This is a genomic window from Mesocryomonas fontinalis, from assembly GCF_055730125.2.
Genome location: NZ_JBUZWG020000009.1, coordinates 108782 through 220873 on the forward strand (window position 1 = coordinate 108782; position 112092 = coordinate 220873).

117 protein-coding genes and 1 tRNA gene (1 of these 118 running past the window's edge) are annotated in these 112092 nt (G+C 64.5%); 60 read left to right on the forward strand and 58 right to left on the reverse strand.

Annotation, left to right across the window (positions count from 1 at the left end; all coding sequences use genetic code 11):
* Both ACZL02_RS20205 and ACZL02_RS20210 read right to left on the reverse strand, forming a co-directional pair.
* Position 1, reverse strand: a 1-nt sliver of a protein-coding gene (locus ACZL02_RS20205; RefSeq protein WP_472935514.1) for a lmo0937 family membrane protein. Its footprint begins 149 nt before the window's first position; just 1 of its 150 coding nucleotides falls inside the window; its start codon straddles the left edge of the window (only 1 of its three bases is visible, at position 1); the stop codon falls past the left edge of the window.
* 158 nt (positions 2–159) lie between these two features.
* Positions 160–1380 (reverse strand): argininosuccinate synthase, encoded by a 1221-nt coding sequence (locus ACZL02_RS20210; RefSeq protein WP_472940686.1) that lies wholly within the window; start codon positions 1378–1380, stop codon positions 160–162.
* Positions 1381–1537: 157 nt separating this feature from the next.
* On the opposite strand from ACZL02_RS20210, the gene ACZL02_RS20215 reads away from it, so the two are divergent.
* Positions 1538–1969: an EamA family transporter gene (locus ACZL02_RS20215; protein WP_472940687.1), complete on the forward strand. Its 432-nt coding sequence runs from the start codon at positions 1538–1540 to the stop codon at positions 1967–1969.
* Here the strand turns inward: ACZL02_RS20215 and ACZL02_RS20220 are convergent.
* A complete protein-coding gene (locus ACZL02_RS20220) occupies positions 1932–2855 on the reverse strand; it encodes a phosphatase PAP2 family protein (protein WP_472940688.1) in 924 nt (307 codons plus the stop codon). The two genes, ACZL02_RS20215 and ACZL02_RS20220, sit on opposite strands and share 38 nt — an antisense overlap.
* Positions 2856–3042: 187 nt before the next feature.
* Between ACZL02_RS20220 and ACZL02_RS20225 the strand changes: the two genes are divergently transcribed.
* Entirely contained in the window at positions 3043–3684 is a 642-nt protein-coding gene (locus ACZL02_RS20225; RefSeq protein WP_472940689.1) for a LysE family translocator, read from the forward strand.
* A 15-nt stretch (positions 3685–3699) separates the two neighbouring features.
* Here the strand turns inward: ACZL02_RS20225 and ACZL02_RS20230 are convergent, their stop codons facing one another.
* The 7 genes from ACZL02_RS20230 to thpR all read right to left on the reverse strand — a co-directional run bounded on the left by ACZL02_RS20230 (position 3700) and on the right by thpR (position 8621).
* The gene (locus ACZL02_RS20230; RefSeq protein WP_472940690.1) at positions 3700–4356 is read right to left on the reverse strand and encodes a glutathione S-transferase family protein; all 657 of its coding nucleotides are present in this window, start codon (positions 4354–4356) and stop codon (positions 3700–3702) included.
* A 100-nt stretch (positions 4357–4456) separates the two neighbouring features.
* Positions 4457–4702 carry a BrnA antitoxin family protein gene (locus ACZL02_RS20235; RefSeq protein WP_472935519.1) on the reverse strand — a complete coding sequence of 82 codons (246 nt, stop codon included), beginning with the start codon at positions 4700–4702 and terminating at the stop codon, positions 4457–4459.
* A gap of 55 nt (positions 4703–4757) precedes the next feature.
* Complete coding sequence (locus tag ACZL02_RS20240; RefSeq protein ID WP_472940691.1) at positions 4758–5231, reverse strand: hypothetical protein; 474 nt, start codon at positions 5229–5231, stop codon at positions 4758–4760.
* 25 nt (positions 5232–5256) lie between these two features.
* Complete coding sequence (gene rlmN, locus ACZL02_RS20245; RefSeq protein WP_472940805.1) at positions 5257–6423, reverse strand: dual-specificity RNA methyltransferase RlmN; 1167 nt, start codon at positions 6421–6423, stop codon at positions 5257–5259.
* A 258-nt stretch (positions 6424–6681) separates the two neighbouring features.
* Positions 6682–7188, reverse strand: coding sequence for an invasion associated locus B family protein (locus ACZL02_RS20250; RefSeq protein WP_472935521.1), 507 nt, complete (start codon positions 7186–7188; stop codon positions 6682–6684).
* A gap of 327 nt (positions 7189–7515) precedes the next feature.
* Positions 7516–7899 (reverse strand): YkvA family protein, encoded by a 384-nt coding sequence (locus tag ACZL02_RS20255; RefSeq protein ID WP_472940692.1) that lies wholly within the window; start codon positions 7897–7899, stop codon positions 7516–7518.
* Between the two features lie 128 nt (positions 7900–8027).
* Positions 8028–8621, reverse strand: coding sequence for an RNA 2',3'-cyclic phosphodiesterase (gene thpR, locus ACZL02_RS20260; protein WP_472940693.1), 594 nt, complete (start codon positions 8619–8621; stop codon positions 8028–8030).
* A 190-nt stretch (positions 8622–8811) separates the two neighbouring features.
* On the opposite strand from thpR, the gene ACZL02_RS20265 reads away from it, so the two are divergent.
* Complete coding sequence (locus ACZL02_RS20265) at positions 8812–9477, forward strand: GNAT family N-acetyltransferase (protein WP_472940694.1); 666 nt, start codon at positions 8812–8814, stop codon at positions 9475–9477.
* Positions 9478–9510: 33 nt separating this feature from the next.
* Here the strand turns inward: ACZL02_RS20265 and ACZL02_RS20270 are convergent, their stop codons facing one another.
* Positions 9511–10188, reverse strand: coding sequence for an arylesterase (locus tag ACZL02_RS20270; RefSeq protein WP_472940695.1), 678 nt, complete (start codon positions 10186–10188; stop codon positions 9511–9513).
* 81 nt (positions 10189–10269) lie between these two features.
* Here ACZL02_RS20270 and ACZL02_RS20275 point away from each other — a divergent pair, with 81 nt between their 5' ends.
* The 5 genes from ACZL02_RS20275 (at position 10270) to ACZL02_RS20295 (ending at position 17390) form a co-directional block, all read left to right on the forward strand.
* The gene (locus ACZL02_RS20275; RefSeq protein ID WP_472940696.1) at positions 10270–11013 is read left to right on the forward strand and encodes an ABC transporter ATP-binding protein; all 744 of its coding nucleotides are present in this window, start codon (positions 10270–10272) and stop codon (positions 11011–11013) included.
* Positions 11010–13601 (forward strand): ABC transporter permease, encoded by a 2592-nt coding sequence (locus tag ACZL02_RS20280; RefSeq protein WP_472940697.1) that lies wholly within the window; start codon positions 11010–11012, stop codon positions 13599–13601. The genes ACZL02_RS20275 and ACZL02_RS20280 overlap by 4 nt, the downstream gene beginning before the upstream one ends.
* A gap of 177 nt (positions 13602–13778) precedes the next feature.
* Entirely contained in the window at positions 13779–15701 is a 1923-nt protein-coding gene (locus tag ACZL02_RS20285) for a methyl-accepting chemotaxis protein (protein ID WP_472940698.1), read from the forward strand.
* Between the two features lie 244 nt (positions 15702–15945).
* Positions 15946–16710: a Bax inhibitor-1/YccA family protein gene (locus ACZL02_RS20290; RefSeq protein ID WP_472940699.1), complete on the forward strand. Its 765-nt coding sequence runs from the start codon at positions 15946–15948 to the stop codon at positions 16708–16710.
* Between the two features lie 107 nt (positions 16711–16817).
* Complete coding sequence (locus ACZL02_RS20295; RefSeq protein WP_472940700.1) at positions 16818–17390, forward strand: GNAT family N-acetyltransferase; 573 nt, start codon at positions 16818–16820, stop codon at positions 17388–17390.
* 76 nt (positions 17391–17466) lie between these two features.
* Here ACZL02_RS20295 and ACZL02_RS20300 read toward each other — a convergent pair whose 3' ends face one another.
* The 3 genes from ACZL02_RS20300 to acnA form a co-directional block, all read right to left on the reverse strand.
* Positions 17467–17790 (reverse strand): DUF2794 domain-containing protein, encoded by a 324-nt coding sequence (locus tag ACZL02_RS20300; protein ID WP_472935606.1) that lies wholly within the window; start codon positions 17788–17790, stop codon positions 17467–17469.
* Positions 17791–18105: 315 nt separating this feature from the next.
* Positions 18106–18870 (reverse strand): DUF1223 domain-containing protein, encoded by a 765-nt coding sequence (locus ACZL02_RS20305; RefSeq protein WP_472940701.1) that lies wholly within the window; start codon positions 18868–18870, stop codon positions 18106–18108.
* A 344-nt stretch (positions 18871–19214) separates the two neighbouring features.
* Positions 19215–21965 (reverse strand): aconitate hydratase AcnA, encoded by a 2751-nt coding sequence (acnA, locus tag ACZL02_RS20310; protein WP_472940702.1) that lies wholly within the window; start codon positions 21963–21965, stop codon positions 19215–19217.
* Positions 21966–22391: 426 nt separating this feature from the next.
* Here acnA and ccmA point away from each other — a divergent pair, with 426 nt between their 5' ends.
* The 8 genes from ccmA (at position 22392) to ACZL02_RS20350 (ending at position 26592) form a co-directional block, all read left to right on the forward strand.
* Positions 22392–23069, forward strand: coding sequence for a heme ABC exporter ATP-binding protein CcmA (gene ccmA, locus ACZL02_RS20315; RefSeq protein WP_472940703.1), 678 nt, complete (start codon positions 22392–22394; stop codon positions 23067–23069).
* A complete protein-coding gene (ccmB, locus tag ACZL02_RS20320) occupies positions 23066–23725 on the forward strand; it encodes a heme exporter protein CcmB (protein ID WP_472940704.1) in 660 nt (219 codons plus the stop codon). Before ccmA ends, ccmB begins: the two co-directional genes overlap by 4 nt.
* A gap of 70 nt (positions 23726–23795) precedes the next feature.
* Complete coding sequence (locus ACZL02_RS20325; RefSeq protein WP_472935535.1) at positions 23796–24551, forward strand: heme ABC transporter permease; 756 nt, start codon at positions 23796–23798, stop codon at positions 24549–24551.
* A 14-nt stretch (positions 24552–24565) separates the two neighbouring features.
* Positions 24566–24796, forward strand: a complete 231-nt coding sequence (gene ccmD, locus ACZL02_RS20330) for a heme exporter protein CcmD (RefSeq protein ID WP_472940705.1) — start codon at positions 24566–24568, stop codon at positions 24794–24796.
* Positions 24793–25407 (forward strand): DsbE family thiol:disulfide interchange protein, encoded by a 615-nt coding sequence (locus ACZL02_RS20335; protein WP_472940706.1) that lies wholly within the window; start codon positions 24793–24795, stop codon positions 25405–25407. Before ccmD ends, ACZL02_RS20335 begins: the two co-directional genes overlap by 4 nt.
* Before the next feature lie 66 nt (positions 25408–25473).
* Positions 25474–25734 carry a type II toxin-antitoxin system ParD family antitoxin gene (locus ACZL02_RS20340; protein WP_472940707.1) on the forward strand — a complete coding sequence of 87 codons (261 nt, stop codon included), beginning with the start codon at positions 25474–25476 and terminating at the stop codon, positions 25732–25734.
* Positions 25731–26024, forward strand: coding sequence for a type II toxin-antitoxin system RelE/ParE family toxin (locus ACZL02_RS20345; RefSeq protein WP_472940708.1), 294 nt, complete (start codon positions 25731–25733; stop codon positions 26022–26024). Before ACZL02_RS20340 ends, ACZL02_RS20345 begins: the two co-directional genes overlap by 4 nt.
* A gap of 4 nt (positions 26025–26028) precedes the next feature.
* On the forward strand, positions 26029–26592 hold the full coding sequence (locus ACZL02_RS20350; RefSeq protein WP_472940709.1) for an NUDIX hydrolase: 564 nt from the start codon (positions 26029–26031) through the stop codon (positions 26590–26592).
* A gap of 49 nt (positions 26593–26641) precedes the next feature.
* Here the strand turns inward: ACZL02_RS20350 and ACZL02_RS20355 are convergent, their stop codons facing one another.
* Both ACZL02_RS20355 and ACZL02_RS20360 read right to left on the reverse strand, forming a co-directional pair.
* Complete coding sequence (locus tag ACZL02_RS20355) at positions 26642–27454, reverse strand: tellurite resistance TerB family protein (protein ID WP_472940710.1); 813 nt, start codon at positions 27452–27454, stop codon at positions 26642–26644.
* Between the two features lie 141 nt (positions 27455–27595).
* Positions 27596–28261: a septation protein A gene (locus tag ACZL02_RS20360; RefSeq protein WP_472935542.1), complete on the reverse strand. Its 666-nt coding sequence runs from the start codon at positions 28259–28261 to the stop codon at positions 27596–27598.
* A 225-nt stretch (positions 28262–28486) separates the two neighbouring features.
* On the opposite strand from ACZL02_RS20360, the gene ACZL02_RS20365 reads away from it, so the two are divergent.
* A complete protein-coding gene (locus ACZL02_RS20365) occupies positions 28487–28780 on the forward strand; it encodes a type II toxin-antitoxin system RelE/ParE family toxin (RefSeq protein ID WP_472940711.1) in 294 nt (97 codons plus the stop codon).
* Positions 28781–28784: 4 nt separating this feature from the next.
* Positions 28785–29123, forward strand: coding sequence for an addiction module antidote protein (locus ACZL02_RS20370; protein ID WP_472940712.1), 339 nt, complete (start codon positions 28785–28787; stop codon positions 29121–29123).
* Positions 29124–29132: 9 nt separating this feature from the next.
* On the opposite strand, the gene ftsY is transcribed toward ACZL02_RS20370, so the two are convergent.
* From ftsY to ACZL02_RS20405, 7 genes are all read right to left on the reverse strand, one after another.
* Positions 29133–30926, reverse strand: coding sequence for a signal recognition particle-docking protein FtsY (ftsY, locus tag ACZL02_RS20375; protein WP_472940713.1), 1794 nt, complete (start codon positions 30924–30926; stop codon positions 29133–29135).
* 102 nt (positions 30927–31028) lie between these two features.
* On the reverse strand, positions 31029–32285 hold the full coding sequence (gene mtaB / locus ACZL02_RS20380) for a tRNA (N(6)-L-threonylcarbamoyladenosine(37)-C(2))-methylthiotransferase MtaB (protein WP_472940714.1): 1257 nt from the start codon (positions 32283–32285) through the stop codon (positions 31029–31031).
* Between the two features lie 16 nt (positions 32286–32301).
* Entirely contained in the window at positions 32302–33204 is a 903-nt protein-coding gene (gene dapF / locus ACZL02_RS20385; RefSeq protein WP_472940715.1) for a diaminopimelate epimerase, read from the reverse strand.
* Positions 33205–33284: 80 nt separating this feature from the next.
* Positions 33285–33530, reverse strand: coding sequence for a BrnA antitoxin family protein (locus tag ACZL02_RS20390; protein ID WP_472940806.1), 246 nt, complete (start codon positions 33528–33530; stop codon positions 33285–33287).
* Positions 33531–33555: 25 nt separating this feature from the next.
* Positions 33556–33816: a BrnT family toxin gene (locus ACZL02_RS20395; protein ID WP_472940716.1), complete on the reverse strand. Its 261-nt coding sequence runs from the start codon at positions 33814–33816 to the stop codon at positions 33556–33558.
* A gap of 54 nt (positions 33817–33870) precedes the next feature.
* Positions 33871–34938 carry an MBL fold metallo-hydrolase gene (locus ACZL02_RS20400; RefSeq protein WP_472940717.1) on the reverse strand — a complete coding sequence of 356 codons (1068 nt, stop codon included), beginning with the start codon at positions 34936–34938 and terminating at the stop codon, positions 33871–33873.
* A gap of 89 nt (positions 34939–35027) precedes the next feature.
* Complete coding sequence (locus tag ACZL02_RS20405) at positions 35028–35228, reverse strand: hypothetical protein (protein WP_472940718.1); 201 nt, start codon at positions 35226–35228, stop codon at positions 35028–35030.
* A gap of 101 nt (positions 35229–35329) precedes the next feature.
* Between ACZL02_RS20405 and ACZL02_RS20410 the strand changes: the two genes are divergently transcribed.
* Positions 35330–36199 carry a LysR family transcriptional regulator gene (locus ACZL02_RS20410; RefSeq protein WP_472940719.1) on the forward strand — a complete coding sequence of 290 codons (870 nt, stop codon included), beginning with the start codon at positions 35330–35332 and terminating at the stop codon, positions 36197–36199.
* 48 nt (positions 36200–36247) lie between these two features.
* Here the strand turns inward: ACZL02_RS20410 and ACZL02_RS20415 are convergent, their stop codons facing one another.
* Entirely contained in the window at positions 36248–36565 is a 318-nt protein-coding gene (locus tag ACZL02_RS20415; protein ID WP_472940720.1) for a helix-turn-helix domain-containing protein, read from the reverse strand.
* Positions 36549–36914 carry a type II toxin-antitoxin system RelE/ParE family toxin gene (locus ACZL02_RS20420; RefSeq protein ID WP_472940721.1) on the reverse strand — a complete coding sequence of 122 codons (366 nt, stop codon included), beginning with the start codon at positions 36912–36914 and terminating at the stop codon, positions 36549–36551. Before ACZL02_RS20420 ends, ACZL02_RS20415 begins: the two co-directional genes overlap by 17 nt.
* A gap of 306 nt (positions 36915–37220) precedes the next feature.
* Between ACZL02_RS20420 and ffh the strand changes: the two genes are divergently transcribed.
* Complete coding sequence (gene ffh, locus ACZL02_RS20425) at positions 37221–38780, forward strand: signal recognition particle protein (RefSeq protein ID WP_472940722.1); 1560 nt, start codon at positions 37221–37223, stop codon at positions 38778–38780.
* 60 nt (positions 38781–38840) lie between these two features.
* The gene (gene rpsP / locus ACZL02_RS20430) at positions 38841–39308 is read left to right on the forward strand and encodes a 30S ribosomal protein S16 (RefSeq protein WP_472940723.1); all 468 of its coding nucleotides are present in this window, start codon (positions 38841–38843) and stop codon (positions 39306–39308) included.
* An 81-nt stretch (positions 39309–39389) separates the two neighbouring features.
* Here rpsP and ACZL02_RS20435 read toward each other — a convergent pair whose 3' ends face one another.
* Both ACZL02_RS20435 and ACZL02_RS20440 read right to left on the reverse strand, forming a co-directional pair.
* The gene (locus tag ACZL02_RS20435; protein ID WP_472940724.1) at positions 39390–39698 is read right to left on the reverse strand and encodes a BrnA antitoxin family protein; all 309 of its coding nucleotides are present in this window, start codon (positions 39696–39698) and stop codon (positions 39390–39392) included.
* Positions 39673–39951, reverse strand: coding sequence for a BrnT family toxin (locus ACZL02_RS20440; protein WP_472940725.1), 279 nt, complete (start codon positions 39949–39951; stop codon positions 39673–39675). Before ACZL02_RS20440 ends, ACZL02_RS20435 begins: the two co-directional genes overlap by 26 nt.
* Positions 39952–40095: 144 nt before the next feature.
* Between ACZL02_RS20440 and rimM the strand changes: the two genes are divergently transcribed.
* Together rimM and trmD are read left to right on the forward strand one after the other, a co-directional pair.
* Positions 40096–40671, forward strand: coding sequence for a ribosome maturation factor RimM (rimM, locus tag ACZL02_RS20445; RefSeq protein WP_472940726.1), 576 nt, complete (start codon positions 40096–40098; stop codon positions 40669–40671).
* Positions 40668–41351 carry a tRNA (guanosine(37)-N1)-methyltransferase TrmD gene (gene trmD / locus ACZL02_RS20450; protein WP_472940727.1) on the forward strand — a complete coding sequence of 228 codons (684 nt, stop codon included), beginning with the start codon at positions 40668–40670 and terminating at the stop codon, positions 41349–41351. Before rimM ends, trmD begins: the two co-directional genes overlap by 4 nt.
* Here trmD and ACZL02_RS20455 read toward each other — a convergent pair.
* Complete coding sequence (locus ACZL02_RS20455; RefSeq protein WP_472940728.1) at positions 41341–42108, reverse strand: sulfite exporter TauE/SafE family protein; 768 nt, start codon at positions 42106–42108, stop codon at positions 41341–41343. The genes trmD and ACZL02_RS20455 overlap by 11 nt on opposite strands.
* Before the next feature lie 222 nt (positions 42109–42330).
* On the opposite strand from ACZL02_RS20455, the gene rplS reads away from it, so the two are divergent.
* Both rplS and ACZL02_RS20465 read left to right on the forward strand, forming a co-directional pair.
* Positions 42331–42867: a 50S ribosomal protein L19 gene (gene rplS, locus ACZL02_RS20460; protein ID WP_472940729.1), complete on the forward strand. Its 537-nt coding sequence runs from the start codon at positions 42331–42333 to the stop codon at positions 42865–42867.
* 79 nt (positions 42868–42946) lie between these two features.
* Positions 42947–43768, forward strand: coding sequence for a class I SAM-dependent methyltransferase (locus tag ACZL02_RS20465; RefSeq protein ID WP_472940730.1), 822 nt, complete (start codon positions 42947–42949; stop codon positions 43766–43768).
* A 343-nt stretch (positions 43769–44111) separates the two neighbouring features.
* Here the strand turns inward: ACZL02_RS20465 and ACZL02_RS20470 are convergent, their stop codons facing one another.
* Entirely contained in the window at positions 44112–45038 is a 927-nt protein-coding gene (locus ACZL02_RS20470; protein ID WP_472940731.1) for a manganese catalase family protein, read from the reverse strand.
* Between the two features lie 229 nt (positions 45039–45267).
* On the opposite strand from ACZL02_RS20470, the gene ACZL02_RS20475 reads away from it, so the two are divergent.
* Entirely contained in the window at positions 45268–46524 is a 1257-nt protein-coding gene (locus ACZL02_RS20475; protein WP_472940732.1) for a serine hydrolase domain-containing protein, read from the forward strand.
* Positions 46525–46586: 62 nt separating this feature from the next.
* Here the strand turns inward: ACZL02_RS20475 and ACZL02_RS20480 are convergent, their stop codons facing one another.
* The gene (locus ACZL02_RS20480) at positions 46587–46979 is read right to left on the reverse strand and encodes a GFA family protein (protein ID WP_472940733.1); all 393 of its coding nucleotides are present in this window, start codon (positions 46977–46979) and stop codon (positions 46587–46589) included.
* A 186-nt stretch (positions 46980–47165) separates the two neighbouring features.
* Here ACZL02_RS20480 and ACZL02_RS20485 point away from each other — a divergent pair, with 186 nt between their 5' ends.
* The 7 genes from ACZL02_RS20485 (at position 47166) to ACZL02_RS20515 (ending at position 52679) form a co-directional block, all read left to right on the forward strand.
* The gene (locus ACZL02_RS20485; protein WP_496258569.1) at positions 47166–47324 is read left to right on the forward strand and encodes a hypothetical protein; all 159 of its coding nucleotides are present in this window, start codon (positions 47166–47168) and stop codon (positions 47322–47324) included.
* 77 nt (positions 47325–47401) lie between these two features.
* Positions 47402–48811 (forward strand): 3-isopropylmalate dehydratase large subunit, encoded by a 1410-nt coding sequence (gene leuC, locus ACZL02_RS20490; protein WP_472940735.1) that lies wholly within the window; start codon positions 47402–47404, stop codon positions 48809–48811.
* A 131-nt stretch (positions 48812–48942) separates the two neighbouring features.
* Entirely contained in the window at positions 48943–49410 is a 468-nt protein-coding gene (locus tag ACZL02_RS20495) for a GNAT family N-acetyltransferase (RefSeq protein WP_472935562.1), read from the forward strand.
* A gap of 213 nt (positions 49411–49623) precedes the next feature.
* Positions 49624–50013, forward strand: a complete 390-nt coding sequence (gene sdhC / locus ACZL02_RS20500; protein ID WP_472940736.1) for a succinate dehydrogenase, cytochrome b556 subunit — start codon at positions 49624–49626, stop codon at positions 50011–50013.
* An 11-nt stretch (positions 50014–50024) separates the two neighbouring features.
* On the forward strand, positions 50025–50402 hold the full coding sequence (gene sdhD / locus ACZL02_RS20505) for a succinate dehydrogenase, hydrophobic membrane anchor protein (RefSeq protein ID WP_472935564.1): 378 nt from the start codon (positions 50025–50027) through the stop codon (positions 50400–50402).
* A gap of 3 nt (positions 50403–50405) precedes the next feature.
* The gene (gene sdhA / locus ACZL02_RS20510; protein ID WP_472940737.1) at positions 50406–52283 is read left to right on the forward strand and encodes a succinate dehydrogenase flavoprotein subunit; all 1878 of its coding nucleotides are present in this window, start codon (positions 50406–50408) and stop codon (positions 52281–52283) included.
* 84 nt (positions 52284–52367) lie between these two features.
* Positions 52368–52679 carry a virulence factor gene (locus tag ACZL02_RS20515; protein ID WP_472940738.1) on the forward strand — a complete coding sequence of 104 codons (312 nt, stop codon included), beginning with the start codon at positions 52368–52370 and terminating at the stop codon, positions 52677–52679.
* 81 nt (positions 52680–52760) lie between these two features.
* Here the strand turns inward: ACZL02_RS20515 and ACZL02_RS20520 are convergent, their stop codons facing one another.
* Complete coding sequence (locus ACZL02_RS20520; RefSeq protein WP_472940739.1) at positions 52761–53615, reverse strand: cycloisomerase; 855 nt, start codon at positions 53613–53615, stop codon at positions 52761–52763.
* A 206-nt stretch (positions 53616–53821) separates the two neighbouring features.
* Here ACZL02_RS20520 and ACZL02_RS20525 point away from each other — a divergent pair, with 206 nt between their 5' ends.
* The 4 genes from ACZL02_RS20525 (at position 53822) to ACZL02_RS20540 (ending at position 57237) form a co-directional block, all read left to right on the forward strand.
* Entirely contained in the window at positions 53822–54382 is a 561-nt protein-coding gene (locus ACZL02_RS20525) for a hypothetical protein (RefSeq protein WP_472940740.1), read from the forward strand.
* Between the two features lie 167 nt (positions 54383–54549).
* Positions 54550–55329 carry a succinate dehydrogenase iron-sulfur subunit gene (locus ACZL02_RS20530; protein WP_472940807.1) on the forward strand — a complete coding sequence of 260 codons (780 nt, stop codon included), beginning with the start codon at positions 54550–54552 and terminating at the stop codon, positions 55327–55329.
* A gap of 186 nt (positions 55330–55515) precedes the next feature.
* Complete coding sequence (dps, locus tag ACZL02_RS20535; protein WP_472940741.1) at positions 55516–56037, forward strand: DNA starvation/stationary phase protection protein Dps; 522 nt, start codon at positions 55516–55518, stop codon at positions 56035–56037.
* A 90-nt stretch (positions 56038–56127) separates the two neighbouring features.
* Positions 56128–57237, forward strand: a complete 1110-nt coding sequence (locus ACZL02_RS20540; RefSeq protein ID WP_472940742.1) for an FAD-dependent oxidoreductase — start codon at positions 56128–56130, stop codon at positions 57235–57237.
* Positions 57238–57338: 101 nt separating this feature from the next.
* On the opposite strand, the gene fsa is transcribed toward ACZL02_RS20540, so the two are convergent.
* Positions 57339–57989: a fructose-6-phosphate aldolase gene (gene fsa, locus ACZL02_RS20545; protein ID WP_472940743.1), complete on the reverse strand. Its 651-nt coding sequence runs from the start codon at positions 57987–57989 to the stop codon at positions 57339–57341.
* Between the two features lie 193 nt (positions 57990–58182).
* On the opposite strand from fsa, the gene ACZL02_RS20550 reads away from it, so the two are divergent.
* The 8 genes from ACZL02_RS20550 to ACZL02_RS20585 all read left to right on the forward strand — a co-directional run bounded on the left by ACZL02_RS20550 (position 58183) and on the right by ACZL02_RS20585 (position 66271).
* The gene (locus tag ACZL02_RS20550) at positions 58183–60393 is read left to right on the forward strand and encodes a primosomal protein N' (RefSeq protein WP_472940744.1); all 2211 of its coding nucleotides are present in this window, start codon (positions 58183–58185) and stop codon (positions 60391–60393) included.
* A 127-nt stretch (positions 60394–60520) separates the two neighbouring features.
* On the forward strand, positions 60521–60922 hold the full coding sequence (locus tag ACZL02_RS20555) for an AGROH133_08824 family phage infection protein (RefSeq protein ID WP_472940745.1): 402 nt from the start codon (positions 60521–60523) through the stop codon (positions 60920–60922).
* Between the two features lie 244 nt (positions 60923–61166).
* Positions 61167–61727, forward strand: coding sequence for a F0F1 ATP synthase subunit delta (locus ACZL02_RS20560; RefSeq protein ID WP_472940808.1), 561 nt, complete (start codon positions 61167–61169; stop codon positions 61725–61727).
* The gene (gene atpA, locus ACZL02_RS20565) at positions 61727–63256 is read left to right on the forward strand and encodes a F0F1 ATP synthase subunit alpha (RefSeq protein WP_472940746.1); all 1530 of its coding nucleotides are present in this window, start codon (positions 61727–61729) and stop codon (positions 63254–63256) included. The genes ACZL02_RS20560 and atpA overlap by 1 nt, the downstream gene beginning before the upstream one ends.
* A gap of 44 nt (positions 63257–63300) precedes the next feature.
* Positions 63301–64179 (forward strand): F0F1 ATP synthase subunit gamma, encoded by an 879-nt coding sequence (locus tag ACZL02_RS20570; protein WP_472940747.1) that lies wholly within the window; start codon positions 63301–63303, stop codon positions 64177–64179.
* Between the two features lie 28 nt (positions 64180–64207).
* Positions 64208–65665 (forward strand): F0F1 ATP synthase subunit beta, encoded by a 1458-nt coding sequence (gene atpD / locus ACZL02_RS20575; protein ID WP_472940748.1) that lies wholly within the window; start codon positions 64208–64210, stop codon positions 65663–65665.
* Positions 65665–65874, forward strand: a complete 210-nt coding sequence (locus ACZL02_RS20580; RefSeq protein WP_472940749.1) for a glutathione S-transferase — start codon at positions 65665–65667, stop codon at positions 65872–65874. The genes atpD and ACZL02_RS20580 overlap by 1 nt, the downstream gene beginning before the upstream one ends.
* The gene (locus ACZL02_RS20585; protein ID WP_472940750.1) at positions 65867–66271 is read left to right on the forward strand and encodes a F0F1 ATP synthase subunit epsilon; all 405 of its coding nucleotides are present in this window, start codon (positions 65867–65869) and stop codon (positions 66269–66271) included. The genes ACZL02_RS20580 and ACZL02_RS20585 overlap by 8 nt, the downstream gene beginning before the upstream one ends.
* Positions 66272–66340: 69 nt before the next feature.
* Here the strand turns inward: ACZL02_RS20585 and ACZL02_RS20590 are convergent, their stop codons facing one another.
* From ACZL02_RS20590 to rplU, 14 genes are all read right to left on the reverse strand, one after another.
* Entirely contained in the window at positions 66341–66856 is a 516-nt protein-coding gene (locus ACZL02_RS20590; RefSeq protein ID WP_472940751.1) for an RNA pyrophosphohydrolase, read from the reverse strand.
* Between the two features lie 72 nt (positions 66857–66928).
* Entirely contained in the window at positions 66929–68110 is a 1182-nt protein-coding gene (locus ACZL02_RS20595; RefSeq protein WP_472940752.1) for a divergent polysaccharide deacetylase family protein, read from the reverse strand.
* 144 nt (positions 68111–68254) lie between these two features.
* The gene (locus tag ACZL02_RS20600; protein WP_472940753.1) at positions 68255–69598 is read right to left on the reverse strand and encodes a S41 family peptidase; all 1344 of its coding nucleotides are present in this window, start codon (positions 69596–69598) and stop codon (positions 68255–68257) included.
* Positions 69588–71168, reverse strand: a complete 1581-nt coding sequence (locus ACZL02_RS20605) for a murein hydrolase activator EnvC family protein (RefSeq protein ID WP_472940754.1) — start codon at positions 71166–71168, stop codon at positions 69588–69590. The genes ACZL02_RS20600 and ACZL02_RS20605 overlap by 11 nt, the downstream gene beginning before the upstream one ends.
* Before the next feature lie 262 nt (positions 71169–71430).
* Positions 71431–71913 (reverse strand): 23S rRNA (pseudouridine(1915)-N(3))-methyltransferase RlmH, encoded by a 483-nt coding sequence (gene rlmH, locus ACZL02_RS20610; protein WP_472940755.1) that lies wholly within the window; start codon positions 71911–71913, stop codon positions 71431–71433.
* Between the two features lie 106 nt (positions 71914–72019).
* The gene (gene rsfS, locus ACZL02_RS20615) at positions 72020–72475 is read right to left on the reverse strand and encodes a ribosome silencing factor (RefSeq protein WP_472940756.1); all 456 of its coding nucleotides are present in this window, start codon (positions 72473–72475) and stop codon (positions 72020–72022) included.
* 43 nt (positions 72476–72518) lie between these two features.
* Positions 72519–73139, reverse strand: coding sequence for a nicotinate-nucleotide adenylyltransferase (locus tag ACZL02_RS20620; protein WP_472940809.1), 621 nt, complete (start codon positions 73137–73139; stop codon positions 72519–72521).
* 20 nt (positions 73140–73159) lie between these two features.
* Positions 73160–74440, reverse strand: coding sequence for a glutamate-5-semialdehyde dehydrogenase (locus ACZL02_RS20625; protein ID WP_472940757.1), 1281 nt, complete (start codon positions 74438–74440; stop codon positions 73160–73162).
* A 10-nt stretch (positions 74441–74450) separates the two neighbouring features.
* On the reverse strand, positions 74451–75599 hold the full coding sequence (proB, locus tag ACZL02_RS20630) for a glutamate 5-kinase (RefSeq protein WP_472940758.1): 1149 nt from the start codon (positions 75597–75599) through the stop codon (positions 74451–74453).
* The gene (obgE, locus tag ACZL02_RS20635) at positions 75596–76654 is read right to left on the reverse strand and encodes a GTPase ObgE (RefSeq protein ID WP_472940759.1); all 1059 of its coding nucleotides are present in this window, start codon (positions 76652–76654) and stop codon (positions 75596–75598) included. The genes proB and obgE overlap by 4 nt, the downstream gene beginning before the upstream one ends.
* Positions 76655–76820: 166 nt before the next feature.
* The gene (locus ACZL02_RS20640) at positions 76821–77414 is read right to left on the reverse strand and encodes a DUF3833 family protein (RefSeq protein WP_472940760.1); all 594 of its coding nucleotides are present in this window, start codon (positions 77412–77414) and stop codon (positions 76821–76823) included.
* Positions 77411–78028, reverse strand: coding sequence for a GNAT family N-acetyltransferase (locus tag ACZL02_RS20645; protein WP_472940761.1), 618 nt, complete (start codon positions 78026–78028; stop codon positions 77411–77413). Before ACZL02_RS20645 ends, ACZL02_RS20640 begins: the two co-directional genes overlap by 4 nt.
* Before the next feature lie 87 nt (positions 78029–78115).
* Positions 78116–78385 carry a 50S ribosomal protein L27 gene (gene rpmA / locus ACZL02_RS20650; RefSeq protein ID WP_472935590.1) on the reverse strand — a complete coding sequence of 90 codons (270 nt, stop codon included), beginning with the start codon at positions 78383–78385 and terminating at the stop codon, positions 78116–78118.
* A 198-nt stretch (positions 78386–78583) separates the two neighbouring features.
* Positions 78584–79063: a 50S ribosomal protein L21 gene (rplU, locus tag ACZL02_RS20655; RefSeq protein ID WP_472940762.1), complete on the reverse strand. Its 480-nt coding sequence runs from the start codon at positions 79061–79063 to the stop codon at positions 78584–78586.
* A 353-nt stretch (positions 79064–79416) separates the two neighbouring features.
* Between rplU and ACZL02_RS20660 the strand changes: the two genes are divergently transcribed.
* The 8 genes from ACZL02_RS20660 to ACZL02_RS20695 all read left to right on the forward strand — a co-directional run bounded on the left by ACZL02_RS20660 (position 79417) and on the right by ACZL02_RS20695 (position 90692).
* A tRNA-Ser gene (locus tag ACZL02_RS20660) sits at positions 79417–79506 on the forward strand.
* Between the two features lie 308 nt (positions 79507–79814).
* On the forward strand, positions 79815–81914 hold the full coding sequence (locus ACZL02_RS20665) for a DUF262 domain-containing protein (protein ID WP_472940763.1): 2100 nt from the start codon (positions 79815–79817) through the stop codon (positions 81912–81914).
* A gap of 296 nt (positions 81915–82210) precedes the next feature.
* Complete coding sequence (locus tag ACZL02_RS20670) at positions 82211–84205, forward strand: class I SAM-dependent DNA methyltransferase (RefSeq protein WP_472940764.1); 1995 nt, start codon at positions 82211–82213, stop codon at positions 84203–84205.
* The gene (locus ACZL02_RS20675) at positions 84202–85449 is read left to right on the forward strand and encodes a restriction endonuclease subunit S (RefSeq protein WP_472940765.1); all 1248 of its coding nucleotides are present in this window, start codon (positions 84202–84204) and stop codon (positions 85447–85449) included. Before ACZL02_RS20670 ends, ACZL02_RS20675 begins: the two co-directional genes overlap by 4 nt.
* Positions 85446–88643, forward strand: a complete 3198-nt coding sequence (locus ACZL02_RS20680; RefSeq protein ID WP_472940766.1) for a type I restriction endonuclease subunit R — start codon at positions 85446–85448, stop codon at positions 88641–88643. Before ACZL02_RS20675 ends, ACZL02_RS20680 begins: the two co-directional genes overlap by 4 nt.
* Positions 88644–88821: 178 nt before the next feature.
* Positions 88822–89364 (forward strand): recombinase family protein, encoded by a 543-nt coding sequence (locus ACZL02_RS20685; protein ID WP_472940767.1) that lies wholly within the window; start codon positions 88822–88824, stop codon positions 89362–89364.
* 480 nt (positions 89365–89844) lie between these two features.
* Complete coding sequence (locus ACZL02_RS20690) at positions 89845–90198, forward strand: hypothetical protein (RefSeq protein ID WP_472940768.1); 354 nt, start codon at positions 89845–89847, stop codon at positions 90196–90198.
* 263 nt (positions 90199–90461) lie between these two features.
* Positions 90462–90692, forward strand: coding sequence for a DUF6894 family protein (locus tag ACZL02_RS20695; RefSeq protein WP_472940769.1), 231 nt, complete (start codon positions 90462–90464; stop codon positions 90690–90692).
* Positions 90693–90699: 7 nt separating this feature from the next.
* Here the strand turns inward: ACZL02_RS20695 and ACZL02_RS20700 are convergent, their stop codons facing one another.
* Positions 90700–91428: a Crp/Fnr family transcriptional regulator gene (locus ACZL02_RS20700; RefSeq protein ID WP_472940770.1), complete on the reverse strand. Its 729-nt coding sequence runs from the start codon at positions 91426–91428 to the stop codon at positions 90700–90702.
* 346 nt (positions 91429–91774) lie between these two features.
* Here ACZL02_RS20700 and ACZL02_RS20705 point away from each other — a divergent pair, with 346 nt between their 5' ends.
* From ACZL02_RS20705 to ACZL02_RS20725, 5 genes are all read left to right on the forward strand, one after another.
* Complete coding sequence (locus ACZL02_RS20705; RefSeq protein ID WP_472940771.1) at positions 91775–92137, forward strand: response regulator; 363 nt, start codon at positions 91775–91777, stop codon at positions 92135–92137.
* A gap of 40 nt (positions 92138–92177) precedes the next feature.
* Positions 92178–92660: a MarR family winged helix-turn-helix transcriptional regulator gene (locus ACZL02_RS20710; protein ID WP_472940772.1), complete on the forward strand. Its 483-nt coding sequence runs from the start codon at positions 92178–92180 to the stop codon at positions 92658–92660.
* A 64-nt stretch (positions 92661–92724) separates the two neighbouring features.
* The gene (locus ACZL02_RS20715; protein ID WP_472940773.1) at positions 92725–93513 is read left to right on the forward strand and encodes a Crp/Fnr family transcriptional regulator; all 789 of its coding nucleotides are present in this window, start codon (positions 92725–92727) and stop codon (positions 93511–93513) included.
* Between the two features lie 60 nt (positions 93514–93573).
* Positions 93574–93960, forward strand: a complete 387-nt coding sequence (locus tag ACZL02_RS20720) for a response regulator (protein ID WP_472940774.1) — start codon at positions 93574–93576, stop codon at positions 93958–93960.
* Positions 93961–94002: 42 nt separating this feature from the next.
* Positions 94003–94443 (forward strand): response regulator, encoded by a 441-nt coding sequence (locus ACZL02_RS20725; RefSeq protein ID WP_472940775.1) that lies wholly within the window; start codon positions 94003–94005, stop codon positions 94441–94443.
* A gap of 601 nt (positions 94444–95044) precedes the next feature.
* On the opposite strand, the gene ACZL02_RS20730 is transcribed toward ACZL02_RS20725, so the two are convergent.
* The 3 genes from ACZL02_RS20730 to ACZL02_RS20740 form a co-directional block, all read right to left on the reverse strand.
* Entirely contained in the window at positions 95045–96187 is a 1143-nt protein-coding gene (locus ACZL02_RS20730) for an alpha/beta hydrolase fold domain-containing protein (RefSeq protein ID WP_496258570.1), read from the reverse strand.
* 38 nt (positions 96188–96225) lie between these two features.
* Complete coding sequence (locus ACZL02_RS20735) at positions 96226–96780, reverse strand: DUF4142 domain-containing protein (protein WP_472940777.1); 555 nt, start codon at positions 96778–96780, stop codon at positions 96226–96228.
* A 728-nt stretch (positions 96781–97508) separates the two neighbouring features.
* Entirely contained in the window at positions 97509–98288 is a 780-nt protein-coding gene (locus ACZL02_RS20740; RefSeq protein ID WP_472940778.1) for a hypothetical protein, read from the reverse strand.
* A gap of 145 nt (positions 98289–98433) precedes the next feature.
* On the opposite strand from ACZL02_RS20740, the gene ACZL02_RS20745 reads away from it, so the two are divergent.
* Complete coding sequence (locus ACZL02_RS20745; RefSeq protein WP_472940779.1) at positions 98434–98724, forward strand: helix-turn-helix domain-containing protein; 291 nt, start codon at positions 98434–98436, stop codon at positions 98722–98724.
* A gap of 60 nt (positions 98725–98784) precedes the next feature.
* Here ACZL02_RS20745 and ACZL02_RS20750 read toward each other — a convergent pair whose 3' ends face one another.
* The 7 genes from ACZL02_RS20750 to ACZL02_RS20780 all read right to left on the reverse strand — a co-directional run bounded on the left by ACZL02_RS20750 (position 98785) and on the right by ACZL02_RS20780 (position 104946).
* Positions 98785–99099, reverse strand: a complete 315-nt coding sequence (locus ACZL02_RS20750; RefSeq protein ID WP_472940780.1) for a DUF3768 domain-containing protein — start codon at positions 99097–99099, stop codon at positions 98785–98787.
* Positions 99100–99134: 35 nt separating this feature from the next.
* Positions 99135–99719, reverse strand: coding sequence for a tudor domain-containing protein (locus ACZL02_RS20755; RefSeq protein WP_472940781.1), 585 nt, complete (start codon positions 99717–99719; stop codon positions 99135–99137).
* A gap of 375 nt (positions 99720–100094) precedes the next feature.
* Positions 100095–100595 (reverse strand): Ros/MucR family transcriptional regulator, encoded by a 501-nt coding sequence (locus ACZL02_RS20760; RefSeq protein WP_472940782.1) that lies wholly within the window; start codon positions 100593–100595, stop codon positions 100095–100097.
* A 175-nt stretch (positions 100596–100770) separates the two neighbouring features.
* Positions 100771–101388: a hypothetical protein gene (locus tag ACZL02_RS20765; RefSeq protein ID WP_472940784.1), complete on the reverse strand. Its 618-nt coding sequence runs from the start codon at positions 101386–101388 to the stop codon at positions 100771–100773.
* 275 nt (positions 101389–101663) lie between these two features.
* Positions 101664–102407: a hypothetical protein gene (locus ACZL02_RS20770; protein WP_472940785.1), complete on the reverse strand. Its 744-nt coding sequence runs from the start codon at positions 102405–102407 to the stop codon at positions 101664–101666.
* Positions 102408–102754: 347 nt separating this feature from the next.
* Complete coding sequence (locus ACZL02_RS20775; RefSeq protein ID WP_472940786.1) at positions 102755–103759, reverse strand: hypothetical protein; 1005 nt, start codon at positions 103757–103759, stop codon at positions 102755–102757.
* Entirely contained in the window at positions 103759–104946 is a 1188-nt protein-coding gene (locus tag ACZL02_RS20780; RefSeq protein ID WP_472940787.1) for a tyrosine-type recombinase/integrase, read from the reverse strand. Before ACZL02_RS20780 ends, ACZL02_RS20775 begins: the two co-directional genes overlap by 1 nt.
* 620 nt (positions 104947–105566) lie before the next feature.
* Between ACZL02_RS20780 and ACZL02_RS20785 the strand changes: the two genes are divergently transcribed.
* Positions 105567–107768: a putative bifunctional diguanylate cyclase/phosphodiesterase gene (locus tag ACZL02_RS20785; protein WP_472940788.1), complete on the forward strand. Its 2202-nt coding sequence runs from the start codon at positions 105567–105569 to the stop codon at positions 107766–107768.
* 1598 nt (positions 107769–109366) lie between these two features.
* On the opposite strand, the gene ACZL02_RS20790 is transcribed toward ACZL02_RS20785, so the two are convergent.
* Complete coding sequence (locus ACZL02_RS20790) at positions 109367–111853, reverse strand: EAL domain-containing protein (protein ID WP_472940789.1); 2487 nt, start codon at positions 111851–111853, stop codon at positions 109367–109369.
* Positions 111854–112092: the final 239 nt, after the last annotated feature.

Genomic DNA, 112092 nt, shown 5'->3' on the forward strand with positions numbered 1-112092 from the left:
TCGAGCCGTCTCCTGATCGGGCAGTCCCACGGGCCGCCTCGCCCCATAATGGCCACAGACGAAAGGCGTTCCGTCTGTCACGCGGCAAATGTTGGCGCACCGTGCCGGCACCGCCTCCGAAGAAGCGGCAACCGGTGATCTGCCCGTTGCGGCCACGCGCTAGAGCCGGTCGCGCTTGCCGAGCGTGCGCAGCCGCAGGGCGTTGAGCTTGATGAAGCCCGCCGCGTCCTTCTGGTCGTAGGCGCCGTGGTCGTCCTCGAAGGTGACCAGCGCATCGGAGTAGAGCGATTTCGGGCTGGAGCGGCCGGTGACGATGACGTTGCCCTTGTAGAGCTTCAGCGTGACCGTGCCCTCGACATGCTCCTGGCTCTTGTCGATCAGGGCCTGCAGCATCTCGCGCTCGGGCGAGAACCAGAAGCCGTTGTAGATCAGCTCGGCATAGCGCGGCATCAGCTCGTCCTTGAGGTGCGCGGCGCCGCGGTCGAGCGTCAGGCTCTCCACCGCGCGGTGCGCGGCGAGGAGGATGGTGCCGCCGGGGGTCTCGTAGATGCCGCGCGACTTCATGCCGACGAAGCGGTTCTCGACGAGATCGAGCCGGCCGATGCCGTTGTCGCGGCCGAGATCGTTCAGCGCGGCCAGCAGCTCGTGCGGGCGCAGCGCCTTGCCGTCGAGCGAGACGGCATCGCCCTTGAGGAAGCCGACCTCGATCGTCGTCGCGCGGTCCGGGGCCTCTTCAGGGCTGATGGTGCGCTGGTAGACGTAGTCCGGCGCCTCCTCGGCGGGATCCTCCAGCACCTTTCCTTCAGAGGACGAGTGCAGAAGGTTCGCGTCGACCGAGAACGGTGCCTCGCCGACCTTGTCCTTCGACACCGGGATCTGGTGCTGTTCGGCGAAGTTGATGAGGTCGGTGCGCGACTTGAAGCTCCACTCGCGCCAGGGCGCGATGATCTTGATGTCCGGGTTCAGCGCATAGGCGGAGAGCTCGAAGCGGACTTGGTCGTTGCCCTTGCCGGTGGCACCGTGCGCGATCGCGTCGGCGCCGGTCTCGCGGGCGATCTCGACGAGGCGTTTGGAGATCAGCGGACGGGCGATCGAGGTGCCGAGGAGGTAGACGCCCTCGTAGACGGCGTTGGCGCGGAACATCGGGAAGACGAAGTCGCGGCAGAACTCCTCGCGGACGTCCTCGATGTAGATTTCCTTGATGCCGAGCATCTCGGCCTTGCGGCGCGCCGGCTCCAGTTCCTCGCCCTGGCCGAGGTCGGCGGTGAAGGTCACCACCTCCGCGCCATACTCGGTCTGCAGCCATTTCAGGATGATCGAGGTGTCGAGGCCGCCGGAATAGGCGAGGACGACCTTCTTGACGTCGCGCTGGTTTGCCATGCTCTTGTCCCACGAGAAACGAATTCGGTGTGGGCTCTATAGCAAGAGATGGCGGGGAAGAAAGCCGCGGCAGCGACATCGGTGGCGCTGCCGGGTCCTTGCGCCCGGATGTCCTTCGGCACGTGCAGCCCGCCGTACCCCTCTGAGGAAGGTGTCGATGCCGATGATGAGCTGGCAGGCCTGGGCCGTGCTTTCGGCGATTTTCGCGGCGTTGACGGCGGTCTTCGCCAAGATCGGCATCGAGAATGTCGGCTCGGATTTCGCGACCTTCGTGCGGACCATCGTGATCATCCTGGCGCTCGGCGCGATCCTGACGGCGACCGGCGGGTGGCAGAGCCTCTCGACGATCTCGCCGCGCAGTGGGCTTTTCCTGGTGCTGTCCGGCTTGGCCACCGGTGCCTCCTGGGTCTGCTATTTCCGGGCGCTGAAGCTCGGCCAGGCCGCACAGGTGGCGCCGATCGACAAGATGAGCGTCGTTCTGGTGGCGCTGTTCGGCACGCTGTTTCTCGGCGAGCGGCTCTCCGCGACGAACTGGGGCGGCGTCGCGCTGATCACGGCCGGAGCGGTGCTCGTCGCCTATCGGGGATGAGGCTCGAGGCGAGAGCCCATATTGGGGCGAGGCGGGCTAGGCGAGTGCCGGCGAAGCGCCAGGCGGGAATGCCGATGCCGGTGACAGCGCGGTCGATCCTGTCGGCCGCCGTGAAGATCGGCGCCCGGATCAGCAGCATGACGATGCCGACGAGCAGCCAGGACAAGACGACGTCGGACAGGAAATGTCCGCCGAACGCGATCCGGTTCAGCGAGAACAGGACGGCAAGGACCGCAAGCGGAACTGCGACGGCGATCCGCGCGGGCTTCGGCACGATCAGCCCGACGGCCAGCATCGCCGCTGCCGATGCCGCCTCGCCCGAGGTAAAGGAGCAATTGCCGCTGCAGGCGCCGACGAGCTGCCAGGGCCCGGTGAAATCCAGCGTGCCGCCGAACTCCAGGAGCTCGCGCGGGCGGACGCGGCCAAACAGGTTCTTCAACACGCCGTTGACGAGAAGGCCGGGGCCGGCGGCATAGACGGCGATCAGGAACAGCGCCTTGTGCGGGCGCATCACCCAGCGCGAGGACAGGCCAAGGGCGGCGACGTAGAGGCTGGCGAGCGTCGCGGCGAGCAGCGCGCCGGTAATCGCGCTCTGCGACCAGCGCAGCAGCTTCAGGCCGGCATCGTGCTGCAGCGGAAATCCGTGGCCAGCGACGGCGAACCAGCGGGCGACGCCGAGATCGAGGGCGGGAACGGCCATGGAGAGGAAGCTGAAGGCGACGAGAAGCCGGGCGAGGAGGCCGATCGGTGCCGTGTCGGCGCTTCGGGCGAAACGTTCGGCAGCGCCGCGCAGGAAGGACGGCGTGGCGCGCGCGCCGTCCCGCAGCGCCCCTGCAACGGCCGACGCGGCCGTCCGCACCGCGGTATCGCCTGTTGTCTTCGTCATGCGTCTTTCCCCCGACCGACGCGGAACCATGGCCGCGGCGGACGACAGGGGAATGACTTGCAGGTTACCGCCGGATGACGCCGCCGAAGATCGAGGGGCGCACGTCGACCCTCGCGGTTTTCGGGTGGCTGGGCGCCGGCGGCCGGGTTAGACCTGGCTCACCGCTCTACTGCAGGGATCGCGACGCATGGACTTCATTCCGGCCCTCGGGCCGCTCCTCGCCTTCACGCTGGCCGCTTTCGTCCTGACGATCACGCCTGGGCCGGACATGACGCTGTTCATCGGCCGCACGTTGTCGCAAGGGCGGGCAGCCGGCATCGCCACCATGCTCGGCGCCTCCAGCGGCGTTCTGGTGCACACGACGCTCGCCGCCTTCGGCCTGTCGGCGCTGGTCGCGGCCTCGCCGGAAGCCTTCGGCCTGCTGAAGTTCGCCGGCGCCGGCTACCTCATCTTCCTCGCGGTGCAGGCGATCCGGAGCGGCTCATCGCTGCAGCTGGAGGCGGTGGCCGGCAAGCCGCGTTCGCTCGTCGCCAACTGGCTGACCGGGGTCGGCATCAACCTGTTGAACCCCAAGATCATCCTGTTCTTCGTGACGTTCCTGCCGAGCTTCGTTTCGGCGGGGGATCCGCATGCGACCGGCAAGCTGTTCTTCTTCGGCGTCTACTTCATCGTGCTGGCGGTGCCGATGAGCATTGCCATGATTCTCGCCGCGGACCGCTTCGCCCTCTCGCTGAAGAAGCGCCCGAAGGTGATGCGCGGCATCGACTGGCTGTTCGCCTCGGTATTCTCGGCCTTCGCCGTCAAGATCCTGCTGACGCCCGGTCGCTGAGAGCCTTCGAAACCGCTACGCGTAGGCGTAGGGGCCGCCGGCCTCCAGCGCCCTGATGTAGGCGGGGCGGGCGTGGATGCGCTCGAGAAAGGCGCGGCAGTTCGGCCGGGCGTCGAAGCCGATGCGGTCCTTGCCGGTCTCCAGCGGAAAACTCATCATGATGTCGGCGGCCGAAAACTCCGGCCCGGCGAACCAGCCGGTCGCGGCCAGCGACTGCTCCCAATAGTCGGCATGCGCCTGCAGCTGCGGCTCGAGGAACACGCCGTCGAGCTTGGCGAAGACCGGCTTCATCAGCGGTCGCAGCAGTTTCGGCAGGCCGGCCGGGATACGGCCGAAGACCAGCTTCATTACCAGCGGCGGCATTGCCGAGCCCTCGGCATAGTGCAGGAAATGCCGGTACTGCCAGCGCATCTCGCCGACGGCCGGCGGGCCGAAGCCGCCGCGCGTCTCGGTGAGGTAGTCGACGATGGCGCCGGTCTCGGCGAGCGTCAGCCCGTCCTCGGTGATGACCGGAGACTTGCCGAGCGGATGCACGGCGCGGAGCTCGGCCGGCGCCCGCATGGTCTTCGGATCGCGCTGGTAGCGCTTGATCTCGTAGGGCGTACCGAGCTCTTCGAGCAGCCAGAGGATGCGCTGCGAGCGGCTGTTGTTCAGGTGATGAAGGATGATCATCCGGCCTAAGTGACGCGCCTGGCGCCGATGGCAAGATCATCCGGACAAGCTACGCGGACATGACGAGGTCATGCTTACCGTATGCTCCGCCGACAGCTGGCTACTTGCCGGCGGCCTGGCGCAGCGCGACGTTGATGCGGTCCTGCCAGCCCGGGCCTTCGGCCTGGAAGTGCTCGAGCACGTCCGTGTCGATGCGCAGCGAGACGAGTTCGCGCGCGCCGGGCGCGGCGGGCAGGCCGAGCGTGCGCTCGTCGATCCGCTCGGGCTTCTTGGTCACCTGCTTGAAGGCGGCTTCCGCGGCGCTGCGCGGGTCGCTCGGACGCCTGGTTCTTTCCGGCGGTCTCATGGAATGTCCTCTTGGGTTGGGAAGATCGATCTTAGCACGGCGGCCCACGCTGCCGTCAGGGCGTCGGGGCGGTATCCACCACTTGCGGTGCCGCCGGCGGCAAGACGGCAAGCCGCCGCGGCGTGCGCCAGCGGCCTGCGCCGCGCCCGGCGACGATCCAGTAGACCATGGCGAAAGCGAGACCCGCGACGATCATCGCGGTCTGGACGCTCGCATGCGGCATCGCTTCGCCATAGGCCGAGCGCATGATGGCGAAGCCGCCGATGATGCCGGCGGCCATGTGCAGGATCAGCGAGCGCCAGCCGAGGCTCTCGGTGACCACCATGAACAGGCCCCAGGGGATCAGCACCGCGGCGCCGACCTGGGCGGACTGCGCGAGGAAGCCGAAAACCGCCTGCACCCAGAACAGCGGATCACCGTCCGCCCCGGTCAGGTCGACGAAAGGCCACAGCAGCGCGAAGCCGGCGGTGAGGCACGCGAAGATGAAGGCGACCGGAATGACGAACAGGAAACGCAGTACCGCGGTCACGTCCGGCGGTCCCCCAAGGCTGACGTCACTGGCCGGCTGCCAGCCGTTCGGTCTTGCGCATGCGCTCGCTCTCCGACTTCAGCTGGCCGCAGGCGGCAAAGATGTCGCGGCCGCGCGGCGTGCGGATCGGCGAGGCGTAGCCGGCCTGGTTCACGACGTCGGCAAAGCGCTCGATCTGGTCCCAGTCCGAGCACTCGTAGTCGGTTCCCGGCCAGGGATTGAACGGGATCAGGTTGATCTTGGCGGGGATGCCGGAGAGCAGCCGCACCAGCTCGCGGGCGTCGCCGAGGCTGTCGTTGACGCCCTTCAGCATGACGTACTCGAACGTGATGCGGCGGGCATTGGAGACGCCGGGATAGGTCCGGCAGGCCTCCAGCAGCTCGGCCAGCGGGTACTTCTTGTTGATCGGCACCAGCACGTCGCGCAGTTCGTCGCGCACGGCATGCAGCGAGATGGCGAGGCCAACGCCCATTTCCTCGCCGGTGCGCGCGATCATCGGCACGACGCCGGAGGTCGACAGCGTGATCCGGCGCTTCGAGAGAGCCAGACCCTCGCCGTCGGAGACGACGGCCAGCGCCTGGCGGACATGGTCGAAATTATACAGCGGCTCGCCCATGCCCATCATCACCACGTTGGAGACCAGGCGGCCCTCGGAGGGCAGGATGCCGCCTTCCGGCGTGTCGGCATCGGGAAAGTCGCCGAGCCGGTCGCGGGCGACCATGATCTGGCCGACGATCTCGTCCGGCGTCAGGTTGCGCACCAGGCGCTGGGTGCCGGTGTGGCAGAAGGTGCAGGTGAGGGTGCAGCCGACCTGGGAGGAGACGCAGAGCGTGCCGCGGCCTTCCTCGGGGATGTAGACGGTCTCGATCTCGACAGGCCGGCCGGCGCCCTTGGCGGCAAAGCGGAACAGCCATTTGCGCGTGCCATCGACCGAGATCTGCTCGTCGACGATCTCCGGCCGCGCGATGTCTGCGGTCTCCGAAAGCTTCTGGCGAAGGTCACGGGAAATATTGGCCATCTGGCCGAAGTCGGAGACGCCGCGCACGTAGAGCCAGTGCCAGAGCTGCGCGGTGCGCATGCGCACCTGCTTGTCCGGCACGCCGGCGCTGCGGAGCGCCTCGCCCAACTGCTCGCGGCTCATGCCGATGAGATGCGGCTTCGCCTCGGTGGTCACCGCCTGCGGCCGCACCATGGCGACGGGCACGAGCGCTTCGCCGTGCACAGGCGGCGTCGGTGCGAGATCGAGCAGTACGGCCATGGGGGCGCCTTCGTTCCCAGGACCACAGGCGGTCGCGGGCGTCATGATGTCAGGATCCCCTTCAAATGACGCCTTTGCGGCTTTTTCGCAAGGGCGCGGCGGCCTCACGCGGTTTTGCGCGGGGAAAGCTGCCCTGAAACGGCGAAAGCCGGACCCGAGGGCCCGGCTTTCGCGAGATCATTCGTTTCCTGCCTACTTGCAGGTGCCGATCGACTGGAGCGCGGCGGTGACGCCCGACAGCGAGTAGGTGTAGTGCGTGGCGGTCCCGCGCTGCGACTTCGCATCGACCTTCATGTTCGTGCCCTTGCGGAGCGAGGCGACGAGCTGCGGCTCTTCGGCGGCGTTCTCCATCCAGGCGGATTCGCCGCGGGTGAACAGCGTGTACTTCCGGCCGTCGATGTCGACGACGACCTTCGAGCCGTCCTGCATCTTGTAGCCCATCACCACCTGCGGCTCGTAGGAGACGCCCTGGCCCGGCTTCTGGGAAATCAGGAAGAAGATGTCGCCGTGGTCGACGCTCGCCGGTTCCATCGCCGTCGGCGTGGACAGGATGTAGCAGACCTTGCCGCCCGAGGCGGTATAGGAGTAGCTCCCCCAGGCGTTGAACTGCTTGATCCGGGTCGGTGTCTGCGCCGTAGCGGCAGCGCTCGACAAGACCAGGATGGCTGCCGCCGTGGTCAGGACATTCTTCAAAGACATGGCTCCCCGCTCGTCTGGTGATTGGCCATAGGCTGTGCTGCCCGGCCAGTTTCTGGACGCGACTTACGTTCAGTTTGCCTTAAAAGGTCTTGATGTCGGGTAAACGAACCGAGACTGGCGGCAAACGTGGATGAGGTTCTGATCGGCCGGGGCGCCCGCTTCGCAAACCTCCGGCTTTCCGATCCCGTCGCGCGCCATCACGAGTGAGCCAAGAATGTTGGCGACAATTTGGCGATGTCCGCTTAGCGCGCGCTGGTTGTCCTCCGCTCGTCTTCTGCATGCGGGACAGCACGGGCGTCCACCCCTTCCGGGCACACGAAGGCTTGATCAGCCTTCCTTCATCTCGCCGAGGGTTTCGGCGGCCCGGAGATAGTGTTCCGGCTTGATGTTGTGGCGGACCGCGCCGAAAGCCGCCCAGAGAACGGCGATGTCGTCGGTGAAGCCGAGGCCGAGGAGGAAGTCGGGAATAATGTCGATCGGGAGGACGAAATAGGCGAGGGCAGCGAGAAGGATGCCCTTGCTCGACGACGGCGTCTCGGGATCGATGGCGCAGTAATAGGAGGCGACGACGTCGTCCATGAACGGCACGTGCCGCGCGGCGCGTCGGAGCGTTTTGAAGAACGACCGGCGCACCTTCGTTTCCTGCTCGGCCTGTTTCTCGACCGTCGCCGGCAACAGGATTTCATCGATCTGGGTTTTCGCGATGGTCATGCGTCTCTCGTCTCTCCGCTTCCTCTCACCTTCAGATGGCGCGGAGAGATGACGGCTCAAGAGTTAGGGTGTTGCCGATGCACGGGTTTTGGCGAGGCGGCATGTCCTTCGCTCCGGCGAGACCTTCGTCAACGGCATTCGGCGAGCCCGCGCATCCGGCTGTCCTCATCCTGCCGGTGGGCGGCGGGTGCAACCAGCGGGAAGCTCTCCTCGCGCACATAGGGCCCGCCGCCGACCGAGTCGCGCGAGGACAGGAGCACGAAGCGGCTGACCGGAAAAAGCGGAGTGCCGAAAGGGCCGCGGCAGGCGAGATAATGCGCGACGTCGTCGATCTTCGGCTGGCGCAGCCGGGCCAGCGTCACATGCGGCACGAAGCGGCGCGGGTCGGCCGGCATGCCGAGGCGGCGGCAGACGCGGTCGATGTCGGCCTGCAGCGCCTCCAGCGGCGGCGAGACCTTGACGCCGGCGTAGAGCGAATGCGGCTTCTTGGAGCCGAAGGCGCCGACGCCATCGAGCGCCAGCTGGAACGGCGCGCGCTCGATGCGATCGAGCGCGGCCACCATCTCGTCGGCGAACCGGGCGTCGACGTCGCCGATGAAGCGCAAGGTGATGTGGTAGTTCTCGACGTCGATCCAGCGGGCCGACGGCATGCCACCGCGCAGGAGCGACAGGGCCAAGGCCGCATCGCGCGGGATCTCGATGGCGGTGAACAGACGCGGCATGAGAACTTCTCCGCAAATCAGTTGGCCTTCGCGGCGAGCCTTTCACCTTGAACCGGGCGATTCAAGCGCTCCCGCGCCACAAGGGCTCCCGCGATGGCTTGCCGTGGGTGCAATGCACAATTACTTTCGCCCCAGATTGGCCCGTTTGCCTTGATGCCGGCAGGCCGCCTTGCGGGAGGAGCGACAGACCATGGATGTCCAGATGCCCGCCGCTCCGCCATCCTCCGCCGACGACCTTGCCCCGGCCGTGCCGCCAATGCAGCGTGCCGCGGCGCCGAGCTTTGCCATCCGCCGGATGCACCCGCCCGAACACGCGGTGATCGCCGACCACCTGAAGCGTCTCGACCCGGAAACACGCCGGCTGCGCTTCGGCAATCCGGTGAACGACGCGTTCCTCGAGCGCTACGCCGCGCTGGCGCTCAGCGAGGACGCCGTGGTGTCCGGCTGCTTCATTCGCGGGACGATGCGGGGCGTCGCCGAACTGCGCTTCCTCGACGACGGGCGCCGGGAGGCCGAGGGCGCGTTCAGCCTCGAGCCGGATTTCCAGGGCTTTGGCCTTGGCGCCGCTCTGTTCGGCCGCACCATCGCGCTCGCCCGCAACCGCGGCGTCCGCCGTCTCTATCTGACCTGTCTCAGCGAAAACCGGCGCATGCAGCGCATCGCCCGCCGCCACGGCGCCGAACTGTCCTTCGTCGAGGGCGACGTCATGGCCGACATCCGCCGGCCGTATGCCGATGCCGGGAGCCTCGCCGAAGAAGGACGGGGCGATGAATTCGTCGTCGCACGGCTGGAATGGCGGCAGCGTTTTGGCGCCCTCGGCGTGTCCGTCCGGCGGCTCGCGCGCGGCGGCGTCTGAGCACCGGTGGGCCTCGGGCTTCCTCGGTCGGGGTTAGTTTGCCGGCTTCGCCAGCGCATCGAGCTCCTTGATGACCGCGGGCAGGATCCTCTCGACGATGACCGCGACGCCCTTCGGATTGGGATGCATGCCGTCGGCTTGCGTCAGCGCCGCCTCGCCCGCCGACCCGTCGAGGAAGAAGGGATAGAGGGAGACGCCGTAGGCCGTCGCCAGCCGGGCATAGATCGGGTTGAAGGCGGCGGCGTAGTCCGGCCCCATGTTCGGCGGGGCGATCATGCCGGCGAGCAGCACGGGGATCCGGCGCTCCTTCAGCCGCTTCAGCATGGCGTCGAGATTGCGCTCGGATATCGCCGGCGCGATGCCGCGCAACGCGTCGTTCGCGCCAAGCTCGAGGATCACCAGATCCGCGGTATCCGGTACCGACCAGTCGAGCCGGGCGAGGCCCCCGGTGGTGGTATCGCCGGAGACGCCGGCATTGGCGACGGTGACGGCATAGCCCTTGGCGACCAGCGCCGCCTGCAGCTGCTCTGGGAAGGACTCGCCCGGCCCGACGCCGAAGCCCGCCGAGAGGCTGTCGCCGAGGGCGACGATCTCGGTCGCCGCCTTCGGCGCGGTCTGCGCTGCGGCAACCGCTGGGCTCAACGCCAATGACAATGACAATGACAATGACAATGCCGTCAGGATCAGGGCGAGCGGTTGGAAGCGTGGCATGGCGGTCCCATATTGCGAGACGTTCGGCCCCGGTGCCGCGGCCTCTCGACGTCCTCTCCAGAGATATAGGAACAGATCCGCGTGACAGAACCGGCGATCCGATTACAGAACGTTCATCTGACGCTGGGCACCGGCCGCACCTCGGTGCACGTCCTGAAGGGCATCGATCTGACGGTCGAGCGGGGCGAATCCGTCGGCATCGTCGGCCCCTCCGGCTCCGGCAAGTCGACGCTGCTGATGGTGCTGGCGGGCCTCGAGCGAGCCGATAGCGGCCTCGTCGAGATCGCCGGGCAGGCGCTGGGCACCCTCTCCGAGGACCAGCTCGCGACTTTCCGCGGGCGCAACATCGGCATTGTCTTCCAGTCCTTCCACCTCATTCCGAACATGACGGCGCTCGAAAACGTCGCCGTGCCGCTGGAGCTCGCCGGCCATCCCGACGCCTTCGAGCGGGCGGCGCGCGAGCTTGCCAATGTCGGGCTGAAGGACCGCGTCACGCATTATCCGGGCGAACTGTCCGGCGGCGAGCAGCAGCGCGTGGCGATGGCGCGTGCCTTGGCGCCGGAGCCGGCGATCCTCATCGCCGACGAGCCCACCGGCAATCTCGACGAGACGACCGGTGTCGCGATTGCAGACCTGCTGTTCGCCGAGCAGGCGCGGCGGCAGATGACGCTGGTGCTCGTCACGCACGACAAGCGTCTTGCCGCCCGCTGCGGGCGGGAGGTGGCGGTGCGCAGCGGCAACATCGAGGCGCCGGGCGCATCGGACATCCCGGCTGGAAATTCTGCCGCGCCATCGCACGGCTCCGCCGGGGTGCCGCTGCGATGACGGCGGTCGATGCGGCCGCGGAACCGGCGGCGGCCCGCAGCGTCGCGCCGGGCGCCCGACGCGCCCGGCTGAAGCTCGCCTGGCGTTTTGCGCTGCGCGAGATGCGCGGCGGGCTGTCCGGCTTCTATATCTTCCTCGGCTGCATCACCCTCGGCGTCGCCTCGATCGCCGCGGTGAACTCGGTGTCGTCGATGATGACGTCCGGCATCGAGCGCGAGGGCCGCGCCATCCTCGGCGGCGACATGCGCTTCACCTTCGTCCAGCGCGAGCCCAGCGGCGACGAGCGCGGCTTCATCGACGGCCTTGGCGCGGTGTCGAAGGCGACCTCGATGCGCTCGATGGCACGGCTTGCCGACGGCAGCGACCAGTCGCTGGTCGAGGTCAAGGCGGTCGACGCCGCCTATCCGCTCTACGGCACGCTGGAGACCGTCCCCGCCGCGCCGCTCGCGGAGTTGCTCGCGCCGCGCGACGGCCGCCTCGGCGCGCTGGCCGCGCCCGAGCTTCTGGAGCGGTTGAAGATCCAGCCCGGCGCTGTCCTGAAGCTCGGCACCGCCGAGGTCGAGATCCGCGGCACCATCGCCCGCGAACCGGACCTTCTGTCCGACGGCTTCAACTTCGCGCCGCGGCTGATGCTGTCGGAGGCAGGCCTTGCCGCGACCGGCCTGATCCAGCCCGGCAGCCTGATCGAGAACGCCTACAAGGTGAAGCTTGCGAGCGGGAACGCCAAGACGACCACGGCCACGGCGAACGATCGGTTTCCCTCGGCCGGCTGGAGCATCCGCACCGCCGACCGCGCCGCGCCCTCGCTCCAGCGCAACATCGAGCGGTTCTCGCAGTTCTTGACGCTGGTCGGGCTGACGGCGCTGATCGTCGGCGGCGTCGGCGTCGCCAATGCGGTGAACGCCTACCTCGACTCCAAGCGGGCGGTGATCGCCACCTTCAAGAGCCTCGGCGCCGGCGGCAGCTTCGTCGTCACCATCTACCTCATCCAGATCATGCTGCTCGCCCTCGTCGGCGTCGTCTGCGGCATGGTGCTCGGCGCCATCGCGCCCTTCGTCACCGCGCGTTTCCTCGAAAGCGTGCTGCCGGTGGCCGCCAACGCCTCGGTTTATCCCGGCGCGCTGGCGCTGGCGGCGGTGTTCGGCCTCCTCACCGCGCTGGCCTTCGCGCTGCTGCCGCTCGGCCGCACCCGCGACGTTCCGGCGACGGCGCTGTTCCGCGACGCCACCGCCGTCTCCGGCGTGCGCATGCGCTGGGCCTATCTCGGCGGCGCGATCGGCCTTGCCGTCGTCATCGCCGCGCTGGCGCTGACGATGGCGAGCGACCGCAAGGTGGCGGCGATCTTCCTCATTGCCACGGCCGTCGCCTTCCTCATCCTGCGCGGCGTTGCCTGGGCGATCCAGGCGCTCGCCCGCCGGGCACCGCGGGTGCGCTCGACGCCGCTGCGTCTCGCCATCGGCAACATCCACCGCCCGGGCGCGCTGACGCCCTCGGTGGTGCTGTCGCTCGGCCTCGGGCTGACGCTCCTCGTGACGCTCGCGATCATCGACACCGGCCTGCGCCGGGAGATCTCGACGGGTCTTGCCGACCGTGCGCCGAACTTCTTCTTCGTCGACATCCAGAACGCCGAGATTGCGCCGTTCCGGGCCGAGATCGAGACGCTGGCGCCCGGCGCCAAGCTCGACGCCGCGCCGATGCTGCGCGGCCGGATCACCCGCATTAACGGCCAAGACGTCGCCAAGATGGAGATCCCGGCCGAGGGCGGCTGGGTGCTGCGCGGCGACCGCGGCGTGACCTACGCCGCGACCAAGCCGGAGAACTCCAACCTCACCGCCGGCGAATGGTGGCCGGCGGACTACAGTGGCGTGCCGCTGGTCTCGTTCTCGGCCGAGGAGGCGCGCGAGCTCGGGCTGAAGATCGGCGAGGAGATGACGGTCAACGTGCTCGGCCGCGACGTCACCGTGAAGATCGCGAACTTCCGCACCGTCGAGTGGGAATCGCTGTCGATCAACTTCGTCATGGTGTTCTCGCCCAACACCTTCGCCGGAGCGCCGCATGCCTGGCTGGCGACGCTGTCGATCCCCGGCGCGACGCCGGCGACGGAGGCCGCGGTGATGAACGGCATCACCAATGCCTATCCGGCGGTGACCACCGTCCGGGTGAAGGAGGCGCTGGACACCATCAACGGGCTGATCGCCCAGCTGGCGCTGGCCATTCGGGCGGCCGCGGCCGTTGCGCTGGTCGCCTCGGTGCTGGTGCTGTCGGGGGCGCTCGCCGCCGGCAACCGCAACCGCATCCACGACGCGGTGGTCCTGAAGATGCTGGGAGCGACGCGCCGGGTGCTGATCGGAGCCTTCACCACCGAATATCTGCTGCTCGGCCTTGCCACCGCGGCCTTTGCTATTGGCGCCGGCGCTTTGGCGGCCTGGTTCGTGGTGTCCTCGATCATGAAGCTGCCGTTCACCCTCGACTGGACGGTGGCGCTGACGACGCTCGTTGCGTCGCTGGTCCTGACCGTCGGTTTTGGTCTTGCCGGGACGTGGCGGGTGCTGGGGCAGAAAGCCGCGCCGGTACTTCGGACTCTCTGACGTCAGGAAGCTTGCCGAAGTAGAGGATGAGGGTGACGCTGGGATACAAGTTCGTATCCCTTGCAATCCGATTTAAGGGAATTTTTAGCCGGCTACTCTAACCTTGTCGCTTAAAGAGGCAGGGGTGCGGTCGAAACAAGACCTTCTTCCCCTGATGCCTGGGAGGTCGAGGTTTTGATGCGGTTTGCCAATTTGTCCATCGCCAAGAAGATCGGCGTCGCCTTCGCCGTGATGATCCTCGGTTCGGCGACAATCGGCGCCGCGATGCGCTCAAGCATGCAAAGTATTGAGGCCGCCCGCACGCGCGCTGAATTCGACAACGGCGTCATAGCGACGACGCTCGAGGCGCGGGGCGCCCTGACGCGTCAGGAGAACTCGCTGCGCGGCTTTCTCGTTACCCGCGATACCTATTATGCCGACCGGCTGAAGAAGCACCGGGCGACGTTCGAGAAATACCTCTCCGACATGAGCGCATCGCCCGGCATCACGCCGGAGCTCACCGCCACGATCACCAAGATCAACGCCGACCTCGCCGCCTGGCACAGCAACATCGCCGAGCCGGCGATCGCCCTGGCCGCCAAGCCGGCGACCTATCCGCAGGCGGTGGCGCTGCTCGGCTCGGACGCGGCGTCGAGCTACATCGATCCGGTCGAGGAGGCGCTCGACGGCCTGAAGGAACAGAAGCGCGCGTCGATTGCAGAAGAGACGGCCGCGCAGCTTGCCGCCTTCTCGACGGCGCAGACCACGCTGTTCGCCGGCATGGGCCTGCTGATCGCGGCGGCGATCGCTCTCGCCGTGATGCTGTCGCGCGGTATCGGCCGCCCGGTCATCGCCATGCGCGATGCCATGCAGCGGCTGGCCGACGGCGACAGCAGCATCGACGTGCCCGCGCTCGGCCGCAAGGACGAGGTGGGCCAGATGGCCGGCGCCTTCGACAAGCTGAAGCAGGTGTCGGTCGAGCACGAGCGGCTGGGCGCCGCGGCGGAACAGGCCCGCCAGTTGGACGAGCAGCGGGCGCTGCAGTCCGCCGACGAGTCGGATCAGTACGTCCAGGCGCATGCCTTCTTCATGAGCGAGGTGCAGACCGGCTTCGAGCGTCTCGCCGCTGGCGACCTGCTGGCGCGGCTGAATTCGCCGTTCTCGCCCGACTACGAGGGCATCCGCGTGCTGTTCAACGACAGTGTCGCCTCGCTGGAGCAGGCGATGGGCGCCGTGGTGCAGTCGATCGAGGCGATCCGGACCGGCCTTGGCGAGATCACCGTCGCCTCGAACGATCTCTCCCAGCGCACCGAGCAGCAGGCCGCCAGCCTCGAGGAGACCGTGGCGGCACTCACCGAGGTGACGCGCGGCGTGAACGAGACGGCGGAGGGCGCCGCCAAAGCACAGGTCGGCGCCGCCGATGCGCAGCAGAATGCCGAAAAGGGTGGCAGCATCGTCGGGCAGGCGGTGGCGGCCATGCAGCAAATCTCCGACTCCTCCGACAAGATCGGCAAGATCATCGGCGTCATCGACGAGATCGCCTTCCAGACCAATCTCCTGGCGCTGAACGCCGGCGTAGAGGCGGCGCGGGCCGGCGAGGCGGGCAGGGGCTTTGCGGTCGTCGCACAGGAAGTGCGCGGCCTCGCCCAGCGCTCTGCCGAGGCCGCCAAAGAGATCAAGAACCTCATCTCGACGTCGAGCCGGCAGGTGGGCGACGGCGTCGAGCTGGTCACGGCCTCCGGCCATTCGCTCGAGGAAATCGTCACCCAGGTGGCCGCCATGTCGAGCGTCGTCGGCCAGATCGCCAGCAGCGCCCGCCAGCAGGCGACCAGCCTGCGCGAGGTCTCGGTGGCGGCGGACCAGATGGACAAGGTCACGCAGCAGAACGCCGCCATGGTCGAGCAGACTACCGCGGCTGCCCAGAGCCTGTCGCACGAGACCGAGGATCTCGCGGCGCTGATCGGCCGCTTCAAGCTCTCGGTGGCCTCGGCAAAGTCGAAGGCGCCGCCTGCGAGGACGGTCCGCACCGCAAGGCCGAGCGCCGCCGTCGTGCAGCTCCGCCAAACCGCCCCGCAACGCGCCGAGCCGCAGTCATCCGCCGACAACTGGGAAGAGTTCTGACCGGCCGGTCGCCGGCCTTAACCTCCGCTTTCACCCGCGGCTCTGCGCCAGACGGCGGCTAACAGAGATTTAACCCGTCCCCGCCGGTTTAGCGGGCCTCGCCGCCGGGGCTGGCCTTGTGCGGGCGGGGCCGAGGCCGCATATTGTTGGAAGGCAAGCTGGGCGGTCCCGCCAGCGGCGCCTCGGCATCCCTTCGCCCGGGCCGGGCCGACACCCGACGGGACACGCAGAAAAGGAGTTTTCCATGGCTGACAAGTGGAACCAGGGCGCCCGTAGCGTCCCCACCGCCGGTTCGAGGGTCGATGTCACCATCGACCAGGGCCTGCGGACCTACATGCTGAAGGTCTACAACCTGATGGCGCTGGGTCTCGCCATCACCGGTGTCGCAGCTTACGCGATGTTTTCGCTCTCGGTGGTGACCAATGGTGCCGGCGACATCACCGCGCTGACGCCGCTCGGCCAGGCCGTGTTCGGCTCGCCGCTGAAGTGGGTACTGATGTTCGCGCCGCTTGGCCTGGTGATGTTCCTGTCCTTCCGGGTCGACAAGATGAGCGTCGGTGCGGCGCAGATGACGTTCTGGGCCTATGCCGGTCTCGTCGGCCTTTCGCTGGCGACGATCTTCATGGTCTACACGCAGGAGTCCATCGTCCAGGTGTTCTTCGTCACCGCCGCCTCCTTCGGCGCGCTGTCGCTGTTCGGCTACACGACCAAGCGCGACATCTCGGCCTGGGGCTCGTTCCTGTTCATGGGCGTGATCGGCATCCTGATCGCCTCGGTGGTGAACATCTTCCTGGCGTCGAGCGCGCTGTCCTTCGCCATCTCGGCGATCGGCGTCCTGGTCTTCGCCGGCCTTACCGCCTACGACACGCAGCAGATCAAGGAAATGTACTACGAGGGCGACGGCACCGCCGTGATGGGCCGCAAGGCGATCATGGGCGCGCTGCGCCTCTACCTCGACTTCCTCAACATGTTCATGTTCCTGCTGCAGCTGTTCGGCGACCGTCGCTAGGCTGCATCCGGACGGACACCAGAAAGGGCGGCCCTCGGGTCGCCCTTTTCTTTTGGCCGGGTTCTTGCCAAATGACCGCCTGACAGATGCCAGATCGAGGATCGCCGATGAGTGCCCATGCCCTGCGGGAGGCTGTTCGAGCCGATGTTCCACGCCTGACGGAGATCTACGCGCACGCGGTGCTGAACGGCACGGCGTCCTATGAGCTGGATCCGCCGACCGAGGCCGAGATGATGGCGCGCTTCGACGGGCTGAAAGCGCAAGGCTACCCGTATCTCGTCGCCGCCAACGGCGCAGGCCGGGTGGTCGGCTACGCCTATGCCGGTCCGTTCCGGACGCGGCCGGCCTACCGCTGGTCGGTCGAGGACGCGATCTACATCGCCCCCGAGGTGCACGGCCACGGCGTCGGTCGCTCGCTGCTGCTGCGGCTGATCGAGGAATGCACCGCCAAGGATTTTCGCCAGATGGTCGCGGTGATCGGCGGTTCGGACCATGTGGCCTCGATCCGGCTGCACGAGCGCGCGGGCTTCCGCACCATCGGCATCTTCCAGGCGTCGGGCTTCAAGTTCGGCAAGTGGATCGACACGGTGCTGATGCAGTTGCAACTCGGCGAGGGTGCAAGGAGCCTTCCCGACGAGGCGACCTATCCCGGCAGCCTCTACACCCAGGCCGGCAGCTGACGGCAGCTGAAGGCGACCAAGGCGACTGACGGCGGCGGGCGGCCTGTCGTTCCGGGATGACCCGGCGGCCTGCGCCTCAAACGAGCTTCAGCGCCTTGTCGAAGACCTTCAGCACGGTTCCGAGCTCGTGGCCGCGCTTCATCACGAGACCGCCGGCGGCGACCACGCTGAACGCACCCTGGCGGCGGGCGAGTTTCGGGTTCTTCTCGATCCGGAACAGCGGCATCTCGCTGGTGCGGCGGAAGATCGAGAACACCGCGCGGTCCTTCAGCATGTCGATGGCATAGTCGCGCCACTCGCCGGCGGCGACCATGCGGCCGTAGACGTTGAGGATCTCGGAGAGCTCGCGGCGGTCGAAGGATACGATCGGGGCGGGGCTACGGGCGGCGTTGAAGTCGATGAGCGTCGCGGTGCTCTCGCTGTTCGAAGCGGCGTCAGCCAAATCAGATCCCTTTCCGATGATCGACCTTGCCGGGCCGACCAGGATGCCGGAGCATCCCCTTTCAGTCCCCGGATGGTGGCATGAAACATCGAACCCGGCAAAAGATTTTCAAGCCCGAGACGCGCTGCGTGCGTCGGGGCAAGGTGCAGGCTGGTGGTCGATACGGCTTCGGCAGTGCCGGGGAAGAGCGATAGATGCCGCGCATGCTGCCGGTTCGGAGCGGCCTCAAAAGGATAGAAAGCCGGTCCAGCATCCACTCGGATGCACGGCGCTCTAGAACTCCAGCGCTGCTGCGGCGAGGATCGGCCCGGGGCCGCCCTTGTCGCCGAGCGCCTGCAGCACCGCGGCATAGCCGTTTTCGCCGTTCTCCGGCTTCAGCGTGGAGACGGGGATGTCCACGGCCAGCGGCTTGCCGTCGAGCATGCCGAGAATGCGCCAATCCCGCACCGCATGCGAGTTGACGAGGGTCATGCCCTTGTTCTCGCCGGTGTCCACCACCGTTCTCGTCTCCCGGTTATAGGTGATCAGCATCAAGACCGGGGTCTTGCCGCCGGGAACGGTGAGGGGGCCGTCCGCCGTGATGTGCAGCCGGTCGCCCTGCAGCACCAGCGAGACCGCGGCCTTGCCGTCGGTCAGCGCCGTCTCGCTCACCGCCTTGTCGATGTCGGCGGCACGCGAGCCGACGACATCGCGGCGACCGTTGACGATGGCCTGGGGCGTATAGATCGTGCCGGCGTTGAAGGCCTTCGCATAGGCGCGCTGCCGCTCGGTATTGGTGCGCGACCCATGCAGATCGGTCCAGCCCATATAGTCCCAGTAGTCGACATGGTAGGCGAGGGCGATGATGCCGGGATCGGCCGCGAGCTTGCTGAGGATCGCCTCGGCCGGCGGGCAGGATGCGCAGCCCTGGCTGGTGAAGAGCTCGACCACGCCCCGCACGGTGCGGCTGTCGGCGGACGTGTCCTGTCCGTTCGCCGGAGCGGCGGCCAGCATGCCGAAGCCGATCAGGGCGGCAAAGGCGATGGCCCGGCCGGTCAAGTGGTTCTATCTTTTCGCGACAAGACGCTCGTCTGCTCCGCTTGGCCGATGGTCCGACGGGGTGTCCGTCGCGCTGGCGATGATCCGCCGCGATCAGGCGCGGGAAACAGCTCGCGCCGTCTGCATGTTCGGCTGCACCCTAGGGTGGCCACGCCCGATCCACCAGTCAATTGGCGGTGAAAGATTGGATCCCTGGCTAACCCAACACGTGATTTGCCGCGTGAGACAGCGTGGAATGCTTCCGGGAATGCCAGCGGGGAGAGACCGCCGGCGCCCCGTACGCAAAACGCCGCCGGATCTCTCCGGCGGCGTCGTTGTTCAGGCCATCAGGCCTTCGCGGAGGCTCAGGCCGCGAGGCGGCGCAGGACGTACTGCAGGATGCCGCCATTGTTGAAGTATTCGAGCTCGTCCAGCGTATCGATGCGGCAGAGCAGCTTCACCGTCTCCTTGGTGCCGTCGGCGCGGGTGATGACGGCCTCCATCATCTGGCGCGGCTTGACCGTGGTCAGGCCCTCGATGGTGATCTTCTCGTTGCCGGTCAGCCCCAGCGTCTGCCAGGAGGTGCCTTCCTCGAAGACGAAGGGCGCGATGCCCATGCCGACGAGGTTCGAGCGGTGGATGCGCTCGAACGACTGAGCGATCACGGCGCGGACGCCGAGGAGGTTGGTGCCCTTGGCCGCCCAGTCGCGCGACGAGCCGGTACCGTATTCCTTGCCGGCGAAGACGATCAGCGGAACGCCCTCTTCCTTGTACTTCATGGCGGCGTCGTACATCGCCATGACCTCGCCCGAGGGCTCGTGCTTGGTCATGCCGCCCTCGATGCCCGGCACCATCTGGTTCTTGATGCGGATGTTGGCGAAGGTGCCGCGCATCATCACCTGGTGGTTGCCGCGGCGGGCGCCGTAGGAGTTGAAGTCGACCGGGCGGACCTGGTGGCTGACGAGGTAGTCGCCGGCCGGGCCGTTCGCCTTGATCGAGCCGGCCGGGGAAATGTGGTCGGTGGTGATCGAGTCGAGGAAGAGCGACAGGATGCGGGCATCGTGGATGTCGGTGACCGGCACCGGCTCCATGGTCATCCCCTCGAAGTAGGGAGGGTTCTGGACATAGGTCGAGCGGTCGTCCCAGTCGTAGGTCAGGCCGCCGGACACCTCGATCTTCTGCCAGTGCTCGTCGCCCTTGAAGACGTCGGCATAGCGGGACTCGAAGAGATCACGGGTGACGGTCGCGCGGACGATCTCGACGATCTCCTGCGTCGTCGGCCAGATGTCCTTCAGGAAGACGTCCTTGCCGTTCTGGTCCTGGCCGAGCGCTTCCGTCGTGATGTCGACGAAGAGCGAGCCGGCGATGGCGTAGGCGACGACCAGCGGCGGCGAGGCGAGCCAGTTGGCACGCACGTCCGGATTGACGCGGCCCTCGAAGTTGCGGTTGCCCGACAGCACCGAGCAGGCGACGAGGTCGTTCTGCGTGATCGCCTCGGAGATCGGCTCGGCCAGCGGGCCGGAATTGCCGATGCAGGTGGTGCAGCCATAGCCCACGAGGTTGAAGCCCATGGCATCGAGGTCGGCCTGCAGGCCGGCCTTTTCGAGATATTCGGTGACGATCTGCGAGCCGGGCGCCAGCGATGTCTTCACCCACGGCTTCACCTTGAGGCCCAGCGCGTGCGCCTTGCGGGCCACAAGGCCTGCGGCGACGAGAACGTTGGGGTTGGAGGTGTTGGTGCAGGAGGTGATCGCGGCGATCACCACGTCGCCGTCGGCGATTCCGTGCTCGGCACCCTCGACCGCGTAGCGGGTGGCGGCTGGGCTGTCGAAGGCGCCGGTCGCGCCTTCGGAGACGAAGCGGGCCTCGTCTGCGGAGACGGCCTTCTTCTTTCCCTGCAGCTCCGGCAACGCGTTCCGGAAGGCCACGGCGGCTTCGGTCAGCGGGACGCGGTCCTGCGGGCGCTTCGGCCCGGCGAGCGAGGGGACGACGGTGGAGAGGTCGAGCGAGATGAAGTCGGTGAAGACCGGGTCGGCGCTCGTCTCGTCGCGGTACATGCCCTGGGCACGCGAATAGGCTTCGACCAGCGCGACGCGGTGCTTGTCGCGGCCGGTGGCCTCGAGATAGCCGATGGTGTCCTTGTCGACCGGGAAGAAGCCGCAGGTCGCGCCGTATTCCGGCGCCATGTTGGCGATGGTCGCCTGGTCCTCGAGGGTGAGGTTCGAGAGGCCCGGGCCGAAGAACTCGACGAACTTGCCGACGACGCCCTTCTTGCGCAGCATCTGCGTGACGGTGAGCACGAGGTCGGTCGCGGTGGTGCCTTCCGGCAGCTTGCCCTCGACGCGGAAGCCGATCACTTCGGGGATCAGCATGGAGACCGGCTGGCCGAGCATCGCGGCTTCCGCCTCGATGCCGCCGACGCCCCAGCCGAGGACCGACAGGCCGTTGACCATGGTGGTGTGGGAATCGGTGCCGACCAGCGTGTCGGGATAGGCGATGGTCTCGCCGTCCTCTTCCTTGATCCACACGGTCTGCGCGAGATATTCGAGGTTCACCTGATGGCAGATGCCGGTGCCGGGCGGCACCACGCGGAAGTTCTGGAAGGCTTCCGAACCCCAGCGCAGGAAGGTGTAGCGCTCGCCGTTGCGGTCGTACTCGACGTCGACGTTCTTCTTGAAGGAGTCCGCCTGGCCGAAGAAGTCGACCATCACGGAGTGGTCGATCACGAGATCGACGGGCACCAGCGGGTTGATCTTCTTCGGGTCGGCGCCGAGCTGGCGGGTGGCGTCGCGCATGGCCGCGAGATCGACCACGGCGGGTACGCCGGTGAAGTCCTGCATCAGCACGCGGGCGGGACGGTAGGCGATCTCGTGCCCGGCCGAACCACGGTCGTCGACCCAGTTGGCGCAGGCGCGGATGTCATCGGCCTTGACGGTGCGGCCGTCTTCGTTGCGCAGGAGGTTCTCGAGGATGACCTTCATCGAGAACGGCAGGCGAGAAGCGCCGGTGAGGCCGTTGCGCTCGGCTTCCTGCAGGTCGAAGTAGATGTAGGGCTTGCCGTCGACGAGGAGCGTCTTGCGGCATTTGAAGCTGTCTGGGTGCGACACGGGCGTCATTCCTTCCCGAACTGGATGATTGTCCGAAAGGCGAACGCCTGCTCGCGCCAAAGATGCGCCTGAAGGTGCGGGTACGACCATTTCCGCATGTCCGCCCCGAAACCCACCGGTGCCAGATGGGGATTCTCTCTTCGGCGCTAACGTTCCACCCCGGTCGCTGGTGTGGTTGCGGCCCTTATAGGCAAGTTTGTAACGGCTATAAAGGGCGTTGCACCGCGGAATGGGCGATTATCCGCAAGGCCCGGCCGGTGGCGAAAGCCCCGCGCCATGCTGGACGGCCCGGCGCGATTGCGGCAAAGCATCGGGCATGATCGCTGGCCGCTTCCCTTCGATGTCGCACGACCCCCGCTGTTTTGCGGTTGCCCGCGCCGGGGGATGCGGCCGGCAGAACCGCTGCGCCGCTCGGCCGGCCGGGGGCAGGGTTTCGTGAGGCTCGTCGCCACAACCCTTTCGGCCGCGCGCGGCGGCACGGTGATCGTCGGGCCGCTCGATTTTACCCTCGCGGCCGGAGAGGCGCTGCTGGTGACCGGGGCGAACGGGGCCGGCAAGTCGACCCTCCTGCGCACGCTCGCCGGCCTGCTGCCGCTCGCCGGCGGCACGCTGGCGGTCGAGGGGATGGCGACCGGCGACGGGGAGACGGCCCGGCGAACCGGCGAGGTCGCGCATTTCCTCGGCCACCGCAATGCGATGAAGCCGGCGCTCTCGGTCGGCGCCAACCTCCTCTTCTGGCAGCGTTTCCTCGGCGGCCCGGCGCTGTCGATCCCGGCAGCGCTCGCCGCGGTCGGCTTGCCCGACGTCTCGGGCCTCCCTTTCGGCTATCTTTCCGCCGGCCAGCAGCGACGGGCCTCGCTCGCGCGGCTTTTGGCGGTCCGCCGGCCGCTGTGGATCCTCGACGAGCCGACGGCGGCGCTCGATGCGGGCTCTCAACAACTGTTCGCAGAACTCCTCGCCGCCCATGTCGCCGGCGGCGGCATGGCGATCGCCGCGACGCACCAGCCGCTCGGCGGCGGCATGCGGGAGCTGCACCTTTCGCCGAAAATTCCGCTGCCCGCCGGTGCCGCCCTCAGCCCGGCGGACCTTGCCGCCGCCGAGGGCTGGCTGTGATCGCCGTCTTCCGCCACGATCTGCGGCTTGCCTTTGCCGGCGGCGGCGGCGCGACGACGGGCGTCATCTTCTTTCTCGCGGTCATCGCCACGGTGCCTTTCGGCATCGGGCCCGACTTGAACCTGCTCGCGCGGATCGGCCCGGCGATCCTCTGGATCGGCGCGCTGCTCTCGGCGCTCTTGACGCTCGACCGGCTGTTCCAGGCCGACCGCGAGGACGGCACGCTCGATCTCCTCGTCATGGGCGACACGCCGCTGCCGCTGGTGGTTCTCGCCAAGTGCCTGGCCCACTGGGCGGCGAGCGGCTTGCCGCTGGTGCTGGCGACGCCGGTGCTCGGCCTGTTCCTGGCGCAGGAGCCTTTGGCGATGGGTGCGGTGATGCTGACCCTCCTCGTCGGCACCCCGGCGATCACGCTGATCGGCGCCGTCGGCGCGGCGGTCGCCGTCGCCTTGCCGCGCGGCGGCCTGCTGGTCTCGGTGCTGGTGCTGCCGCTGGCGATCCCGGTGCTGATCTTCGGCGTGTCGGCGAGCTATGCCGCCGTCAACGAGCCCGATCCCTTCCTGCCGCCGTTGATGATCCTCGGCGCCCTGACGCTGTTCTTCGCGGTGCTCGGCCCGATCGCCGCGGCCGCGGCCCTGAAGCACGGGGGCGACTGACCCTGAAAAGCTGGCGCCATCACCCAAATGTCTATTTGCGCGGCATTTCTACTGCTTCTAATGTAGCGACATGACCGACCTTTCCGCGACCCCCGGCCGCTTCGCCCTCCTCGCCAATCCGACGCGCTTCCTCGCTTTATCCGGGGCGGTGCAGCCTTGGCTCTATGGCCTGACGGTGGCGGCGCTCGCGGCTGGCCTCTATCTCGGCCTCACCGCGCCCGACGACTACCAGCAAGGCGCGACGGTGAAGATCATGTTCATCCACGTGCCCTTCGCCTGGCTCTCGATGATGGCGTGGACGGTGATGTCGGTCTCGGCGCTCGGCACGTTGGTCTGGCGCCATCCGCTGGCCGACGTCGCGGTGAAGGCCGCGGCGCCGATCGGGGCCGTGTTCACCGCGCTGGCGCTGATCACCGGCTCGATCTGGGGCCGTCCGATGTGGGGCACCTGGTGGGTCTGGGATGCGCGCCTCACCTCGGTCTTCATCCTGTTCCTGATGTATCTCGGCCTGATCGCGCTGACCCGGGCGCTCGACGATCCCGGTCGCTCGGCGCGCGCGGCGGCGATCCTGGTGCTGGTCGGCTTCGTCAATATCCCGATCATCAAGTTCTCGGTCGACTGGTGGAACACCCTGCACCAGCCGGCGAGCGTCATGCGTGCGGGCGGACCGTCGATGCCGGCGGTCTTCCTCTGGCCGCTGCTGGTCTCCGCCATCGGCTTCACGCTGCTGTTCTTCGCGCTCCACCTCACGGCGATGCGCACGGAAATCCTGCGCCGCCGTGTCCGCGCGCTGACGAAACTGTCGCTGCGCGCCGCCGACGCCTGAACGGATCCGATCCCATGCAGAACGACTATTTCGGCTTCATCGCCTCGGCCTACGGCATATCCGCCCTGGCGCTGATCGGCCTCGCGGCCTGGGTGTTCCTCGACGCCCGCGCCCGCCGCGCGGAGATCGCGGCGCTGGAGGCTAGCGGTCTGCGCCGTCGCTCGTCGCGGGGCCAGTCGCCCGGACCCTCGCGGGGCCAGTCGCCCGGACCCTCGCGGGGCCAGTCGAGGGGTCCCTCGGCATGAGCGGCGACGCGCTGCCGGACCGCCGCCGGCGTCCATCGCTCCTCGTCCTCCTGCCTTTCCTGCTTTTCGCGGGCCTTGCCGGCCTTTTCCTGTTCCAGCTGGTTTCCGGCCATGATCCGCAGGAGATTCCCTCGGCGCTGATCGGGTCACCCGCGCCGCCGACCGACCTGCCACCGCTCGCCGGCATGACGCTCGCCGACGGTGCGCCGGTGCCCGGCCTCAACATTGCGAACAGCGATGGGCGGCCGATGCTCGTCAACATCTTCGCCTCCTGGTGCGGGCCGTGCCGGCAGGAGCACCCGGTGCTGATGGAGCTCGCCAAGGACAAGCGCTTCCGGCTGGTCGGCATCAACTACAAGGACCAGCCCGACAATGCCCGCCGCTTCCTCGGCGGCCTCGGCAATCCCTATGCCGCCATCGGCACCGACGTCTCCGGCCGCACCGGCATCGACTGGGGCGTCTACGGCGTACCCGAAACATTCCTCGTCTCGGCAGAGGGCAAGATCCTCTGGAAACAGACGGGTCCGTTCAGCCCGGAGGACGTGTCGGGAAAGCTGTACCCGGCGTTGGAGAAGGCGCTGACAGCGGGGGGTAAGGGTGCGGCCGGCTGAGCATTTTGCAGCGGCCGATTCCGTGACTTCGTGATAGAATTGTCGGTAGAGTTGATGAGGTGAAGGATGTCGAAGCCAGCATTTCACCCTCTTGGCGAGCCCTTCGACAGTTTCGTCGATGGTGAAGTCGCCGCGGGGCATTTCCAGTCCCCTGAAGATGTCGTTCGGGCAGGGCTCGATCTGCTCGGCGAGCAGGCCCGCCGGCGCGAACGCCTAAGGGCGGCATTGCAGGCAGGCCTCGACAGCGGCGAGGCCCGAGATTTCGATTTCGCCGACCTTTTCGACGGGGACTTCGACGAAGTGACAGGTGAACGACGGACGCCATGAGGCGCGTCGCCTTCTCGCCCCTCGCCATATCGAATCTCCATGATATTTCGCACTACGGACAGCGCGAATTTGGCGAAGCGACAGCCCGAGCATACGCCGCCGAGATCAGGTCCACCTGCCTGAAACTCGCCGATGGTCGCCTTACGGGTCGTCGCTCGGACGACCCCATCCCCGGCTTGTGGAAACAGCGCGTCGGCTCGCATTTGATTTTTTATCATTTCTGGACGTCGGATGTGATCGAGATTGTCCGTGTCCTACATGGCAGGATGAACATCGAGGACCATCTGTAGCCGCATGCTCGATCCCGCCTTCACCACCCGCACCCCCGACGGCGACGGCCAGCCGCGGAAGATCTGCGATCACTGCGGCTTCACCGCTTACGAGAACCCGAAGATCGTCGTCGGCTCGGTCGTCCGGCATGAGGGCAAGATCCTCCTCTGCCGACGGGCGATCGCGCCGCGGCAGGGGTATTGGACGATCCCGGCCGGCTACATGGAGCTGAACGAGACGCCGGAGGACGGCGCGCGCCGCGAGGCTTTCGAGGAGGCGACTGCCGAGCTAAGGATCGAACGCCTGCTCGCGGTATATTCGGTGCCGCGGATCAGCCAGGTGCAGCTGATTTTCCGCGCCACCCTGGAGACACCCGGGATCGCCGCTGGCGTCGAAAGCCTCGAGGTGGCGCTGTTCGAGCCGGACGACATCCCGTGGGACGAACTCGCCTTCCCCTCGGTGCACTGGGCGCTGCGCCACGATATCGCGGCGGAGGAAGGGGCGTCGCCGGTGCCTTTCGGCAATCCCGACGACGCCACCGGAGACCGCATGCCGGACGGCAGGCTGCTGCCGACCGGCGAGTTCTAGGACACCCTTCCGGCACCCTGCATCTCGCTGGATGCGAAGGCATCAGTCGTCAGGCGACGGCCTCTTCCGTCGTGCGGCGAACCTCAGCCGTGAGCTCTGCCGGCAGGTTCAGCCTGGTGGCCAGCTGGTCGAGATAGGCCTTTTCGGCCGGATGGTCGGGATCGATGGCGAGCAGCGAGGCGGTGTAGACCTCGATCGCTGCTTCCGGCGTCGTCGCGCCGGCGACGAGATCGTCGATCGACAGCGGCTTGCGCATCTCGTCCATGACGAAGCCTTTCTCCTCGGCGTCGAGGCCGAGATCGTCGATGCGCCCGAAGATCGCCTCCTGCTCGCCGGCGTCGATGTAGCCGTCGGCCTTGGAGGCCGCGATCATCGCCGACAGCATCAGCCGGGCGCGGGCATCCTCCTGGCCGGCGGGAAGGAAGGCGGTGCCGGAAGGCGCGGGCAACTCGCCGGCGGCCGTCGGCGCCGCCAGCTGCGGCAGCGGCGAAGCACCGGGCAGGGCCGGGCGGGCATTGTTGGCCTGATAGGTCTGGTAGGCCTTGTAGGCGAGGCCCGCGACGACGGCGGCGCCGCCGAGCTTCAGCGCGGTGCCGCCCATCTTGGCGACGCCCTTGCCGCGGAACAGCTGCGAGGCGAGGCCGCCGGCAAGGCCGCCCGACAGCGCCGAGGCGCCATGGGTGCGGATCAGCCTGCCGATGGTATCCTGCAGGGACCCGCCGCCGGTGCCGCCGCCGCCCAGCAGGCCGCCGACGCTTGAGAGCGGGCCGCCCTGGGTCTGCCGGTCACCCTGGTTGCCACCCTGGCCCGGCGTGCCGGGGGTGCCGAGGAACTGGCCGAGAAGCTTCTGCACGTCGAACATCGAGAATCCTTGCGATGAGGGGCGGTTGGACCCGATATCGGGACGCCTTCGCCGCTTCGCAATGGTCCGGAACACCCTTACCGCGCCAAAACGACGCAGCCAGCGGTCCCGGCAGATCGGCCGATTACTTCTTCGGGCCAATCACTTCTTCGGTTTGACGTATTCCTTCACCAGCGGCTCGGTCGCATGCCGCTGCAGCAGCGGGATCTGGAACAGCATGAAGGCCATGGTGATCGGCATGGTCGCCCAGACCTTGAAGCCGGCCCAGAAATCCGTCGAGAAATTGCGCCAGACCACCTCGTTGATGACAGCCATCGCCAGGAAGAAGATGCCCCAGCGCAGCGTCAGCTTGCGCCAGCCGGCATCGTCGAGCTTGAACGCCTGGTTGAAGACGTAACCGAGGAGGGGACGGCCGAAGAGCAGGCCGCCGAGCAGGATCACCGCGAACAGCGTGTTGACGATGGTCGGCTTCATCTTGATGAAGGTCTCGTTCTGCAACCAGAGCGTCAGGCCGCCGAACACCACGACGAAGAAGCCGGATACCAGCGGCATGATCGGCAGCGTGCGCGTCAGCGCCCAGGACACCGACAGCGCGATGATCGTGGCGGCCATGAATAGAGCGGTGGCGATGAACAGCGGCCCGCCGAGCTCGGCCAGCGCCGGAAAATGCCCGGCCAGCCATTCGCCGCGCGAGTTGGCGAAGAAGAACACCACCAGCGGTCCGAGCTCGAGCGCGAACTTCAAAAGCGGGTTGATCTGCTTCTCCTCCGGCGCGTTGGGGGAGCCCTCGATCAGATGGTCGGCCATGGAAATTTCCTCTTTGTCTTGCCGCTAGAGCCGGAAGACGACGGATGTGAGGCTGCAGCCTCTACGTGTCGCGTTTCTCGCATGTCTCATGCCAGTCGGCACCGGTCTTGTCTTGCCTGTGAACGGAAACTGCGGGCGGGGATTGCGAACATTCCGACCCAGCTTTGAAGCAAGGCGCGGTGCGCTTGACCGTTTGTCGTGTTTGCGCGACAAGTGGAAATGAATATGGAAGTCAGGCGACTTGCAGAGTTTGATCGCTGGATATCCAGGCTGCGCGACAGGACCGCCGTGCTGAGGATCACCCGCCGGATCGCGCGTCTTGAGCAAGGGCTTCTGGGCGACGTCAAGGCCATCGGCGACGGCCTCGCGGAGGTGCGGATCGACCACGGTCCTGGCTATCGCCTGTACTTCCTCAGGCGCGGAAGCGTTCTCATTGTCCTGCCGTGCGGGGGTGACAAGAGCACGCAGCAGCAGGACATCCTGCGCGCCAGACTGCTGGCGCAGGACATCGAGGAGTAACGGCGTGGCGGACAAAATTCGGGTTGACGACCTGGCGAAATGGGACGCCGCCGACTACCTGGGCACGCCTGAGGCGCAGGCGGAGTACCTGTCCATGGTCATGGAAGACGGCGACGCCGGCGAGATTCGGGCGGCCTTGAGCGCCATCGCCCGGGCGCGGGGCATGGCGCAGGTCGCCGGCGACTGCGATATCAACCGGCAGAGCCTCTATGCTTCCTTAGGCAAGGACGGCAATCCGGCATTTCAGACCGTCCTGAAGGTGATCCGGTCGCTTGGGATGACCTTGTCGGCGAGGACCAACGAGGCCTCCGGCTCTGCCGAGGAAGATTTAGGAACGCGTTGACGTCTCCCCTCAGGCCGTCCGCCCCGCGATCGCCGTCGCGAAATCCCGCGCCTTGAACGGCTCGAGGTCGTCAATGCCCTCGCCGACGCCGATGAAATAGACCGGCAGTTTGAACTTGGCGGCGATGGCGACGAGGATGCCGCCGCGGGCGGTGCCGTCGAGCTTGGTCATCACCAGGCCGTTGACGCCGGCGACATTGCGGAAGATCTCGACCTGGTTCAGCGCGTTCTGGCCGGTGGTGGCATCGAGCGTCTGCAGCACGGTGTGGGGCGCGTCGGGCTCGCGCCGCTGCAGCACGCGGACGATCTTCTCCAGCTCGGCCATCAGCTCGGTGCGGTTCTGCAGCCGCCCCGCGGTGTCGATGATGAGGACGTCCGAGCCGTTCTCGACCGCCGCGTCATAGGCTTCGTAAGCCAGACCGGCAGCGTCGGCGCCGATCGCCTTGGCGATGACGGTCGAGCCGGTACGCTCGCCCCAGATCTTCAGCTGCTCGACCGCCGCCGCGCGGAACGTATCGCCGGCGCAGAGCGTGACCTTCAGGCCGCCGCGCGTCAGCTTGGCGGCGAGCTTGCCGATCGTCGTGGTCTTGCCGGTGCCGTTGACGCCGACCACCAGGATCACATGCGGCTTCTTCTCGAGGTCGAGCTCCAGCGGCACGGCGACGGGGCGCAGCGTAGCCTCCACCTCGTCGGCGAGGATCGAGCGGACCTCGTCGCTGGAAATCTCCTTGCCGAACCGGCCTTCCGAAAGCCGGTCGGTAATGCGCAGCGCCGTCTCGACGCCGAGATCGGCCTGGATCAGCACGTCCTCAAAATCCTGCAGCGTCTCCTCGTCGAGCCGGCGCTTGGTGAAGAGGGCGGTGATCGAGCCGGACAGCTGGCTCGACGAGCGCGCGAGGCCCTCGCGCAGCTTCTCGAACCAGGGAACGCGCACCGCGGGGGCTGCTGGGGCGAGGGGCGCCGCCTCGCGCAGGCGAAAACCGGCGTCAGGCGCCACAATGCGGGCCGCCCCGGCGCCGATGGCCGCCGGCAGGGTGTCGTCGGCCGGGGCGTCGGGCAAGGGAGCGTCGGGCTCCAGCCATGAAAAGTCGGCCTCTTCCTCGGCTTCCGGCAGCGGCGCATCCGGCGCAAGGAAGGAGAAGTCCTCATTGGCAGACGAAACCGGTCCGTCGCCGGTGAGATCTCTTGCGATCTCGCTCGCGGTCTCCGGCGCCGCGCCAAGCGCGGATGTCCCCGCCAAAGTGCTGGCGGCGGGGATCTCGGCAGCCGTCGCGCGACCGTCGACATCGAAGGCTGCGGCGTCGGAGGCGACGACATCGGTCCTGGCCTCAGCGACGCTCGCATCGGGATCGATTACGGGCGCGTCGGCATCGAGCCAGGAGAAGTCCGCTTCCGGCTCCGGCGCATCGGCCGACAGCCATTCCGGCTCGTCCGCCGGGAGAACGACGGCCGCATCCGCCTCGGCGGCCGAAATCGGCGCCGCGGCCGGCATGGGCTCGGCGATATCGTGAGGCTCAAGGCTTGCAGCCGTCTCGGGGGCTGGCCCGCGGGTCGGTTCAAAGGCTGGTGCGGAAGCCTGCGCGGCTGCCGGCAGTATCTCCGAGGCGGACCGCGGCGTATCATTGTCGCTTGCCTGATCGAGAGCTGCTTTCGGGACGGCCGCAGTCGGGGGCAGCTCGTCCGGCAGACGGGCAGGCGCTTCCTCGGCGGCCGGTACCGGTGCCGGAGCAGCGGCTGCCCCCGCCCGATCGGCCTCGCTGCCGAAGGAGAAGACGCGCCGGAAGAAGCCTTTTTTCTCTAGCATATCGTCTCGAAGTCCCATCCTGCGCCCGTGAGCGCGCTTGCGGTCGATGTCACCGCTTCTGTGCCGAACGCACTACAGCATGCCGGCGGGCTTGGCAGCCCTTCAGGCCGGCAGTGCCGTCAGGCGAACGCCGTCATGCGACGCAAATCTCGCCGCGACGATCTCGCCGGGAGTGCCGAAGTCGAGGCTGCAGGGGGTGAAGTCCGGCAGCCGCCCCCTGTTCCCGCGCTCCACCAGAACGCTGCCGTGTTGCCCGACCTTGGCATCGAGGTGCCGGGTCATCGCCGAAGCGCCCAAGGCTCGAAGCCGCGCCGCCCGCTCGGCGACCACCGGTTGCGGCAGCTGCGGCATGCGCGCGGCGGGCGTTCCGTCGCGCGGCGAGAACGGGAAGATGTGCAGATAGGTCAGGCCGCACTCGGCCACCAGCGCCAGCGAGTTCTCGAACATCGCCTCGGTCTCGGTCGGAAAGCCCGCGATGATATCCGCGCCGAAGACGATGTCCGGCCGGTTCGCGCGAATGTCCGTGCAGAAGCCGATGGCGTCGGCGCGGGTGTGCCGGCGCTTCATCCGCTTCAGGATCATGTCGTCGCCCGCCTGCAGCGAGAGATGGAGATGCGGCATCAGCCGAGGCTCGCCGCCGATCGCCTCCACCAGTTCCGGATCGGCCTCGACGCTGTCGATCGACGACAGCCGCAGCCGCGCCAGGTCCGGCACGCGCTTCAGGAGGGCGGCGACCAGCGTTCCGAGCCGCGGTGCGCCGGGCAGGTCGGCGCCATAGCTGGTGAGATCGACGCCGGACAGCACCACTTCGTTCGTGCCGGCACCGACCAGCCGCCGGACCTGGTCGACCACCGCACCCATCGGCACCGAGCGCGAATTGCCACGGCCGAAGGGGATGATGCAGAAGGTGCAGCGGTGATCGCAGCCGTTCTGCACCTCGACGATCGCCCGCGCCCGGCCTTCGATCGCGTCGACCATGTGGCCGGCGGTTTCCGTCACGCTCATGATGTCGTTGACCCGGATCTTCTCCGACGCCGACACGCCGAAATCGGGGAGGGCGGCATAGCTCGTCCGCTGCAGCTTCTCGGCATTGCCGAGGACGGCATCGACCTCGGCCATCCCGGCGAAACCCTCGGGATCAGTCTGGGCCGCGCAGCCGGTGACGACGATGCGGGCTTCGGGCCGTTCACGGCGGATCTTGCGGATTGCCTTTTTAGCCTGCCGCACCGCCTCGGACGTCACGGCGCAGGTGTTCATCAGGATGGTGTCGGTCGCGCCGGCCGCCAGCGCCTCGCGGCGCATGACCTCGCCCTCATAGGTGTTGAGCCGGCAGCCGAAGGAGTGGACCTCGACGCTCATGACCGCCCGCCAAGCCTCACGCCGGAACGATCTCGGCATCGCGCGCGAAGGCGCCGGTCGAAGGGTCGAGACGGCCGGACCATTCCCATTCGGCGGGCCCGGTCATCACGACGCGGTCGTCGTCGCGCCAGTCGATCAGGAGATCTCCGCCCGGGACCGTGACGGTCACGCGCCGTCCCGTCCGGCCGGTACGGGCGCCGGAGACCGCGGCCGCGCACGCGGCCGAGCCACAGGCGCGAGTAAGCCCGACGCCGCGCTCCCAGGTGCGGATGGTCATCGCATCGGTGGCGGTGACCTCGGCGATCGAGATGTTGGCACGCTCGGGAAAGAGCGGGTGGTTCTCGAGGATCGGCCCGAAACGCTCCAGCGCATAGGACCAGACGTCGCCCGCCACCCAGAAGACCGCATGCGGATTGCCCATCGAGGCGACGGACGGCGAATGCAGCACCGGCGCATCGATCGGACCTATCTGCAGCTCGATGGCGCGGGTATCGTAGAACTCCTCGGCCAGCGGAATGTCGCGCCAGCCAAACAGCGGCTTGCCCATGTCGACCGAGATCAGGCCGTCCGCGTGTTCTTCGGCGAACAGGATGCCGGCCTTCGTCTGGAAGACAAATGTCGGCTTGCCGAGCTCGGCCGCCATGGCCTGCACCACGCAGCGCATGCCATTGCCGCAGGCGCCCGCTTCCGATCCATCGGCATTGATGATCCGCACCAGGGCATCCGTGCCCTCGGTGACGGGATCGTGGATCGCCATGATCTGGTCGAACTTCGTCGCCGGACGCTCCGCCAGCGCGATCGCCGCCTCCGGTAGAATACGCTCTCTACGTCCGCGCAGGTCGGCGACGAGGATCTCGTTGCCGAGCCCGTTCATGCGCGCAAAGGGGATCGAGGTCCCCGGATTCTCGGCGGTTGTCATGCCGGGTTATATGGCGGAAACGGCGGTCGATTACCAGATTGCCAATTCGCCAGTCAATCCTCTACCAGCCGGTCCTACAATCAGATTTCAGCCTTCTTGAGGATCTCGTTGATCCTGGACTGCCAGCCTTTGCCCGTTGCCTTGAACTTGGCGATGACGTCCGGCTCGAGGCGCAGCGAAATCTGTTGACGTGGCTTGTCGATCGCCGGCCGCCCTCGGTTCCGGGCAATGCTTTCCATCAGATCGGGGAAGACCTCGGCAAACGGCCTCGCGCCGGCCAATTCCTCGTCCGTCGCTTCCGGCGCGTCGGGATCGCCCGCAATCATCTCCTGGATTCTCGCCTCTTCGGCATCACTGATCTTGACCAAACTGCTTCCTTTCCTTGCGGCTTGCCCGGCGCATGGAGATCACGGAAATTGCTTCGGACCCCCGGACAGCAAAAACCACTGCGATGATGTCTTTCCCGAAGCGACCGACGGCCATGTGCCGATTAGCCTTTGCCGAGATGACCATCGATGACGAGAAAAACGCCTCGTCGAGATTGGCTAAGTCCAACCCCAAATGCTTGACGAGGTTCGTCTCTCGCTTCGCCGGGTCAAACAGGATCTTCATCGATTTAGTGTAGCACGTTTAATCCGAGGCGAGCAGCCCGGCGGTTGTCCGCGGTCACCCCTCGCCGAAGTCCGTCGGTGTCGTGGTCGCTGTGGTGACCTCAAGCGGTCCCGGCAGGGGCGATCCCAATCCGTGCGGTAGTTGTAGTACTTGCCCCGGCCAGCCCGCGACGAACCGGTCCGGCGGCAGGTTCCACCGCGCCAGCGCCGAAGACAGCCTATGCACGGGATCCTCCTCCGCCTCGTCGGTCAGCTGGAAAGTGCCGAAATGGCTGCCGATCGTCAGCTCCGCCTCGAGAAACCGCGCGCCCCGCACTGCCTCGTCCGGGTCCTGGTGCTGCGGGCGCATCACCGTGCGCGGCTTGTAGGCGCCGATCGGCAGCACCGCGAGCCGCGGCGCCCCGAACCTTGCGCGTGCGGCGCGGTAGTTGATGCCGCCGTGGAAGCCGCTGTCGCCGACGCAGTAGATCAATCCGGCCGGCGTCTCGAAGGCGAACGAGGCCCAGAGCGTCATCCGCCGGTCGAGCGCCCCGCGCGCCGACCAGTGGTGCGTCGGGTCGAACGTCACCGCCACCCCGTCCCCCAGCACCACCCGCTCGTGCCAGTCGTGCGCCGAGACGTCGGCGTTCCGGCGAAAACCGCGGATCAGCTTGTCGCAGCCGAGCGGGGCGATGAAGCGCGGCCGGTGTACATCCTGCAGCCGCTGCAGCGTTGGCTTGTCCATGTGGTCGTAGTGCGAATGCGAGACGCAGACGAGGTCGATCTCCGGCAGGTCCTCGAAGCGGATCGCCGGCGGGTTGAACCGCTTCGGCCCGAGCGGCGCCGCGCAACGGTCCGCCCAGACGGGGTCGATCAGGATGTTCAGCCCGCCCACCTGCAGCAGGAAGCTCGCATGCCCTACCGCCACCATCCGCGCCGCATCGCCCGTCACCCTGGCCGGTGGCACGTCCATCGGCAGCGGGCTCGGGACATCAGATGGCCAACGCTCGCGCTTCCCCGAACGCTGCCACTCCCAGATCGCCCGGAGCGAGGCCGGCATCTCGCCGCCGGGATTGAAGAAGCGCTTGCCGTCGAAATGGTCGGAGACCGGGCCGCGGTAGTAGGGGTTGGCGAAGGGTTTCATGGCAAGCCTCGGTCAGGCCGCGACATCGGGATGCCGGCCATGCCTTCAAATGGTGTCGCAGGCCGCGATCCACAGGGTCCGCTGGACTTTCAAAGCTGCCACCGGTCCCAGTCGCGCCGGGCGGATCGCCAGGCGGCCGCAGGACGATCGAGACCGGCATCACGCAAAAGACGGTCGCCGGGCTTGTCCAACATGTCCTGAAAAGTGTCGCCCGCGATGCGGCTCCGCCAGGTTTCCAGCAGCCACCCGGACCAGCAGATCAGCCGCGTCTGAAATTCCCATGCCGGCATTTGCTTGGCCCTCCGTCCAGAGCTTCTACCGGCCGTCGACATTTGACCAACGCGTTCTGGGCGGCGTAGTCATGATGAAATCGAATGACGGGGAGGCGTAGGTGTCAGGTGGGCTGGACAGCGAGCTGCTGCGAACCTTTATCGCAGTCGCCGACACGCAGAATTTCACCCGGGCCGGTGAGATTGTCGGCCGGAGCCAGTCCGCCGTCAGCCTGCAGATCAAGCGGCTCGAAGACGTCGTCGGTGCCGCTCTGTTCCACCGCGGTCCCCGGGGCGTCGCCTTGACGATGCAGGCGGACATGCTGCTTGCCAACGCCCGCCGGATCATTGCGCTGATCGACGAGACCGCCGCCGCGATGCCGATTCGGCCACTGAACGGGCCCGTCCGCATCGGTGTCCCGGAAGAGTACTGCCATACCCTGCTGCCGAGGGCGCTCGGTGCCTTTGCCAAGCTGCACCCGCTGGTCGAGGTAACGGTCAAATACGGTCAGTCGGCGGCTCATCGGCTGGCTTTCCAGGCGGGCGAGCTCGACCTTGCCGTGGTGTTCGAGCCGTCGGGCAGTGTCCTGGCCGAGCCGTTGATGATCGACCCCACCGTCTGGGTGACGTCATCGGTGCATTGCGTGCACGAGCAAAGCCCGCTGCCGGTGGCGCTCAACGACAGCCAGGGCTGGTGCCGGGCCGCGACGCTTGCCTCGCTTCACCGGTTTTCCATCCCATTCCGCGTCGCCTATACCGCCGACACTAGCAGCGCGCTGCAGGCTGCCGCGACCTGCGGCCTGGCGATCGCCCCATTGTCGCGGAGCCATATTCCGGAGCACTGCCGCGAACTCACGGCGGAGGATGGGTTCGACGTCATCGACGCGTCGAGCGTCGGCCTGCTGCAGAATGCCAACGCTCGCGCTCCTGCCGTCTCCGGCATGGCCGACGCCGTCCGCGACGCCTTTACCTTGAAGCTGGGGCTGCCCTGATAGGCGAGGCGTTGGCGAATTTGCCCGTTGCAGCCTCGAAGAGATTGATCAGGCCAGTAGATGCAACCCATGCTTCTGCACGATCGCCAAGAGCTTGACGGCCGGGCCGCTTGGTCTTTTGGCGCCGTTTTCCCATTTTTGGACTGTCGAAGTGCTGGTGTTGAGATAGCGCGCGAAGATCGGTTGGCTGACGTTCTGGCTTTCCCGAAGCGCCTTGATCTCGTCCGGCTCGAAGGTCGGGGGCACATCGATGCAAGTGGCGTCGAAGCTGCGAAGCGTGGCCTTGTCGATGGCCCCGATCGAATGCAGCGCCGTGACGGACGCATGGATGGCCTCGAAAGCGTCCGACTTAAACTTCGTGGCCATTTTTGATTTCCTTCCAGTGACCGCTGTCGATCAGTTGCTGAACCTGAAGGGGAGCCAGGTTGCCATACGCCTTGGCCAGCGTGCGGAACGCTTGCAACTCTTCGCTGTCGATGTTCGCGCGATCGCTCTTCGCAAACAGGTATTCAAAGACCCAGAATTCGCCCGCCCTTGCGAGGATGATGGCGCGATGATGGTTGTCGTTCAGCCGCTTCTTGAAGACGCCGCCGCCCAGATCAACCGCTCGACCGCATACGGCCTCAGCGATCGCGCTTCCGAGCGCAGCATCGGATAGCCCTGCCTTGCGAGCAGCCTTGGCAAACCACTTCGTTTTAAAGGTGCGCGGCCCCATAGAGTTGTATAGCACTGCGTCCTATGGAGGCCAAGATGTCGCCGTACCACGCCCGCGCATTTCTTGACCCTTCCGCCCAACCGTGCTTTACGTCTCCCAAATCCGCGACTGTCCGTCCGCGAGCCGCCGACCGTGCCGCTTCCCTGAAGCCTCACGGAGGTCACCATCCGCCAGCGAGTGTCGCCCGCGGATGACGCTTTGCTTTGGGCTTTCGCGGATTGTTGCGGTTGCTGGTCCGTCACCACATTTCGCAAGCATCACCGACTTCCCCGGATGTCGGCTTGCGAAGAGGACGGAAGGGAAGACATGTTCGACTCATTGCAGAACCGGCTCGGTTCGATCCTGAACAGCCTCACCGGCCGCGGTGCCTTGTCCAACGACGACGTGTCGGCGGCGCTGCGCGAGGTGCGCCGGGCGCTGCTCGAGGCGGACGTCGCGCTCGAGGTGGTGCGCTCGTTCACCGACAAGGTGCGCGAGAAGGCCGTCGGCGCGGAAATCCTGAAGTCGATCAAGCCCGGCCAGATGGTCGTCAAGATCGTCCATGACGAGCTGATCGCCATGCTCGGCCAGGATCAGGTCCCGGTCGATCTCAATGCGCCGTCGCCGGTGACCATCATGATGGTCGGCCTGCAGGGCTCGGGCAAGACCACGACGTCCGGCAAGCTCGCCAAGCGCCTCACCGAGAAGCAGCGCAAGAAGGTGCTGATGGCCTCGCTCGACACGCGGCGCCCCGCCGCGCAGGAGCAGCTGCGCATCCTCGGCGAGCAGACCGGCGTCGCGACGCTGCCGATCATCGCCGGGCAGGACCCGGTCGAGATCGCCAGCCGCGCCGCGCAGGCCGCCCGCCTCGGCGGCTACGATGTGCTCATCCTCGACACCGCCGGCCGCACCCATATCGACGAGCCGCTGATGCTCGAGATGGCCGAGATCAAGGCCCGCTCGGGCCCGCACGAGATCCTGCTCGTCGCCGACAGCCTCACCGGCCAGGACGCGGTCAATCTCGCGCGCTCGTTCGACGAGCGCGTCGGCATCACCGGCATCGTCCTCACCCGTATCGACGGCGATGGCCGCGGCGGTGCGGCGCTGTCGATGCGCGCGGTCACCGGCAAGCCGATCAAGCTGATCGGCACCGGCGAGAAGATGGACGCGCTGGAGGATTTCCACCCCTCCCGCATCGCCGACCGCATCCTCGGCATGGGCGACATCGTCTCCCTCGTCGAGCGGGCGGCCGAGAACATCGACGCGGAAAAGGCCGCGGCGATGGCCAAGAAGATGCAGTCGGGCAAGTTCGACCTGAACGACCTCGCCGACCAGATCCGCCAGATGCAGAAGATGGGCGGCATGGGCGGCATGATGGGCCTGATGCCCGGCATGGGGAAGATCAAGGACCAGGTCGCCGCCGCCGGCATCGACGACAAGCTGCTGAAGCGCCAGCTGGCGATCATCTCGTCGATGACCGCGGCCGAGCGCGGCAATCCCGACCTCCTGAAGCACAGCCGCAAGAAGCGCATCGCGGCCGGCTCCGGCACCTCGTCCGCCGACATCAACAAGCTTCTGAAGATGCACCGGCAGATGGCCGACGTCATGAAGTCGATGAACAAGGGCAAGGGCGGCATGATGGGCCAGCTGATGGGCGGCCTCGGCGCCAAGCTCGGCCTCGGCGGCGGTGCCGGCGGCATGGCGGGCATGCCGGACCTTTCGAAGATGGACCCGAAACAGCTCGAGGCCATGGCCAAGATGGCGCAGTCCGGTGGCATGCCGGGCCTGCCGAAGGGCCTGCCCCCCGGTTTCGGCGGCGGTGGCGGCCTTCCCGGCCTGCCCAGCGGCTTCCCAGGACTTCCGGGCCTTCCCGGCAAGAAGAAATAGCCGGATCTTCCCGGTTTGCAGAACCTCTGAAAATCAAGAACTCAACGCAAGGAACTTAAAATGCCCCTGAAGATGCGTCTCGCCCGTGCCGGCTCCAAGAAGCGCCCCTACTACCACATCGTCGTCGCCGACGCCCGCTCGCCCCGCGACGGCCGCTTCGTCGAGACCCTCGGCTCGTGGAACCCGATGCTGCCGAAGGACGCCGCCCGCGTCACCCTGAAGGAAGACCGGATCAAGCATTGGCTCGGCGAAGGCGCCCAGCCGACCGACCGCGTGCTGCGCTTCCTCGACCAGGCGGGCATTGCCAACCGTCCCGAGCGCAAGAACGAGACCAAGGGCCTGCCGGGCAAGAAGGCGCAGGAGCGCATTGCCGAGCGCGAGCAGAAGGTGATCGACGCCCGCGAGAAGGCCGAGGCTGACGCCGCGGCCGCCGCCGAGGCTGCTGCCGCCGCCGAAGCTGCCGCCGAGGAAGCCAAGAACGCCCCGGCCGAAGAGGCCGCCGCCGAGGACGAGACCCCGGCTGCCTAAGCAGCCCGGTCGGAATTTCCGGCTGGATGAACATCCGGCTGAATGAATGAGCGGCGCCTTCGGGCGCCGTTTGCTTTTGCTCTAGTCGTCCGAGGATGCGGCATCCATCCGCGCGGCCAGCCGCAGGATCTCGTTCACCCGCTCTTCCCAGTCAGGGCTTTCCGCCAGATGATCGAGAAGGTCGCTGTCGAGGGCGAGTTCCACGCGCCGCTTGGGGCGTGCGAGGCGGACGTCGCGGCTCTCGTCAAATTCCATCGGCGGGTTGTCGGGGTCCGTCAGTGCTACGACGGTGATGCCGAGATCTTCCGCCCAGCTGATCTTGTCCAGCTGCCGGCTTGCCGTCTGCCGCGCCAGTGCGCGGGCATCAGCGTGACGCGAGGTCGTCGACATAGCGCCTTTTCTCCCTGGCATTGGCCTTGCGCAACGAGATGATCCTAGTCCTCTCGCCACGCCTTGTGAACGCCATCACGCAGAGGCGGTCGCCAATGAAACCGATGGCGATCTGCCGGCGCTCGCCATAATCGGTCCGGATATCGTCAAAGATAGCGGCCGTACCGAAATCGAACTGCCGCGCTGCTTCGAACGCCAATCCATGCTTGGCAAGGTTCAGGCGCGCTTTCTCTGGATCCCATTCGAAGGCCATTCAAGCACCGTTCGCGCTGCCAAGGCAGCACGATCATGCCGATTTCCGGTCCTCGGTGGCAACGCAGACTTGACGAGCCGGACAACTCCTCGCAGACGTTCGCTCTCACCTTGAAAGCCCCGTCATCCTCGATCGGATTGCCCCGTGCCAGACGCCAAGTTCCCGAAAAACCCCATCCTGCTCGGCGTCGTCGGCGGGGCGCACGGGATCAAGGGGGAGGTGCGGATCAAGTCCTTCACCGAGGACCCGGTCGACATCAAGGCCTATGGCCCGCTCGTCGACGCCAAGGGCAACACCTATACGATCCGCTCCGCGCGCATCCAGAAGAACGTCGTGGTGGTGACGATCAACGAGATCTCCGACCGCAACGGCGCCGAGTTGCTCAACGGCACCGAGCTTTTCGTCGACCGCAGCGCTTTGCCGGAAGACGACGCGGACGCGTTCTACCAGTCCGACATGGTCGGCATGGCGGTCGAGAGCACGGACGGCGAAGCGGTCGGCACCGTCATCGCCTTCCATGATTTCGGCGCCGGCGAGGTGGTCGAGATTAAGCCCGAGCGCGGCTCGTCGGTGATGATCCCGTTCTCCGAGGCCGCCGTGCCCGGGATCGACGTCGAGCGCCGGGTGATGATCGTCGAGCCGCTGGCCGCCGGTCTCGTCTCGACCCCGGACGAGGACGAAGCGGAAGCCCGCGCGGCGGCGGAGCAGGAGGAGAAGTGAGCTTTCACGCCACCGTCCTGACGCTCTACCCGGAAATGTTTCCGGGGCCGCTCGGCGTCTCGCTCGCCGGGCGCGCGTTGGAGCGCGGCGATGCGGTGCTGGAGACGGTGCAGATCCGCGACTTCTCGGTCGGCCGCAACCGCATGGTCGACGACACGCCGTCGGGCGGCGGTGCCGGCATGGTGCTGCGCGCCGACGTGCTCGGCCGGGCGATCGACCATGCCGCTGGAGAGGGCGACGCGCGCCCGCGCCTCCTGATGAGCCCGCGCGGCCGGCCGCTGACTCAAGGTTTCGTGCGCGAATTGAGCGACGGGCCGGGCGTGGTGATCGTCTGCGGTCGCTTCGAGGGCGTCGACGAGCGGGTGATCGAGGGGCGGGGCCTGACCGAGGTGTCGATCGGCGACTACATCCTCTCCGGCGGCGAACTCGGCGCGCTGGTGCTGCTCGACGCCGTCGTGCGGTTGCTGCCCGGCGTGATGGGCAACGCCCAGTCCGGCGAGACCGAGAGTTTCGAGACCGGCCTGCTGGAGCACCCGCACTACACCCGCCCGGCGGAGTGGGAGGGGCGCGGCATCCCACCGGTGCTGACCTCGGGCGACCATGGCGCGGTCGAGCGCTGGCGGCGGACGCAAGCCGAGCAGCTGACGGCCGAGCGCCGGCCGGATCTTCTCAGCCGCTGACGAGGTAGTAGATGGCGAGCAGCAGGCCGACGGCGATCACGAAGCCGCGGACATAGACCTGCGCCAGGCGTTTCGCGATCCAGACGCCGGCATAGCCGCCGAGCGCGACGCCCGGGATCATCGCCAGCGCCGCCGGCCAGCTCACGGCGTTGCCGGCGACGAAGACGACGATCGCCACCAGCGCGATCACCGTCGCCAGCATGTTCTTCAGCGCGTTCAGCCGGTGATAGTCGCCGCCCTGGGTGAGGCCGAGCGAGGCCAGCATCATGATCCCCATGCCGGCGCCGAAGAAGCCGCCATAGATGGCGGTGAGGAACTGCGCGACCGGGCCAGCAAGGCGGTGGCCCGTCCGCCCCTCCGCGGCGTCGCGCTGCGGTGGCTTCAGCCAGGGACCGGCGGCGAAGAGCGTCGTCGCGGCGATCAGCAGCCAGGGCACCAGTGCCCGGAACTGCGGGTTGTCGAGCGACAGCAGCGCCAGTGCACCGAGGCCGGAGCCGGCGAGCGATACCGCCACCAGCACCAGCGCGCCGCTTCCCGTCCCTTGGCACATCCGCCTGATGTCGGCGCGGTAGGCCAGCGTCGAGGTGAGGTAGCCCGGAAACTGCGCGATCGACGACGTGGCGTTGGCGACGATCGGCGGCACCCCGACGAGCGTCAGCGCGCCGAAGGCGATGAAGGTGCCGCCACCGGCAACCGCATTGATCGCGCCCGCGCAGAAGCCGGCGAGGAACAGGAGGGCGATGGAGAAGAGGGGCATGGCGGGCGCTCCCGGCGCGATTGGCCGTTTCGCGGCCAGGGCGTGAGGGCCGCTTGATGTGCGTTCGCGGCAAGCTTCGCAAGCCCCTCTCGATTCAGCGCCCCCGGCATATCGACAAACCGGCCTCTTGCGTGTAAGGCACCCGCGTTCCTCAGAATAACTTGACCGTATCGACGGCCATGACCGGGACACCCGGCATGAAACAAAGAGAGGCTCACGCCCATGAACATCATTGCTGAACTGGAAGCTGCTGAGGTCGCGCGCATTGCGGCAGTCCGCACCATCCCGACCTTCTCCCCTGGCGACACGCTCCGCGTCAACGTCCGCGTCACGGAAGGCACCCGCACCCGCGTGCAGGCCTACGAGGGCGTCTGCATCGGCCGCGCCGGCGCCGGCATCCAGGAAAACTTCACCGTCCGCAAGATCTCCTACGGCGAGGGCGTCGAGCGCGTCTTCCCGATGTACTCGCCGATGCTCGAGAGCGTCGAAGTCGTCCGCCGCGGCCGCGTTCGCCGCGCGAAGCTCTATTACCTGCGCGATCGCCGCGGCAAGTCGGCCCGTATCGTCGAGGCCACCAACGTTCGCGCCCGCAAGCTGAACGACGACGCCCGCCAGATCGTGATCAACGAGAAGGCCAAGGCCGACGCCATCAAGGCCGAAGCCCGTCAGGCGACGCTCGATGCGGCCGCCGCCGAGGCCAATGCCAAGGAAGCCGCTGCCGCCGAGGCCGCTGCCGCCAAGGACAGCGCCGCCGAGTAAGACCGGTACGGCTTGAAACGACCTTGAAAAGCGGCCTCCGGGCCGCTTTTTTTATGTCCGGGAATTGGAAAGGATCGTCATGGATACGTTCGCTGCGGCCAATCTCAGGAACTGGGACGAACGGGCAGGCCTCCACGCCAGCGACACCACCGGCTCCTACCGGATTGCCGCGGTTCTGGCCGGCGGGTCGAGCCTCCACGCCATCGAGGCGGCCGAGATCGGCGATCTCGCGGGCCGCGACGTCATGCACCTGCAATGCCACATCGGCCTCGACACGCTGTCGCTGAAGCATCTTGGCGCGGCCTCCGTCACCGGTCTCGACTTCTCGCCGGCCGCGATCGCTGCCGCCCGGGATTTTGCCGCGCGGGCGGGGACCGAGGCGTATTTCGTCGAGGCTCCGGTCGATACGGCGGTCGAGGTCTTGGGTGCGGCCCGGTACGACATAGCCTTCGTCACCTGGGGCGCGATCAACTGGCTGTCCGATCTGGGGGTTTGGGCGCGGGTCGTTGCGACATTGCTGCGCCCGGGTGGAAAACTCTATCTGCTCGAGAGCCATCCGGTGATGAACCAGATGGTAGCCGAAGACGGGAGGCTGCACGTCGGCTTCGACTGGCAGACGCCGGCGGCGGCGCCGCTCGCCTTCGACGAAGCCACCACCTACACCGGCGACGCCAGGAGGATCCAGAACACCCGCAACTATGAATGGCTACATCCCATCAGCGACGTCGTCGGCAATGTACTGGGCGCAGGGCTTCGCCTGGATTTCCTGCGAGAGCACGACCAAGTCGCGTGGCGCGCCTTCCCCGGCATGATCGAGACCGGCGAGGACCTCTTCAGCCTGCCGGACGGAGTCCCGAAGATCCCGCTTGCCTTCTCGCTGCAGGCGACAAAACCGGTCTAAGCTACCGTCGGACGGGCTGATTTCGGCAGCGAGTTCATATCCGGTGGCTGCCGTTTCCGAGCGTCTGAAGTCTCAACGCTCGTCATCCTCGGCCGCAGGCCGGGGACCCATGCCGCCGCGCTATCGGCTGCGCCTCGGATGAGGAAGGGCTGTCTTCCGTTAACCGCCGATCCCTTTTCCCAATTCCTGGAATGGGTCCTCGCGCTTCGCGCGAGGATGACGAATTTTGGCGGCAGCTTCAGCTGCCCATCGACACTTCCCAGTTCACCAGTTCATCGAAATGCCCGGCATGAAAAAACCGGCCGCCTTTCGGCGACCGGTCTCTATTGCGCTCCATTCGAATTTAGCGCGACTTCTTGTAGAGCTTCGACGCGATCTCGAACATTTCCTCTGGCGCGTAGTCCGGGGTGAAGGCCGAGGGAACGCCGGTCAGCTGGTGGATCTTGCCGCCTTCCGGATGGCCCTCGACGACCTCCAGTTCGCCTTGCGGGTCGCCCGGCAGTGCCATTTCGCCATTGCCCCAGATGCCCGCCATGTCCTTGTAGTCGTTCGGCGAGAACGTATAGAGCCGGCGGTGCGAGCCCTCGTCGAGATATTTCTGGCACTCGGGGATCTTCGACAGGTCGATGTTCGGCGTCGGCAGGAAATCCTTGACCTTGACGCCGGTGATCTTCTCCAGCGCCAGCGCATAGGCGTGTGCATGCACCGAGCCGCGCACCAGGAGATAGCCGCAGACCTCGCGGCCGGTCGGGTCGGTCAGCGTCTCGTAGACCCGCAGCTTGTGCAGCCGCGCGCCGCATTCCAGGTGGAAGTTGTGCAGCAGGTCGACCACGACGTTGCCAGTGGTGGTGATGAAGTCGTTGTTCCACGACGCGCCGTTGGAGTTGACGGGCATTGCGCCGCCGGCGCCGGAGAGGAAGGCAGCGGCAAGGCGGATGTCCTTCATGTCCTCGAAAGGCGCGCCGGAGATGTCGCCGCCATCGCCCATGTCGCCGTCCTTCTTGTCCGGCCCGTTGTTCAGCATGGCGACGCCGTTCGAGACCAGCTCGACATGGCCGAGTTCTTCGGCGGTGATCGAGGCGACGAGGCTGTAGAACGGCTTCAGCTTGTCCTTCGAGCGGAAGTTGAAGCTCTGGAACATGTAGTTCCCGAGCGTCGACATCTCGCCGTACTTGCCGCCGAGCAGTTCCTGCAGCGCTGCCGCGGCATTCGGATCCGCCCGCTTCGGCGCCGGCAGTTCGGCCTGTAGCTTGTCGATTCGCATGAACATGGGTGGTCTCCGGGTTTAGGATTACCTAACGCCAACCCGGGGTGTGAGACGCTGTTCCGGTTTGAACGGCCGATCAGGCGAACCGAGCGTTTTCGCACAAAGCCCGCGGCGTTTCCTGTTGCCCCGTCAATGGTTGGGCTTCCTGCTCCTCCCCTCAATCCTCATGGTTCTGGCTTGCGTCTCCGGCGGCGACAGGCAGTAATGCGCGTCAACTTAGGGAGATGTTTGCATGGCTTTCAGAATGGGTCGGATGGGTTTTCTTCGGCGATGGATGGATTTGCGCCGGCAGTTGCTGGTGCTGTCCTTGTCGGCGACCGCCTTACCGGCGCTGGCGGCGGACGATGCCTATCCGCATGCGGAAGAGTCGATCGGAACGGTCGAAGAGGTCTATGACGGCACGCTGCTGCCCGACGAAGCGGTCTCGACCTACCGCAACATCGATCGGCTGTTTCCCACCCGCACCATCAAGGCCGGCGGCAAGGTTCTCGAGCTGCCGAAGGCAGAACGGCCGCTGACCGCCGTCAGCTACGACGTCGAGGGCAAGCGCTACGACCTCTACGACTTCATGGCGCTCGACAGCATCACCGCGCTTCTCGTCCTGAAGGACGGCAAGATCGCCTACGAGACGTACCAGCGCGGCAACACGGAAAAGACCCGCTGGATGTCGATGTCGGTGGCCAAGTCGATCACCTCGACGCTCGCGGCGATCGCGATGAAGGAAGGCCTGATCGCCGGTCTCGACGCCTCCGTCGCCGATTACGTGCCGGCGCTGAAGGGCAGCGCCTATGACGGCGCCAGCGTCAGGGACGTGCTGATGATGTCGTCCGGCGTCCGCTGGAACGAGACCTATACCGATCCGAACTCCGATCGCCGGGCGCTCCTGAAGGCGCAGGTCTCGCAGGTGCCGGGGTCGGCGATGAAGCTGATGGCCAGCCTGCCGCGTGCCGCCGAGCCCGGCACCGTCAACAATTACAGCACCGGCGAGACACAGGTGCTCGGCGAGATCGTCCGCGGGGCGATCAAGATGCCGCTCGCCGACTACCTATCGCAGAAGATCTGGGTGCCTTTCGGCATGGAGGCGGACGCCAACTGGTGGCTGGATTCGCCCGATGGCCACGAGATCGGTGGCAGCGGCATCAGCGCCACCTTGCGCGATTACGGCCGCTTCGGTCTGTTCTTCCTGAACCAGGGCAAGATCGACGGCACCTCTATCCTGCCCGACGGCTGGACGAAGGAGGCCTCGCTCCCGACCACGCTGAAGGACGGGTCGAAGCTCGACTACGGCTACATGTGGTGGACCGGCTGGACAAAACCCTCGATCGCCGACGGCGCCTATGCGGCGGTGGGCATCCAGGGGCAGAACATCTACATCAACCCGGCCAAGAACGTCGTCATCGTCACCTTCGGCGCGCAGCCGAAGCCGACCGGCAAGGAGCCGATCGACCCGCTGATCTTCTTCGACGCCGTCGCGGAAGCGTTGAACTAGGGTCCGCGATCGCCCGGCCGTGAGCCGGCGGCGGGATCGGCGCAGAGGCGACGGGTCAGGCTCTAATCCTCGTGCCGGCCTGTCGTCTCCCGATCGCGTTCGTAATGGTGCGGGAGGCTGAACGCCGGCAGCCAGCCCTCCCGCCGCACCGTCCAGAGCTCGTAGGTCGGCTCGAGCTGGTTCGGCGCATCCAGCGCCCCGAGGCTGACCTCGATCTCGTCGCCGCTCTGGCCGAACACCGAGGAGCCGCAGCGCGGGCAGAAGGACCGTCCCTGATAGTCCCGCGTCTCGCCCGAGACCGTCACCGCCGCCGCCGGGAAGATCGCCGAGGCGTTGAACGGAGAGCCCGAGGTCTTGCGGCAGTCGAGGCAATGGCAGAGGCCGACGCGGTAGGGCTTGCCTGTCGCCTCGATGCGGACGTCGCCGCAGCGGCAACCGCCGGTGTACAGGTCCATGTGGCTTCTCCCTTTGAGCTCCGTCCGGACTTTGCCTGCTTCGAACCCCATCGGCAATTTGAAAGGGGCGCCGCGTGGGAAACGCATCCTTCCCGCGCCGCGTCGCAGTGACGGCGGTCGATGTCTCCGCTCGGCACCGGCGCGGTCCATCTCCTGCCCCGCCGGCTTTGGAATGGCTCCATTGTCTTGGCGTCGGCAGATTGCTATTTTGGCGCCATGCATCCGGTCCGCTCCACCTCCGCTGTTCTGCCGACGACGCTGGGCTTTTCCCCGCTCGACGACCGCACGCGGCTGCCAGGCCGGTTCTTCTATCGGTTGATCGACGGCATCGGCCTTCTGGTCTGAACGCGTCCCGCGGGCGCCGGAGCCTGCGTCTTCACCCGATATGCCCTGCCGGTGCGCCGGCTCTCCAGGATATTTCCATGACCGCCAAACCCCGTACCCTCTATGACAAGATCTGGGACGACCACCTCGTCGACGAGCGCGACGGCAGCGCGCTGATCTACATCGACCGCCATCTGGTGCATGAGGTGACCAGCCCGCAGGCCTTCGAGGGTCTGCGAATGACTGGGCGCAAGGTGCGCCATCCCGAGAAGACGCTGGCCGTGGTCGACCACAACGTCTCGACCGCCCCCGACCGCTCGCTCGGCATCAAGAACCCGGAGAGCCGGCTGCAGGTCGAGACGCTGGCGATGAACACCGAGGCCTTCGGCATCGAGTATTACGCGCAGACCGACAGGCGGCAGGGCATCGTCCACATCATCGGCCCAGAGCAGGGCTTCACGCTGCCCGGCATGACCATCGTCTGCGGCGATAGCCATACCTCGACGCACGGCGCCTTCGGGGCGCTGGCGCACGGCATCGGGACGTCCGAGGTCGAGCATGTGCTGGCCACCCAGACGCTGATCCAGGCGAAGGCGAAGAACATGCAGGTGGTCGTCGACGGCGTGCTGCCACCCGGCGTTACGGCAAAAGACATCATCCTCGCCATCATCGGCCAGATCGGCACCGCCGGCGGCACCGGCTACGTCATCGAATATGCCGGCGAGGCGATCCGCGCGCTGTCGATGGAAGGGCGGATGACGATCTGCAACATGTCGATCGAGGCGGGCGCCCGCGCCGGCCTGATCGCGCCGGACCAGACGACGTTCGACTACGTGGAAGGCCGCCCGCGCGCGCCGAAGGGCGAGAACTGGGCGAAGGCCGTGGACTACTGGAAGACGCTCGTCAGCGACGAGGGCGCGCATTTCGATGCCGTCGTGCGTCTCGATGCGGCGAACCTGCCGCCGATCGTCTCCTGGGGATCCTCCCCTGAGGACGTCGTCGCCGTCGATGGCGTGGTACCCGATCCCGAGGCCATCGAGGACGAGAACAAGCGCGCCTCCAAGCACCGCGCGCTGGAATACATGGGGCTCACCCCCGGCACCAAGATGACCGACATCGCCATCGACCGCGTCTTCATCGGCTCCTGCACCAATGGCCGCATCGAGGACTTGCGGGCCGTCGCCGGCATCGTCGAGGGCCGCACCGTGGCGTCCAGCGTCTCGGCGATGATCGTCCCGGGCTCGGGCCTCGTGAAGGAGCAAGCGGAGAAGGAAGGTCTCGACCGGATCTTCATCGCCGCCGGCTTCGACTGGCGCGAGCCGGGCTGCTCGATGTGCCTCGGCATGAACGAGGACCGCCTGTCGCCGGAGGAGCGCTGCGCCTCGACCTCGAACCGCAATTTCGAGGGCCGCCAGGGCTTCAAGGGCCGCACGCACCTCGTCTCGCCGGCGATGGCGGCGGCGGCGGCGATCGCCGGCCACTTCGTCGACGTGCGCGGCTGGAAGTAGCCCATCCGGGCGGCGGCGCACCGGCGCCGCCGCCCTTCACCGCTCTTCACTGCGCGACGTCGCGCGGCTGTGATGCGGCGGATCGACGCTTCGTGCTTGACCCTCGGGGCGATCCGGGCGAGATCGCTGGCATGGAAACCCTGCCGCTCCCGGACATCGACATCCAGCTGCTCCGCCTGAAGGATGCGCGCGATCTCGCGCCACTGCTCGCAGACTATGTGCAGGCGGTGTTTCGCGGGGCCCCCGGTGCGCCCGACAAGGTCTATGCCGAGCAGCTGCTGCAGGACCGGACGGCGGAAATCCTCGGCGCGCGGCTCGACGGCGAGCTGGTCGGCTTCCTGGTGTTCTACGACCTGCCGGACCCTTGGACCGGCATGCGCTCGGGGCTTGCCGACCATATCTTCGTCCACCACAAGCACCGCCGGAAGGGCATCGCCAAGGCGATGGTCGATCTCCTTGCGGAGGCGTCGGACACCCGCGGCTGGTCGAAGCTGGTGCTGCACGCGCCGCGCAATCCGGAAAACGGCCGCCAGCTCTACGAGCGCATCGCCGAGCCGGCGGACTGGTCGAGCTACGTCATCCGCTTCGACGACCGCTGAACGCACTCACCGGCGGCGACATCTTGACGCCCTCCCGGATGGGAAGGGAGCCCAAAGGCGGGTAAATCGATTCAGGTCGATGCCGCCGGCATTCTTGATTAGAATGTCTCTTGCTTTCGCAAGTGCGATACGCCTTTTACGACCTATACATTACCGGCGCCCGGGACATTGTTTCACGTGAGACACCGACGGGCGGCTGGACAGGAGGCAGATTTGTCCGAGTTGAAATCCGCAAGGCCGCTGTCGCCGCATCTGTCGATCTACCGGTTCCGGCCGACCATGGCGATGTCGATATTGCACCGCATCACAGGGGCCGCGCTCTATGTCGGCACGCTGCTGGTGGTCTGGTGGCTGGTTGCCGCCGCGAGCGGCCCGGAGCATTTCGCCACGGCTTCCTGGTTCTTCGGCTCCTTCCTCGGCCGTCTCATCCTCTTCGGCTACAGCTGGGCGCTGCTGCAGCACATGGCCGGCGGCATCCGCCACTTTATCTGGGATACCGGCCACGGCCTCGACAAGGAAACCTCGACCAAGCTTGCGCTGGCGACACTCGGTTTCTCCCTCGTCCTCACCGCGATCCTCTGGATCGCCGTCATCGTTCTCTGAGGGGTATACCGATGAAAATGCGCACCGATCTCGGCCGCGTCCGCGGCCTCGGCTCCGCCAAGGAAGGCACCGGGCACTTCTTCACCCAGCGCCTGACCGGCATTGCCAACCTCTTCCTCATCACCGCCTTCGTCATCCTGCTGATCGCCTTGCACAACGGCACCTATGCCGACGTCCGCATCGCCTTCACCAACCCGCTGGTCGGACTGATCATGGCGCTGGTCGTCGTCTCCGGTGCCGTGCACATGCGCATTGGCATGCAGGTGATCATCGAGGACTACGTGCATGGTGGCCTGCGGGTCATTCTGCAGATCCTCAACACCTTCTTCGCGATCCTCGTGGCGGCCGCCAGCCTGTTCGCGATCGTCAAGCTGAGCTTTGGAGCCTGAGCCATGGCCGAGACCCACAAGAACGCCCCCGCCCCTGAAGGCCAGCCGCACCGCGGTGCCGCTGGCAGCGCTGCCCCCGGCATCAACGGCAAGGCTTACACCTTCACCGACCACAGCTTCGACGTCGTCGTCGTCGGCGCCGGTGGTGCGGGCCTCCGCGCGACGCTCGGCGCCGCCCAGGCCGGCCTCAAGACCGCCTGCATCACCAAGGTGTTCCCGACCCGCTCGCACACCGTCGCGGCGCAGGGCGGCGTCGCCGCCTCGCTCGGCAACATGGGCGCCGACAACTGGCGCTGGCACATGTACGACACCGTCAAGGGCTCGGACTGGCTGGGCGACCAGGACGCGATCGAGTACCTGGTGCGCGAGGCGCCGAAGGCGGTCTACGAGCTCGAGCATTTCGGGGTGCCGTTCTCGCGTACCGAAGACGGCAAGATCTACCAGCGGCCTTTCGGCGGCATGACCACCGACTTCGGCAACGGCCCGCCGGCCCAGCGCACCTGCGCCGCCGCCGACCGGACCGGCCACGCGATCCTGCACACGCTCTACGGCCAGTCGCTGCGCTACTCCTCGGAATTCTTCATCGAGTATTTCGCGATCGACCTGATCATGGACGAGGAGGGCGCCTGCGTCGGCGTCGTGGCGCTCTGCCTCGACGACGGCACGCTGCACCGTTTCCGCGCCAAGAAGACGATTCTCGCCACCGGCGGCTACGGTCGTGCCTATTTCTCGGCGACCTCCGCCCACACCTGCACCGGCGACGGCAACGCCATGGTGCTGCGCGCCGGCCTGCCGCTGCAGGACATGGAGTTCGTGCAGTTCCATCCGACCGGCATCTACGGCGCCGGCTGCCTGATCACCGAGGGCGCACGCGGCGAGGGCGGCTACCTCACCAACTCGGAAGGCGAGCGCTTCATGGAGCGCTATGCTCCGTCGGCCAAGGACCTCGCCTCGCGTGACGTCGTGTCGCGTTCGATGACGATGGAAATTCGCGACGGTCGCGGCGTCGGCAAGAACAAGGACCACATCTTCCTGCACCTCGACCATCTCGACCCGAAGATCCTGCACGAGCGCCTGCCGGGCATCTCGGAGTCGGCGCGGATCTTCGCCGGCGTCGACGTGACCAAGGAGCCGATCCCGGTGCTGCCGACCGTCCACTACAACATGGGCGGCATCCCGACGAACTATCACGGCGAGGTCCTGACCAAGAAGGACGGCAATGCCGACACCGTGGTCCAGGGCCTGATGGCGGTGGGCGAGGCGGCATGCGTCTCGGTGCATGGCGCCAACCGGCTCGGCTCCAATTCGCTGATCGACCTCGTGGTGTTCGGCCGTGCGGCCGGCCTGCGCTGCGCCGAGACCGTGCAGGCCGGCGCTTCCCAGGCGCCGCTGCCAGCCAATGCCGGCGAGAACTCGCTCGCCCGGCTCGACCGCTTCCGCTACGCCAAGGGCTCGACCACGACGGCGGACCTGCGCGACGAGATGCAGCGCACGATGCAGTCGAACTGCGCCGTGTTCCGCACCGGCGAGATCCTCGAAGAGGGTCATCAGAAGATCCACCAGGTCTGGAACGCCTCCGACGACGTCAAGATCACCGACCGCTCGCTGATCTGGAACACCGACCTCATCGAGACCATGGAATACGACAACCTGATCAGCCAGGCCGTCGTCACCATGGACTCGGCGCTGGCCCGCCAGGAGTCGCGCGGCGCCCATGCCCGCGAGGATTTCCCGGACCGCGACGACGCCAACTGGATGAAGCACACGCTGTCGTTCTGCGACACCGAGGCGAAGACCGTCTCGCTCGAGGATCGGCCGGTGCACACCTACACGATGTCGAACGAGATCGAGTACATCCAGCCAAAGAAGCGGGTGTATTGATCCGCGGAGGCTTTCGCAGCATTCTTGTGCCTTGAGGGAATGTCGATGTCTCGGATCGGGCACAATAGCGGGAAGAGCGGATCGATGTACGCCATCGTCTTCGATCTCGATACGAACCGGCTGCGGGAGGTTTATCCCGGGCCGTCCTGGAACAATGCGTATAATGAGGTGCGGGCTTTCCTGGGGGAGCAAGGTTTCGACTGGCAGCAGGGCAGCACCTATTTCGGGAACGAGACCGTCAACGAGGTCTCCTGCGTCCTGACCATCCAGGATCTGACCGAAACCTTCGACTGGTTCGCTCCCTCCGTCCGCGACATCCGAATGCTGCGGATCGAGTCCAACAACGACCTGATGCCGGCGGTGGATCGCGCCGTGCGCCGAAAAGGCCGCGGCTAGAACCCTACTCGACCCGGACAAACGCAGCGGGCGATTGCACACTCCGATTGTGTGCAATCGCCTTTCGTTGTTTAGGGCGCGTTACTTCGGGGGTGCAAACATCACCCGGTTGACCGTGACGCGGTTCGGCTCGCCATCCTTGCTCCGGAGGATGGCGTAGAGGATGTCTTTCTGCGAGCGGTCCCAGGCGATGCCCTGGCCATGGTTGTCGAGCGGCACGGTCGCCACCCAGTCGAGCACCGGGCCCATCTCCGGCAGTTGCATGACATAGGCCTCGGCTGGATCGTGGCCGGAGAGGTAGAGCTTGCCGTCCGGACCCCACGAGCCGCCGGAATTCGACATGTCCTCGAACTTCTCGACCACGGCCTCGGGGATGGTCCACTGTTCCACCGGCTGCCAGTTGGCGTCGAAGCGGACGATCTGCGTGTTGTACTTGTTGCCGTAGGCGACGGGGCTCTTGTCGAAGACCCGGTTGTAGTTGGCGAAGCCGCCGTACCACTGGCCGTCCGGTCCTCTGTCGACCCAGGTGAACGAGCCGATCTGTATGCCGAAGGAATGGGTCGCGACGTGGGTCAAGGTGGCCGCGTCGAAGATCTCCAGCGAACTGGCCATCGGCCACTCCGGATAGTTGGAGTGGGCGAGGTAGATCCGGCCGTCGACCACCGTCGCGCTGTCGAAATGCTGGATCGGGCCGCCTTTCGGCCGTTCCCAGATCTTCACCAGCTTCTGCGTCTGCTTGTCGTATTTCGCGATCGTGCGGTTGTCGATTGCATAGAAGAAGTCGGCATCGACGGCGACGGCCTGGTTGGCTTCCGGCACGGCGTAGGAGGCGATGCTTTCCGAGCGCATGTGCGGCGGTTCGTCGGCGGCGGAGGCGGTGACGGGCGCGGCAATGAGGCAGGCGAGGGCGAGGGCTCGAAGGCGGGCTGCGGTCATGATCGAATTTCCCAGGCCGGAGACGATAAGGCGGCCTTTCTAGCGGCCGTCGGTGAAGTGCCGATGACGGGTGGCGCGCCATGCCGGCAGACGACACCTCGTCCCAAGACGACACCTCGCCAAATTGGACCGGCGGCGCTAGGTCTCTGACGGGACACCGGCCAAACGGCTCTTCAAGCAGCCGACGATATCCTTGGGAGAATTCGATGCCTTCATTCATCCGCGCCGGACTGCCGGCCTTCTTCGCGATCGGGCTGGCCTTGCCGGCGATGGGACAGACGGCGACGCCGACCCCGCCGAGTGCCCCGGCCCCGGCCGTGACGGCGGCTCCAGCGGTGCCGAACACCACCGCCAAGCCAGCGGCACCCGGCGCCGAGAAGCAGTTCGACCTGCCGCGGGCGGGCGACAAAGCGACGCAGATCGAGCTGATCACCGGGCTCTGCGGCATCCAGATGAAGGAGATGTCGAAGGAGGCCTGCCACTGCCTCGCCGAGCAGACGCTGACCGGCCTGTCCGACCCGCAGCGCGACTATCTCATCGCCACCGTCGTCGCGCCGCCGGTTGCCGACCGGATGCTCGCGGACGGCCGTGTCGGCCAGCCAGACCAGGGCGTGATCTTCGATTTCATCAGCAAGACGGCCGATTCCTGCTCCACCGGCAAGTTCGTCGCCAAGCCAGACGCGGCCGCCAAGCCCGCCATGCCGGCTGCACCGGCGGTGCCGATGACGCCGGCGACGCCGACCGTCCCCGTCAAACCCGCGCCGTAACGGGGAGGGGGTCGACCGCCTCCGATTAAATCGGTTCGCACGCGGATCGCGCCATGGGCTCCGGAAAAGCCCATGGCCGCAAGGGCCTTACAGCCGATTCCTCGCTGGTGTTTTGCGGTGCACGCTCCTATATCTGCATCGATTCCAAACTGGCACCGGATCCCGTCATGGTCGAGCTCACCCTCCCGAAGAATTCCCGGATCTCCAAGGGCAAGGTCTGGCCGAAACCGGAAGGGACGACGAACGTCCGCGAGTTCGGCATCTACCGCTGGTCGCCCGACGACGGCGAGAACCCGCGGCTCGATACGTTCTACGTCGATCTCGACGATTGCGGCCCGATGGTGCTCGACGCGCTGCTGTGGATCAAGAACAAGGTCGACTCGACGCTGACGCTGCGCCGCTCCTGCCGCGAGGGCATCTGCGGCTCCTGCGCCATGAACATCGACGGCTCCAACACGCTCGCCTGCACCAAGGGCATGGACGAGGTGAAGGGTGCCATCAAGGTCTACCCGCTGCCGCACATGCCGGTGATCAAGGACCTCGTGCCGGATCTCTCGGTGCCCTACGCCCAGCTCCGCTCGATCGAGCCCTGGCTGCAGACCGAGACGCCCGAGCCCGAGAAGGAGTGGAAGCAGAGCCACGACGACCGCGCCAAGCTCGACGGTCTCTACGAGTGCATCCTCTGCTTCTGCTGCCAGACCTCGTGCCCGTCCTACTGGTGGAACGGCGAGCGCTACCTCGGCCCGGCCGTGCTGCTGCAGGCCTACCGCTGGCTGATCGACAGCCGCGACGAGGCGACCGGTGCCCGGCTCGACGAGCTGGAGGATCCGTTCCGGCTCTACCGCTGCCACACCATCATGAACTGCACGCAGTCGTGCCCGAAGGGTCTGAACCCGGCCAAGGCGATCGCCGAAATCAAGAAGATGATGGTCGAGCGCAGGGTCTAGACCGCGTCTGAGTTCGGTCTCTCCCGCAGGGGGATTTCGGTTCGGCGAAGCCAGCCGGCTGTGCAAGCTCTGCCGGCTGTGAGGAACAACGGCAAGCCTCGGTGGTTCTAGCGGACGAGGACGGCGCGCTGTCGGCACTGCCGATAGTCCTGCCGGACACCCCCGTATCAGCCGAGAGGATCCACCGTGGCCAAGTCCCCGAACATCAAGCTGCACCCGACCAAGAACCCCCAGAAAGAGAACGTCCGCGGCGCCATGGTGGCGCTGCTGCAGAAGCACCTGGGCACCGCGATCGACCTGTCATACCAGGCCAAGCAGGCGCACTGGAACGTCAAGGGCATGAACTTCATCGCCGTGCACAAGCTGTTCGACGAGCAGCATGAGGCCGTCGAGGCCTATGTCGACCTGATCGCCGAGCGCCTGACGGGTATGGGCGGCCAGGCCCAGGGCACCGTGCAGGCCGCGGCCGGCAACACGATCCTGCCGCCTTACGCATTGGACATCGTGAAGTCGGAAGATCACCTCCGCCGCCTCTCGGACTCTTATGCCGCCTGGAGCGAGGCCCTGCAGGAGGGCATCAGCGAGGCCGACGAGGCCGGTGACGACCTGACCGCCGACCTGCTGACCGAAATCGGCCGCGGCATCAACACCGGGCTCTACTTCCTGGAGAGCCATTTCCAGGTCGAGGATGCCGGTCATTCGACCTGAGCATTTCAGCAGTCTAGTTTCGAAGGGGCGGCGCGACAGCGTCGCCCTTTCTGCGTTTGAGGGGGATGCCATGACCGGCAGCAAGGGCGCATGACGCGTGTCGTTCTCATCGGCTGTGGCCATGCGCATCTCGCCGTTCTCGCCCGGGCGAAGGCCTTCCACGCGCGCGGGATAGAGCTGGTGCTGATCGACCCCGGCCGGTTCTGGTACTCCGGCCGCGGCAGTGGAACCCTCGGCGGGCGTTTCGACGTGGAGGCCGCCAGCCTCGATGCGCATCGTCTGGCCGTCGCTTGCGGGGCGGGCTTCATCGAGGACCGCGTCGTCGGGCTCGACCGCGCGGCCCGGACGTTGCGTCTCGCGGCCTCTTCTCTCGTCGCCTACGACCTCGTCTCCTTCGCCATCGGCAGCACGGTCCGTACTCCCCCGGCCCTCGAGGGCGTCGCCGCCGCGGCGGTGAAGCCGATCGGCGGCCTGCCAAAGCTGCGCGAGGAGATTACGGCCGCAGGCGGCGCGTCGCGGGTGCTGGTGGTGGGGGGCGGCGCGACCGGCTGCGAGATCGCCGGCAACCTCCTCCACCTCGCCGCGACCCGCAAGATCAGGCTGTCGGTGACGCTGGTCACGGCGGAGGCGAACCTCCTGCCGCAGGCGCCGGGCTTTCTCGGCCGGGCGGCGCTGGCAAGCCTTGAGGGGCGTGGGGCCGACGTCCATCGCGGCAGCGCCGTCGCATCGGCGACGGCCGGGTCGGTGCGACTTGCCTCCGGCGCGGTGCTCGCCTTCGACCGGCTGATCCTCGCGACCGGGCTTGTCGCGCAGCCGCTGACGGGAATGCTGGGCCTTCCCGCGGGCGATGGCCTTCTGGTCGCGCCGACGCTGCAGTCGGTCGGCGACCCCCGGATCTTTGCCGCCGGCGATTGTGCGGAGATCGTTGGCAGTCCGTTGCCGAAGCTTGGCGTCTACGGCGTGCGCGCCGGGGCGGTGCTGGCGGGTAATCTTCTGGCCGCTGCCGAGGGCAAAATGCTCTCGCGCTACCGGCCGCAGCGACGGGCGCTGTCGATCGTCGATCTGGCGGATGGCCAGGGGCTGGCGATGCGGGGTGGCCTCGGATCTCGCGGGCGGTCTGCCCTGACGCTGAAGCACTGGCTGGACCAGCGCTTCCTCGACCGCTACCGGCGGCTTTACGAAAGCGCGGACCCGGCGTGAAAAGGCCCGACGTGAAAAGTCCCGGCACAAGAAACGCCCGACATGAAAAAGCCCGACCGTCGCCGGCCGGGCTTTCTTGTCTGACGTGACGGCGGCGCGCCTCAGATCGACTGGCCGGTCTTCTTCCAGTCGGCGACGAAGGTCTCGAGGCCCTTGTCGGTCAGTGGATGCTTGACCAGCGCCTTCAGGGTGGCGGTCGGGACGGTGGCGACGTCGGCGCCGATCAGCGCGGCCTCGCGCACGTGGTTCAGCGTCCGGATCGAGGCGGCGAGGATCTGGGTCTCGTAGTCGTAGTTGTCGAAGATACGCCGGATGTCGGCGATCAGCTCCATGCCGTTGATGTTGATATCATCGAGGCGGCCGATGAATGGCGAGACGTAGGTCGCGCCGGCCTTGGCGGCGAGCAGCGCCTGGGTGGCCGAGAAGCAGAGGGTGACGTTGGTCTCGAAGCCTTCGTCGGTCAGGTGCTTGCAGGCCTTGAGGCCGTCCAGCGTCAGCGGCAGCTTGATGCAGACATTGTTGGCGATGCCCGCGAGGATCTTGCCTTCGCGGATCATCTCGTCGGCGGTGAGGGCCGAGACCTCGGCCGAGACCGGGCCGTCGACGGCGTCGCAGATCTCGGCGATCAGCTCCATCATCGGGCGGCCGGCCTTCAGCACCAGCGAGGGGTTGGTGGTCACGCCGTCGATCAGGCCGGCCTCGTTCATTTCCCGGATTTCGCCGATATCGGCCGTGTCCACGAAGAATTTCATCGCTTTCGTCCTTCCTTGCGCCGACGGTGTCCCGTCCATTCGCTCTGATATCGCAACTCGGGGACCGGGTCACCACGTAAGGCGCTCCGGTGGCGGGCTTCAGGCCGACAGACCGGCGTCCTCGCGCCAGCGCCTGCTACCCCCCGCGGCACGACCCGTCTATGTCAGAACCCCATCCAGCCGAATCGGATCCATGTCCCGAGCGAGTTCCTCCCTGACCGGCCAGCTGTTCGACATCCGGTCGGTGCCGGTTCTGGTGCCGCTGCCGACGCCGCGCCCGTATTCCTACGCCGTGCCGGAGGGAATGGTGGTGGTGCCCGGCTCGATCGTTCAGGTACCGCTCGGGCCACGGCAGGTCGCCGGGATCGTCTGGGACGATCCGGCCGTGCCGGACGGCCTCGACCCCGGCAAGCTCAGGGCGATCACCCACGTCTTCGACTGCCCGCCGCTCGATGCCGCCATGCGCCAGTTCATCGACTGGGTGGCGGACTACACGCTGTCGCCGCCGGGCCTCGTCGCGCGGATGGCGCTGCGGGCGCCGGCGGCGTTCGACCCCGAGCCCTGGATCGAGGGCATGGCGCTGACCGGCACCGTGCCGGAGCGGATGACGGCTGCGCGGCAGCGGGTGCTGGATGCCGCCGAGGATGCAACGGCCTGGTCGCGCTCGGGCCTTGCGCATGCCGCGGGGGTCTCGGTCTCCGTGGTCGAGGGGCTGATGAAGCTCGGGGCGTTCGAGACCGTCCGACTGCCGCCGCCCCCGGCGGTGGCCGAGCCGGACCTCGGCTTCGGCCGTGCCGATCTCGGCGGCGACCAGATCGAGGCGGCGAGGACGCTGGTCGAGACGGTGAGGGCAGGCGGCTTCTCGGCGACGCTGCTCGAGGGTGTCACCGGCTCGGGCAAGACCGAGGTCTATTTCGAGGCCGTGGCCGAGGCGCTGGCGGCGGGGCGGCAGGTGCTGATCCTCTTGCCGGAGATCGCGCTGACGCAGAGCTTCATCGACCGCTTCCATGCCCGCTTCGGCGCGCCGCCGGCGGAATGGCATTCCGACGTCACCCCGCGCATGCGCGAAAAGGTCTGGCGGCAGGTGGCGGAGGGACGGGTGAAGGTGGTGGCGGGGGCGCGCTCGTCGCTGTTCCTGCCGTTCCAGGACCTCGGCCTCGTCATCGTCGACGAGGAGCACGACCCCGCCTACAAGCAGGAGGAGCGCACCTTCTACCACGCCCGCGACATGGCGGTGGTGCGTGCCTCGATCGGCAAGTTCCCGGTGATCCTCGCCTCGGCGACGCCGTCGATCGAGAGCCGGGTGAACGCCGCGACCCAGCGCTACGGCCATGTCGTGCTGTCGGCCCGCTACCGCGAGGCGGCGCTGCCGACGCTGCAGCTGGTCGACATGAAGCGCCATCCGCCGGCGCGGGGCCGCTTCGTCTCGCCGGTGCTGCTGAAGGCGATCGAGGAGACCGTGGCACGCGGCGAGCAGGCGCTGCTCTTCCTCAACCGCCGCGGCTACGCGCCGCTGACGCTCTGCCGCGCCTGCGGCCATCGCTTCCAGTGCCCGGACTGCTCGACCTGGCTGGTCGACCACCGGCTGCGCGGGCAGCTGCAGTGCCATCACTGCGGCTTCACCCGGCCGCGGCCGGAATCCTGTCCGGAATGCGGCGTGTTCGACCATCTCGTGCCTTGCGGCCCCGGCGTCGAGCGGATCGCCGAGGAGATGCTCGGCGCCTTTCCCGAGGCGCGCACCATCCTCCTCTCCTCCGATCTGGCCGGCGGTCCGCGGCGGCTGCGGCGCGAGCTCGACGCCATTGCCGAAGGGGAGGCGGACATCATCATCGGCACGCAGCTCGTCGCCAAGGGGCATCATTTCCCGCTGATGACGCTGGTCGGCGCGGTCGATGCCGATCTCGGCCTCGCCAACGGCGATCCGCGCGCCGCCGAGCGAACCTTCCAGCTGCTGCACCAGGTGACCGGGCGGGCAGGGCGGAGCGGCCGCGCGAGCCGTGGGCTGATCCAGACCTACCAGCCGGAGCATCCGGTGATGCAGGCGATCGCCTCGGGGACGGCGGAGCGCTTCTACGACCGCGAGATCGGCGAGCGCGAGCGGGCGGGACTGCCGCCTTTCGGACGGCTGGCGAGCGTCATCATCTCGGCGGAGACGCGCAAGGCCGCAGAAGACCACGGCCGCGAGCTCCGGCGTGCCGCCCCCGAGGATGCGACGATCGAGGTCCTGGGGCCCGCCGAGGCGCCGCTCGCGGTGCTGCGCGGCCGCCACCGCTTCCGGCTGCTGCTGCAGGGCGGGCGGCGTGCGCCGTTGCAGGATTATCTCCGGGCGATGATCGAGCGGGCGCCGAAGCCGCGGGGCACGGTGCAGGTGCAGATCGACGTGGATCCGCAGAGCTTTCTCTGAACATCGTCAACGGCGACCGGCGACCGGGTGGCCAAGGCACAGTCCCGCGCTTGCCGCCGCCGGCGCGAGCCGGTAGCACTCGGCCACCGCGCCGTGCCGAGGCGCCGCCTTTGCCGAGGATGTCCCCGTGGAACTCGCCTTTCCCTTGCCGCAGACCAATGCCGACCTGATGACCTACGGCGTCGGTGCGTTCACCGCGCTGTTCGGCCTGTTCGCGCTGTTCGCGCCGGTGACGCTGCTGCGGGCCTTGCGGCTGACCACCCACCACGCCTACCCGGAGGCGGTGTCGGAGGCGCGCTCGACGATCGGCGGCTTCTATCTCGGCATCGGGTTGATGGTGCTGATGTTCTTCGAGCAGTGGACGATGCCGCTGATGCTCGGCGTCGCCTGGCTGTTTGCAGCCTTCGGCCGGCTGGTCTCGATCCTCTCGGACAAGGGATCGACCTTTTACAACCTCGCCTTCCTGATCCTCGACCTCGTGCTCGCCGCCTTGCCGCTGGCCGCGGCTTTCGGCCTTGTCGAAAGCTGAGCCGGCAGGCGAGCAGGCGCGGCTGCCGCCCCGGCTCCCAAAAAGCGGCAAAACTCGGACCGAGAGTCCGGTTCCGGCGTTGTCGATGGCAAATCGCTATGCTAGAGGGTCCTTGCCTCCCTCGGGCCAGTGGCGTCAAGATGTCGCTCCGATGGAAATAATCTAACGGTTCTAAGTGTTTGGGGCGTTCTCGCTGCCGAGAATGCCCAACACGCTTGAACCCCAGGAAGAGAAACGGTCGTCCGTGGCAACATCATCCTCTCCCGTCTCGGGAGTCGCAGAACGCTACGCTCTGTCCTTGTTCGAGCTTGCTCGTGAGGAGGGTTCGATCTCGGTGGTCGAGTCCGAACTGAACGAGTTCCAAGGCCTGATCGACCAGAATGCCGACTTCCGGCGTCTGGTGGAAAGCCCGGCCTTCACTTCCGAAGAACAGCTCGCCGCCATTTCCGCGATCGTCGCGGACGTCAAGGCGAGCCAGCTCACTGCCAACTTCCTGAAAGTGGTCGCCTCGAACCGCCGGCTCTTCGTGCTGCCGGGCATCGTTCGCAGCTTCCGCGCCATGGCGGCAGACGAGCGCGGCGAAGTCGAAGCGGAGGTGATCAGTGCGCATCCCCTCGGCGACGACCAGCGCCGCGAACTGTCGCAGACGCTCGGCGCCTATGCCGGCAAGACGGTGACGATGCACGAGAGCGTCGATCCGTCGATCCTCGGTGGGTTGATCGTGAAGATCGGCTCCCGCCAGATCGACACGTCGCTTCGCACCAAACTCAATTCGCTTAAGCTAGCGCTGAAAGAGGTCGGCTGATGGACATCCGCGCCGCGGAAATTTCCGCAATCCTGAAAAACCAGATCAAGAACTTCGGCAGCGAGGCGGAAGTCTCGGAAGTCGGCCAGGTTCTGTCCGTCGGTGACGGTATCGCCCGCGTCTACGGCCTCGACAATTGTCAGGCCGGCGAGATGGTCGAATTCCCGGGCGGCGTGCGCGGCATGGCGCTGAACCTTGAGAGCGACAATGTCGGCGTCGTGCTGTTCGGCTCCGACCGCGACATCAAGGAAGGCGACGTCGTCAAGCGCACCGGCGCCATCGTGGACGTTCCCGTCGGCATGGGCCTGCTCGGCCGCGTCGTGGACGGCCTCGGCAACCCGATCGACGGCAAGGGCCCGATCGAGCACACCGAGCGCCGCCGCGTCGACGTCAAGGCGCCCGGCATCATGCCCCGCAAGTCGGTGCACGAGCCGATGTCGACCGGCCTCAAGGCCATCGACGCGCTGATCCCGGTCGGTCGCGGCCAGCGCGAGCTGGTCATCGGCGATCGCCAGACCGGCAAGACCGCGATCCTGCTCGACACCTTCCTGAACCAGAAGCCGGGCCACGATGCCGGCGTCGCGAAGGACAAGCTCTACTGCGTCTACGTCGCGATCGGCCAGAAGCGCTCGACCGTCGCGCAGTTCGTGCGCGTGCTCGAAGAGCGCGGCGCCATGCAGTACTCGATCGTCATTGCGGCGACCGCCTCCGACCCGGCCCCGATGCAGTACATCGCGCCGTTCGCCGGCTGCGCCATGGGCGAGTATTTCCGCGACAACGGCATGCATGCCGTGATCGGCTATGACGATCTGTCCAAGCAGGCCGTCGCCTACCGCCAGATGTCGCTGCTGCTGCGCCGTCCGCCGGGCCGCGAAGCCTATCCGGGCGACGTCTTCTACCTGCACTCGCGCCTGCTCGAGCGTGCGGCCAAGCTGAACGAGGCCAATGGCTCCGGCTCGCTCACCGCTCTGCCGGTCATCGAGACCCAGGCGAACGACGTGTCCGCCTACATCCCGACCAACGTGATCTCGATCACCGACGGCCAGATCTTCCTCGAGACCAACCTCTTCTACCAGGGCATCCGCCCGGCGGTGAACGTCGGCCTCTCCGTCAGCCGCGTCGGCTCGTCGGCGCAGATCAAGGCGATGAAGCAGGTTGCCGGCTCGATCAAGGGTGAGCTCGCGCAGTACCGCGAAATGGCGGCGTTCGCGCAGTTCGGCTCCGACCTCGACGCCTCGACCCAGCGCCTGCTGAACCGCGGTGCGCGCCTGACCGAACTCCTGAAGCAGCAGCAGTTCTCGCCGCTGAAGACGGAAGAGCAGGTCGTCGTGATCTTCGCCGGTACCCAGGGCTATCTCGACAAGCTGAAGGTTTCCGACGTCGGTCCGTTCGAAGAGGGCCTGCTCTCCTCGATGCGCACCGAGCATAAGGCCGTTCTCGACGCCATTCGCGACGACAAGCAGATCACGGACGATACCCGTGGCAAGCTGAAGGCGGCACTCGACCAGTTCTCGAAGAGCTTCGCTTAAAGCCTCGGGAATAACGGTAAGGTAGCGGGAGACGGTTCCGGACAATGGCTTCGCTGAAAGACCTGCGTAATCGCATCGCCTCGGTCAAGGCAACGCAGAAGATCACCAAGGCCATGCAGATGGTCGCGGCGGCGAAGCTTCGCCGCGCGCAGGAGGCTGCCGAGGCTGCCCGCCCCTATTCGGAGCGGATGGCCGCGGTGCTCGCCAACATCGCCAATGCGATGGAAGGCGACGCGCCGACGCTGATGACCGGTACCGGCAAGGAGGACACGCACCTCCTCGTCGTGTTCGCCTCCGACCGCGGTCTCGCCGGCGGCTTCAACGCGCAGATCGTGCGGCTGGTTCGCCAGCACGTCCGCGAGCTCGACGCCGAAGGAAAGACGGTGAAGATCATCGCCGTCGGCAAGAAGGGTTACGACGCGATGCGCCGTGACCTCGGCAAGCGGATCATCGACCGGATCGAGCTGCGCGACGTCAAGCAACTCGGCTTCTCCAACGCCGAGAGCATCGGCGAGAAGGTGCTGGACCTCTTCGAGGCCGGCGAGTTCGACGTCTGCACGATCTTCTTCTCCGAGTTCCAGAACGTCATCACCCAGGTTCCGACGGCGCGCCGGGTCATCCCGGCTGCGGTCGACAAGGATGGTGCACAGCTCACCGCCGCCGGCGGTGGCGTCTACGAATACGAACCCGATCCGGCCGACATCCTCGCCGACCTCATCCCGCGCAACATCAAGGTCCAGATCTTCCGGGCCTTGCTGGAGAACGCCGCGTCCGAGCAGGGCGCGCGCATGACGGCGATGGACAACGCGACGCGCAACGCCGGCGACATGATCAAGAAGCTGACGCTCGTCTACAACCGCCAGCGTCAGGCCAAGATCACGACCGAACTGATCGAAATCATCGCGGGCGCCGAAGCGCTCTGACGACCTTTTGACGACCTTTAAGAGAAGGATGCCATCGATGGCTGACATCACAGGACAGGCCACCGGGCGCGTCGCGCAGGTCATCGGCGCCGTCGTCGACGTTTCGTTCGACGGACCGCTGCCGGCCATTCTGAACGCGCTCGAGACCACCAACAACGGCAACCGCCTGGTGCTGGAAGTGGCGCAGCACCTCGGCGAGAACACCGTTCGCACCATCGCGATGGATCTGACCGAGGGCCTGGTCCGCGGCCAGCCGGTGACCGACACCGGCGAGCCGATCCAGGTTCCGGTCGGCGCCGGCACGCTCGGCCGCATCATGAACGTCATCGGCGAGCCGATCGACGACGCCGGCCCGATCCCGTTCGAGTCGAAGCGCGGCATCCACCAGCCGGCCCCGGCCTATGTCGACCAGTCGCCCGAGAGCCAGATCCTGGTTACCGGCATCAAGGTCATCGACCTGCTCGCGCCGTATGCCCGCGGCGGCAAGATCGGCCTGTTCGGCGGCGCCGGCGTCGGCAAGACCGTTCTGATCCAGGAACTGATCAACAACATCGCCCGCGCCCACGGCGGCTACTCAGTGTTCGCCGGCGTCGGCGAGCGCACCCGCGAGGGCAACGATCTCTACTACGAGATGATCGAGTCCGGCGTGAACAAGGACCCGGCCGAGAACGGTGGCAACACCGAAGGCTCGAAGGCTGCCCTCGTCTATGGCCAGATGAACGAGCCGCCGGGCGCCCGTGCCCGCGTCGCGCTGACCGGCCTCACCATCGCCGAGCATTTCCGCGACCAGGGCCAGGACGTTCTGTTCTTCGTCGACAACATCTTCCGCTTCACCCAGGCCGGCTCGGAAGTGTCGGCTCTGCTCGGCCGCATCCCGTCGGCGGTGGGCTACCAGCCGACGCTCGCGACCGACATGGGCGCGATGCAGGAGCGCATTACCACGACGACCAAGGGTTCGATCACCTCGGTGCAGGCGATCTACGTTCCCGCGGACGATCTGACCGACCCGGCGCCGGCGACTTCTTTCGCGCATCTTGATGCGACGACGGTTCTGAACCGCGCGATCTCCGAGAAGGGCATCTACCCGGCGGTGGATCCGCTGGACTCGACCTCGCGCATGCTGTCGCCGATGATCCTCGGCGAGGAGCACTACACCGTCGCCCGCCAGGTGCAGGAGACGCTGCAGCGCTACAAGTCGCTGCAGGACATCATCGCGATTCTCGGCATGGACGAGCTGTCCGAAGAGGACAAGGTCGCGGTCGCCCGCGCCCGCAAGATCGAGCGCTTCCTGTCGCAGCCGTTCTTCGTGGCGCAGGTCTTCACCGGCGCGCCGGGCCAGCTGGTGCCGCTGGAAGACACGATCCGCTCGTTCAAGGGCCTCGTCAACGGCGAGTACGATCACCTGCCGGAAGCCGCCTTCTACATGGTCGGCTCGATCGACATGGCTATCGAGAAGGCCCAGCGTCTGGCGGCTGAAGCCGCCTGATGCCGACCGGCAACGCTCCGTCCGCGCTGCGGATAGAGGATGCCGTGAACGAGACGTGCCCCTGGTCGGGGGATCCGGTTTCGCTGGATTCCCTGACTGTATACAAGGGTGCGGTGGTCGGGTTCTGCAACACCGGCTGCCGAGACAAATTCGACAAGGCCGTCCTCGCATTCGAGGCAGCCCTCAACAAGCAGGCTGACCATGGCTGAGAGCTTCCAGTTCGAACTCGTTTCCCCGGAGCGTCTCCTGGTGTCGGAAGTCGTCACCGCGGTCCTCGCGCCGGGCACCGACGGCTACATGACCATCATGAGCGGCCATGCGCCGGCGATGACGACGCTGAAGCCGGGCGTCGTGACCGTCACGACCGCCGGCGGTGCCGACCAGCGCTTCTATGTGCAGGGCGGCTTCGCCGACATCACCAACGATTCGATGATCCTGCTCGCCGAACATGCGATGCCGGTCGAGGAGCTGAACGCCGCGGACCTCGACCAGAAGATCAGGGATGCCGAGGAAGACGTTGCTGATGCAAAGACCGCCGACGTGCGGTCGAAAGCTGAGCATCAGTTGTCCGCCCTCAAGGACGCCCGCGCCGCGCTGGGCATGTAGTCTTCCAGACAATTCGACGAATGAAAAAGCCGGCGAGAGCCGGCTTTTTTGCGTCTGGAACGATGCCCGTCAGACCAGTTCGAAAGGCCTGAAACCTTCGACCACCTTGTCGTAGACGACGCGCTTGAACGGGACCACCAGCGACAGCACCTCGTCCATCGGCTTCCAGGCCCATTCGTCGAATTCGGCGGAGTGGCCGCCGGGCGGCGGGTTGATGGCTATCTCGCTCTCCTCGCCGGTAAAGCGGAAGGCGAACCATTTTTGCGTCTGCCCGCGGTAACGGCCCTTGAGGGCGATGCCGACGAGGGCGGGGGGCAGGTCGTAGTCGATCCAGCCCTCGGACTCGCCGAGCAGCTCGGCGGAGCGGATCCCGGTCTCCTCGTAGAGTTCGCGGCGGGCCGCATCCAGCGGCTCCTCACCCTCGTCGATGCCGCCCTGCGGCATCTGCCAGAGTGCGGTGGCGCCTTCCATCTCGCCTTGATCCTCGACCAGGCGGCGGCCGACCCAGACATGGCCGGCGGCGTTCAGCACCATGATCCCGACACACGGGCGATAGGGCAGGTTGTGGAAGTCGATCGGCTTCATGGCAGCGCTCCGGCAGAGATCTCTGACCGGGTTATCGGGCGCCATGCCGGGGAGGCAAGGGAAAAGCGTCCTTCATCGCCTCTCGGGGTCGGTGGCGAGGGCCGAGAGGGGGACGATCCGCACGCCGCGCGTCTCGGCTTCCGCGATCCAAGCCGCGATCGCGGCGGTCGAGACGTCGAAGGCCGAGGCGATGCCGATGGCGCTGCCGTCGGCGCGGGCGATGCGCTCGAGGGCGGCCAGCTGCTTCTCGACGGCCCCGCGCTGCTGGACGGCGTCGAGGAGAATGCTGGCGGCGGCGAACGGCGCACCGGCCTCGCGGGCGGCGTCCTTGGCGAGGCTGCGGGGCGAACTCGCATCGTCGAGATACATCAGGCCGCGGCGGGAAAGTTCGCCGAGCAGCCCGCCGATGGCCGCGGGATCGGCGCTGAGCCGGGCGCCCATGTAGTTCATCACGCCGACATAGTTGGTGGTCCGCCCGAGCGACCAGAGGAGGGCGTCGAAGCGACCGGCGCTGGCGTCCTCGGCGATGACCGTATGCGAGCCGGGCGTCGTCTGCGGATAGCCGAAAGGCTCCATCGGCACCTGCAGGACCAGCTCGTGGCCGCCACGGCGCGCATCCTGCATCCAGCGGTCCAGGCTGTTGCCCGCCGCAGCAAAGCCGAGCGTGACGCCCGCCGGCAGCGAACGGATGGCAGCCTGCGTGCCGGTCTGGCTGATGCCGAGACCACCGACGACGAGCGCGATGCGCACGCCGACGTCGCTGCTGGGGGTGGCGGCATAGACGTCGAAGGGCCGCCGTCCATCGGGTCCGCGCACCGGCAGCGGGCCGGCATCGCTCGGCTCGAGGAGCGCGTCGTCGGGGTTTGCTGCCATGGTCGCCGGTTGGCGCAGCGAACCCGCGGCATCGACGGTGATTAGCTGGCCGGCCATGCCGGTTTCGTCCGGCGGATAGGTGATGGTCGGCAAAGCGGGATCGGGGAGCGGCGCGGCAACGATCTTCGGGGTGCGCGGCAGAGGGGTCAGCGGGGCTGGGGCCGCCGTAGCAAGGCGCTTTGCCTCGGCCGCTTGCCTGGCGTCGCGCTCGGCGAAGACGTCGACCTGGCGCAGGCGCGGCTGGGTGAGGACGGTGGCGGCCGAGGCGCCGGCAAGAAGCAGGAACCCGGCGGCGCAGAGAACCGTGCGCCTCGCGGGGCGCCTCAATGTCTTGCGCGGAGGCCTGTCGCGCCCGAGCGGCCGGTCGAGATCGTCGAACATAGCCGGACCTACAGCGGCAAGCTGGACCGGGGCTCGCCTGCCCCCGATGAAAGGCAGCTTGCACGGGCAGACGGTGCGCAGGCAAAGAAAAACCCCGGCGCCTGCGGCGCCGGGGTGGGTCTGATCGCCGGGTGGAAGCGGGCCTTACTTGGCGGCGCGCTTGTCGCCCTTCGGCGGGAAGTTGGCGTCGGTCTTGGTGCCGCGCAGCAGCTCGTAGGCGTAGTTCAGCTGCAGGTCGTCCTTGGCCTCCGGCGGGACGTAGTCGAGCGAGCCGGAGCCTTCGGCATTTTCCTCGTTTCCGGTGATGTGACCGCGAAGGCCGGATTCGCCGCGCACGACCTCGTCCTCGGTGTCGAGGCCCATCTGCTTCTTGATGTCGTCCGGCAGCGGCTGGGCGACGGTGATGTCGGGGTCGATGCCGCGGCCCTGGATGGAGCGGCCCGAAGGCGTGTAGTAGAGCGCCGTGGTCAGGCGCAGCGCGCCGTTGGCGCCGAGCGGGATGATGGTCTGCACCGAGCCCTTGCCGAACGAGCGCGAGCCGACGACGGTGGCGCGGCGCTGGTCCTGCAGCGCGCCGGCGACGATCTCGGAGGCCGAGGCGGAGCCGCCATTGACGAGCACGACCAGCGGCTTGCCCTTGATGTCGTCACCGCCGCGGGCGTTGTAGCGGCGGGTTTCCTCGGCGTTGCGGCCGCGGGTGGAGACGATCTCGCCGTTGTCGAGGAAGGCGTCGGAGACGCTGACCGCCTCGTCGAGCAGGCCGCCCGGGTTGCGGCGGAGATCCAGCACGAAGCCCTTCAGCTTGTCGGCCGGGATCTTCGACTCGATGTCGGCGATCGCCTCTTCCATGCCGACCGTGGTCTGCTCGTTGAACTTCAAGAGCTTGATGTAGCCGACGTCGTTCTCGACCGTGTGGCGGACCGAGGGGACCTTGATCTCGTCGCGCTTGATCGACAGGCGGACGGGCTTGGCCGCGCCTTCGCGCACGATGGTGAGGGCGACGGAGGTGCCGATGTCGCCCTTCATCTTCTCGACCGCCTGGGCGAGCGTCAGGCCGCGGACCTGCTCGCCGTTGATCTCGGCGATCAGGTCGCCGGCGAGGACGCCGGCCTTGTCGGCGGGCGTGCCCTCGAACGGCGATACGACCTTGACCAGCTCGTTCTCCATGGTGACCTCGATGCCGAGGCCGCCGAACTGGCCGCGCGTCTCGGTGCGCATGTCCGCCGCTTCCTTGGCGTTCATGTAGCTCGAATGCGGGTCGAGCTGGGTCAGCATGCCGTTGATGGCGGTCTCGATCAGCTTCTGGTCGTCGGGAACGTCGACATACTGGGCGCGGACGCGCTCGAACACGTCACCGAAGATCGCCAGCTGGCGATAGGTATCCGAGCCCGCCGCATTGGCGACACCCGACTGCTGGCCGACGAACACGGTCATCGCGGTCGCGCCCATGAGCGCGCCGGCGAAGAGTATCGAGAGCTTACGAATCATTCCTCGTCCTTCCAGAAGGTCCCACCGTCCACCAAGGAGTCGGATCGACCGGTTTCCCGTTCTTGCGAAATTCCACATAGAGCGCCGGCTCTTCTGCGCCGAACTCCGCTCCGGCCGCACTGGCCAGTCTCCGCGTGCCCATGACCGCGACGGGCTCTCCCGATAGCACGAATTGGCCGACCTCGACGTCGATCTCGTTCATGCCCGCAAGGACAACATGATAGCCATCGCCCGCGTCAAGTATCAAGAGCTGTCCATAGGACCGGAAGGGTCCGGAATAGAGCACGCGGCCATCCGCAGGGGCAGTTACGAGGTCACCCGGACGCGCCGAGAAGGAGACCCCCGACGAAGGCCGACCGATGCCGTCGCTGCCGCCATAGGCCACCTGCAGGGCACCGGATACAGGTGCTGTCAGACGGCCTTTCATTGTCGAAAATGCGGCGACCGGTTCGATGTGCGCCATGTCACGGCGAAGTGACGCTATGTCATAGCTCTTCTCGGCTTCCGTCATCGTGGTCGGCGTCTGTTCGGCCACGGCAGGCGCAGGCGGGGTCGAGGCTGGCTGGTCCGGCTGGCCCGGCTGGCCCGACTGGGCTGGCCCGTCGGTCTCGGGGACGGCGCGGGCGGCTTCGCGCACGGCCTTCTCGCGCTCCACCTCGGCGATGCTTGCAGCTTCCGCCTCGGCGGCGCGCTTTGCGGCCGCGACCTTCTGCGCCGCCGCCTCCGCCGCGCGGGCGCTGGCCGTCTCGTTCTCCAGCGAGGCGATCAGTTCCTGCAGGCTGTTCGCCTTGGCGGCCAGCTCGGCCGCATGCGCGCGTTCGGCCTCACGCCGGCTGCGGTTGTCGGTCTCCAGCCGCTGCTTTTCCTCGAACAGCCGGGCGAGCCGCGCCTCTTCTTCCTTCTGCCGGGTGCGGCCGTCGACGAAGCGCTGCTTCTCGGTGGCGATGTCGCGCTTGACCGCGGCCAGCTGCTTCAGGTCGCCGGCGAGCTTTTCGGTCTCCTTGCGGATGCCCGGCACGACGGCGCCGAGGAGGATCGCGCTGCGCACCGATCCGAGCGCATCGTCCGGCTTGACCAGCAGCGCCGGCGGCGGCTTGCGGCCCATCCGTTCCAGCGCGCCGAGGACTTCCGCCAGCAGGCCTCGGCGTTCGCGCAGCGAGGCCTTGAGGCTCGCCTCGTCGCCGGCCAGTGCGTCGATGCGCTTTTCGGTCGCAGCGATCTCCTTCTCGATCGCCTGCTGCTGGGCGGCCGCGGCGATCATGGCGTCGCGGATACGGCCGCGGTCCTCGGCGAGCGCGGCGATCTCGGCATCGAGCGACTGCACGCTCTGCTGGCTGAGCTGAATGCTGTTGGAAATGCCGGCGAGTTCCTCGGCATTGCGCTTGCGCTCGCCCTCGAGGATCAGCACGCGGCTGATGCTGCCGACGATGTCGCCGGTCGGAGCCGGCGCCGGCGGCTCGCCCTCGGCAAGGCTCAGCCCCGGCGCGACCAGCGCCAGGCAGAGCGCCGCGGCGGCCAGAAGCCGGCGGGATGCGTGCGGTCGCCTGTCGTGTGCGGCTGTGGCCTGCAAGAGCGTCCCTGATCGCCTGAGAGATTGCGTTTTCCGGCACGGCCGGGATCGGCACCCTCAACCTTTCGGCCAGAGGACGCGGCACGATAGCGCCGCCTCCTTAACAATGCATCAACCATGGCGCCGTCGCCCGGTCTGCGCAAAGGCTCGCCGCGGACCACGGCAAGCTCATGGCGGAGAAACGTCTGATGGCAGATAAATGTCAGGCTATCTATTTCCGCCGGGGATTGTTGCCGATATGTCGCGCGTGGGGATGGCGGGATCAGGACCGGTGATAGGGGTGTCCGGCGAGGATCGTCGTGGCGCGGTAGATCTGCTCGGCGAGGAGCATGCGCGCGATCTGGTGTGGCCAGGTCATCCGGCCGAGCGACAGGACGAGCCGCGCGCGGGAGCGCAAGTCAGGATCGAGCCCGTCCGGTCCGCCGATCAACAAGGCGATATCGCGGATCCCCTCGTCCCGGAGCCGTCCGAGTTCGGCCGCGAATTCCTCCGACGACAGCGCCTTGCCGGTCTCGTCGAGCGCGATCAGGACGGTCTTGTCGGGCAAGGGTGCGACAAGACGCGCAGCCTCGTCGCGCTTGCGCTCGACGACCCCCGCGGCCCGCGATTCCGCGTGCTCGCCGAGGCCGGCATAGTCGAGACCCAGCGGCGCGCCGCTCTTGGCGAGACGCTCGAGATAGCGGTTTGCAAGCTCGCGTTCCGGCCCGGACTTCATCCGGCCGATCGCCGCGATCGTCAGGCGCATGACAGCCGCCGACTCGGTCGCGGGCTCGGAAAGCTCAACGTCGTCAACGGTCTATGCCTTGCCGGCTGGCGGCGGCCAGCATCGGCAGGGAGTATTTCTGCGACGGTCAATGGACCGTCGCGTCTCCGGCATCGCCGACCGACCACATCTTTTCGAGATTGTAGAAGGCACGCACTTCCGGCCGGAAGATGTGGACGATGATGTCGCCCGCGTCGATCAGGACCCAGTCGCCATTCTGCAGGCCTTCGACCTTGCACATGCCGTGGCCGGCCTCTTTCAGGTCGCGCAGAACGTGATCCGCGACAGCGGAGACGTGGCGGTTGGAGCGACCGGAAACGATCACCAGGTGGTCGGCGAGGGCGGACTTGCCCTTCAGGTCGATGCTCAGGATGTTTTCGCCCTTCGAGTCCTCAAGGCTCGAAATCACGACGTCGATGGCGGTCCGGCCGAGCTTGGTTTCGCTCGGGGCAGCCTCGGCAGGAGCGCTCGCGAGGGCGTCCTCCGTCTTTGGGGCAGGTGTCAGTGTCGTTGTTCCTTTGTCACGGCGGAGAGGGGACGTCATGTCCCGGCGCCTCTTTGAAGATAGGCAGGGTTCGGTGGCAGTTTCAAGACGCCGCGCCGCGGTCGCGGAGGGCGCTCGACGAGGTCGGCGAGCGTGGGCCGTGCAGGAAGACCCAGGCCGGCGCGTCGCAGAACGGCAGGGCGGCGGCGTTCTCCTCGGCCAGCCGCATTGGCGCGAAGGTCTTGGCCATCGGCGAGGAGAGGAGCGCCAGCGTCGCGCCGGGACGGTCGACGACGGCGATCGGATAGGTCGCGGCGATCCGCCGCCAGGCCTGCCAGCGGTGGAACGAGGCGAGGCTGTCGGCGCCCATGATCCAGACGAAGCGCACGCCCGGCTTCAGCCGCCGGACCAGCGCCAGGGTGTCGGCGGTATAGCGCAGGTGGTGGGCGGCCTCGAAGGCGGTGACGTCGATCCGCGGATCGCGCGCCAGCCTCTCCGATGCGGCGATGCGCTCGGCCAGGGGTTTCAGGACGCCCGGATGCTTCAGCGGATTGCCGGGGGTGACGATCCACCAGAGACGGTCGAGCTTCAGGCGGCGCATCGCGGTTTCCGCCACCAGCAGATGTCCGTCGTGCGGCGGGTTGAACGAGCCCCCGAACAGGCCGACCCGCATGCCCCGCTCGGTGTGCGGCAGGCGCAGCGCCGCGGGCGGCACCGCCGGCATGCCAGCCTCCTCGTCGAAGGTCACGGCCTGATCTGGCCGGTACCGGAGACGCGGTAGTTGAAGCTGGTCAGCTGCTCGACGCCCACCGGGCCGCGCGCGTGCATCTTGCCGGTGGCGATGCCGATCTCGGCGCCCATGCCGAACTCGCCGCCATCGGCGAACTGGGTCGAGGCGTTGTGCAGGAGGATCGCCGAATCGAGGCTGGAGAGGAAGCGCTCCGCCGTCGCCGGATCGTCGGTGACGATCGCTTCTGTGTGGTGCGAGGAGTGGCGCTCGATGTGGGCGATGGCGCCCTCGATGCCGTCGACGAGGGCGACCGTGATGATCGCGTCGAGATATTCGGTGTCCCAGTCCTCGGCCGATGCGGCGTGGGCTGACGGGAACAGTGCCCGCGCGTCCGCGTCGGCGCGGATCTCGCAGCCGGCGGCGGCAAGCGCGGTCAGCAGTGGCACCAGATGGGTCGAGGCGACGGCGCGGTCGACGAGCAGCGTCTCGGCCGAGCCACAGACGCCGGTGCGGCGCATCTTGGCGTTGACGACAATCGCCTCGGCCATGGCAAGGTCGGCCGCGCCGTCGACGTAGACGTGGCAGAGGCCTTCGAGATGGGCGAAGAGCGGCACCCGCGCCTCCTTCTGGACACGGGCGACGAGCGAACGGCCGCCGCGGGGCACGATGACGTCGATGGCGCCGTCGAGGCCGGTCAGCATCTCGCCGACCGCTGCCCGGTCCGGCGTCGGGACGATCTGGATGGCGTCGGCGGGAAGGCCGGCAGCCTCCAGGCCCTCGACAAGGGCGGCATGGATCGCCGCGGACGATGCGGCCGAGTCCGAGCCGCCGCGCAGGATGACGGCATTGCCGGCCTTCAGGCACAGCGCGCCGGCATCGGCGGTGACGTTCGGGCGGCTCTCGTAGATCACCCCGATGACGCCGAGCGGGGTGCGCACACGGGAAATGCGCAGGCCGTTCGGCCGGTCCCACTCGGTGATCGTCGCGCCGACCGGATCGGCCAGCGCCGCGATGTCGCGGATGGCGCTGGCAATGCCGGCGACGCGCGCAGCGTCGAGCGTCAGCCGGTCGACGAGCGCGCCGCTCATGCCGGCAGCGCCCGCTCTCGCCAAGTCCTGCGCATTGGCCGCAAGGATCGCGTCGGCGCGGGCTTCCACCGCCTTTGCCATCGCGTCAAGCGCGGCGTTCTTCTGCGCGGTCGGGGCGAGCGCCAGCGTGCGCGCTGCCCGGCGGGCGCGGGCGCCGATGTCCAGCATCAGCGTCTCGATGGTGTTGGAATGGACCGTGTCCAGCATGTCTTCTTCCTCAGGCGATTTCGCCGGCGTCGCGGAACTGGCGTTCGAGGACGAGATCGTCGCGGTGGATCATCGCCGTGCGCGGGGCATAGCCGAGCGCCGCCTCGATCTCCGAGGACCGGAGCCCCGCCACGAGGCGCGCCTCGGCCCCGTCATAGGCGACGAGGCCGCGCGCGACCTCCCTGCCGTCCTCGGCGGCCACGACGATGGTATCGCCACGGCCGAAATCACCCTCGACCGCCTTGACGCCGGCGGGCAGCAGGCTCTTGCCCGACATCAGCGCCCGCACGGCGCCGTCGTCGACGATCAGCCGGCCCGCGGTGTTGAGATGCCCGGCGATCCACCGCTTGCGGGCGGTGACGGGGTTGGCGGTCGGCAGGAACAGCGTCGCCTTGTCGCCCCGGGCGATGGCGGCAAGCGGGTTCAGCCGGTCGCCGGCGGTGATGATCATCGCCGCCCCCGCGGCGGTCGCGATCTTGCCGGCGTCGATCTTGGTCTTCATGCCGCCGCGCGAATATTCCGACGCCGCAACGCCCGCCATCGCCTCGATCGCCGGCGTGATCCGCTCGACCAGCGGGATGTGCCGGGCCTCTGGGTCGAGGGCGGGGGGCGCGGTGTAGAGCCCGTCGATATCCGACAGCAGGATGAGGAGATCGGCGGACATCATGGTGGCGACGCGCGCGGCGAGGCGGTCGTTGTCGCCGTAGCGGATCTCGGCGGTCGCCACCGTGTCGTTCTCGTTGATCACCGGCACGGCGCCGAACTGCAGCAGCGTGCCGACGGTGGCGCGCGCGTTGAGGTAGCGGCGCCGCTCCTCGGTATCGCCGAGGGTCAGGAGGATCTGCCCGGCCTCGAGCCCGTGGTCGCCGAGCCGCTCGGCATAGGCCCGGGCGAGCGCGATCTGCCCGACGGCGGCCGCCGCCTGGCTCTCCTCGAGCTTCAGCGTGCCCGGGGCCAGCTTCAGGATCTTGCGGCCGAGGGCGATGGCGCCGGACGAGACGATCAGCACCTCGCGGCCCCCGGCGGCGAGGGCTGCGACATCGGCGACAAGCGACGTCAGCCAATCCTGTCGCAGGCCCGTCTGGCGGTCGACGAGGAGGGCCGAGCCGATCTTGACGACGAGCCGGCGGGAGGCATCGAGCGTGGCGGCAGCGGTCATCTGGGGTCGGCGCCCTCGGGCAGGCTGTCCCAGCGGGTCTCGTCGACGACCTCTTCCTCTGCCTCGTCCATGCCGACGATCTCGCGCCGCAACTGGCGCAGCACCTCGGTCATGCCCTCGCGGCTGACGGCGGAAATCTGCAGCGGCGGACGGCCACAGGCGCGCGCGAGCTCCTTCAGCTTGGCCTTCTTGTCCTCGGGCGTCAGCGCGTCGATCTTCGACAGCGCGACGATCTCCGGCTTGTCGGTAAGGCCGCCGCCATAGGCCTCGAGCTCCGCGCGCACGGTCTTGTAGGCATAGCCGACATCGTCCTCGGTCGCCGAGACGAGGTGCAGCAGCACGCGGGTGCGCTCGACATGGCTGAGGAAGCGGTCGCCGATGCCGACGCCCTCGTGCGCGCCCTCGATCAGGCCGGGAATGTCGGCGAGGATGAACTCGGCACCGTCGACGGTCGCAACGCCGAGGTTCGGGTGCAGCGTCGTGAACGGATAGTCGGCGATCTTCGGGCGGGCCGCGGTGACGCTGGCGAGGAACGTCGACTTGCCGGCATTCGGCAGGCCGACGACGCCGGCATCGGCGATCAGCTTCAGCTTCAGCCAGATCGTCAGTTCCTCGCCCTCGATGCCGGGATTGGCGCGGCGCGGCGCCTGGTTTACCGAGGTCTTGAAATAGGCATTGCCGAAGCCGCCATTGCCGCCGGCGGCGATGCGGTGCTTCTGGCCGATGAAGGTGAGGTCGCAGAGCAGCGTCTCGCCGTCCTCGGCGAAGACCTGGGTGCCGATCGGCACCTTCAGCGTGACGCTGTCGCCCTTGCCACCGGCGCGGTCGCGGCCCATGCCATGGACGCCGGTCTTCGCCCGGAAATGCTGCTGGTAGCGGTAGTCGATGAGGGTGTTGAGCCCGGAGACCGCCTCGACGAAGACATCGCCGCCGCGGCCGCCATCGCCGCCGTCCGGCCCGCCGAACTCGATGAACTTCTCGCGCTTGAACGAGACCGCGCCGGCGCCGCCGTCGCCCGATCGGATGTAGACCTTGGCCTGGTCGAGGAACTTCATGGCATGTCTTTCCGCGCGTCCCGGCAGGGGTGAGGTCACCGGGCCGGCATCATTCTAGTGAAATCAAGGGCCGGCGCGAAGGCCCGTCCTCATGAAACTCGTATGGGCACCGCGCGATCTGCGGAGCGCCCGGACAGGCGTCGGCCTGCCGATCAGGGCTGAGGGCTCAGGGCGCTGTCGTCGGCTTGGAGAAGACGACGCGGGCGCCGGCCACCGGGATCCCGGCTTTCGAGACCTGAGCCCTGTTCAGCACCGTGCCGTCCGGCTGCGCCTGCATCACGTGCCGGAAGTGCAGGACGAGCGATCCGCCGCCCGGCGCATAGCCGTCATAATCCAGGACGACGCCGTCCGCCGTCTTGTAGCCGCTGACCGGCACCGGCGCGCTCAAGACGCCCTTGCCGCTCTCGGTCTCGACCGTTCCCTCATAGCGCCCGCCGGGACGGACGGCGAGGGTCCAGCGCTGCAGCCGGTCGCCCTTGGCGAAGTGGAACCGCTCGTCGAGTGCCAGGCTCTCGGCCGTCGCCGTGCCGGTGAAGCCGGCGGTGAATGTCTCGGCCGAGACATAGGCGGTATCGATCTCGCCTTGGCTCTGGCTCGATCCGTCGAAGAAACGCTCCAGGGCAAAGCCGCCGCCGGCATCGGCCGCGGGCGGCTCGGCGAAGGCGCCGCCGGCCATGGCCTTCAGACCGAGCCAGCCGAGCCCCAGCACCACCAGCACCAGCAGCGATGTCGTCAGGCGTTTGCGTCTCGTCGCGGTCATGCTCGTCCCCAAGCCTTCAAGGCCTTCCATGCCCGGCGATCGAGGTGGAAATCCTCGCTCGCCACCCGCCCGGCCGAGACCGACACGAAGGTACCGGTGCCGCGCTGCTGGAAGCCGCATTTCTCCAGTACCCGCCGCGATGCCAGATTAATGACCCGGCAGTCGGCACACACCTGATCGATATCGAGCCGGGTGAAGGCAAGGTCCACCATCGCCTGGACGGCTTCGGTGCAGAAGCCCTGGCCCCAGTGCGGCTGGCCGATCCAATAGCCGAGGTCGACCGCACGCGGCCGCCGCGTCGGCCGGAGACCGCAGAGGCCGAGGAAGGCACCGGTCGCGCTGTCGGTGACCGCGAACACCATCTCGCCCGCCACGTTCTCCAGAAAGGCGTGCGCGTGCTCGATCGTATAGGGATGCGGCAGGCGCGCCATCATGCGCGCCAGCGCCGGATCGTCGGCGAGCCGCGCCATCTCGGGCGCATCCGCCATCACCGGGCGGCGCAGGCGCAGACGCCAGGTGACGATCGGTTCGAGGGGTTCTTCCAGCAGGCTGTCCAGCGGGTGGTCCACGGCATCGGTCCTTGCGAACGAAAAAAAGGGAAGATGGCGGCCCATCTCCCCTGATCTCGCTTCGGACCATCGACCGTCAGGGTCGGATCGCAGCGCCGGGGTCGTGGGACACCGGCGCGCGATCGGCTCCGGTCATTCTGCGGCGATGGCTTTCGGCATGACCGAAATATAGGCGCGGCCCTGGGCCTTGGTCTGGAAGGTGACGATGCCGTCTACGGTCGCGAAGATGGTGTGGTCGCGGCCGATGCCGACGCCGGCGCCCGGGTGCCACTGGGTGCCGCGCTGGCGCACGATGATGTTGCCCGGGATGACCGCCTGGCCACCGGACTTCTTCACGCCGAGGCGCTTCGACTCGGAATCGCGACCGTTGCGGGACGAGCCGCCTGCTTTCTTATGTGCCATGGAATCTCTCCTGTCGCCGTTCGCCGCCGCCTCGGGCTGCTTGGGCTGTATGTTCTAGTGTTGCACGGTGGCGACCTGAAAGTCTTCAGGCTTCTGCCGCCCCTTGCGGGGCCGTGCGACGATCCATCTTCTGCTGCCGGCCCCGGTCTTTCCCCGGCATGGGCTGGCCATGGCGGGGAAGATCGGGATCGACCGGGATTATTCGGCCGAAGTGTCCTCGGCGGTCTTCTTGGCGCGCGGCTTGGCGGGGGCCTTTGCCTTCTTCGGCGCGTCGGCGGTCTCGCTCACGTCGCTGGTCGACGCGGTCTCGGACTCAACAGGCTTCTCAGCCTTGACCGGAGCCTCGGTGCGGGCCGGCTTCTCGGAAGCCGTCTGGCCCGCGGCGAGGATCTCGCCGATGCGGATCAGCGTCAGGTCCTGGCGGTGGCCGCGGGTGCGCTTGGAATTCTGGCGACGGCGTTTCTTAAACGAGATGACCTTCGGGCCGCGGGTCTGCTCGACGATCTCGCCGGTGACGGTGGCGCCGGCCACGAAGGGCGCGCCGATCGTCGTGCCGAGCATCAGCACCTCGGCAAAGGTGACGGCATCACCGGCGACGCCGGGGACGCGCTCGATCTCGAATTCATCGTTGGCGACGACGCGGTACTGCTTGCCGCCGGTCTTGATCACTGCGAACATGGAATTTCCTTCTGCGATCGAGCCTCGGACGCTGCCGGGCCGTCTTCTTGTTGTTCTTGGGTCGTGCCGGTTTTGGGTCCGGGTCTATCCGACAGCGCCTTGGCCGAAGCCGGACATGCCGCCGAGAGGGCGTGGTAACCCACATCCATCGGGCGCGTCCTTAGACGAGGAGGGGCAAAACGTCAAGGCTGCAAGGCCGGGTCAGCACTTCGCAAGGCCGCCCCAAACGATCCGCAAGGCCCTTTCCCGCAGGCGGTCTGCCTCGCCACGCTGCAAGTCGGTGGCAAAAACCTGCAGGCAGCGCGATAAAATCCCTAGACAAGCCGCCCGCTTTCCACGATATGGTCCGCCTCGGAGAGGTGGCAGAGTGGTCGAATGCACCGCACTCGAAATGCGGCATACGGGTGACCGTATCGGGGGTTCGAATCCCCCCTTCTCCGCCAGAAGCCCTACTAAGCCATTAAAATTTATAAGTTTCCTGCCTTGGGGTTCGCGGCAACCCTCATTATAGCCCACATTGCGAATTGACAGGGCTCGGCGGCGCTCGATGTGGATAATTCAGCTCGGGTAGGCAGTCAGCCCATTCAGCAGCGTAGCGATGTTGTGACCGCACCGCTGGAATAAGATGGCGGCTACCGCGAACTGAGCCGGTCAACGGCGAGTTTGACCTGGATCTCGATAAATCCCGCTAGCCGAAAGAGCAGTGATCGAGGCAAGCTGCCCCTGGCATTCAATAAGAACTGGGGAAACCTTGAAACCTTACACCCGCTCGATCATCGAGCTTTTTGATGGCAAGAAGCGCTTCCTTATCCCCCTTTATCAGCGTCAGTACGCATGGAAGGCCGAACCACAGTTAGAGCTTCTTTGGGAAGACATCCTGCGCTCGGTCGGCCGCCTAGGCGAGGACCGCACGTCTCTGACGCCACATTTCATGGGCGCGATGGTTATCGCTCAGATCAAAACGTTCGGCAGGCAGGTCCAGGCCTACGAGATCATCGATGGTCAGCAGCGGCTGACAACATTTCAGATCTTCATCGCGGCCCTACGCGACGTCGCTAGGGCAAACGGCTCGCGCTATGCTGCCGAGCTTGAAAAGTATCTTGTCAACGACGGCGTGATGGAGAAGCCGGAAGTCGAGCGCTTCAAGCTGTGGCCGTCACTCAGCGACCGTAGAGCCTTTATCGGCATCGTCGATCCCGAGGTTGATCTGGAGCTATACGGATCGAAGCCTGTCGACGAAGATGGCTTCGTGCGACGCTCCGTGGCGGCGCATGCCTTCTTCCGGGACAAGATCGAGAATCAGGTTGGTAAGGCAGATACGTTTAATGAGCACCGGCTCGAAATCATCTTCGAAGCCCTAAAGGAAGGCTTGGCGATCGTCTCTATCGAGCTCGAAGGCGGCGACGACCCGCAGACCATCTTCGAGACGCTGAACAGCCGAGGTGTGGACCTCACGCCCGGCGACCTCATGCGCAACTTCATCTTCCAGCGCGCCAAGGGTCTCGGTCAGGCAGATCACTCACTCCTGGTCGACAAGCTCTACGAGAAACATTGGCTGCCACTCGATCGTGCCTTCTGGAGCCAGACGGCCTCGCGTGGACGGCAATCGCGGACCAGGCTCGACTGGATGCTGACCGACCACCTATCAATGCAGATCGGCGACGTCGTGTCCGTCGAGACGCTCTTCGAAAACTATCGACGCTGGATCCTGACCAAGCGTCCCTTCGCGGATGTCACGATGGAGCTCGAGGCGATCACAGCGACCGCCGCGATCGAGAAGCGCCTGTTCGACCAGACGCCCACCGATCCGATCGGTAGGTTCGGCCGCTTTGCTGACGCCTTCGACGTTTCGACCGCCATGCCGCTGGTCATCTATATCGCTACCGAGCCGAGCCTCGCTACTGATTTAGAGACGGCTCTGTCGGCGCTAGAGAGCTTCATCATGCGACGGGATATCTGTGGCCTCACGACGAAGGCCTACAACCGCTTCTTCATCGGGATCATCGATCGTCTACGCATGGCGGAAGGCAGCCAAATCGATGCCTTGGTCGAGTATCTATCGACTCGGCAGTCCGACATCGACCGTTGGCCTGACGATATCGAATGGCAGCGGAAATGGCTGGCACAGGCGCAATACAAGACAGCTCGGCAACCCCGCCTTCGCTACGTCTTCGAGGCGATTGAGCTGGCGAAGCGCTCGACCCTCAACGAGGACATCGAGATCAAGTCGGATCTGACGCTTGAACATATCATGCCGCAACGCTGGCAGGAGAACTGGTCGATACCAGGGTTCGCTCACCTCGATCCTGCGGAGCAGCAGACCGACCCCGACTATCTCACCGCTCGTATGGAGCGGGATGCTGTGATCGACGTGTTCGGCAATCTGACCCTTCTGACCGGTCCTCTCAACACCTCGGTATCGAACGGGCCCTACTCGAAAAAGATTGTGGCGGTGCGCTCCCATTCGAGCTTGGCGCTCAACCGCGAGCTGAACGCCTACGATGAATGGAACGAGACAACGATTGCTCAGCGCGGCGCCTCGCTTTTTGCGATCGCTCGAACGATCTGGACCGCTCCAGTCCGCCCAACGACAGTGGTTCAACCTATCACCATTGAGGTGGAGAGCTTTCCGCCCGACGGAACCGAGTGTCGCTTTAGCTACGGCGGAACACAGCATGAGGGCGTCATCGAGGGTGGCAAGCTGAACGTCGGCGGTTTCGAGGCTTCGTTCGGCTCATTCTCTGCCGCATCGCGCGCTGTCACGCAGACAAGTCGGAACGGCTGGCTAGACTGGCAGCTTAAGGATGCTGCCGGCGGCTGGACGTTGGCGAACGACTGGCGGCAACGCTAGAGCGTTGCCGCGCTAGAGCCTTTCGTCGATTTCGTGGTTCCCTCTGCTGACCGGAGGGAGGCAGGGATGGCGAGAGGTTTGTGATCGATCTTCGACATCGGCTTGGCAGAACCGGTGGTTTTCGCCTTGTGCTATCTGGGGGCATCGCCGTTGCGCCCCAGCGGCTCAAACTAGACGCACTGGCCCCACATTGCTTCGCTCCGCTGTCTAAGCGGAGCACTCTGACCTCCTCTACTTGTATCGGCGACTCCCAGGCTGCTACTCCGTCGACCTGACTTGGGGAGCATGCAAACCTAATGGAATCCAATATCGAAGCCGTCGAGAAGCGCCTCTGGACGGCGGCGGACCAGCTCCGCGCCAATAGCGACTTTGCCAGCAACGAGTATTTCCTGCCCGTCATGGGCCTGATCTTTTTGCGCCATGCCTATAGCCGCTATCTTATGGTGAAGCCGGAAATCGAAGCGGGGCTTCCCAGCCGGGGCGGCATGGTCCGGCCGCTGAAGAAGGAGGATTTCACCAGCCGCGGCGCCATTTTCCTGCAGCCCGAGGCCCAGTTCGATCATCTTGCCAGCCTGCCCGGCGGCGCCGATCGCGCGGCGGCCATCATTGTGGCAATGGAGGCGGTGGAGGCCGATTATCCGGCGCTCAAGGGCGTGCTGCCCAAGACCGAATATCAGAGCCTTGAAAACGAAGTGCTCGGCGATGTGCTGCGCATCTTCAACGACCCTGCGCTGCAAAGCGCCAAGGGCGACGTGTTCGGCCGCATCTACGAATATTTCCTCACCCAGTTTGCCGATCAGAGCGCCCATGACGGCGGCGAGTTCTTCACCCCTCCCTCCATCGTGCAGATGATCGTCAACGCCATCGAGCCCGATCATGGCAGCGTGCTGGACCCGGCCTGTGGTTCTGGCGGCATGTTCGTGCAGAGCGCCCATTTCATCGAAAAGATGCAGCAGGACCCCACCAAGGTCGCCACCTTCTATGGCCAGGAAAAGAACGCCACCACCATTCGCCTCGCCAAGATGAACCTGGCCGTTCATGGGCTGGAAGGGCGAATGGAACCCGGCATCACCTATTATACCGACGCGCATGAACTGGTCGGCAAGGCCGATTTCGTCATGGCCAATCCGCCCTTCAACGTCGACGAGGTCGACGCCGAAAAGATCCGCAAGGACCCGCGGTTGCCCTTCGGCCTGCCCGGCGTCAACAAGGCCAAGAAGGTCTCGAACGGCAACTATCTCTGGATCAGCTATTTCTACAGCTACCTGTCCGATACCGGGCGCGCCGGCTTCGTCATGTCCTCCCAGGCCTCGAGCGCTGGCGGTGAAGAGGCAAGGGTGCGCCAGAAACTGGTCGAAACCGGCCATGTCGACGCCATGATCGCGATCCGCGGCAATTTTTTTTATACCCGCACCGTGCCTTGCGAGCTGTGGATGTTCGACAAGGCCAAGGCGCCCCAGCATGCCGACAAGGTGCTGATGCTCGATGCGCGTCAGGTATTCCGTAAGGTCACGCGCAAGGTCTATGACTTTTCGCCCGAGCAATTGGCCAGCCTGACATCGATCTTCTGGCTCTATCGCGGCCAGGATGAGCGCTTCCGTGCGCTGGTCCAGTCCTGGCTGCGGCAGTCAGCCGATGAGGCGCTGGAAAGTCTGACGCTGGCGCCGGCCCTTAGAACAGCCTTGACCGCCCTGACCGACGGCATCGCGCCCGATGTGGACCTCGCCGCCGCCATCGCCACCTTCAATTCCGATTGGGATGCGTTCGCCGCTGCCGCCAAAGAGTTCGAGAGCAGCTTTGGCGCCGATATTGCCGCCCTGCATCAGCGTCACGATGGCCTGCAGCCGCTGGCCGAGCAATCGCGCGATCTGATCCGCCAGATCGACCAGCTCCATAAGCTGGCCGACAAGGCCCATCGCGACGCGGGTGGCAAACGCGGCAAGGCCAATACGCTCAGGGCGCTGGAGGAGGCGCGGGCAGGGGCCGTCGAACAGCTCAAACTGGTGCGCTATTTCCACCGCCAGGCCCATTGGCTGCTGTCCCGCTTCCCCGATGCACAACTGGTCGCGGTGCCCGGCCTGGTCAAGCTGGTAGACCATGCCGAACTGGCCGCCAATGACTGGTCCCTCACCCCCGGCCGCTATGTCGGCGTGGCGCCGGAAGAGGAAGACGAGGTTTTCGACTTCGAAGGCGTCATGCGCGATATCCACGTCGAGCTGGCCGGGCTGAACGAGGAAGCGGCAGCGCTGGCCAAGCAGATTCAGGGCAATTTTGAGGGGATGGGACTGTGAGCTGGGAGCAGGTCACGCTTGGTAACTGCATCGAAGTTGTTAGCGGGGCCGCCTTCAAAAGTGGGATGTTCAGCGACGACCCGAGCGACATTCCGCTCGTGAAAGGCGAGAACATTGGTCAAGGCGAAATCCTGTGGGACAAATCGCGATACTGGCCGCGAACAATGGCCGACGACTACGAACACCTCACGCTAAAGGCTGATGATATCGTTCTGGCGATGGACCGGCCTTGGGTGACTGCAGGTCTGAAGTACGCGTTTATCACAGAGAATGACCCTCCGAGTCTGCTTGTACAGCGTGTCGCCCGGATTCGACCGCTATTTGGGGCGCGCGCAAAATTCTTGAAGCAGGTTGTCGGCTCAAAGGCGTTTTCAGAGTATATAAAGAACATAATGGGAGGGACAAACGTCCCGCACATTAGCGGACGGCAGATAAAGGACTTTCGGTTTATTTTGCCCGACTTGGAGACACAGGATCGCATCGCTGCCATCCTCACCGCCTACGACGACCTGATAGAGAACAACCGGCGGCGGATTGCCATATTGGAGCAGGCCGCGCGCCAGCTTTACAAGGAATGGTTCGTCCGCTTCCGTTTCCCCAGCCATGAACACGTCAATATCGTTGATGGGGTGCCGGACGGGTGGGAACGAGTAACGATCGGCGCGATCACAACTAAGCTTGGGAGCGGCGCCACGCCCAGAGGCGGAAGTGCCAGCTACCAAGACAGTGGGATCACTCTCATAAGAAGCCAGAATATCTATGACTTTCGTTTTGAAGATGATGGCTTGGTACATCTCACGGACGAGCAGGCGGACAAGCTCGGCAATGTTATCGTTCAGCGCGAAGACATACTGCTGAACATAACAGGTGCATCAGTGGCTCGATGCTGTCAGGTTCCGGGAAGGTTGCTCCCCGCCAGGGTCAATCAGCACGTAATGATCGTTAGGGCCAACAAGGCGCTATGCCCACCGAATTTCCTTTTGCATTCGATCAACTCAAATCAGAATAAAGAAAGGCTGTTGAGCATTGCGCGAGCTGGCGGAGCGACCCGAGAAGCTTTGACTAAGGATACCGTTGCAGGTTTTGAGGTTCTGATGCCGCCTAAAACGCTACTTGCTGCATTTGATGTAGCCTCTCAGCCGCTGGTTGATCAGGCACACAATTTATCGGCAATGAATGAGCACCTCGCTCGCGCCCGCGATCTCCTCCTCCCCAAAGTCATGAGCGGGGCCATCGCCGTATGACCCCGATGAACGAGGACACGCTGGTTCAGCAGACCATGGCCGACTATCTGGCCACTGCGCTGGGCTGGGACTCTGTTCTGGCGTTCAACTCCGAAACACTGGGCCCCGAGGGCACGCTGGGCCGCGCGTCCGAAGCCGATGTCATCCTCACCCGCCATCTCGGCGAAGCCCTGATCCGGCTAAATCCCGGCCTGCCCGACGCCGCCTATGCCGATGCCCTGCGCCAGATCACTGATGCCCCGCTGGGCTCGGACCTGTTGGCAGTCAACCGCGACGCCTATGGCCTGCTCAAGGACGGCGTGCTGGCCAGCTTCCGCGACGCCAAGGGCAACCTGGTCAAACAGCGCCTGCGCCTCGTCGATTTCGACAATCCCGAAAACAACCACTTCCTCTGCGTGCGCGAGCTCTGGATTAAGGGAGATTTCCGCCGCCGTCGGCCCGACATCATCGGCTATGTCAACGGCCTGCCGCTGCTGTTCGTCGAGTGCAAGGCACTGCACAAGGACGTCCGACATGCCTACGAGCAGAACTTGTCCGACTATAAGGACGCCATCCCGCATCTGTTCCACCACAACGCCTTCATCATCCTGACCAATGGCCACGCCGCCAAGATCGGCTCGCTGTCGAGCCGCTACGAGCACTTCAACGACTGGACCCGGCTGGAGGAAGACGAGCCCGGCGTGGTCGAGCTCGAGACCATGCTCAAGGGCGTCTGCAGCAAAAACAATTTCATCGACATCATCGAAAACTTCATCCTGTTCGATGATGGCGGCGAGCGCATGGTCAAGATCGTGGCGCGCAACCACCAGTTCCTCGGCGTCAACCGCGCCATCGCCGCCGTCCGGGACCGGCAGGCACGGGGCGGCAAGCTCGGCGTCTTCTGGCATACGCAGGGCTCGGGCAAGAGCTATTCCATCGCCTTCCTCACACAGAAGGTGCATCGCAAGATCGGCGCCAATTTCACCTTCCTGATCTGCACCGATCGCGTCGATCTCGATGGCCAGATCTATGGCACCTTCGCCGGCTGCGGCCTCGTCAACAATGACAAGTCGCAGGTGCGGGCGGGGACGGGGGCCGAGCTGAAAGCGCTGCTGGCGCTGCAAAAACCCTATGTCTTCACCTTGATCCATCGCTTCAACCAGGACGTGAACCCCGACGAGCCCTACTCGGGGCGCAACGACATCATCGTCATCACTGACGAGGCCCACCGCACCCAGAATGGCCTGCTGTCGCTTAACATGCGCAATGCCCTGCCCAATGCCAGCTTCCTGGGCTTCACCGGCACGCCACTGATGAGCGGCGACGAAACCACCAAACGCACCTTCGGCGACTATGTCTCGACCTATGATTTCCAGCGCGCGGTGCAGGACAAGGCCACCGTGCCGCTTTACTACGACGCGCGCGGCGACATGCTGGGCATTTGCACCACCGACCTCAATGAACGGATTGCCGCCAAGCTTGAAGAGCTGGACCTGGACGATCCCAACGTTACCGAGCGGCTCGAAAAAGAGCTCAAGCGCGAATACCACATGATCACCGCCGAGACCCGGCTCGATACTGTCGCGGCCGACTTCGTCGAGCACTACACCACCGGCTGGCAAAGCGGCAAAGCCATGCTGGTCTGCATCGACAAGGTGACCTGCGTGCGCATGCACGCACTGATCGCCAAGCACTGGGCCGCCCGCATCGTCACACTAGAAAAGCAGCTCGCCAAGGCGACCGACGAGCAGGACATCGTCGACCGCAGCCGGCAACTGGCCTGGGTCAAGGCGACCAAGGCCGCCGTCGTCGTCTCAGAGGAGCAGGGCGAGGTCGACCGCTTCCGCAAATGGGGCCTCGACATCAATCCGCACCGCGCGCTGATCAAGCACGGCTTCGACACCGAGGACGGCAAGCGCCTCGACCTAGAATCTGCCTTCAAAAAGGAAGGCCACCCCTTCCGCGTTGCCATCGTCTGCGCCATGTGGCTCACCGGCTTTGACGTGCCGAGCCTGTCGACCCTTTATCTCGACAAGCCGCTCAAGGCCCACACGCTCATGCAGGCCATCGCCCGGGCCAACCGCGTCTATACCGGCAAGAACAACGGCCTGATCGTGGACTACTGCGGCATCCTGAAGAACCTGCGCCAAGCCCTGGCCACCTATGCTGGCACGCCCGGCGGCGCATTGGGCGGCGAAGACCTTCCACCCGAAGTCGATCCTGTCCGGCCGCCCGAGGAACTGCTGGCCGATCTGGAAGAGGCCATAACCGCCGCTGAAGCGTTCCTGGCCGACCGCAATTTCCGCCTGCTCGACATCCTCGACAAGACCGGCTTCGAGCGCAATCGCGCCATCATCGACGCCAAGGAGGCCGTCAACGAGAACGACGAAAGCCGCAAGCGCTTTCAGATCATGGCGCGGGAGGTGTTCAAAAAGTTCACCGCCTGCGTCAACTTCTGCGCCGTCAACGCCTATCGCCAGCGCTTCGCCGCCATCCGCGTGATCTATAACAGCCTCGAGGAAGATGTCCGTCAGGCCGACATCACTGACATCATGCTGCAGTTGCACGAACTGGTGGATGCCAGCATCGAAACACGGGGCATGGGCGAGCGCGATCAGCGACCTTACGACATCAGCCAGATCGATTTCGTCAAGCTCAGAAAAGAGTTCGAGCGCAGCCCACGCAAAAACACCACGGTGCAGAGCCTCAAGGACGCGATTCAGAAGAAGCTGGAACTGATGCTGCGCCAGAACCCCCTGCGCACCAATTTTCAGCAGCACTACGAGGACCTGGTGGCCAGCTACAACAGCGAGAAGGACGCGGTGAACATCGAACGCACCTTTGCCGCCCTGCTGATCCTCGTGGAGGAGCTGGACCACGAACAAAAGCGCGCCATGCGCGAGGGGCTCGATGAGGAAACGCTGGCCTTATTCGACCTGCTCCTGAAGCCGGACCTGGAAAAGGGCGACATCGCTAGGCTAAAAAAGGTGGCGTTGGACCTCTATCAGGCCCTTAAGCTACAGCTCAACACCATGCAGGACTTCGCCGGCAAACAGGCCACTAGGGACGCCATTCGCGTCGCCATCGCCGATTTCCTGTACGATGACCGTACGGGGCTGCCGCCCAGCTATCAGGCCGATGAAGTCGACCTAAAAGCCCAGGCCGTTTTCGCTCATATCTTGAGCCGCGGACATGTGGCCTTACATGCAAGCTAAATCTTTCCTTTAGAAAAGGCGATCAGCCGCCTATATCTAAATTGATGAGGTGGGCGATGTAACTTCGCGGTATGCCGGAAGTGACAGAAAAAAAGTTACGCCTACGCCGTCACTTCTGGGTTGACGTAGCTATTGAGTGTTACGCTATGAACTTCGGGCCTAAACCTTGAGGTGACACATGGCTCGCATTGGCTACGCTCGCGTAAGCACCCTTGACCAGGATCTTGGAGGTCAGGTCGAGCGACTGACCGCTGAAGGGTGCAGCATCGTTCGTTCGGAAAAGGTATCTGGCGGCTCTCGCAATGGTCGGAACGAATTGGAAACGGTGCTGGCGTTCCTGCGCCCGGGTGACGAACTGGTCGTCACCCGCCTCGACCGGCTCGGTCGAGATACTCGCGACGTGCTCAACCTCATTCATGAAGCCGAAGAGCGAGGTGCTTTCGTAACGGTACTCGACCCCCACGTCTCCACCCGGGGCGAAATGGGTCAAGTGTTGCTAACTGTGCTCGGCATGGTAGCTCAAATGGAACGCCGCTTCATTAAAGATCGTCAGCGCGAAGGCATCGAGCGAGCCAAATCCAAGGGCGTCTACGCGGGTGGCAAACGTCGGCTTGACCGCGACCGCATTAAGGCGATGCGTGCGGCCGGCATTGGCCCGTCGGCGATTGCCCGCGAACTCTGCTGCTCACGGATGCAGGTCTATCGGGTGTTGGCAGATTAGCTTGCATCGTTATCAACGACAGCTCAAGCACTAGTCTTTGTAAAGACCACTCTGCGCAATCGGCAGCGAATTTCTTTGGTCGACAGCGAGAATGGGCGGAACATGGTTCTTGGATTTGGGCTCGCCGGCCGGCAACATTGCGCCGCCGTGGCCGATCAACGATCTCCTATCGCCGCCAGCAAGTAGACATTTATCTTCGATGCCTTGATGGCGGCTTGTATAACGGAAAAAAGATATTGGAATAATTGAGTCGGGGTGGAAAATGGTCAGGCAGCTAAGTTACCGCTCGAAGCGGAAGCAGCTGCGGCAACGGGCAGAATACAGCATAGCATACCGCTCCGTCATCGTCTAAATTTCAGCTCTTTCTTATCGCGGGACGCAGCACGCCGAATTGTCATGGATTGAACCTTGCGTAACATATGTAAGTGAGCGCCAGGCTTCCGGCTGATAGCTCTACTTGGCATAAAGCATGGAGCCGGCATGAGATCTCGACCACATCTGCCGGAAGCGATCGAGTATGCCGATCGGGAATCCCTGCAAGACGTCCGCGACACGGTGCTCGTGCGACTTCTCGACGAATGCGCGGAATGGACGGTCGAAACGGAGGCCTTTCGGACATCGCTCGTTTCACCGTCATCGATGGTGCTCTGGCGCGTCCTGAATTCCGGCGAGACCGAGCTGGTCGAGGAAGCGGTGTGCCGCGTCGTCGCGGAGATGAGCGACCGTCTTCTTTCGGCACGGACGGACGCAATGTCTGCCCCGGGCGAGGTTTCCGAGCACTCTGGTGACTTCAATTTAGAGCCCGCTGCCATTGTGTTCATCTCGAACGACTGAGTGGCGTCCGTTCGGCTTGCCTTTCGCCAAGTCAAAACAATTGTGCGTGGATCTTATTTCTTATATCGCATTCTCTAGATTGATGACTGCGGCATCTGGTATCGTAGTCGAAAATAGTTCCCGAAATAAATGTCTGCCCAACCTAAATATGTTATGGTTTAATTTGTCGATACGGGGTCTATCAGGCCATCATCGGCACCTTCCAGGCCAGCCGTGACAGAGAGACCGACCGCGCTCCCGCCGATATTCAGCAGGAGCCCCGGATGGCCCGATATTTCTTCCATGTGATGAACGGCAAGGCAGACATCGACGAAGACGGCATAGAATGCGCCGATCTCGACGCGGTCCGGGAGGAAGCGATCCGATCCGCGGGGCAGATGCTGAGCACCGGACGTCAGTCTTGGAATGGCGAGGCGTGGCGCATGACCGTCTGCGACGACGAAGGGACGATCGTGTTCGGCGTCAACTTCTCCGTCGATCGGCATGGCCTCTAGGCGGCGTTCACCTGTCTTCGAGTCTGGTCCGCTCGATATGGAGATAGGACGGATCGAAGCTCGAGTATTCCTTTAGGACCTCGACATCCGGTATCGCTATCGTCTCGTTCCGGAGGGTGACGAGGTTCGCATTCCTCAGATCCCTGAGACTCCGGTTCACGTGCACGTTCGACAGTCCCATCGTGTCGGCGATCTCCTCCTGGGTCAGCGGCAGCTCGAAACCGCCGTTGGTGGTCAGCCCGACCGCCTTCATCCGGACGTGGAGTTCACAGAACAGATGCGCGATGCGCTGCGGGCCGGACCGCTGCCCCAGGTTCACCAGCCATTCGCGCAGCGTCGCCTCGTCGACTAGCGAGCACATCCACAAGGCCCGGGCCAACGAGGGGCGCCGCTCGGTCATCTCGAGTATCGCGGAGGGCGGCAACCTGACGACGCGACAGGGGGTTACCGTCCCGATGCTGTGGTCCATCCGGCGGAGCATGGCTACGTGGAGATCGCAGAAGTCGCCGGGGATCATGTACGCAAAGATATGCCGTCTGCCCTCGAAGGTCGATTTGTAGCGGACCGCCAGACCCTCGAGCACCAGGTGGACGTTTTCTGGGTTGTCGCCTTCGCGGACCAAGTCCTGGTTGGCATCCACCTCCACTACGTTCCGCGTCAGCGACACTAGCCAGTCGCGGTCCTCGTCGTGGATTCTTTCGAAACCATCGAGCTTGCGGATGAACGGATTGGGCATCTGACGTTCTCCTCGGACCAAACTGTCGAGCCGATCGAACAAAGGAGATTCCGGACCGGCATGGCTTTCGAATTTACCGCCCTCACAGTCGTGCCGAGTTAAAATCGTTCTGAAACAAGACTTAACCAATGCAGGTAGCCTTCCCGTTTTAAAGGACACCGGTTATCTCGCAAGTCTTTTGGCCGGGACGAGCGCGAAATATAAAAGGGCATCGCACTTACATATGTAATAGCGACGACGCCGATTCTGCACCTTCTTTGACCGGTCGGCCCGCGGCGAGGAGGATCCAATGGATCACGAACGAACCGTCTCGGTGCTACTCCTGGAGACGGAGGCCATCATCGCCATGGACGTCGAGATCAATCTCTCCGAGGCGGGGTTCCGGGTCGCCGGCGTCTTGTCGACATGTTCAGACGCCGTGGACTGGCTGAAGCACGAAACGCCCGACGTCGTCATCATCGACATGCGTCTTCGGGACGGTTCATGTGCCGACCTCGCGACAAGCCTGCACGAAAATGGCATACCGTTCATCGTGCACTCTTCCATCTGCTGGCGCCGAGGAGATGTCCGTGGCCCTTTCGCGAACGGCCTCTGGGTGCTGAAGCCATGCGAGCCTGCCGAACTCAGCAGGGCTGTGAACAGGGCGACGACGTCCGCCATTCCGAAACGCCCGTCACCGGATGCAGCGGGGTTGGGTGAGGCGGCCTAGCCGCACTATGCATTCGTACCAAGAACCACGGAGGCCTGCAGTGTCGAGTACGTCCCTTCTTCCCGATATCGCTCAAGCGCCGACGCAGGACGGCACGACGCTTCTCTGGAACCTCGTTGGCATAAGCAAGAAGGTTCGGGTCCTGCTCAGTCTGGGGCTGGCGCAACTTGACCTCAACCCTGGCCAGGACGAGTACCTGGTTGCGATGGAAAAGGACGTTCCCCGGTCCGTCTCCTCGATCGCCGAGCTTCTGAACGTGCGCCCGTCGACAGTAGTCAAGATGACTGACAAGTTGGTCGCGTCCGGCTATCTGCGTCGCCATTCGAGCCGAAACGACCTCCGGACCATCTTCGTCTCCATAACCTCGCTGGGGCATGACAGACGCTCGAAAGTGCTGGCGTTGTACGACCGGCTGGAAGAGGAATTCGTCAGGGACCTCGGATCGGATCGGAGCGGCCCCGCGGCTGCGAGACTCGGCGAGATCGACGACATGTTGAAGCGGCTCGTCACCAGGGTGAGATAGAACGTTTGGACATGGCCGCGAATGCGGGCATCTTGGGAAATCCTGAAGCTCGCCGGAAGACGACATGAATTTCCTGCTTCCCCGCCGCGCCGTCCGGAACAGACTCCTCGTAGCGATGGACGACAAGGATTTCGCCGATCTCGTTCCCCACCTGCGACTTCTTGAACTCCCGTTCGGTATGGACCTCGAGACGCCAGGGGAGCCGATCGATCGGGTGGTCTTCGTCGAAAGCGGGATCGCATCGAGGCTGATCACGGGACGGCATGGGGAGTTCGCCGAAAGCGGTCATGTCGGGTTCGAGGGACTGGTGGGACGGCCCGTCATCCTTGGAAGCGGGAAATCGACCAACCTCGTCCGGATGCAGGTTTCCGGCACCGGACTGGCGATCCGCGCCGGTATTCTCGTCGACGCGATGGAGACAAGCCACTCGCTGAAGCGTCTGTTTTTGAACTACGTACTCTTCGCGGAGCTGCAGGCCGAGCACACCCTTCTCGCCGCCACGAACTACAACATCATCCAGCGGCTTGCTCGGTGGCTCCTGATGTACCACGACCGTGTCGACGGCGAGGACTTCCCGGTGACGCACCGTCTCCTGGCCGAGATGATGAACGTCAGGCGCGCCGGCGTCACGGAGGCGATCCACGTGCTTGAAGGCAAGCGTGCGATCCGGTCAAGTCGGGGGAGCGTGCATGTAGAGGATAGGAAGCTCCTGGAGCGCCTTTCTGGCGGCAGCTACGGGATGCCGGAAGCTTTCTACGAAGATCTGTTTCCCGTCCCTGCGAAGGTGGATGACGTGAGCTTGTCGAGGGGACCTGACACCACCTATCCCGATTTGCCGCCTACGGGTCCGTAAGCGTACCCAACGAGTCCGTTTGGGTTGAAGGCGCGATTCAGCCGTGTTCTGCTACCTCCTATGGGTGAATTGCCCGAGGGAACAGGATCGGACGCAATCATTATGTACCGGCTGGCGACGACAGACCTTCGCGGTCGCGATGTCCTGATTGTCGAGGATGATCAGCAGACCGCCGAGACGATCTGGTCGTCGATAGACAGCAGCGACGGCAGAGTGGTGGGGGTCGTCCTGACCGTCGAGGAAGCGGCAGGGACTGTTGTGACGGTACCGGCGGATCTCGTCTTCATCGACACCCGATATGTGTCCGAACACGACGTACCGTTGTGGGAGATCTTCAGACCTCTCGGGGTCGAGGTCGCTTTCATGGCTTGCCACGACGACTGGTTCGATTGGTCAGACGGCGACGACGAGAGCCTGGCGCAGCGGGCGCCTTCGTATCGCAGGTAGAGATTACCTCAGAAGTAGATTCAGGCTGACGATAGGGTCAAAATGCCGTTGAACACCGAACATGAGATCGCCAGATGCAGGATCCTCCTCGTTGAGCGAGAGAGCGATTACGCGCAGATGATGCGAGAGAAGATCGAGTCCGAGGGCGCGGAATTGGTAGGATGCGTGAAGTCCGGCATCGATGCGGTTTCGTTTGTCCGTCACTCGAATGTGGACGCGGTCGTGTTGGATGTACAGACGTTGGCGATGATTCCATTCCGCTTCGATACCGTAATGTCGACGTTCGGCATCGACGTTATTACCGTCGCATCAATGGACGCCTGGTTCGATGTCGATGATGTCGACGTGAACGACGAGTCGGCCGTCGATCCTGACGTCGAAATGCCGACTATTCTGGTGCCGACGAAGGACCGTTCCCGAGTCCGACTGGCCCCTTACGCGCTGACGATCTCGGAACGGCGGCCCTGGTCCCTCGCGGATTAAGGGGCGGTTGGGGAAACAGGGCATGGTTCGCGACTCTGTCACCTCGCCACCGCCGCAATGCCCGCTTGAACGTAATACTTCTGCCTTAGCTCACTGCGACCCTGTCCGGCGGCGGCACTTATGCCGAGCCCCATTCCGCGTGTGCGTTGCGTCCTCATACTCGCTTGCTGGCGTCATCCCACGCCCATATCTCCGTGTTCGACGTACTGATCCAAGGCAATCGCGACGCTGGTCTCCTGCCAGCGTAACGGTTGCGGCTAGGTCGCGGCAAGTACAGTGCAACCTGGTTGGGACGCCTATGACCAGGGCGCGCCGTCAAAGGCTTCCGCTACCACTTACTTTGCAGAGGTATCGAATGTGAGCTCGCGGGAGTGTTCTTTGCGCGTTAGAACGGCCTTTATGGGTCGATGTTGGGTAGACCGCTTCCAGGTGTCCGATTGCCCTGTCGCCTACGGCCGAACGGCGTGGGATGCGGATTGTCTGTTTCGAATGTGCCGAAGGTGATAGTGGACTGTTACCGTTTGAACTCAAATTCTTCGAGGAGGAGCCGCGGCGGCTCGGGGGATTTAGGAGGCGCAGCCGCTAAGCCGCGCCCCTTGCTTTAGTTAGATGAATTGCCGGCAAACGCAGCCTTGAGGTCGGTGACCGCAAAGTCCTGCGCCCGCTTCGCATCATCCAGCACCGCGTCCATGCCAAAGAACTCGTGCGTGACGCCCTCGTTGTTCTGGTAGGTCGTCTTCACGCCCGCCGCTTCCAGCTTGTCGGCCAGCATCTTGCCGTCCGACATCAGCGGATCGATCTCCGCCGTGATCACCGTCGCCGGCGGCAGTCCCTTGAGATCGGCCATCGTGGTGAGATTTAGCATCGGGCTATTCGCGTCCTCCGGCTTGGCCAGCACCTTGTCGACGAACCATCCCATCGCGCCCTTCGAAAGGGGGATCGCATTCTGGTTAGCAATGTAGGACGGCGTGTTCATGTCGGTCCCGGCGACGGGGTAGACCAACACCATCTGGAGTGGAGCCTGGACCTTCTGATCACGCGCCATGATCGCGACGTTCGCGGCCAGATTGCCGCCGGCGCTCTCGCCGACGAGGGCCAGCTTCTTCGCATCGCCGCCAAACTCGCCAGCATGTTCGACAACCCACTTGTAAGCCGCGAACGAATCTTCGTGCGCAGCGGGGAATTTCGCCTCCGGGGCGTGTCGATACTCGACGCTGGCGACAATTGCCCCCGTCTTCTTGGCAAGGGCCATGGCCGAGGACTCATAGGTGTCGATGTTGGCGATCACCCAACCGCCACCGTGGTAGTAGACGATGACAGGCAGCGGGCCCGCGCCGGCGCCTTCAGGCGTGTAGATCCGGATCGGCTGCGTGCCGTCGGCGATCGGATAGGTCATGTCCTTCTTGGACACCTTCATCGCTGCCATCAGCGCGGCGGGATCCTTGCCCTGATCCTTCAAAACGGCTTTGACCGCGTCAGCGGGCGTCGGCTGGGCACGGGCTTCCTCGACGGTGCGGGAGTCGATCGGCTTGATGCCGAGCTCCTGCATCTTCTGAAGGACAAGCAGCATGTCCTCCTTGTCGGCCCGCTTCAGAGTGCCGCTGTCGGCACTTTCGGCAACGGACGGCTTGTCGGACATGGCGGCTTCGGCCGCCTTCTCTTGCGCCACGGCGCCCGTGGAGAACAGGGCTGCACCTGCCATGAGATGAAGTGCGAGCGTCGATCGTGTCATCAGCTTGGTCATAGGAATTCCGTTCGGAAACGAGAAAAACAGGGAGTCGATCAGGCCTTGAGTTCGCCAAGGATGCGCTTGGTGATCGCGACATGTTCTTTGAATACGGCGAGCATCAGCGCCGCGAGGTGACGGCCCTGCTTCAGTTCCGGATCGGTGCCGCCGGCGGTGTTGTGCAGGAAGGCATCGGCCAGATCGCGCAGCTCTTCGTGGTTCTTGAGCTGGAGCGCGATGTAGGCCTCGTCGAAAGCCTTGCCCTTTTCGGCGGTCTGCATCTGCTCGACGATCGCCATCTCGTCGGCGTCGAGTTTGTAAGGTGTTGCACCGAGATCCTTCAGGACCATGTTGACGGTAATCGCTTCGCCAAGCTCGAACCCGGCAAACTCCAACGCATCCTTCTGCGTCGCCTTTGCTGATGCGATCTGCGACGTTGCCAGCGACAGTTCAGCATGCGGGATGACGGCGTTGTAGAAGTCTGCGGCCAGTTTCACGTCTGTCGGGTTCATGGATTGCATGGCGGCAGAAGCTTGGGTCGCGGCCAGCGCCATCGGAGCTACTGCGGCAAGCGCAAGGCTCGACAAAATCGAGCGTCGATCTGTGATCATGGGGGAAGCTCCTGCGCAGACATCGGAGCGGCCCAAAGAAATTCGGGACATCGACATGTGTCTTGACGCAGGATTGTAAGCATCTGAAACCACACCTGTTCCAGCTCATGCCAAGCTTGTGAGCACATGGTCTCTTGGCTACGATGAACAGCCCCAGCACGCGAGCGATATCGCTCAGGTTAAATCTAAATACGCTTTCACGTAAGTAATCTTCAACCGGACGGACGAGGCTCCCCTGTCGTCGTGCGTTAGGTTCGCTAAACGGCACCGATGGCGCGGCGAGCTCATTTTTTCTTGCCGCAGCGGCAATGCGCGGCGAGGGTCAGCTTTACAGCCTTACGATCAAGGCCCGGGTCGTCTGCTTGGGGTCGTTAGCGGAATGGGAGCTGTCCGCGATGGTAAAGTACCAAAGCCAAAACAAAAAGGGTGAAATAGCCTTCAAGAACCATTTGGTTCGTGACCATCGCGATAGTGCTCTGACGGAAGTTCGCGGACGGGTTTGTGCCTTCATCACTTCGAATCCGACATCAGTTCGCTCATCTCAGGCTCGTAGCTGCGACTAACGCCCGAGGTCGGCGATAATGCCGTCAATGCTGATTTTGGCTGCTAGCGCCCCTGTATAGGTGCTCTTCGTGCTCAAGGTGTAGTAGCTAGCTGTCGAGCGTTTGGGCGCCGCGCGCGAAGGGAGCAACATGCGTCCGGGCAGCAATATGCTTCCTAAACTTATATTATTTTATCTCATAACCGTCCGCATTCCATTCCCACGTGACAGCGCCATTCGCAAAGGTAATGTTTCTCATTCCGTTTCGAAACGATTTGCCTAATGCGACTTCGTCTGTGTGAATAGACAGTATATTGTCTAGAGTTCCGTCACTGGTCTTGAGCAATATATCGAGTTGACAGCCCGCGCTTCCGCAAAAGAGCAGATTTTTGTGATATACGAAGAATGAGTCGTAATCAGATTTAGCAGTATCTTCCTTTAGTCTGGAATATGATACAAATACATCGTCCTGAGATTCAGCCTCATCCAATTTAATTAATGAGCGCGCTGAACGAGGCATTTCTCTTACCGGCATCCAAGACAAATTGCTGAAGTAATCGTCCTTTGACAAACCCATTATGCCCCCCTGAGGCGGCTGCGCTTCAGTGTTATTAATATTTGATCTTGTCGAATTCGAGCCACTATTTGCGGTTTCGTTTGGTATTTTACTTTCAAGCTCCATGAGGTTCTGCATTTGCATAATGCTCAGTCGCCGGGGTTGATAATTTGGACAGGGGATAAATCCAAGGCTGCTATCCCAATATTTACTAGCGTTATTGTCGCATGGTGCGGGAATGTGCCTAATTTCGGGCATGTCGCCGGTGCCAATTTTTGGGGCAATCTCGGCGTTGAAAAGCTTTTGAAACCCGCTGAGCTGTCGATTTTCATCGGCGGTCAAACCGCCGACCTGAGCGAAGACCTGCCCGCTGAGTGCCAAAGTGAAGGCGATGGCAAAGATCGTTCTCATTAATAGTCCTTCTGGACATTGGACAATTTGGATGCGGGTCAGTCGGCCGCTGTGGATGCGTCAATGCGAACTCGACCAGAGGGCGCAATAGGAGATTGTCAGTCCGTCGATTGTCAAGCGGTGAATACGCTTTGGTCGACTGCGTATGGAAACGCGCGCAATCATCGGCTGGAACCTTCGGAAGTTGCGGGTCGCCCGAGGCCTCTCCCAGGAGCGACTGGCGTTGGCGGCTAATATCGACCGGTCGTATGTTGGTCGGATGGAGCGGGGGCAGGAGAACGTTACCGTTGCTACGCTCGATGCGTTAGCTGCTGTTTTTGCGGTTCCGGTAGCGATGCTGTTCGAAGCGCCTTCGGCCGGCTCCGAGCGTCCGTTACCTTTAAAGTCCGGACGAAAGGCAAAACGTCCGAATGACCCCGAAAATACACTCGGGTAGTGCCGTCGAGATCCCGAAAGTAGGCGCACTGGCGAGATTTGGCGTCTGGTACAAACCACCTCAATGCTCATCTGCCCGCATTATGGTCAGCACTCGGTAGGTGACGGCTACGCTAGCGGGGGCAGGAGAAGCGAACCGCAAGCTCTTGTCGAAGCAGTCGATCTTCCAAAAATACAGCACATCGTCGTGCACCAGAAGGCCGAAGTCGTGCTCGCCGTGCGGGTCGTCAGACGCTTCGAAAATCTTGGCCGACTGAACTTGCTCGATAACAGCCGCACGGTCGGCCTCAATGAGTTGCTCTACCCCTGCGGTCAGCATTACGCGCCCGCCGTTGAAAGTTTGCCTGAAGGCATCGTTGAGGGCGGCAATCGCCATTGCCGCCTCCTGGTGATCGTTAGCGCGAGTGAACATCAGGCCGATCCAAAATCGGGGTGCAGCAGCCCAATATGCTTTCGCGGTCGGATGAAGTGTGGCTCGTCAGGGTAGTCGCGCCACCTCAGCGTGAAGAGGTTTTCGCTCGCGATCTTCTGGACCACCGCTTCCCACCATCCCTCGTCATCGTTCGACCACGCCAGCACAAGGCTGCCAACTTTGATCTTTAGCCAGTCCGGCGCAACGCCGGCCGGCGGCAGCGGCTCGTCGGCCGCACCGCTGCCGCCGCTTTCAGAAGCCTCCACCCTTTGCTGAAGGGGTTTTTTCTCGGATGCCGACAGGTAGCCGGCCAGTTTGTCGTAGGTGTCCATTTTGACGAACGGCACAAACGCCTTACCGCTCGCGAAGATCCGTCCATGAGGCAGGCGGGTGGCCAACTCGCGTAGTGGGTCGTTGATCACGGGCAGGGCGGCCATGCCCATCAGCGCGGCCGCTTTGCGGGCTACCTTCGCTTCCTCATCATCAAACCATGAGGCATGAGCCTTGCCCCCGTCATCTCGACCTAGGACAATTAGGGCGGGCACTGGGGCGGCTGCTGAGGGCGATGAAGACATTTGACTCATGCGATACCCTCCTAAAACGACGAAGGGGCCCAGAAGGCCCCTTTGCGGATATCGAGTGAGGTGTTGGGTGCGGTTTGAGGGCAGTCGGCCTGCGAAGCCAATGCCGATGATTTACCTGACCGGTGCATGTTGATCGAACCTCTTGATAAGCGGGTTGGCAACTCAGTATACAGCTCTAGGTTGCAAATGTCAAGTACACCAGTTTTAGAGCCGTTTTGCGAGTTGATGGATAATCAGTCGCGCTCTCGACAGCCGATGCAACGCTCCCCGCGTTACGAACGACCCGGCTTCTGGGGTAAACCAACGGCCAAACAATGCAGAAAAGCCGCTGGCGGAAACGCCAGCGGCTTTGAGAACTCTATTGGGTCGATTGAATCAGCTGGCTTCTGCTTGCGTGTTGGCAGCCTTGCGCCCCCTGCTGGGCTTTGCAGCCCTGGGTGCTTCCTCCTGCTCTACGACCGGCTCCGACTTCTTCCGACCGAGCCCAAGGCTGAGGGCCAGCTCGGAACGTTTGGCAGCGTAGGCAGATGCGACCATTGGGTAATCGGATGGCAGGCCCCATTTCCGACGGTAGTCGTCGGGGGTCATGTCGAACTTCGTTGCCAAATGGCGTTTCATCGACTTGAAGTGCTTCCCGTCCTCCAAACAGATGAGGTAGTCCGGCGTAATCGACTTCTTAATCGATACGGCCGGAACGAGAGCCACCGACTCCTGCGCAGCATCCTGCGTAGTGCCTAGTGAGCCAAGCGAGCTGTGGATGCTGGAGATGAGCGAGGCAATCTCGGCAGGCGCCACACGGTTATTGGAGACATACGCCGATGCAATTTCTGCGGTCAGTTCGACCAGTCCCACGTTTTCTAGATTCTCGTAGTCCAACGGTTTTTCCTATTTTAGTGCTCATGTCGGGCGTGTGTCCCGCAAATAACATTTTGTATGATTTTTTCAAGAAAACCTACCTCGCAGTTGGTAGAGGTTCCTGAACTGTTCCTAGCGCTCACTCTAAAAAAAGGGGTCGACCAGTCATTCTTGTCGACCCCTCCCTAATCTGAAGCTATGCCGGACCATAGCCTCTGCGAGTTTCTTGTTCATATCGCCGTTCCAGTTTGGTTGTTTTCGTATTTTCACTCCGTGCCTTCGGCAGGACCAAAATATCATCCGTATCGAAATACTGGCGCCTGACGCTCTTCATGCCGTAGCCGGCAACGTAGCCGGCATCGGTTTTGATCGGCTCGGCGTGCAGGCGGGCGAGTGGCAGTCCTCGCCTTGCGAGCAGAGCCTGCCTTGCATTGATTTCGTTGGTTAGAGTTCCGTCTATCCCTAGGCGGGATACTGGAAATGTCACAGCGACCGCATGCCAGTGCAGCCCTTCGTTGACCGTGGCATCTCGGGTTGAGATTTTGTGGCGCTTGAAGATAGGCCGGTCGGGCGCGGCAAGCCACAACGGCCAGAAGGTGTAAGGATTAAACCTTGCGGGGTGCTTGATAAGACGGGTTAGCAGCGTGTTGTAGCACCGCTCGATCTCTTTTTGCATGAGCAACTTCTGACGGGCCTCACCGCCGCCAATCGGATTGAACATGAACGTCAGCAGAGTGGCGTCGTAGCCGAGGTCTACTCGGTCTTGGACCATCTGATTGTATGCGTCGATGATATCGCTGGTCGATACGCTCATTGGGATCTCCGTGTGTTCGGTTTGATTTGGTTCAGTTGGTAAGGGGGTATGACTGGCTGCGAAGCGTTCAGCTGTCTTCGAGGCGTGAGTCGTCATATGCAGGGGCCTATTCGACCTCTACATGTTCTCGCTGATTGCGAGCCGCAGTTAGGGAACATCCCGTTGACCGCGAGGGCTATGCCAGTAATTGGCTTGCACACAGTCATTTACGTGACGCGAAAACAGGAAGGCGCTGGTCTACCCTGCGCCTTCCTGCCGCCAATACGGCGATCTTTTTACTTTTTGCCCTTCGAGAAATCTTGGGCTACTGGGTACCAATCGAGGATCGTGATCTTGTACGCGGGAGGCAGGCCCGCCACTGTTGCTTTAAGATAGATTTTCTCGTTGATTGGCATTTTAAGCAACTTGGATTTGTTCAGCAGTACGACGGACGCCTTAGTCGATGACTGCGTTCTGGAGCCTTCGGTGGTTTTGTGGAGTTGCTCTGCTTCCTTGTTCTTATCGGTCCCTTCACCGTCAGGCCCGTCTTGCTGTTCAGGAGTACTGATATTTTCTAGAGGGAGTTTGCTCGTCGGATCAAAGGCTTTCGTGGATGTCTTCGTTGCCTTGAGGGCTCCTGCCTCCGCCTTGGCGTCTGCCAGCTTTTTGACACCATGGGACTCGAGATTTGCAGCAATCTCGTCCACCTCCACGCCACCGTCTAGAAGATACTGAACCGCACGGTAGTACATGCTGGCTCTTTGCTGCCAGACGCGCCCTTTAGGCATGGCACGCCTGATGGCAAAACGGATCGCTGCCGTTTTCGACTTCCTGTTCCTCCGGGGGCGGCTCCGCTGGTCATCCCAGTACGGATCGGAAATAAATTGGATCCACCGATGCATGGTACGAGAAGCGTAAATCCCAAGTTCTGCGGCTTCTTGAGCTGCTAGATGCTTCTGCTTCCGGCTATCGACCTGCAAGGCGGTGAGGTTGGCGCGGATGCGATCCAGCTGATCGCCGATTGTCGGATCGTCCGACATTCAAGCCACCTCTTTGGAGAGCGTTGCGATAAGGGAGTGAATGTCTTCCGCTCGATACGCGCTGATGCGCTCCGAAAGCATGATTGGGCTGGGCGCCTTCCCTTGCCGCCGCCAAGCAAACCAAGTGCTGCGGCTAACGGGAATGGGGCCTAGCGGAGCTAGGATTCGAGAAAGACGGACCAACCCGTCCTGGGGAAAAGGTGCGGGTGTGCAATTGAGTTTCATTTGGGTGCTCCTGTTGTGTACAGGAGTACATTTAAAGATCTTGATTTAACCCCGATATTTGCAGTTCCAAATCTCACTATGCGGTCAGCGCCTGCACGGTGCAAAACGACACTGCACTTGACTTAGCTCGTTTCTGAGCTGAGGCGCTTTTTCGAGCCCCCAAGCGCTGACAGACGGAAGATTTGTTCAACTGCGAGTCGCACGTCAGCCGAAAGTTCCGGCGCCGGCATCTCCTGCATCGGCAACACCGGAATCCTCGACTTCAAGTGGTCATATATTGATGTGTCGGCGGTAACACGAAAGAGTCTATCCATTATATGGTTGGCCTTGCCTAAAATTACATTGATTTCAAAGTCTAATCCTGAATAATAATGCTCAAAATCGCCGTACGTCAATGCGCTAATTAAGTTCATATCTGAATTGTTGTATTTAATGGTGGATGCGGCGTACAAAAGTGGTAAAGCGTCCTTGTACTCTATCCAGTATTTTAAAATCTGACGTTTTTGCAAAACTGGGTTTTTGCCATCTATTCTTGGGTTAGCAAGCAAAAATGCTTCGACCGCATTCTGTATTCCCGGTCGCAGGGACCTTTTGCTTGGTGTGGCTACGGCCACGTAATCCATAATTCTTATGAGCTCCAGCATGGTCTCAATAGCTCTTTTTCTATTTTGGAACGCACTACTAATGTATTTCCCATCTTTGCTACCAATAAAGGCAGATATTCCCCCACAAGGGTAATATATTTCTTCGAGGAAATTGAATCCCATCCCGGTGTATCTGAGTACAACGTCGGTAATCGCGCCGACTTCACGGTATTGCGTGCGAAAGCTGTGTTCTAGTGCCTCGATTTCCTTCATTCCGGCAACTATCATCGCGTCGCGGCGCATCTTATGATCTGAGGGAACGATAATCTCGCTAAAAAGACCTGCAGCGACCATTTGTTTATGAGCAAAGAAGGATTGCCGTTTATCTGCGAGTATATCTAGATTATAGGCGAAATCATATCTCTTCCACGTCTTGTGGAAGAAAGAGCCGGCATTCACCGGTAACTCCGGATCCTCGGCTGCTTTCTGTGTTTTATAAAAATTTAGCCAAGCTTTGCTGGCCATTTTATTGCCGTTCCCCATCAGCTATTCGCCGTATCATTGCTGACATAAGCTGACCAAGCGCCCATCATTTCCCGCCGCTTTTCGAGCATGTCGCCTCTCCGGTATGCCGCCTCGACCTTGTTTTCAATCGTGTGGGCCAGTGCCATTTCCGCGATTTCATGAGGGAAGCTGGTGGCCTCAGCTGCCCAGTCACGGAACGACGACCGGAAACCATGGGCAGTGATGGGTACCTCCATACGACGCAGAGTCATCTGGAAGACCATGTTAGACAGCGGTTTTTCGCTGGTTCTTCCAGGGAAAAGGTAGCGGCTACCCATTGCCAGTGGCTTCGCCAGCTCCAGAATCTGCGTGCACCGGGCACTGAGGGGCACTCGGTGAATGCGGCCTGCCTTCATTCGGGCCGCTGGTACCGTCCAAAGCGCATCTTTTTCACTAATCTCTGGCCATTCCGCATTCAAAATTTCGCTCGTTCGGCCGGCCGTAAGGATGAGAAATTCGAAAGCCAATCGAGCAAGAAGGCCGGTTTCGCCTGAACGCAACTGCTTCACGAAGGGAGGGACCTCAACAAACGGCAAGGCAGCATGATGCTTTGCACCCACAGTCTGCCTTGGAAGGCCGCGTCCTACGCCTTCTATCGGATTATCACCCGTTCGGTGTCCTGCTGCCTTTGCCCAATCAAAGACCGTTCCCAAGCGCTGTCGAACGCGGCGAGCAGTTTCAGGCTTCGTTAGCCAGATGGGGGCAAGAACCCTCAAAATGTGAGGGGTCTCGATCTTGTCCAGCGTCAAAGACCCAAGCTCGGGAACTGCATATTTTCGCAAGGTTGAAATCCACTGCGCCGCATGTTTGTCGTTCCGCCACGTGAATTTATGCTCAGCGTGCACCTGCTCAGCTGCCTCGAGAAACGTCGGGATAGTTTTTTTCGACTTTTGCTTTTCAGCGAGCGGGTCACCTCCCTCTCGCGCCAGCTTGCGGTAAGTCAGAGCTTTTTCCCGAGCTTCAGCAAGCGAGACTAAAGAAATACCGCCAAGCCCGATGTCTCGCCGTCGCCCTTGAACGACGGTGCGAAGCATCCAGCGCTTAGCTCCAGACTCGTCAACAACGAGATACAAGCCGTTGCCGTCTCCGTAACGCCCAGCTGCTTTAAGATTGCGCACCTGCAGCGCACTTAACGCTTTCTCTGTGTGTTTACCGCGGGCTTTCAAGTCACCTCCGGTCTGCATGTACCCCACATATTAGCCCACATCGTAGGCCGAATTATGTGGTATGTCGATAGACGCTGTCGCACTGGTATGATAAAGCTAACTTATTGATAGACTATAGGTTATTGCATGTCTGTGTCCTTCACTGCACCTTGATATGGCGGCCCCCTTCTCCGCCAAAATGATCAGCCACAACAATTAGTTAGATCGTCATATAGCTGCTCCGGCCGGAGTGGTGTCGGCTGGACATTATCTGACCGCGCTCGGTAGCCACAACCGCGGTGCAGTGGCTGTAGAAAAGCAGCCTCTCGATTTGTCGCGCCCCTATCGGGCGCTCAGCCGCCAAGGTCGTCGAGAAGCGAGCGCAAATAGCCCAAGTTCGTGTCCGTCAGACCGGCAGCAGGCCGAAGCCTTAGTCATGATGCAGAGGTTGAGCGTAGGCAGCCATGCTGCGAGGTTTTCTGCTTGGCGCTCCAGTCTGCCTGAAACAGCTGGCGGCGTTTTGGTGCCTTTGGAGCGGAGCGGCGTAGAGCCATCGTGCGCCGTTGGCATGACAACACGTAAGCCAATAAATTAAAGGTTGCAGGCTAACTCTTGATCGCCCGTCGTCTTGTGAGCCATCCATGAGTCAAGCCACCTATCCGCTTGCTGAGAACGAAGCAGACCGCCTTGCGGCATTGCGCGCCTACTTTGTTTTGGATACCGACCCCGAGAAGGAGTTCGACGACATTGCCGGGCTCGCGCGACGGCTGTTCGACGTGCCGATCGTCCTCGTCTCGCTGGTCGCCCAGGATCGACAATTTTTCAAGACAAGGATCGGCTTCGACGCCTGCGAGACGGCACGGGAGGGGTCGTTCTGCACCTATGCCATCCTCGACCGGGCGGTGATGGTCGTCCTCGATGCCGCTAAGGACCCGCGCTTCGCCGCGGCGCCGTTTCAATCAGCTGACGGTCCCGTGCGGTTCTATGCCGGGGCGCCGCTGGCAACCCCGGAAGGTTTGGTGATCGGCAGCTTCTGCCTGATGGACCTGGCGCCGCGTGCCGCATTCTCCGCGGAGGACCGGGAGACGCTGGCCTATCTCGGCCGCATGGTGATGGAGCGGCTCGAGGCGCGGCGCCTCGCCCGGGCGCAGCTGGATGTCAGGCGGCAGTTCAACGCGATCGCCGCGACCTCGTCCGACGCAATCATCTGTGCCGACGGGTCGAATTCCATCATTTCCTGGAACAGGGCAGCCGAGGGAATGTTCGGCTATGCCCCGGAGGAGGCCATCGGCCGGCAGCTGGACATCATCGTTCCCCCGGCGATGCGCGAGCGCCATGGCGAAGGCTTTCGACGCGCCGCAAGCGGGGGGGAGACAAAGCTGGTCGGGAAGCTGATCACCATCACCGCCTATCGCCGCAACGGCGAGGAATTTCCGATCGAGCTGTCGCTGTCGAAATGGACCGAGGCGGGGGAGCCGTTCTTCGGCGCCATCGTCCGCGACATCACCGATCGGCGTGACGAGGAGGCCAAGCTCCGGCATGCCGCCGAGTTCGACTACCTGACTAAGCTCGCCAACCGCACGGTGCTCGCCGACCGGATGAAGGCGGCCAGCCGCGAGGGCCTGCCGGCGACTGCCCTCATGGTCGATCTAGACGGCTTCAAGGACGTCAACGACAGTCTCGGGCATGCTGCCGGCGACGCGGTGTTGCAGGTCGTCGCCGAGCGGTTGACCCAAGAGGCTGGCGAAGCTTTTCTAGTCTCGCGTCTCGGCGGCGACGAGTTCGTCATTTTCACGACCGGTTCTGTGGACCCCATGGCAATTCACGCGATCGGCGAGCGGATGGTGAAGGCCATCGAAAAGCCGATCGAGATCGGCGAGCGCTCTGTCTACATCGGCGCCAGCGCTGGAATCGCCTTCGCCTCCGGATGCGGTTGGGACACCGGTCGGCTGCTCGACGAGACCGATATCGCGCTCTATCGCGCCAAGGCCGAAGGGCGGTCGATGATCCGGGTGTTCACGCCCGAGCTGCGACAGGCGGTGCAGTCGCGGACTTCGATCAGTTCCGGCATTCGCGAAGCCTGGGAGCGACAGGAATTCGAGCTCTTCTATCAGCCCCAGGTCCGTCTTCGGGACGGCGCGCTTTCGGGGGCCGAAGCGCTAATCCGCTGGAACCATCCCGAGCGCGGATTGATCGCGCCGACCGCCTTCCTCTCCGTGCTGGAGACGAGCCTCCTCGCCCGACCCGTTTCGGAATGGATACTGAACACCGCTTGCCGGCAGGCGGCCCTGTGGCGTGCCGCGGGAAATCCGGGGTTCAGGATCGGGGTGAATCTGTTCGCCGCGCAGTTCCGCTCGAAGGACCTACCGTCGATCGTCCAGAGGGCATTGGAGGATTTCGATCTGCCGCCGGAGGCCCTGGAACTCGAGATCACAGAAAACATCATCTTGCGTAACGAGGCGGGCATTGCATCCGATCTGAGCGAGCTGCTGGCCATGGGCGTTGGCATCGCCTTTGACGACTATGGAACCGGCTATGCCTCTCTGACCATGCTTAAGGATATTCCGGTCACCCGCCTGAAGATCGACCGCTCTTTCGTTAGCGGCGTCGACAGGAGCCGAAAGGATCAGACGATCGTCGAGGCCATTGCCAAGCTCGCCAACGGGTTCGACCTAAAGGTGATCGCAGAAGGAATCGAGACCGCGCCGCAAGCCGCGCTGATGCGGCAGTTCTGCGATGAGGGACAGGGATATCTGTTTGGTCGTCCCATGCCGGCTTCCCGCTTCGAAATCGCAGCGCTCTATCCGGAGGGTCTGGCAGAGGCTGCCAGCGTCGTCGGGTAGCGCTGACACAGCACACAGACCTCAGCTGGAATGGCCAGCTGCCGGCAGACGCCAAGCATGTCCACAGCTGCTATCGGGGCAGATCGTCCGCAACGACGGTCGCGGTAGATGGCGCCCAGATTAGAGGTTCTAACCGATATTTCCTGAGCCAGCTGCGGGCTTTGCGGTGCCGCTCTTCATGCGCTCTATTATGCTTAGAAGTGAAATCGCGTCCAGCGCTTCACGATGCTCAAGGCAGCTTAAGAGCCGTTTACAAATAGTAACCGGTAGCTCCGTCGACATGTCGAGGACTGACCAGCTTCCATCGTCAGCTTTTTTGATTGTGTAGGGACGCTCGGGCATGTGGAGTCTCCAGAGTGGCATTACTGCCTTCTAGGCATGCTTTCATTCACTTTTTAAAAGATATGCAGTTGAAAAAAGTTCCTCTCTGCTCGTGAGGGTCGCTTCGTAAGTCGCTGACTCAGTAGCGAATATTCTTAACCCGAGTGAGTTTGCGCGTCCGGCGATGTCAAAGTCCTAGACGTCGTCGCAGCCGACGAAGGGATTGATGCCTGATTGGGGAATAGAAGTTTCATCGGGTCCTGAACTCCGGCGAGGTGGGAGCGACGCTCACGCGCAGGCAGGCCGACTACAAGACCGCCCGGCCCCATTCCCCACTCGGCTGAAGCACAACAGCCGCATCCGCTGCCATCTGCCGCCCGTAACGGCGCCGGCACTAAGCCTCGCGCAAAGTCCCGCGCGAATGCCTGTCGCTCACTCGGCAAGCGAACTCAGCGGCCGCTGGTAGCTAACTGACGACTAACTAAATCTCGTGCACAACGTCACCTTCGTGGACGAAACGCCAACAGCGCGCCGGCCAAAAAAAAGCCCGCTGCGGCGAACCGGAGCGGGCTAGCTTATGCATTGGATCTGGGAGGAAACGATGCACTGCGAGATGACCATATTGCGCCGCAGCGAGAAATGCTGCTGAACGCATAGCTGCCATGCAAGGCGTGCTCGTGGGGCGTTGATGTCGAACGAGGCGACTGTGAATTGTCCGCCAGCTACGATTCCAGTGCTTCGGTAGCTACGTGTTCTGCTATACCAAGTTGCACCGGCTGTTGCCGCGACGTCGTTCTCGTCTTTGCTGTCTAGCTTCGCGGCTGGTCGGCGATCCAAGTGTCTGGGAGGAGCACTTGGTGATAGGCTTGCAGGGCAGTGTCGTGGCGCAGCCGGTAATTCCTTCAGGAAGCGATTATGGGTATTCTACAGTCAATTGACGGCGCTTTGCGTCGGCTTCGCCGTTCGACTAATTTATCAGCGGGCGAGAAATGTCTGGGGCCAAACGTGGTCAGCCTGTTGGCCACTAAGAAAGATCGCGCCTTGGCGGCCTAGGAGCAGCGTCGCGTTCAGATCGAAGCCGAGCGCGAGACGCGTTGGAATAGTCCAAACATATTAAGTGAAGGACCGCGGCAACTGGGAGTGCTTTTTGCTGATGCCAATGCTTAAAGTTACTCCAGCTTCATGATCGAAATTGGCGAAAACGTGCGGAGCTTCTTGCCCCACTGACTATCCCAAGCTTGTAGAGCAGCTCGCCTTTACTCCGCTTCACTCTGCAGTCATTCCAAGAGTGTGCATTGAAGCAGGTCTTCAAGCTGCTCCGGACGGTGAAGGAAGAAGCTCTGTCCAAAGCCGATGCCGCGAGCACGCAGGAGTTCGACGCCTGCTGTATTGCTGACGCGCTCTGCTACGACCTCGATCCCTAGTTCAGCTGCGATTGTTCCAATAGCAGCACAAATCGATTGATCGAGACTATTGTCGGCAACGTCCTGCACGAACGCTCCGTCAATCTTGATGCAGTCGATTGGGAAGCGGCGAAGGTAAGCAAACGAAGAAAGTCCTGCACCGAAATCATCAAGACTAATATGGCAGCCGGCCTGACGAGCTTCTCGGACAAACCGCTCTGCGTTTGAGAAGTTATTCACCGTCGCTGTTTCTGTAATCTCGAAACCGAGCTGGCGTGCTGACACGCCGGTAGATTTCAGTTGAGATGCGACAAAAGACCAAAGCTCGGGGTCGCTCAGCGACATGGCTGAAAGATTGATCGATAGTTGTAGCGGGCCGTCCGCTTCGCTAACGCCGGCTAGGGCTTTGAGGGATCGCTGGATGACTCGCTGGTCGAGCTGGCCCATCAAGTCGAACCGTTCAGCGGCTGGTATAAACTCGCTCGGCATGATCAGCGAACCGTCGTGTTTGGTTAGACGGGCTAGAACTTCAATCCGTCGAGACCGCCGCATGGGCGACGAAAGGTCTCGGATCTCCTGGCCATAAAGCACCAGCCGGTCTTCGCTAAGCGCCTTCAGCAGCTCGGAAGCGGCCCGCACCTCGGCGAAGCCGCTGCCATGCTGATCGCCACTCGGATCGTAGATGGAGACTTTGTTACGACCGCGCGATTTGGATGTGTAGCAAGCCGCATCTGCAAGAGAGAGAGTCGTCAGCGGTTCGGCGGGCGCATCCCTTAAGATAACTACTCCGATGCTGACACCCACTGTGTAGGAGTGTCCGGCCCAGCAAAGTTGCTGAGCACCGATGGCGTTCACGAGTGCACACCCTACGCGGTAGGCATCGTCCAAATTGCCGATCTCGAGAAGGACAGCGAATTCGTCGCCACCTAGCCTCGCGATAAATGCATCTTTCGGCAGGGCTGCCGTCATCGCTGTGGCCACGAGTTTCAACAGTGCATCGCCCCCAGCATGACCCACACTGTCATTGATGACTTTAAAGCGATCTAGGTCGAGGAAGAACAGCGCTTGAATGTCACGGCAATTAGGATCCTCGATGACCCGGGTGAGCGCTGCGTCGAATGCCGAGCGGTTCAAAAGATCTGTCAGTCCGTCGTGCTCGGCAAGATATTCCAATTCCCGCTGTCGGCCCCTTTCTTTTGTCGTGTCCTGCACGACAACCACCGTTCCGATGAGATCCCCCACAGCACTGAAGAATTGCGAGGCTGTGTCGCGGACAGAGCGTGGCTCGCCGTCCCGGCGGACAAAGATAGCCAATTGCTCATGGCTGTGTGGTTCGCTTTCGCCGGCAGGAATCGTGGGATTAACTGGATCGAGCCGTTCCCCGGTCCGCTCGTCTTGAAGTGGTAGGAGCTCTTGAACTTGCTGACCCAACAGCTCGGATTGCTCCAATAGCAGCAGTCTCTCGGCCGCTGGATTGGCGAATGTAATCACTCCACGCTCATCCGTAGCGAAAACAGCATCACCAATGGAGCGCAGGATCACACGAAGGCGCTCCTTCTCCGCAGCTAGTGCTTCTGAGCGATCGACCTGTTCAGTAACGTCCCAGATGCTGCCAACGACGAGAGGCGGCTGGTCCAGTGTCTTGACGAGGCGGGACATGGCGAAGACATGCCGCACGACACCGTCCGGTCGCACGATGCGATAGGTCATCCGGACGGGGGATCCGGTTTCTATAAGCGCTGCAGCGGCTGCCTCCGCTGCAGCGGCGTCATCAGGATGAAGGCTGCCATGCCACGTTTCCTTTGGGACCTCCTCCGGTCCGAAGCCAATGCCGTAGATCTCGCGCATCCGGGCATCCCAAAGGATACGGCCGGTATGTGTGTCAAAGCTCCACAAGCCAATTCCACTCGCATCAAGTGTGAGTTCAATTCGCTGGTTGAGCAATTGAAACCGGGCTGCGGCTTCCTTCTGCGCCGTGATGTCAGTCTGGACACCAACCATGCGCGTCGGCGACCCAAGGGCATCTCGCTCGATGACTTGGCCTCGATCGAGGACCCATACCCAGTGACCATCTCGATGGCGCAAGCGGAACTCGGACTCGAGTGCAACTGAGTGACCGCCCATGTGGTGCTCTCCGCTTGCGAGAGCATTCGCGCGATCGCTAGGATGAACGAACTCGAGCCAAAGATCCGGACGATTCAGAAGTTCGTGGTCCTTGTATCCGAGCATTCGTTTCCAGCTCGGTGAGTAGTAGCAGGTATTGTTGACGAGGTCGGCGTCCCATACCCCAAGTTGCGCGCAATCAACCGCCGCCGCAAACCGCAGATTATCAGCCGCAGCGTCTTCAACGATGCGGGTCAAATTCTAGTGCCAATAGGGACGTGCCTATGCGGCCAGGTGCTACAGCGTGCTTTAATACTGCAACAGCTAACGTCAATAATGATTACCATTTATCCGCCGAGGTCTTGACGCGCAATTCGCGAGCCACTCAGACTTTAACACAGGCAGCTAAAACCTTCTAAGATATTGATAGCAGAAGCGGCTCATCGCTATCAATTCTAATTCTTGGCACCCCGGTGCCGGCGTCCTACGCACTCTCT

Bases quoted from the DNA above. Each gene is read 5' to 3' on its own strand.
- ACZL02_RS20570 (WP_472940747.1), top strand. From the start codon at position 63,301: ATGGCTTCGCTGAAAGACCTGCGTAATCGCATCGCCTCGGTCAAGGCA.
- ACZL02_RS20730 (WP_496258570.1), bottom strand. From the start codon at position 96,187: ATGACCAAGCTGATGACACGATCGACGCTCGCACTTCATCTCATGGCA.
- ACZL02_RS20470 (WP_472940731.1), bottom strand. From the start codon at position 45,038: ATGTTCATGCGAATCGACAAGCTACAGGCCGAACTGCCGGCGCCGAAG.
- ACZL02_RS20230 (WP_472940690.1), bottom strand. From the start codon at position 4,356: ATGATCATCCTTCATCACCTGAACAACAGCCGCTCGCAGCGCATCCTC.
- ACZL02_RS20480 (WP_472940733.1), bottom strand. From the start codon at position 46,979: ATGGACCTGTACACCGGCGGTTGCCGCTGCGGCGACGTCCGCATCGAG.
- ACZL02_RS20420 (WP_472940721.1), bottom strand. From the start codon at position 36,914: ATGGGGCCGCGCACCTTTAAAACGAAGTGGTTTGCCAAGGCTGCTCGC.
- ACZL02_RS20690 (WP_472940768.1), top strand. From the start codon at position 89,845: ATGAGATCTCGACCACATCTGCCGGAAGCGATCGAGTATGCCGATCGG.
- ACZL02_RS20235 (WP_472935519.1), bottom strand. From the start codon at position 4,702: ATGAGACCGCCGGAAAGAACCAGGCGTCCGAGCGACCCGCGCAGCGCC.
- ACZL02_RS20765 (WP_472940784.1), bottom strand. From the start codon at position 101,388: ATGAGCGTATCGACCAGCGATATCATCGACGCATACAATCAGATGGTC.
- ACZL02_RS20365 (WP_472940711.1), top strand. From the start codon at position 28,487: ATGGAAGTCAGGCGACTTGCAGAGTTTGATCGCTGGATATCCAGGCTG.
- rpmA (WP_472935590.1), bottom strand. From the start codon at position 78,385: ATGGCACATAAGAAAGCAGGCGGCTCGTCCCGCAACGGTCGCGATTCC.
- ACZL02_RS20755 (WP_472940781.1), bottom strand. From the start codon at position 99,719: ATGAGTCAAATGTCTTCATCGCCCTCAGCAGCCGCCCCAGTGCCCGCC.
- ACZL02_RS20590 (WP_472940751.1), bottom strand. From the start codon at position 66,856: ATGAAGCCGATCGACTTCCACAACCTGCCCTATCGCCCGTGTGTCGGG.
- leuC (WP_472940735.1), top strand. From the start codon at position 47,402: ATGACCGCCAAACCCCGTACCCTCTATGACAAGATCTGGGACGACCAC.
- ACZL02_RS20705 (WP_472940771.1), top strand. From the start codon at position 91,775: ATGGACGTCGAGATCAATCTCTCCGAGGCGGGGTTCCGGGTCGCCGGC.
- ACZL02_RS20735 (WP_472940777.1), bottom strand. From the start codon at position 96,780: ATGATCACAGATCGACGCTCGATTTTGTCGAGCCTTGCGCTTGCCGCA.
- ACZL02_RS20465 (WP_472940730.1), top strand. From the start codon at position 42,947: ATGGATACGTTCGCTGCGGCCAATCTCAGGAACTGGGACGAACGGGCA.
- ACZL02_RS20340 (WP_472940707.1), top strand. From the start codon at position 25,474: ATGTCGAAGCCAGCATTTCACCCTCTTGGCGAGCCCTTCGACAGTTTC.
- ACZL02_RS20270 (WP_472940695.1), bottom strand. From the start codon at position 10,188: ATGCCACGCTTCCAACCGCTCGCCCTGATCCTGACGGCATTGTCATTG.
- atpD (WP_472940748.1), top strand. From the start codon at position 64,208: ATGCCATCGATGGCTGACATCACAGGACAGGCCACCGGGCGCGTCGCG.
- ACZL02_RS20220 (WP_472940688.1), bottom strand. From the start codon at position 2,855: ATGACGAAGACAACAGGCGATACCGCGGTGCGGACGGCCGCGTCGGCC.
- obgE (WP_472940759.1), bottom strand. From the start codon at position 76,654: ATGAAGTTCCTCGACCAGGCCAAGGTCTACATCCGATCGGGCGACGGC.
- ACZL02_RS20620 (WP_472940809.1), bottom strand. From the start codon at position 73,139: ATGCCGGCGGTGCCGCCCGCGGCGCTGCGCCTGCCGCACACCGAGCGG.
- atpA (WP_472940746.1), top strand. From the start codon at position 61,727: ATGGACATCCGCGCCGCGGAAATTTCCGCAATCCTGAAAAACCAGATC.
- ACZL02_RS20250 (WP_472935521.1), bottom strand. From the start codon at position 7,188: ATGTCTTTGAAGAATGTCCTGACCACGGCGGCAGCCATCCTGGTCTTG.
- acnA (WP_472940702.1), bottom strand. From the start codon at position 21,965: ATGACGCCCGTGTCGCACCCAGACAGCTTCAAATGCCGCAAGACGCTC.
- ACZL02_RS20720 (WP_472940774.1), top strand. From the start codon at position 93,574: ATGGGTGAATTGCCCGAGGGAACAGGATCGGACGCAATCATTATGTAC.
- thpR (WP_472940693.1), bottom strand. From the start codon at position 8,621: ATGCCGCGTCTGTTCACCGCCATCGAGATCCCGCGCGATGCGGCCTTG.
- ACZL02_RS20335 (WP_472940706.1), top strand. From the start codon at position 24,793: ATGAGCGGCGACGCGCTGCCGGACCGCCGCCGGCGTCCATCGCTCCTC.
- ACZL02_RS20585 (WP_472940750.1), top strand. From the start codon at position 65,867: ATGGCTGAGAGCTTCCAGTTCGAACTCGTTTCCCCGGAGCGTCTCCTG.
- ACZL02_RS20440 (WP_472940725.1), bottom strand. From the start codon at position 39,951: ATGGCCTTCGAATGGGATCCAGAGAAAGCGCGCCTGAACCTTGCCAAG.
- ACZL02_RS20520 (WP_472940739.1), bottom strand. From the start codon at position 53,615: ATGACCGCAGCCCGCCTTCGAGCCCTCGCCCTCGCCTGCCTCATTGCC.
- ccmD (WP_472940705.1), top strand. From the start codon at position 24,566: ATGCAGAACGACTATTTCGGCTTCATCGCCTCGGCCTACGGCATATCC.
- fsa (WP_472940743.1), bottom strand. From the start codon at position 57,989: ATGAAATTCTTCGTGGACACGGCCGATATCGGCGAAATCCGGGAAATG.
- ACZL02_RS20215 (WP_472940687.1), top strand. From the start codon at position 1,538: ATGCCGATGATGAGCTGGCAGGCCTGGGCCGTGCTTTCGGCGATTTTC.
- ACZL02_RS20775 (WP_472940786.1), bottom strand. From the start codon at position 103,759: ATGGGGAACGGCAATAAAATGGCCAGCAAAGCTTGGCTAAATTTTTAT.
- dapF (WP_472940715.1), bottom strand. From the start codon at position 33,204: ATGACAACCGCCGAGAATCCGGGGACCTCGATCCCCTTTGCGCGCATG.
- ACZL02_RS20435 (WP_472940724.1), bottom strand. From the start codon at position 39,698: ATGTCGACGACCTCGCGTCACGCTGATGCCCGCGCACTGGCGCGGCAG.
- ACZL02_RS20745 (WP_472940779.1), top strand. From the start codon at position 98,434: ATGGAAACGCGCGCAATCATCGGCTGGAACCTTCGGAAGTTGCGGGTC.
- ftsY (WP_472940713.1), bottom strand. From the start codon at position 30,926: ATGCTAGAGAAAAAAGGCTTCTTCCGGCGCGTCTTCTCCTTCGGCAGC.
- ACZL02_RS20475 (WP_472940732.1), top strand. From the start codon at position 45,268: ATGGCTTTCAGAATGGGTCGGATGGGTTTTCTTCGGCGATGGATGGAT.
- ACZL02_RS20725 (WP_472940775.1), top strand. From the start codon at position 94,003: ATGCCGTTGAACACCGAACATGAGATCGCCAGATGCAGGATCCTCCTC.
- ACZL02_RS20455 (WP_472940728.1), bottom strand. From the start codon at position 42,108: ATGCCCCTCTTCTCCATCGCCCTCCTGTTCCTCGCCGGCTTCTGCGCG.
- rplS (WP_472940729.1), top strand. From the start codon at position 42,331: ATGAACATCATTGCTGAACTGGAAGCTGCTGAGGTCGCGCGCATTGCG.
- ACZL02_RS20550 (WP_472940744.1), top strand. From the start codon at position 58,183: ATGTCCCGAGCGAGTTCCTCCCTGACCGGCCAGCTGTTCGACATCCGG.
- ACZL02_RS20225 (WP_472940689.1), top strand. From the start codon at position 3,043: ATGGACTTCATTCCGGCCCTCGGGCCGCTCCTCGCCTTCACGCTGGCC.
- ACZL02_RS20685 (WP_472940767.1), top strand. From the start codon at position 88,822: ATGGCTCGCATTGGCTACGCTCGCGTAAGCACCCTTGACCAGGATCTT.
- ACZL02_RS20580 (WP_472940749.1), top strand. From the start codon at position 65,665: ATGCCGACCGGCAACGCTCCGTCCGCGCTGCGGATAGAGGATGCCGTG.
- proB (WP_472940758.1), bottom strand. From the start codon at position 75,599: ATGACCGCTGCCGCCACGCTCGATGCCTCCCGCCGGCTCGTCGTCAAG.
- ACZL02_RS20405 (WP_472940718.1), bottom strand. From the start codon at position 35,228: ATGCCGGCATGGGAATTTCAGACGCGGCTGATCTGCTGGTCCGGGTGG.
- ACZL02_RS20515 (WP_472940738.1), top strand. From the start codon at position 52,368: ATGTACGCCATCGTCTTCGATCTCGATACGAACCGGCTGCGGGAGGTT.
- mtaB (WP_472940714.1), bottom strand. From the start codon at position 32,285: ATGAGCGTCGAGGTCCACTCCTTCGGCTGCCGGCTCAACACCTATGAG.
- ACZL02_RS20640 (WP_472940760.1), bottom strand. From the start codon at position 77,414: ATGACCGCGACGAGACGCAAACGCCTGACGACATCGCTGCTGGTGCTG.
- ACZL02_RS20530 (WP_472940807.1), top strand. From the start codon at position 54,550: ATGGTCGAGCTCACCCTCCCGAAGAATTCCCGGATCTCCAAGGGCAAG.
- ACZL02_RS20595 (WP_472940752.1), bottom strand. From the start codon at position 68,110: ATGTTCGACGATCTCGACCGGCCGCTCGGGCGCGACAGGCCTCCGCGC.
- ACZL02_RS20700 (WP_472940770.1), bottom strand. From the start codon at position 91,428: ATGCCCAATCCGTTCATCCGCAAGCTCGATGGTTTCGAAAGAATCCAC.
- ACZL02_RS20290 (WP_472940699.1), top strand. From the start codon at position 15,946: ATGGCTGACAAGTGGAACCAGGGCGCCCGTAGCGTCCCCACCGCCGGT.
- ACZL02_RS20400 (WP_472940717.1), bottom strand. From the start codon at position 34,938: ATGAAACCCTTCGCCAACCCCTACTACCGCGGCCCGGTCTCCGACCAT.
- ACZL02_RS20360 (WP_472935542.1), bottom strand. From the start codon at position 28,261: ATGGCCGACCATCTGATCGAGGGCTCCCCCAACGCGCCGGAGGAGAAG.
- sdhA (WP_472940737.1), top strand. From the start codon at position 50,406: ATGGCCGAGACCCACAAGAACGCCCCCGCCCCTGAAGGCCAGCCGCAC.
- rsfS (WP_472940756.1), bottom strand. From the start codon at position 72,475: ATGACGTCCCCTCTCCGCCGTGACAAAGGAACAACGACACTGACACCT.
- rlmH (WP_472940755.1), bottom strand. From the start codon at position 71,913: ATGCGCCTGACGATCGCGGCGATCGGCCGGATGAAGTCCGGGCCGGAA.
- rpsP (WP_472940723.1), top strand. From the start codon at position 38,841: ATGCCCCTGAAGATGCGTCTCGCCCGTGCCGGCTCCAAGAAGCGCCCC.
- ACZL02_RS20670 (WP_472940764.1), top strand. From the start codon at position 82,211: ATGGAATCCAATATCGAAGCCGTCGAGAAGCGCCTCTGGACGGCGGCG.
- ACZL02_RS20625 (WP_472940757.1), bottom strand. From the start codon at position 74,440: ATGCTGGACACGGTCCATTCCAACACCATCGAGACGCTGATGCTGGAC.
- ACZL02_RS20285 (WP_472940698.1), top strand. From the start codon at position 13,779: ATGCGGTTTGCCAATTTGTCCATCGCCAAGAAGATCGGCGTCGCCTTC.
- rplU (WP_472940762.1), bottom strand. From the start codon at position 79,063: ATGTTCGCAGTGATCAAGACCGGCGGCAAGCAGTACCGCGTCGTCGCC.
- ACZL02_RS20415 (WP_472940720.1), bottom strand. From the start codon at position 36,565: ATGGCCACGAAGTTTAAGTCGGACGCTTTCGAGGCCATCCATGCGTCC.
- ACZL02_RS20350 (WP_472940709.1), top strand. From the start codon at position 26,029: ATGCTCGATCCCGCCTTCACCACCCGCACCCCCGACGGCGACGGCCAG.
- ACZL02_RS20325 (WP_472935535.1), top strand. From the start codon at position 23,796: ATGACCGACCTTTCCGCGACCCCCGGCCGCTTCGCCCTCCTCGCCAAT.
- ACZL02_RS20295 (WP_472940700.1), top strand. From the start codon at position 16,818: ATGAGTGCCCATGCCCTGCGGGAGGCTGTTCGAGCCGATGTTCCACGC.
- ACZL02_RS20785 (WP_472940788.1), top strand. From the start codon at position 105,567: ATGAGTCAAGCCACCTATCCGCTTGCTGAGAACGAAGCAGACCGCCTT.
- ACZL02_RS20750 (WP_472940780.1), bottom strand. From the start codon at position 99,099: ATGGCGATTGCCGCCCTCAACGATGCCTTCAGGCAAACTTTCAACGGC.
- ACZL02_RS20525 (WP_472940740.1), top strand. From the start codon at position 53,822: ATGCCTTCATTCATCCGCGCCGGACTGCCGGCCTTCTTCGCGATCGGG.
- ACZL02_RS20280 (WP_472940697.1), top strand. From the start codon at position 11,010: ATGACGGCGGTCGATGCGGCCGCGGAACCGGCGGCGGCCCGCAGCGTC.
- ACZL02_RS20695 (WP_472940769.1), top strand. From the start codon at position 90,462: ATGGCCCGATATTTCTTCCATGTGATGAACGGCAAGGCAGACATCGAC.
- ACZL02_RS20600 (WP_472940753.1), bottom strand. From the start codon at position 69,598: ATGATTCGTAAGCTCTCGATACTCTTCGCCGGCGCGCTCATGGGCGCG.
- ACZL02_RS20540 (WP_472940742.1), top strand. From the start codon at position 56,128: ATGACGCGTGTCGTTCTCATCGGCTGTGGCCATGCGCATCTCGCCGTT.
- sdhD (WP_472935564.1), top strand. From the start codon at position 50,025: ATGAAAATGCGCACCGATCTCGGCCGCGTCCGCGGCCTCGGCTCCGCC.
- ACZL02_RS20355 (WP_472940710.1), bottom strand. From the start codon at position 27,454: ATGTTCGACGTGCAGAAGCTTCTCGGCCAGTTCCTCGGCACCCCCGGC.
- ACZL02_RS20770 (WP_472940785.1), bottom strand. From the start codon at position 102,407: ATGTCGGACGATCCGACAATCGGCGATCAGCTGGATCGCATCCGCGCC.
- ACZL02_RS20265 (WP_472940694.1), top strand. From the start codon at position 8,812: ATGGATGTCCAGATGCCCGCCGCTCCGCCATCCTCCGCCGACGACCTT.
- ACZL02_RS20345 (WP_472940708.1), top strand. From the start codon at position 25,731: ATGAGGCGCGTCGCCTTCTCGCCCCTCGCCATATCGAATCTCCATGAT.
- ACZL02_RS20495 (WP_472935562.1), top strand. From the start codon at position 48,943: ATGGAAACCCTGCCGCTCCCGGACATCGACATCCAGCTGCTCCGCCTG.
- ACZL02_RS20390 (WP_472940806.1), bottom strand. From the start codon at position 33,530: ATGATTGCGGGCGATCCCGACGCGCCGGAAGCGACGGACGAGGAATTG.
- ACZL02_RS20255 (WP_472940692.1), bottom strand. From the start codon at position 7,899: ATGACCATCGCGAAAACCCAGATCGATGAAATCCTGTTGCCGGCGACG.
- ACZL02_RS20740 (WP_472940778.1), bottom strand. From the start codon at position 98,288: ATGAGAACGATCTTTGCCATCGCCTTCACTTTGGCACTCAGCGGGCAG.
- ffh (WP_472940722.1), top strand. From the start codon at position 37,221: ATGTTCGACTCATTGCAGAACCGGCTCGGTTCGATCCTGAACAGCCTC.
- ACZL02_RS20645 (WP_472940761.1), bottom strand. From the start codon at position 78,028: ATGGGCCGCCATCTTCCCTTTTTTTCGTTCGCAAGGACCGATGCCGTG.
- ACZL02_RS20715 (WP_472940773.1), top strand. From the start codon at position 92,725: ATGAATTTCCTGCTTCCCCGCCGCGCCGTCCGGAACAGACTCCTCGTA.
- ACZL02_RS20395 (WP_472940716.1), bottom strand. From the start codon at position 33,816: ATGAAGATCCTGTTTGACCCGGCGAAGCGAGAGACGAACCTCGTCAAG.
- rlmN (WP_472940805.1), bottom strand. From the start codon at position 6,423: ATGGTGCGGCCGCAGGCGGTGACCACCGAGGCGAAGCCGCATCTCATC.
- ACZL02_RS20210 (WP_472940686.1), bottom strand. From the start codon at position 1,380: ATGGCAAACCAGCGCGACGTCAAGAAGGTCGTCCTCGCCTATTCCGGC.
- ACZL02_RS20680 (WP_472940766.1), top strand. From the start codon at position 85,446: ATGACCCCGATGAACGAGGACACGCTGGTTCAGCAGACCATGGCCGAC.